This window comes from Pseudomonas sp. TE36184 (genome assembly GCF_054060055.1).
This window is the reverse complement of the sequence record NZ_JBSSCU010000001.1, coordinates 1,775,863-1,891,205: the sequence shown is the minus strand read 5'-3', so window position 1 is coordinate 1,891,205 and position 115,343 is coordinate 1,775,863. Positions and strand designations below refer to the sequence as shown.

At 61.7% G+C, this 115,343-nt stretch carries 81 protein-coding genes and 1 pseudogene (2 of these 82 only partly in view); 49 read left to right on the top strand and 33 right to left on the bottom strand.

Annotated elements, in window-relative coordinates:
* The 10 genes from urtB to ACVWZP_RS08135 form a co-directional block, all read left to right on the top strand.
* Positions 1-241: the 3' portion of an urea ABC transporter permease subunit UrtB gene (gene urtB / locus ACVWZP_RS08180; RefSeq protein WP_010564283.1), read on the top strand. The gene continues 677 nt to the left of window position 1, outside the view; 241 of the gene's 918 nt are visible here — the last part of the coding sequence; its start codon lies off the left edge, out of view; the stop codon is at positions 239-241.
* A 10-nt stretch (positions 242-251) separates the two neighbouring features.
* Positions 252-1,412: an urea ABC transporter permease subunit UrtC gene (gene urtC / locus ACVWZP_RS08175; protein ID WP_457369651.1), complete on the top strand. Its 1,161-nt coding sequence runs from the start codon at positions 252-254 to the stop codon at positions 1,410-1,412.
* Positions 1,409-2,167, top strand: a complete 759-nt coding sequence (gene urtD / locus ACVWZP_RS08170; protein ID WP_079443617.1) for an urea ABC transporter ATP-binding protein UrtD — start codon at positions 1,409-1,411, stop codon at positions 2,165-2,167. Before urtC ends, urtD begins: the two co-directional genes overlap by 4 nt.
* A gap of 10 nt (positions 2,168-2,177) precedes the next feature.
* Positions 2,178-2,867, top strand: coding sequence for an urea ABC transporter ATP-binding subunit UrtE (urtE, locus tag ACVWZP_RS08165; RefSeq protein WP_046383753.1), 690 nt, complete (start codon positions 2,178-2,180; stop codon positions 2,865-2,867).
* A gap of 1,184 nt (positions 2,868-4,051) precedes the next feature.
* Positions 4,052-5,281 carry a formamidase gene (gene fmdA / locus ACVWZP_RS08160; RefSeq protein WP_046383752.1) on the top strand — a complete coding sequence of 410 codons (1,230 nt, stop codon included), beginning with the start codon at positions 4,052-4,054 and terminating at the stop codon, positions 5,279-5,281.
* Positions 5,282-5,283: 2 nt separating this feature from the next.
* Positions 5,284-5,631: an FmdB family zinc ribbon protein gene (locus ACVWZP_RS08155; RefSeq protein ID WP_046383751.1), complete on the top strand. Its 348-nt coding sequence runs from the start codon at positions 5,284-5,286 to the stop codon at positions 5,629-5,631.
* 15 nt (positions 5,632-5,646) lie between these two features.
* Entirely contained in the window at positions 5,647-6,690 is a 1,044-nt protein-coding gene (locus ACVWZP_RS08150; RefSeq protein WP_046383750.1) for an aliphatic amidase, read from the top strand.
* Positions 6,691-6,786: 96 nt separating this feature from the next.
* A complete protein-coding gene (locus tag ACVWZP_RS08145; RefSeq protein WP_232591640.1) occupies positions 6,787-7,359 on the top strand; it encodes a DUF2239 family protein in 573 nt (190 codons plus the stop codon).
* Positions 7,360-7,384: 25 nt separating this feature from the next.
* Positions 7,385-8,740: an MATE family efflux transporter gene (locus tag ACVWZP_RS08140; protein ID WP_457369650.1), complete on the top strand. Its 1,356-nt coding sequence runs from the start codon at positions 7,385-7,387 to the stop codon at positions 8,738-8,740.
* 40 nt (positions 8,741-8,780) lie between these two features.
* The gene (locus tag ACVWZP_RS08135; RefSeq protein ID WP_046383747.1) at positions 8,781-9,953 is read left to right on the top strand and encodes an MFS transporter; all 1,173 of its coding nucleotides are present in this window, start codon (positions 8,781-8,783) and stop codon (positions 9,951-9,953) included.
* Here ACVWZP_RS08135 and ACVWZP_RS08130 read toward each other — a convergent pair whose 3' ends face one another.
* Together ACVWZP_RS08130 and ACVWZP_RS08125 are read right to left on the bottom strand one after the other, a co-directional pair.
* Positions 9,954-10,319, bottom strand: coding sequence for a type II toxin-antitoxin system HicB family antitoxin (locus ACVWZP_RS08130; RefSeq protein ID WP_457369649.1), 366 nt, complete (start codon positions 10,317-10,319; stop codon positions 9,954-9,956).
* The gene (locus tag ACVWZP_RS08125) at positions 10,316-10,567 is read right to left on the bottom strand and encodes a type II toxin-antitoxin system HicA family toxin (protein ID WP_027607491.1); all 252 of its coding nucleotides are present in this window, start codon (positions 10,565-10,567) and stop codon (positions 10,316-10,318) included. The genes ACVWZP_RS08130 and ACVWZP_RS08125 overlap by 4 nt, the downstream gene beginning before the upstream one ends.
* Positions 10,568-10,776: 209 nt before the next feature.
* On the opposite strand from ACVWZP_RS08125, the gene ACVWZP_RS08120 reads away from it, so the two are divergent.
* Together ACVWZP_RS08120 and ACVWZP_RS08115 are read left to right on the top strand one after the other, a co-directional pair.
* On the top strand, positions 10,777-24,810 hold the full coding sequence (locus ACVWZP_RS08120) for a non-ribosomal peptide synthase/polyketide synthase (RefSeq protein ID WP_457369648.1): 14,034 nt from the start codon (positions 10,777-10,779) through the stop codon (positions 24,808-24,810).
* A 3-nt stretch (positions 24,811-24,813) separates the two neighbouring features.
* A complete protein-coding gene (locus ACVWZP_RS08115; RefSeq protein WP_457369647.1) occupies positions 24,814-35,301 on the top strand; it encodes an amino acid adenylation domain-containing protein in 10,488 nt (3,495 codons plus the stop codon).
* A gap of 164 nt (positions 35,302-35,465) precedes the next feature.
* Here ACVWZP_RS08115 and ACVWZP_RS08110 read toward each other — a convergent pair whose 3' ends face one another.
* On the bottom strand, positions 35,466-37,898 hold the full coding sequence (locus ACVWZP_RS08110) for a TonB-dependent siderophore receptor (RefSeq protein ID WP_193791661.1): 2,433 nt from the start codon (positions 37,896-37,898) through the stop codon (positions 35,466-35,468).
* 109 nt (positions 37,899-38,007) lie between these two features.
* On the bottom strand, positions 38,008-39,660 hold the full coding sequence (locus ACVWZP_RS08105) for a cyclic peptide export ABC transporter (protein ID WP_457369646.1): 1,653 nt from the start codon (positions 39,658-39,660) through the stop codon (positions 38,008-38,010).
* Positions 39,661-39,859: 199 nt separating this feature from the next.
* On the opposite strand from ACVWZP_RS08105, the gene ACVWZP_RS08100 reads away from it, so the two are divergent.
* The gene (locus tag ACVWZP_RS08100) at positions 39,860-40,687 is read left to right on the top strand and encodes a N(5)-hydroxyornithine transformylase PvdF (protein WP_457369645.1); all 828 of its coding nucleotides are present in this window, start codon (positions 39,860-39,862) and stop codon (positions 40,685-40,687) included.
* Between the two features lie 280 nt (positions 40,688-40,967).
* On the opposite strand, the gene pvdO is transcribed toward ACVWZP_RS08100, so the two are convergent.
* Together pvdO and pvdM are read right to left on the bottom strand one after the other, a co-directional pair.
* Entirely contained in the window at positions 40,968-41,834 is an 867-nt protein-coding gene (gene pvdO / locus ACVWZP_RS08095) for a dihydropyoverdine dehydrogenase (protein ID WP_046487059.1), read from the bottom strand.
* A gap of 76 nt (positions 41,835-41,910) precedes the next feature.
* A complete protein-coding gene (gene pvdM / locus ACVWZP_RS08090; RefSeq protein WP_201022171.1) occupies positions 41,911-43,275 on the bottom strand; it encodes a pyoverdine-tailoring dipeptidase-like protein PvdM in 1,365 nt (454 codons plus the stop codon).
* Positions 43,276-43,417: 142 nt separating this feature from the next.
* Between pvdM and pvdP the strand changes: the two genes are divergently transcribed.
* The 15 genes from pvdP (at position 43,418) to ACVWZP_RS08015 (ending at position 65,647) form a co-directional block, all read left to right on the top strand.
* Positions 43,418-45,046: a pyoverdine maturation tyrosinase PvdP gene (pvdP, locus tag ACVWZP_RS08085; protein WP_126587269.1), complete on the top strand. Its 1,629-nt coding sequence runs from the start codon at positions 43,418-43,420 to the stop codon at positions 45,044-45,046.
* Positions 45,047-45,520: 474 nt separating this feature from the next.
* Entirely contained in the window at positions 45,521-46,024 is a 504-nt protein-coding gene (gene tssB / locus ACVWZP_RS08080) for a type VI secretion system contractile sheath small subunit (RefSeq protein WP_046487053.1), read from the top strand.
* A gap of 33 nt (positions 46,025-46,057) precedes the next feature.
* Positions 46,058-47,596: a type VI secretion system contractile sheath large subunit gene (gene tssC / locus ACVWZP_RS08075; RefSeq protein ID WP_046487050.1), complete on the top strand. Its 1,539-nt coding sequence runs from the start codon at positions 46,058-46,060 to the stop codon at positions 47,594-47,596.
* Positions 47,597-47,619: 23 nt separating this feature from the next.
* Positions 47,620-48,975 carry a type VI secretion system baseplate subunit TssK gene (gene tssK / locus ACVWZP_RS08070; protein WP_457369644.1) on the top strand — a complete coding sequence of 452 codons (1,356 nt, stop codon included), beginning with the start codon at positions 47,620-47,622 and terminating at the stop codon, positions 48,973-48,975.
* Positions 48,972-49,655: a type VI secretion system protein TssL, short form gene (tssL, locus tag ACVWZP_RS08065; protein ID WP_457369643.1), complete on the top strand. Its 684-nt coding sequence runs from the start codon at positions 48,972-48,974 to the stop codon at positions 49,653-49,655. The genes tssK and tssL overlap by 4 nt, the downstream gene beginning before the upstream one ends.
* A 6-nt stretch (positions 49,656-49,661) precedes the next feature.
* Positions 49,662-51,380 carry an OmpA family protein gene (locus ACVWZP_RS08060; protein ID WP_457369642.1) on the top strand — a complete coding sequence of 573 codons (1,719 nt, stop codon included), beginning with the start codon at positions 49,662-49,664 and terminating at the stop codon, positions 51,378-51,380.
* 24 nt (positions 51,381-51,404) lie between these two features.
* The gene (locus tag ACVWZP_RS08055; RefSeq protein ID WP_046383733.1) at positions 51,405-51,896 is read left to right on the top strand and encodes an Hcp family type VI secretion system effector; all 492 of its coding nucleotides are present in this window, start codon (positions 51,405-51,407) and stop codon (positions 51,894-51,896) included.
* Between the two features lie 155 nt (positions 51,897-52,051).
* Positions 52,052-54,706: a type VI secretion system ATPase TssH gene (tssH, locus tag ACVWZP_RS08050; protein ID WP_457369641.1), complete on the top strand. Its 2,655-nt coding sequence runs from the start codon at positions 52,052-52,054 to the stop codon at positions 54,704-54,706.
* A gap of 2 nt (positions 54,707-54,708) precedes the next feature.
* Positions 54,709-57,087: a type VI secretion system Vgr family protein gene (locus ACVWZP_RS08045; RefSeq protein ID WP_457369640.1), complete on the top strand. Its 2,379-nt coding sequence runs from the start codon at positions 54,709-54,711 to the stop codon at positions 57,085-57,087.
* Positions 57,088-57,095: 8 nt separating this feature from the next.
* Positions 57,096-57,851, top strand: coding sequence for a DUF4123 domain-containing protein (locus tag ACVWZP_RS08040; protein ID WP_457369639.1), 756 nt, complete (start codon positions 57,096-57,098; stop codon positions 57,849-57,851).
* A gap of 256 nt (positions 57,852-58,107) precedes the next feature.
* Positions 58,108-58,629 carry a DUF3304 domain-containing protein gene (locus ACVWZP_RS08035; protein WP_288080933.1) on the top strand — a complete coding sequence of 174 codons (522 nt, stop codon included), beginning with the start codon at positions 58,108-58,110 and terminating at the stop codon, positions 58,627-58,629.
* The gene (locus ACVWZP_RS08030; RefSeq protein WP_457369638.1) at positions 58,617-60,968 is read left to right on the top strand and encodes a T6SS phospholipase effector Tle1-like catalytic domain-containing protein; all 2,352 of its coding nucleotides are present in this window, start codon (positions 58,617-58,619) and stop codon (positions 60,966-60,968) included. Before ACVWZP_RS08035 ends, ACVWZP_RS08030 begins: the two co-directional genes overlap by 13 nt.
* Positions 60,968-61,231: a PAAR domain-containing protein gene (locus ACVWZP_RS08025; protein WP_079443631.1), complete on the top strand. Its 264-nt coding sequence runs from the start codon at positions 60,968-60,970 to the stop codon at positions 61,229-61,231. Before ACVWZP_RS08030 ends, ACVWZP_RS08025 begins: the two co-directional genes overlap by 1 nt.
* Positions 61,232-61,338: 107 nt before the next feature.
* Positions 61,339-62,349: a hypothetical protein gene (locus tag ACVWZP_RS08020; RefSeq protein ID WP_457370389.1), complete on the top strand. Its 1,011-nt coding sequence runs from the start codon at positions 61,339-61,341 to the stop codon at positions 62,347-62,349.
* On the top strand, positions 62,336-65,647 hold the full coding sequence (locus ACVWZP_RS08015) for an ImcF-related family protein (protein WP_457369637.1): 3,312 nt from the start codon (positions 62,336-62,338) through the stop codon (positions 65,645-65,647). Before ACVWZP_RS08020 ends, ACVWZP_RS08015 begins: the two co-directional genes overlap by 14 nt.
* Before the next feature lie 32 nt (positions 65,648-65,679).
* On the opposite strand, the gene ACVWZP_RS08010 is transcribed toward ACVWZP_RS08015, so the two are convergent.
* Positions 65,680-66,627, bottom strand: a complete 948-nt coding sequence (locus ACVWZP_RS08010) for a DUF1853 family protein (RefSeq protein ID WP_079443633.1) — start codon at positions 66,625-66,627, stop codon at positions 65,680-65,682.
* Positions 66,628-66,770: 143 nt separating this feature from the next.
* Between ACVWZP_RS08010 and ACVWZP_RS08005 the strand changes: the two genes are divergently transcribed.
* The 10 genes from ACVWZP_RS08005 to ACVWZP_RS07960 all read left to right on the top strand — a co-directional run bounded on the left by ACVWZP_RS08005 (position 66,771) and on the right by ACVWZP_RS07960 (position 76,289).
* Positions 66,771-67,661 carry an NAD(+) kinase gene (locus ACVWZP_RS08005; RefSeq protein ID WP_003217892.1) on the top strand — a complete coding sequence of 297 codons (891 nt, stop codon included), beginning with the start codon at positions 66,771-66,773 and terminating at the stop codon, positions 67,659-67,661.
* Positions 67,661-68,632 carry a metallophosphoesterase gene (locus ACVWZP_RS08000; RefSeq protein ID WP_128192518.1) on the top strand — a complete coding sequence of 324 codons (972 nt, stop codon included), beginning with the start codon at positions 67,661-67,663 and terminating at the stop codon, positions 68,630-68,632. Before ACVWZP_RS08005 ends, ACVWZP_RS08000 begins: the two co-directional genes overlap by 1 nt.
* Positions 68,629-69,501 carry a rhomboid family intramembrane serine protease gene (locus ACVWZP_RS07995; protein ID WP_102618179.1) on the top strand — a complete coding sequence of 291 codons (873 nt, stop codon included), beginning with the start codon at positions 68,629-68,631 and terminating at the stop codon, positions 69,499-69,501. Before ACVWZP_RS08000 ends, ACVWZP_RS07995 begins: the two co-directional genes overlap by 4 nt.
* Positions 69,502-69,513: 12 nt before the next feature.
* Positions 69,514-69,774: a YeaC family protein gene (locus tag ACVWZP_RS07990; RefSeq protein ID WP_017848373.1), complete on the top strand. Its 261-nt coding sequence runs from the start codon at positions 69,514-69,516 to the stop codon at positions 69,772-69,774.
* Entirely contained in the window at positions 69,771-70,601 is an 831-nt protein-coding gene (locus ACVWZP_RS07985; protein WP_017848374.1) for a DUF2797 domain-containing protein, read from the top strand. The genes ACVWZP_RS07990 and ACVWZP_RS07985 overlap by 4 nt, the downstream gene beginning before the upstream one ends.
* A 13-nt stretch (positions 70,602-70,614) precedes the next feature.
* The gene (pepN, locus tag ACVWZP_RS07980; protein ID WP_057005227.1) at positions 70,615-73,272 is read left to right on the top strand and encodes an aminopeptidase N; all 2,658 of its coding nucleotides are present in this window, start codon (positions 70,615-70,617) and stop codon (positions 73,270-73,272) included.
* Between the two features lie 134 nt (positions 73,273-73,406).
* Positions 73,407-74,123, top strand: a complete 717-nt coding sequence (locus ACVWZP_RS07975; RefSeq protein WP_026140198.1) for a helix-turn-helix transcriptional regulator — start codon at positions 73,407-73,409, stop codon at positions 74,121-74,123.
* 51 nt (positions 74,124-74,174) lie between these two features.
* A complete protein-coding gene (locus tag ACVWZP_RS07970; protein WP_017848377.1) occupies positions 74,175-74,510 on the top strand; it encodes a nuclear transport factor 2 family protein in 336 nt (111 codons plus the stop codon).
* A 15-nt stretch (positions 74,511-74,525) separates the two neighbouring features.
* Complete coding sequence (gene zapE / locus ACVWZP_RS07965) at positions 74,526-75,632, top strand: cell division protein ZapE (protein ID WP_046385257.1); 1,107 nt, start codon at positions 74,526-74,528, stop codon at positions 75,630-75,632.
* A gap of 165 nt (positions 75,633-75,797) precedes the next feature.
* Positions 75,798-76,289: a GNAT family N-acetyltransferase gene (locus tag ACVWZP_RS07960; RefSeq protein WP_201022176.1), complete on the top strand. Its 492-nt coding sequence runs from the start codon at positions 75,798-75,800 to the stop codon at positions 76,287-76,289.
* Positions 76,290-76,390: 101 nt separating this feature from the next.
* Here ACVWZP_RS07960 and ACVWZP_RS07955 read toward each other — a convergent pair whose 3' ends face one another.
* The 4 genes from ACVWZP_RS07955 to ACVWZP_RS07940 form a co-directional block, all read right to left on the bottom strand.
* The gene (locus ACVWZP_RS07955; protein ID WP_017848380.1) at positions 76,391-76,612 is read right to left on the bottom strand and encodes a hypothetical protein; all 222 of its coding nucleotides are present in this window, start codon (positions 76,610-76,612) and stop codon (positions 76,391-76,393) included.
* Positions 76,613-76,755: 143 nt separating this feature from the next.
* Entirely contained in the window at positions 76,756-78,993 is a 2,238-nt protein-coding gene (locus tag ACVWZP_RS07950; protein ID WP_457369636.1) for a TonB-dependent siderophore receptor, read from the bottom strand.
* Between the two features lie 128 nt (positions 78,994-79,121).
* A complete protein-coding gene (locus ACVWZP_RS07945) occupies positions 79,122-80,864 on the bottom strand; it encodes a phosphoethanolamine transferase CptA (protein WP_079443636.1) in 1,743 nt (580 codons plus the stop codon).
* Positions 80,865-81,016: 152 nt separating this feature from the next.
* Positions 81,017-81,193, bottom strand: coding sequence for a DUF6026 family protein (locus ACVWZP_RS07940; protein WP_155678519.1), 177 nt, complete (start codon positions 81,191-81,193; stop codon positions 81,017-81,019).
* 268 nt (positions 81,194-81,461) lie between these two features.
* Between ACVWZP_RS07940 and gnd the strand changes: the two genes are divergently transcribed.
* Genes gnd through ACVWZP_RS07925 form a run of 3 tightly spaced genes read left to right on the top strand, consistent with a single transcriptional unit; the run spans position 81,462 to position 84,810 of the window.
* The gene (gene gnd, locus ACVWZP_RS07935) at positions 81,462-82,445 is read left to right on the top strand and encodes a phosphogluconate dehydrogenase (NAD(+)-dependent, decarboxylating) (RefSeq protein ID WP_017848384.1); all 984 of its coding nucleotides are present in this window, start codon (positions 81,462-81,464) and stop codon (positions 82,443-82,445) included.
* Positions 82,442-83,965, top strand: a complete 1,524-nt coding sequence (gene zwf / locus ACVWZP_RS07930) for a glucose-6-phosphate dehydrogenase (RefSeq protein ID WP_177029614.1) — start codon at positions 82,442-82,444, stop codon at positions 83,963-83,965. The genes gnd and zwf overlap by 4 nt, the downstream gene beginning before the upstream one ends.
* Positions 83,962-84,810, top strand: coding sequence for a Cof-type HAD-IIB family hydrolase (locus ACVWZP_RS07925; RefSeq protein ID WP_057005230.1), 849 nt, complete (start codon positions 83,962-83,964; stop codon positions 84,808-84,810). Before zwf ends, ACVWZP_RS07925 begins: the two co-directional genes overlap by 4 nt.
* Before the next feature lie 73 nt (positions 84,811-84,883).
* Here ACVWZP_RS07925 and ACVWZP_RS07920 read toward each other — a convergent pair whose 3' ends face one another.
* Positions 84,884-85,144, bottom strand: coding sequence for a hypothetical protein (locus tag ACVWZP_RS07920; protein WP_017848387.1), 261 nt, complete (start codon positions 85,142-85,144; stop codon positions 84,884-84,886).
* A gap of 345 nt (positions 85,145-85,489) precedes the next feature.
* On the opposite strand from ACVWZP_RS07920, the gene ACVWZP_RS07915 reads away from it, so the two are divergent.
* Complete coding sequence (locus tag ACVWZP_RS07915; RefSeq protein ID WP_046383162.1) at positions 85,490-86,815, top strand: sigma-54 dependent transcriptional regulator; 1,326 nt, start codon at positions 85,490-85,492, stop codon at positions 86,813-86,815.
* A gap of 64 nt (positions 86,816-86,879) precedes the next feature.
* Here the strand turns inward: ACVWZP_RS07915 and ACVWZP_RS07910 are convergent, their stop codons facing one another.
* The 7 genes from ACVWZP_RS07910 to ACVWZP_RS07880 form a co-directional block, all read right to left on the bottom strand.
* A complete protein-coding gene (locus ACVWZP_RS07910; RefSeq protein WP_026140201.1) occupies positions 86,880-88,181 on the bottom strand; it encodes a hypothetical protein in 1,302 nt (433 codons plus the stop codon).
* Between the two features lie 50 nt (positions 88,182-88,231).
* A complete protein-coding gene (locus tag ACVWZP_RS07905; RefSeq protein ID WP_104903050.1) occupies positions 88,232-88,975 on the bottom strand; it encodes a hypothetical protein in 744 nt (247 codons plus the stop codon).
* A 38-nt stretch (positions 88,976-89,013) separates the two neighbouring features.
* Positions 89,014-89,694 (bottom strand): C39 family peptidase, encoded by a 681-nt coding sequence (locus ACVWZP_RS07900; RefSeq protein ID WP_017848391.1) that lies wholly within the window; start codon positions 89,692-89,694, stop codon positions 89,014-89,016.
* 61 nt (positions 89,695-89,755) lie between these two features.
* Positions 89,756-90,511 (bottom strand): hypothetical protein, encoded by a 756-nt coding sequence (locus ACVWZP_RS07895; RefSeq protein ID WP_079443639.1) that lies wholly within the window; start codon positions 90,509-90,511, stop codon positions 89,756-89,758.
* A gap of 68 nt (positions 90,512-90,579) precedes the next feature.
* Complete coding sequence (locus ACVWZP_RS07890; protein WP_017848393.1) at positions 90,580-91,131, bottom strand: hypothetical protein; 552 nt, start codon at positions 91,129-91,131, stop codon at positions 90,580-90,582.
* The gene (locus ACVWZP_RS07885) at positions 91,131-91,583 is read right to left on the bottom strand and encodes a hypothetical protein (protein ID WP_026140202.1); all 453 of its coding nucleotides are present in this window, start codon (positions 91,581-91,583) and stop codon (positions 91,131-91,133) included. Before ACVWZP_RS07885 ends, ACVWZP_RS07890 begins: the two co-directional genes overlap by 1 nt.
* Before the next feature lie 330 nt (positions 91,584-91,913).
* The gene (locus ACVWZP_RS07880; protein WP_046383165.1) at positions 91,914-92,903 is read right to left on the bottom strand and encodes a FecR family protein; all 990 of its coding nucleotides are present in this window, start codon (positions 92,901-92,903) and stop codon (positions 91,914-91,916) included.
* A gap of 267 nt (positions 92,904-93,170) precedes the next feature.
* Between ACVWZP_RS07880 and ACVWZP_RS07875 the strand changes: the two genes are divergently transcribed.
* Positions 93,171-94,205, top strand: a complete 1,035-nt coding sequence (locus tag ACVWZP_RS07875; protein WP_057005237.1) for an Ldh family oxidoreductase — start codon at positions 93,171-93,173, stop codon at positions 94,203-94,205.
* 59 nt (positions 94,206-94,264) lie between these two features.
* Here the strand turns inward: ACVWZP_RS07875 and ACVWZP_RS07870 are convergent, their stop codons facing one another.
* Positions 94,265-94,585: a DUF883 family protein gene (locus ACVWZP_RS07870; protein ID WP_017848397.1), complete on the bottom strand. Its 321-nt coding sequence runs from the start codon at positions 94,583-94,585 to the stop codon at positions 94,265-94,267.
* Between the two features lie 162 nt (positions 94,586-94,747).
* Here ACVWZP_RS07870 and ACVWZP_RS07865 point away from each other — a divergent pair, with 162 nt between their 5' ends.
* Positions 94,748-95,002: a hypothetical protein gene (locus tag ACVWZP_RS07865; protein ID WP_017848398.1), complete on the top strand. Its 255-nt coding sequence runs from the start codon at positions 94,748-94,750 to the stop codon at positions 95,000-95,002.
* Here the strand turns inward: ACVWZP_RS07865 and ACVWZP_RS07860 are convergent.
* Entirely contained in the window at positions 94,974-95,903 is a 930-nt protein-coding gene (locus ACVWZP_RS07860; RefSeq protein ID WP_079443641.1) for a LysR family transcriptional regulator, read from the bottom strand. The genes ACVWZP_RS07865 and ACVWZP_RS07860 overlap by 29 nt on opposite strands.
* 83 nt (positions 95,904-95,986) lie before the next feature.
* Between ACVWZP_RS07860 and ACVWZP_RS07855 the strand changes: the two genes are divergently transcribed.
* Positions 95,987-96,913: a carbon-nitrogen hydrolase family protein gene (locus ACVWZP_RS07855; RefSeq protein WP_026140204.1), complete on the top strand. Its 927-nt coding sequence runs from the start codon at positions 95,987-95,989 to the stop codon at positions 96,911-96,913.
* Between the two features lie 138 nt (positions 96,914-97,051).
* Here ACVWZP_RS07855 and ACVWZP_RS07850 read toward each other — a convergent pair.
* The 3 genes and pseudogenes from ACVWZP_RS07850 to ACVWZP_RS07840 form a co-directional block, all read right to left on the bottom strand.
* Positions 97,052-97,282: pseudogene (locus ACVWZP_RS07850) on the bottom strand (GNAT family N-acetyltransferase); the annotation flags it as partial.
* 6 nt (positions 97,283-97,288) lie between these two features.
* Positions 97,289-97,750, bottom strand: coding sequence for an LEA type 2 family protein (locus tag ACVWZP_RS07845; RefSeq protein ID WP_017848402.1), 462 nt, complete (start codon positions 97,748-97,750; stop codon positions 97,289-97,291).
* Positions 97,751-97,762: 12 nt separating this feature from the next.
* Positions 97,763-99,190, bottom strand: coding sequence for a nucleobase:cation symporter-2 family protein (locus ACVWZP_RS07840; RefSeq protein ID WP_046383168.1), 1,428 nt, complete (start codon positions 99,188-99,190; stop codon positions 97,763-97,765).
* Positions 99,191-99,424: 234 nt separating this feature from the next.
* Here ACVWZP_RS07840 and ACVWZP_RS07835 point away from each other — a divergent pair, with 234 nt between their 5' ends.
* A complete protein-coding gene (locus tag ACVWZP_RS07835; RefSeq protein WP_301556306.1) occupies positions 99,425-101,050 on the top strand; it encodes a methyl-accepting chemotaxis protein in 1,626 nt (541 codons plus the stop codon).
* Positions 101,051-101,186: 136 nt separating this feature from the next.
* Here ACVWZP_RS07835 and ACVWZP_RS07830 read toward each other — a convergent pair whose 3' ends face one another.
* The 5 genes from ACVWZP_RS07830 to ACVWZP_RS07810 form a co-directional block, all read right to left on the bottom strand.
* Positions 101,187-102,164: an NAD(P)-dependent oxidoreductase gene (locus ACVWZP_RS07830; protein ID WP_301556305.1), complete on the bottom strand. Its 978-nt coding sequence runs from the start codon at positions 102,162-102,164 to the stop codon at positions 101,187-101,189.
* Positions 102,164-103,459 (bottom strand): MFS transporter, encoded by a 1,296-nt coding sequence (locus tag ACVWZP_RS07825; protein WP_128192512.1) that lies wholly within the window; start codon positions 103,457-103,459, stop codon positions 102,164-102,166. The genes ACVWZP_RS07830 and ACVWZP_RS07825 overlap by 1 nt, the downstream gene beginning before the upstream one ends.
* Before the next feature lie 45 nt (positions 103,460-103,504).
* Entirely contained in the window at positions 103,505-104,446 is a 942-nt protein-coding gene (locus ACVWZP_RS07820) for a sugar kinase (protein ID WP_046383172.1), read from the bottom strand.
* Positions 104,439-105,221, bottom strand: coding sequence for a sugar phosphate isomerase/epimerase family protein (locus ACVWZP_RS07815; RefSeq protein ID WP_457369635.1), 783 nt, complete (start codon positions 105,219-105,221; stop codon positions 104,439-104,441). Before ACVWZP_RS07815 ends, ACVWZP_RS07820 begins: the two co-directional genes overlap by 8 nt.
* A 76-nt stretch (positions 105,222-105,297) precedes the next feature.
* Positions 105,298-106,314: a LacI family DNA-binding transcriptional regulator gene (locus ACVWZP_RS07810; RefSeq protein WP_046383173.1), complete on the bottom strand. Its 1,017-nt coding sequence runs from the start codon at positions 106,312-106,314 to the stop codon at positions 105,298-105,300.
* A gap of 276 nt (positions 106,315-106,590) precedes the next feature.
* Here ACVWZP_RS07810 and ACVWZP_RS07805 point away from each other — a divergent pair, with 276 nt between their 5' ends.
* The 3 genes from ACVWZP_RS07805 (at position 106,591) to ACVWZP_RS07795 (ending at position 112,567) form a co-directional block, all read left to right on the top strand.
* A complete protein-coding gene (locus ACVWZP_RS07805; RefSeq protein WP_301556304.1) occupies positions 106,591-107,832 on the top strand; it encodes a hypothetical protein in 1,242 nt (413 codons plus the stop codon).
* Between the two features lie 217 nt (positions 107,833-108,049).
* Complete coding sequence (locus tag ACVWZP_RS07800) at positions 108,050-110,041, top strand: hypothetical protein (protein WP_457369634.1); 1,992 nt, start codon at positions 108,050-108,052, stop codon at positions 110,039-110,041.
* Positions 110,042-110,302: 261 nt separating this feature from the next.
* Positions 110,303-112,567, top strand: a complete 2,265-nt coding sequence (locus ACVWZP_RS07795; RefSeq protein WP_457369633.1) for an autotransporter outer membrane beta-barrel domain-containing protein — start codon at positions 110,303-110,305, stop codon at positions 112,565-112,567.
* Positions 112,568-112,628: 61 nt separating this feature from the next.
* Here ACVWZP_RS07795 and ACVWZP_RS07790 read toward each other — a convergent pair whose 3' ends face one another.
* The 4 genes from ACVWZP_RS07790 to ACVWZP_RS07775 all read right to left on the bottom strand — a co-directional run.
* Positions 112,629-113,090: a hypothetical protein gene (locus ACVWZP_RS07790; RefSeq protein WP_046383177.1), complete on the bottom strand. Its 462-nt coding sequence runs from the start codon at positions 113,088-113,090 to the stop codon at positions 112,629-112,631.
* Positions 113,091-113,359: 269 nt separating this feature from the next.
* Positions 113,360-113,959 (bottom strand): LysE family translocator, encoded by a 600-nt coding sequence (locus ACVWZP_RS07785; protein WP_046383178.1) that lies wholly within the window; start codon positions 113,957-113,959, stop codon positions 113,360-113,362.
* 54 nt (positions 113,960-114,013) lie between these two features.
* Complete coding sequence (locus ACVWZP_RS07780; RefSeq protein ID WP_301556303.1) at positions 114,014-114,853, bottom strand: AraC family transcriptional regulator; 840 nt, start codon at positions 114,851-114,853, stop codon at positions 114,014-114,016.
* Between the two features lie 75 nt (positions 114,854-114,928).
* Positions 114,929-115,343: the 3' portion of a DUF1345 domain-containing protein gene (locus tag ACVWZP_RS07775; RefSeq protein WP_017848412.1), read on the bottom strand. Its footprint extends 227 nt past the window's final position; only the last 415 of its 642 coding nucleotides appear in the window; its start codon lies off the right edge, out of view; its stop codon occupies positions 114,929-114,931.

Sequence of the window (115,343 nt, the reverse complement as noted above, 5' to 3'; positions counted from 1 at the left end):
CGGTTCCACCGGGCCGACGGCGGGTTCGCAGTACATCGTCGACACCTTTCTGGTGGTGGTGTTCGGCGGCGCGCAAAGCCTGTTCGGCACCATTGCCTCAGCGTTCGTGATCGCCCAGACGCAATCGCTGTCGGAGTTTTTCCTCAGTGGCTCGATGGCCAAGGTGCTGACCTTGTCCTCGGTGATTCTGATCCTGATGCTGCGCCCGCAAGGGTTGTTCTCCATCAAAGTGCGCAAGTAGAGGCGAGCAGATGAAGGCTTTAGACAAGCTGCTGGGCGGCCAGCAAAACCTGATCGGCATCGCGCTGCTGGCGCTGCTGATTCTCGTGGTGTTCCCCCTGACCCTGGATGCGTTCCGGCTGAACATGGTCGGCAAGTACCTGACCTACGCGTTTGTCGCGGTGGGGCTGGTGCTGTGCTGGGGCTATGGCGGCATTCTCAGCCTGGGGCAGGGCGTGTTCTTCGGCGTCGGCGGCTACTGCATGGCGATGTTCCTCAAGCTGGAAGCGTCCGACCCGGAAAGCACCAAGATCCAGTCCACGCCGGGCATCCCGGATTTCATGGATTGGAACCAGATCACCGAACTGCCCTGGTTGTGGCAACCGTTTCACAGTTTCAGCTTTACCCTGGTGGCGGTGATTGCGGTGCCGGTGCTGCTCGCATTCATTATCGGCATGGCCTTGTTCAAGCGGCGCGTGGGCGATGTGTACTTCTCCATCGTCACGCAGGCGATTGCGCTGATTCTCACCGTGCTGATCGTCGGCCAGCAAGGGCTGACCGGCGGCGTCAATGGCATCACCGACCTCAAGACCCTGCTCGGCTGGGACCTGCGCACCGACAGCGCGAAGCTGATCCTGTACTTCATCAATGCCGGGTTGCTGTTCGGCTGCATCTTCATCGGCCGCTTCATCCTCGCGTCCAAGCTTGGCCGGTTGTTGATGGCGATGCGCGACAAGGAAGAGCGCGTGCGCTTTTCCGGGTATGACGTGGCCAGCTTCAAGATCTTCGTGTTCTGCGTGGCCGCGGCGTTCTCGGCGATTGGCGGGGCCATGTTCGCGTTGCAGGTGGGCTTTATGTCGCCGTCGTTCGTGGGCATCGTGCCGTCGATCGAGATGGTGATCTTTGCCGCCGTGGGCGGGCGCATGTCACTGCTCGGCGCGGTGTACGGCGCGCTGCTGGTGAACTATGGCAAGACCTACTTTTCCGAGTCCTTTCCCGAGCTGTGGCTGTACCTGATGGGCGGGCTGTTCATCGCCGTGGTCATGTACTTCCCCAATGGCCTGGCCGGCTTGTGGGACAGCCATGGTCGGCAGGCATTGGCCCGGCTGCTGCGCCGTCAACCACCGGTGCAAGCCTTGGCGCCGCTGGTCAAGCCCAAGACTGAAAGCAAAATCCTGGAGACCCAGCCATGACCGCCGTCGGCTTTGAAATGAACAAACCGGTGCTGGCCATCGAAGGTCTTACCGTGTCATTCGACGGCTTCAAGGCGGTCGACAACCTCAACCTGTATATCGACCGCAACGAAGTGCGCGTGGTCATCGGCCCCAACGGTGCCGGCAAGACCACGGTGCTCGACCTGATCTGCGGCAAGACCCGCGCCACCAGCGGCAGCATCCAGTTCGACGGGCAGGAACTGACCACGATGCGCGAATACAACATCGTGCGCGCCGGGGTCGGGCGCAAGTTCCAGAACCCGTCGATCTACGAAAACCTCACGGTGTTCGAGAACCTCGAGATGTCCTATCCGGCCGGGCGCAAGGTCTGGGGTGCGCTGTTTTTCAAACGCAATGCCCAGGTGATCGCACGGGTGGAAGAGGTAGCGCGGGAGATTTTCCTTGGCGATTTGCTGCAACAACAGGCCGACCTGCTGTCCCACGGGCAAAAGCAGTGGCTGGAGATCGGCATGCTGTTGATGCAGGACCCCGAGCTGCTGATGCTCGACGAACCGGTGGCCGGCATGAGCGTCAACGAACGCGCGCAAACCGCCGAGCTGCTCAACCGCATCAGCCAGGGCCGCTCGGTGCTGGTGATCGAGCACGACATGGAGTTTGTCAAAAGCATCGCCCACAAGGTCACGGTGCTGCACCAGGGCAAGGTACTCGCTGAGGGCAGCATGGAGTCGGTGCAAAGTAATCCGAAAGTCATCGAAGTGTATTTGGGCCACTGAGGAGTCCGGCATGTTCAAGATCGACCAGTTGTCCTGTGGCTACGGGCAGAGCCAGATCCTCCACGACCTGGACCTGAACGTGGCCAAGCGCGAGATCGTCGCGGTGATGGGCCGCAACGGCATGGGCAAGACCACGTTGTTCAAGAGCTTGATGGGCATCCTGCCGCAGTGGAAAGGCCAGGTCAGCGTGGACGGGCACGATGTGTCGGCGCTGGAAACCCATGAACGGGTTGAACGCGGGATTGCCTACGTCCCCCAGGGCCGCATGATTTTTCCGAGCATGACGGTGCTGGAAAACATCCAGACCGGCCTGCCTGCCTCGGCGCGGGGCAAGGTGCCGGAGGACTTGTACGCGCTGTTCCCGGTGCTCTACGACATGCAGTCGCGCAAGGGCGGCAACCTGTCCGGCGGGCAACAGCAACAGTTGGCGATTGCGCGGGCGCTGGCAACCAACCCCAAGGTGCTGCTGCTGGATGAACCGACGGAGGGCATCCAGCCGTCGATCATCAAGGACATCGCCCGCACGCTGAAGGAGATTCGCAACTTAAGGGACCTGACCATCGTGGTCTCGGAGCAGGTGCTGTCGTTCACCCTGGAAATCGCCGACCGCTTTTTGGTGATCGAAAAGGGCCGCTTCGTGATCGAAGAAACCCGGGACCGGGTGGACGAGGCAACCATCAGCCGCTACCTGTCCGTCTAGCAGCGACCGATTGTAGGAGCCGGCTTGCCGGCGAAAAACGCCCAGGCGCCGCGTTCATCCTGGCGACGCGCGTCATCGTTAACGACCTTCGCTGGCAAGCCAGCTCCTACAGAAAAGCACACCTGCGAATCCACCTGTAGGAGCCGGCTTGCCGGCGAAAAACGTCCAGGCGCCGCGTTCATCCTGGCGACGCGCGTCATTGTTAACAACCTTCGCTGGCAAGCCAGCTCCTACAGAAAAGCGCATCTGCGAACCCACCGGCGAAAAATGTCCAGGCGCCGCGTTCATCCTGGCGACGCGCGTCATTGTTAACGACCTTCGCTGGCAAGCCAGCTCCTACAGAAACGCGCACCTGCGAACCCACCTGTAGGAGCCGGCTTGCCGGCGAAAAACGCCCAGGCGCTGCGTTCATCCTGGCGACGTGCGTCATCGTTAGCGACCTTCGCTGGCAAGCCAGCTCCTACAGAAACGCACAGCTGCGAACCTGCCGGCGAAAAACGCCCAGGCGCTGCGTTCATCCTGGCGATGCGCGTCATCGTTAACGACCTTCGCTGGCAAGCCAGCTCCTACAGAAAAGCGTACCTGCGAACCCATCTGTAGGAGCCGGCTTGCCGGCGAAAAACGCCCAGGCGCCGGGTTCATCCTGGCGACGCGCGTCATCGTTAACGACCTTCGCTGGCAAGCCAGCTCCTACAGAAACGCAGGGCTGCGAACCCACCTGTAGGAGCCGGCTTGCCGGCGAAAAACGCCCAGGCGCCGGGTTCATCCTGGCGATGCGCGTCATCGTTAACGACCTTCGCTGGCAAGCCAGCTCCTACAGAAACGCAGGGCTGCGAACCCACCTGTAGGAGCCGGCTTGCCGGCGAAAAACGCCCAGGCGCCGGGTTCATCCTGGCGACGCGCGTCATCGTTAACGACCTTCGCTGGCAAGCCAGCTCCTACAGAAAAGCGCACCTGCGAACCCACCTGTAGGAGCCGGCTTGCCGGCGAAAAACGTTCAGGCGCCGCGTTCATCCTGGCGACGCGCGTCATTGTTAACGACCTTCGCGGGCAAGCCAGCTCCTACATTTTTGTTTGGGTTTCACTCTCTGGCAGAGCCATACGTCATCCAACGTATTTCCCGTTTTACCTCGCTCCACGAGACTGGTTTCAACGCCACAAGCCATCCGTCCAGGAGCCAGTCCATGACCGAAACGCTGATCAAAGTCGACCTCAACCAACCCGTCACCGAAAACGAGCAGATCCACAACCGTTGGCACCCAGATATCCCAATGGCCTGCTGGGTCAAGCCGGGCGATGACTTCATCCTCGAAACCTACGACTGGACCGCCGGGGCGATCAAGAACAACGACGACGCCAGCGACGTGCGCGATGTGGACCTGTCTACCGTGCATTACCTGTCCGGCCCGGTGGGTGTACACGGCGCCGAGCCGGGCGATTTGCTGGTGGTGGACCTGCTCGACATCGGCGCCAAGGCCGATTCGCAGTGGGGCTTCAACGGCTTTTTCTCGCGGCAGAACGGCGGTGGCTTTCTCACCGATCACTTCCCCAGTGCGCAAAAGGCGATCTGGGATTTCAAGGGCATGTTCACCAGCTCGCGGCACATTCCAGGGGTGAACTTCGCCGGCCTGATCCACCCTGGCCTGATCGGCTGCCTGCCGGACCCGGTGATGCTTGCAGACTGGAACCGTCGCGAACAGGAACTGATCGACACCAACCCGACCCGTGTCCCGCCGCTGGCCAACGCGCCGCTGGCCGCCACCGCGCACATGGGCAAGCTCAAGGGCCAGGCCCGCGACGATGCCGCCGCCACCGGCGCGCGCACCGTGCCGCCGCGTGAGCATGGCGGTAACTGCGATATCAAGGATTTGTCCCGCGGCTCGAAGATCTTCTTCCCGGTCTATGTCAAGGGCGCCGGGCTGTCGGTGGGCGACTTGCACTTCAGCCAGGGCGACGGCGAAATCACCTTTTGCGGCGCCATCGAAATGGCCGGCTGGGTGCATATGAAGGTCGAGCTGATCAAGGGCGGCATGGCCAAGTACGGGATCAAGAACCCGGTGTTCAAGCCGAGCCCGATCACGCCGAACTACAAGAATTACCTGATCTTCGAAGGCATCTCGGTCGACGAGCAGGGCCAGCAGCACTACCTGGACGTCAACATCGCCTACCGCCAGGCGTGCCTGAATGCGATCAACTACCTGACCAAGTTCGGCTACTCACCGGCCCAGGGCTATGCGCTGCTCGGCTCGGCACCGGTACAAGGGCATATCAGCGGCGTGGTGGATATTCCGAATGCGTGCGCGACCTTGTGGCTGCCTACGGAAATCTTCGAGTTCGACATCAACCCCAACGCTAACGGCCCCACCAAGTTCCTCGACGGCAGCGTCGACCTGCCCATCGCACCGGACCTGTAGCCATGCCGACCTACGAATACGCCTGCGAGGCGTGCGGCACGTTCACGATGTTGCGGCCGATCGCCCAGCGCAACGAACCCAGCCAGTGCCCGTACTGCGCCGGGCCGGGAGGGCCGTTGCAGGTGTCGGCCCCGGCCTTGCAGTTGCTGTCGACCAACCAGCGCAAGGCCATCGCCGGCAACGAGCGCAGCGCCAACGCACCGCAAACGGTCGGCGAGTACCAGGAAAACCGTCGCCATCCGGCCGGTTGCAGTTGCTGCGGCACCAGCAAAAAGGTGCTGCCGAGCAAGGCCAACCCGCTGGGCCTCAAGACCAAGACCGGTCCACGGCCGTGGATGATCAGTCACTAGACCAGGAGCATTGCAATGCGTCATGGCGATATTTCCAGCAGCCCGGACACCGTCGGTGTCGCGGTGGTGAACTACAAGATGCCGCGCCTGCACAGCAAGGCCGAGGTCATCGAGAATGCGAAGAAGATTGCCGAGATGATCCTCGGCATGAAGCAGGGCCTGCCGGGCATGGACCTGGTGGTGTTCCCGGAATACAGCACCATGGGCATCATGTACGACCACGACGAGATGATGGCTACCGCCGCAAGCATCCCCGGCGAAGAGACCGCGATCTTTTCCGCCGCGTGTCGCCAGGCCAACACCTGGGGCGTGTTTTCCCTGACCGGCGAACGCCACGAAGAGCATCCGCACAAGGCGCCCTATAACACCCTGGTGCTGATCAATAACCTCGGCGAGATCGTGCAGCGTTATCGCAAGTGCATTCCCTGGTGCCCCATCGAAGGCTGGTACCCGGGCGACCGCACCTACGTCTGCGATGGGCCCAAAGGCATGCAGATCAGCCTGATCATCTGCGATGACGGCAACTATCCGGAGATCTGGCGCGATTGCGCGATGAAGGGCGCCGAGTTGATCGTGCGCTGCCAGGGCTATATGTACCCGGCCAAGGAGCAGCAGGTGCTGATGTCCAAGAGCATGGCCTGGGCCAATAACTGCTACGTGGCGGTGGCCAACGCCGCCGGGTTCGATGGCGTGTATTCGTACTTCGGTCACTCGGCGATCATCGGTTTTGACGGGCGCACGCTAGGCGAATGCGGCGAAGAGGAGATGGGCATCCAGTACGCCCAGCTATCGGTGTCGCAGATCCGCGATGCGCGCGCCAATGATCAGTCGCAGAACCACCTGTTCAAGCTGCTGCACCGCGGCTACACCGGTATGCATGCTTCGGGCGATGGCGACAAAGGCGTGGCCGATTGCCCGTTCGAGTTCTACCGCACCTGGGTGCTCGATGCGCAAAAAGCCCAGGAGAACGTGGAGAAAATCACCCGCGGCACCGTGGGCGTCGCCGCCTGCCCGGTCGGGCAATTGCCCCATGACGGCCACGGAAAAACCGCGAGGTAACGCATACGCTGGGTAGTTCTGCGCAATAAGACTTGCAGTCTGAAAATTCCCCTCTAATATAACCCGGGTAAAACAAATACTACCCGGGTATAAGTCATGGATTCTCAACATCCCCCTCGTTGCACCGCTTTCGTTCACCACCGACGTGTGGCGGACGGTCCCTATGCCCACGTTACCCAGGCGTTGGCAGACCTTGATCTGCCGGCCGGCAGCTTCCTGGTATTCGACGATGCCACCGGCACCCAGGTCGATTACCCTTGGCCCCCGGGTTATGCACCCGAGCTGCCCGCGCCCGCAGAGGCACCAGATGAGCCGCCGACGTCCCCTGCGGTCGGGCGCCCCAAGCTGGGCGTGGTCGCCCGTGAAGTGACTTTGCTACCGCGCCATTGGGAGTGGTTGAGCCAGCAGCGTGGCGGTGCGTCGGCTGCGTTGCGGCGGTTGGTGGATGAAGCGCGCAATGCCCATGCCAGTCGTGATCAAATGCGCCAGGCCAAAGAGGCCAGCTATCGCTTCATGAGCGCCATCGGCGGTGACCTGCCGGGTTTCGAAGAGGCCTCGCGGGCGCTGTTTGCCCACAACGCCGCAGACTTTTCCAACAAGATCGCGCTCTGGCCGGTGGACGTGCAGACGTACCTGGCCTGGCTGTCGCGCAACGCTTTCACTGCCTGATCATCATCCAGGGACTCGAACTACCATGGAAGTGACCCAACAACGCCCGCTGTGGCAGATCTACCTGATCTTCCTCGCACCGATGGTGCTGTCGAACTTTCTGCAGAGCTTTACCGGCACGCTCAATGGCATCTATGTCGGGCAAATGCTCGGTACCCAGGCGTTGGCGGCGGTGTCGGGGATGTTCCCCATCGTGTTTTTCTTTATCGCCCTGGTGATCGGCCTGGGGGCGGGGGCCTCGGTGTTGATCGGCCAGGCCTGGGGAGCCCGGGAAACCTCGATGGTCAAGGCGATCACCGGCGCCACCCTGACCCTTGGCGCGCTGGTGGGTTTGGTGGCAGCGGTGCTTGGCAGCCTGTTTGCGCGTCCGGCGTTACTGGCGCTGGGCACGCCGCTGGATGTGCTGGATGACGCGGTAGGTTATGCCCAGGTGATGATGCTGATCATGCCGCTGTTGTTGGTGTTTATCCTCTACACCCAGCTGCTGCGCGGCGTCAGCGACACGATTTCGCCGCTGCTGGCGCTGATGGTCTCGACATTCGTCGGTCTGCTGCTGACGCCGGCGCTGATCCGCGGCTGGATCGGCCTACCGCCCATGGGCATCCAGAGTGCGGTGTATGCCGGCCTGGTGGGTAACGCCGCGGCGATGCTGTTTCTGGTGCTGCGCCTGCGGCATAAAAACCACGTGATGGCGCCGGACCGCGCATTGCTCGCGGCCTTGCGGCTGGACCGGGTGATTCTCGGCAAAGTCCTGCGCATCGGGCTGCCCACCGGGCTACAGATGGTGGTGCTGTCATTATCCGAATTGGTCATCCTGGCCTTGGTCAACCACCACGGTTCCCAGGCAACGGCGGCCTATGGTGCGGTGACGCAGATCGTCAACTACGTGCAGTTTCCGGCACTGTCGATTGCCATCACCGCGTCGATCCTCGGCGCCCAGGCCATCGGTGCCGGGCGCCTGGAACGGATCGGGCCGATCCTGCGCACCGGGTTGCTGATCAATACCTGCCTGACCGGCGGCCTGATCCTGCTCGGCTACCTGTTGTCGCCCTGGTTGCTCGGCCTGTTCATCACCGACGACGCCGCGCGGATCAAGGCCGAACACCTGCTGCATATCATGCTGTGGAGCATCCTGGTGTTCGGCTTCCAGGCCGTGATAGGCGGGATCATGCGCGCCAGCGGCGTGGTGCTGATCCCGGTGGCGATTTCGATCTTCTGTGTGCTCGGCGTGGAGTTGCCGGTGGCCTACCTGCTCAATGCGCGGTACGGCCTGGAAGGGGTGTGGATGGCATTTCCGGTGACATACCTGGCGATGCTGGCGTTGCAGACGGCGTACTACCGGATGGTGTGGCGGCACAAGCCGATCACACGGTTGGTGTGATAAAAGGTTGCGAAAATCAAGGAAAGAAGGCGTTTCAATCATGGCAAACCCCTACGCCGAGTTGTTCCAGGCGCCGGGCGCCCGGGCGTTCGTACTGGCCGGTATGCTCGCGCGCATGCCCATCTCCATGACCGGCATCGGCTTGATCACCATGCTCTCGCAGGTGCATGGCGGCTACGGCCTGGCCGGCTCGGTGGCGGCGGTGTTTGCCTTGGCTACGGCATTTTGCGCGCCGCAGGTATCGCGGCTGGTTGACCGCTACAGCCAGGGCAGGGTACTGCCGATCGCCGCGCTGATCGGCGGCGGCGCGTTGTTGTTGCTGTTGTTGTGTACGCGTTTGCAGGCGCCGAACTGGGCGTTGTTCGTGTTCGCCGCGCTGGCCGGTTGCATGCCCAACATGTCAGCCATGGTCCGGGCGCGCTGGACCGAGCTGTACCGCGGCCAGCCCAAGCTCCAGACCGCGTTTGCCCTGGAGTCGGTGCTCGATGAGGTGTGCTTCATCATCGGCCCGCCGATTTCGGTGGGGTTGTGCGTGGTGCTGTTTCCCGAGGCCGGGCCGTTGCTGGCGGCGTTGCTGTTGGCGGTCGGTGTCACGGTGTTCGTGATGCAACGCCAGACCGAGCCGCCCGTGCATGAGCGCCATGATCATCACGGACGCTGGCTGATCGCTTCGCCCTCGGTGTTGATCCTGATGATCCTGCTGCTGGCCATGGGCGTGATTGTCGGGGTGGTGGATGTGGTCAGCGTCGCTTTCGCCCAGCACCAGGGCCAACCGGCGGCGGCGAGCATTGTGTTGTCGGTGTATGCCATCGGTTCGTGCCTGGCGGGGTTGGCGTTCGGTACGTTGAAACTCAAGGCGCCGTTGCCCCGGCAGTTCCTGTGCTGTGGTGTCGCCACGGCGCTGACCACCTTGCCATTGCTGCTGGTCACCAACATCCCCGGCCTGGCCGTGGCGATCTTCATTTCCGGGCTGTTCTTCGCCCCGACCCTGATCGTGTCCATGGCCCTGGTGGAGCGGATCGTGCCACCGAGCCGCTTGACCGAAGGCATGACCTGGCTGATCACCGGCCTGAGCATCGGCGTGGCCATCGGCGCCGCCAGCTCCGGCTGGATGATCGACCACTTCGGCGCGGCCAGCGGGTTCTGGGTGGCGCTGGCGGCGGGGGCGGTGGTGTTGGGTTCGGCGGTGTTGGGGTATCGGCGGCTGGGATAGTCAGCCGATCGCGGGGGTGGGTTTGGCGCAGTGATGTAGCAGGAACTCACTCAGCGCTTGGCGTGTCAGGTCGTTCAGGGTCACCTTCTTGCGTGTAGCTTCCAGGGCTGCGGCCAGATGAAGGTCATGCCCGACCCGCACGTTGAATGAACCCTTGCATGGTTTTTCCGGTGTTTGCCCAAGGGCCAGGCAGGTGGTGAGATAGTCGTCCACCGCCTCACGAAATGCCGCATCCAGTTCGGCGACGGTTTTCCCTTCGTAGCTCACCAGCGCCTTGATAAACAGGATCTTGCCGAACAGGCAGTTGTCTTCGAGGCTGGCTTCGATGGAGCCGATGTAGCCTTGGTGTTTCAATTGGTTGTTCACTGAATCAGTTCTCCTGATTTCAATTGTTCGATGATCTGGCGCCGAATGTAGTGTTTCAGTTCATTGCCGGGGTGAGGCTTGTGCAAGGTGATCATTGCACTGGGGTCGCCGATGTCGAACTTGACGCGGCTTCCCGCCCCTTCAATCTGTGTGTAGCCAAGACGACGCAGCAGCGTAACGAGCTCGGGCCAGGTAAATGCCATTTGCTCGTTGAGCAGTTTGGCGAGCAGCTTTTCATTTTTGGACACGGCGTTCCCTGCGTGTAACTAAATGTAGTTGCAAAAAGTGGTGTCCGTCAATGCTAGCTCGGGTTCCTCTGTCGTTCCTGGGATTGATGTAACCCTTGATGACACCTCGCTCCGCGCCGCCATCCCCCCGCTAATTTTTCCCTCTCCGGTTCGTTTTATAGGGACGACGTGCCTTTGTGCTTCCCGCCTATTGCTCCGGACTCCAAGAAATGAATGCTGAAGACTCCTTGAAACTTGCTCGCCGGTTTATCGGGTTGCCCCTGGAAAAACGCCAGCTGTTCCTCCAGGCGTTGCAGAAGGAAGGGGTGGATTTTTCGCGGTTTCCGATTCCTGCCGGGGTGGATGTGGAGGACCGCGATGCGCTGTCCTACGCACAGCAACGCATGTGGTTTCTCTGGCAGTTGGACCCGGCCAGCGGCGCCTACAACCTGCCGGGCGCCGTGCGACTCAAGGGCGCGCTGAACCTTGGCGCGATGCAGCAGGCGTTCGCCAGCCTGGTCGAGCGTCATGAAACCCTGCGCACGGTGTTCCAGCGCCAGGCCGACGAGCGCCTGGCGCAGGTGGCGGCACAGCCGGCGCTGGCGATCGAGCAGCACGACCTGAGCGACCTGGCCCCCGCCGAGCGCGAGCAGGCCGTCAACGCCGCGGCCACCCGCCAGTCGCTGCTGCCGTTCGATCTGGAGCACGGTCCGCTGCTGCGCGTGCAGCTGTTGAAACTCGACGAGCAGGAACACGTGCTGCTGCTGACCCTGCACCACATCGTCTCCGATGGCTGGTCGATGAACGTCTTGATCGACGAGTTCATCCGTTTCTACGACGCGCATGAGCGCAACGAGGCGCCGCAACTGCCGGCGCTGCCGATCCAGTACAGCGACTATGCCCTGTGGCAACGCCGCTGGCTGGAAGCAGGGGAGCAGGCGCGTCAGCTGGAATACTGGCAAGCGCGGCTGGGTGATGAGCATCCGGTTCTGGAATTGCCCAGCGACCGCCCACGCCCGGCCATGCCCAGCTACAGGGGCACGCGCCACACCTTCGCGATCGATCCGGATCTGGCCGCGCAACTGCGCAGCTGTGCGCAAACACACAACGTCACGCTGTTCATGTTGCTGCTCGGTGCGTTCAATGTGCTGCTGCATCGCTACACCGGCCAGGGCGACATCCGCGTCGGCGTGCCGATCGCCAACCGCAACCGGACCGAAGTCGAAGGGCTGATCGGTTTCTTCGTCAACACCCAAGTGCTGCGCACCGAACTGACCGGGCAAACCCGCGTCAGCGAGCTGCTGCACGCCATCAAGGAGCATGCCCTGGGCGCCCAGGCCCATCAGGACTTGCCCTTCGAACGCCTGGTGGAAGCGCTGAACGTCGAGCGCAGCCTGAGCCATACGCCGTTGTTCCAGGTGATGTACAACCACCAGCCGGTGGTGGCCGACATCGCCTCGATCCGCACGGCCTCCGGCCTGGAGCTGGCCGCGGTGGAGTGGCAGGGCCGCACCACCCAGTTCGACCTGACCCTCGACACCTGCGAACAGTCCGGCACCCTGCATGCCGCGCTGACCTACGCCAACGACCTGTTCGACGCGCCATCCATCGCACGCATGGCGCGGCACTGGATCAGCCTGTTGCAGGCCATGGTCGCCGATGGCGAGCAGCGCGTCGGTGAGTTGCCGATGCTCGCCGCCGATGAGCAGCAGGTCCTGGTGAGCGCCTGGAACCAGACCGCGCAGGCCTATCCGAGCGAGCGCGGCATTCATCAGTTGATCGAAGACCAGGTGCGCGCCACGCCGGATGCGCCGGCGCTGGTGTTCGGTGCGACCACGCTGACCTACGCCCAGCTCGACGCCCGCGCCAACCAGCTGGCCCATGCCTTGCGCGAGCAGGGGGTTGGCCCCGATGCCTTGGTGGGTCTTTGCATCGAGCGCTCGATCGAAATGGTGGTCGGCCTGCTGGGGATTCTCAAAGCCGGTGCTGCCTATGTCCCGCTCGACCCCGAATATCCTCCGGAACGCCTGGCCTACATGATCGAAGACAGCGGCATCCAGCTGCTGCTCAGCCAGCAAAGCCTGCTGCCGTCGCTGCCGGTCGTGGTTGTCCAGGTGATTGCCCTGGACGCGCCCGCGCTGTGGCTCGACGGCTACAGCTGCGAAGCCCCCGCCGTGGCGATTCACGGGCTGAACCTCGCCTACGTGATCTACACCTCCGGTTCCACCGGCCAACCCAAGGGCGCCGGCAACAGCCATCGCGCGCTGGTCAACCGCCTGTGCTGGATGCAACAGGCCTACACGCTGGAGGCCAGCGATGCGGTGCTGCAGAAAACCCCGTTCAGCTTCGACGTGTCGGTGTGGGAGTTCTTCTGGCCGTTGATGACCGGTGCGCGCCTGGTGGTCGCGGCCCCTGGCGAACACCGCGAGCCGGCGCGCCTGATTGCGACCATCGGCCGACACGCGATCACCACCGTGCATTTCGTGCCATCGATGCTCCAGGCGTTTATCCATGAGCCGGGCGTGCAGGCCTGCACTGGCCTCAAGCGCATCGTCTGCAGCGGCGAGGCCTTGCCGTTGGATGCGCAGAGCCAAGTGTTCGCCAAACTGCCACAGGCCGCGCTGCTCAACCTCTATGGCCCGACCGAAGCGGCCATCGACGTGACCCACTGGAGCTGTGTCGATGAAGGCGCCGACAGCGTGCCCATCGGCCGCCCGATCGCCAACCTCCATACCTACGTGCTCGACGCCCAGCTCAACCCGGTGCCGGCCGGCGTCTCCGGCGAGCTCTACCTGGGCGGCAGCGGCCTGGCGCGCAGTTACCACCGGCGTGCGGCCCTGACCGCCGAGCGTTTCGTGCCCAGCCCGTTCGCTGACGGCGCACGTGTGTACCGCACTGGCGACCGCGTGCGCCAGCGGGCCGACGGCGTGATTGAGTACCTCGGCCGTCTCGATCATCAGGTCAAACTGCGCGGTCTGCGCATCGAACTGGGCGAAATCGAGACGCGCCTGCTGCAGCATCCCGGCGTGCGTGAGGCGGTGGTGCTGGTGCAGGGCGGCAAGCACCTGGTGGCCTACCTGGTGTTGGAAGGCGAAGCGCCCACCGACCTCAAGGCGTGGCTGCTCGGCAGCCTGCCGGAGTACATGGTGCCGACCCACATGCTGCACCTGGACCAATTGCCGGTGACCGCCAACGGCAAGCTGGATCGCAAAGCGCTGCCAGTGCCGGACGCCGCCGCGCAGCAGGCCTATAGCGCCCCGCAAAGCCCCGTGCAGCAGGCGCTGGCCGCAATCTGGGGCGATGTGCTCGGCATCCCGCAGGTCGGCCTGGACGACAATTTTTTCGAGCTGGGCGGTGATTCGATCATCTCCATCCAAGTGGTCAGCCGCGCGCGCCAGGCAGGCATTCGCCTCAGCCCGCGCGACCTGTTCCAGTACCAGAGCGTGCGCAGCCTGGCGTTGGTGGCGACCTTCGAGCAGGCCGCGAGCGTCGACCAGGGCCCGGTCAGCGGTGAGGTGATGCTGACCCCGGTGCAGCAGAGCTTCTTCGCCCAGGCCATCCCGGTGCGCGAACATTGGAACCAGTCGTTGCTGTTGATCCCGCGTGAAGCCCTGGAACCTGCGCGTCTCGACGCGGCCTTGACCCAGGTGATCAATCATCACGACGCTTTGCGCCTGCGCTTTGTCGAGCAGGCCGAAGGCTGGCAGCAAACCCATGCCGCGCCGATCGCCGCGCCCGGATTGTGGCAATCCCACGCCAGCGACGACACAGAACTGACCGCACTCTGCGAGGCGGCCCAGCGCAGCCTCGATCTTGAACAAGGCCCGCTGCTGCGCGCCGCCCTGGTGAGCATGGCCGACGGTACCCAGCGCCTGTTGCTGGTGGTCCATCACCTAGTGGTGGACGGCGTGTCCTGGCGCATCCTGCTCGAAGACCTGCAACAGGCTTACGGCGCTGCGCCGCTGCCGGCCAAGACCTGCGCCTACCAAGTGTGGGCCAGGCAGTTGCAGGCCCATGCACAGACCCTCAACGCGCAACTGGCGTACTGGCAGGCGCAGACGGCCGACGCCGATTTGCCTTGCGACAACCCGCAAGGCGGCCTGCAAAATCGCCTGGGCGCCAAGCTGGAAATCCGCCTTGACGCCGAACACACCCGTCAACTGCTGCAAGATGCCCCGGCCGCCTATCGCACCCAGGTCAACGACCTGCTGCTGAGCGCATTGGTGCGGGTGATCTGCCGGTGGAGCGGCCAGACGGCTGCGCTGATCCAGCTGGAAGGCCATGGCCGTGAAGACCTGTTCGACAATGTCGACCTGAGCCGTACCGTCGGTTGGTTCACCAGCCTGTTCCCGCTGCGCCTGCAGGCCGAGGGCGGGTTGGCGGATGCGATCAAGTCGGTCAAGGAGCAACTGCGGGGCGTGCCCGATAAAGGCATCGGCTACGGCCTGTTGCGTTACCTCGGCACACCGGACGCCCGCGAAGCCCTATCAAGCCTTGCCGCGCCGCGCATTACCTTCAACTACCTGGGCCAGTTCGATCGCCAGTTCAACGAATCGGCACTGTTCGTACCCGCCACTGGCGGCAGCGGTCAGGCCCAGGACCCCGAAGCGCCGCTGGCCAACTGGTTGACGCTGGAAGGGCAGGTGTACGGTGGGGAATTGACCCTGCAATGGGGCTTCAGCCGTGAGATGTTCGAGGCGTCGACGATCCAGCGCCTGGCGGATGACTATACGGCGGAACTCAAGGCCCTGATCGTGCATTGTTGTGCCACGCCGGCAGGGCAGGTCACCCCGTCGGACTTCCCGTTGGCGCGTCTGACCCAGCGCCAGTTGGATGGGCTGCCCGTCGCGGGACCGGCCATTGCCGATCTCTACCCGCTGTCGCCGATGCAGCAGGGCATGCTGTTCCACAGCCTTTACGAGCCCGAGGCCCAGGCCTATATCAACCAGTTGCGCCTGGACATCGGCGGCCTCGATCTTTTGGCGTTCGGTCGCGCCTGGCAGGCCGCGCTGCAGCGGCATGACATCCTGCGCAGCAGCTTCCACTGGCTGGGCCTGGACAGTGCCCATCAGTTGATCCAGCGGCAGGTCGACTTGCCGTTGCAAGTCATCGAAGACCTCGACGCCGACGTCGAGGCCCTCGCCGCAGCCGAGCGCGACAAGGGCTTCGCGCTCGACGCGGCGCCGCTGTTTCGCCTGTTGCTGGTACGCGGTGCCGGCGCGACCTGGCAGCTGATTTTCACCAGCCACCACATCCTGATGGATGGCTGGAGCAACGCCCAATTGCTGGGCGAAGTCATCGCCCACTATGCCGGCCATACCGTGCCGGCACCGCAGGGACAGTTCCGCGACTACCTGGGTTGGCTGCAGCAACAAGGGTCGGGCGAAGCCTTCTGGAAAGCCACGCTGGCGCCGTTGCAAGCGCCCACCTTGCTGGCGGAGGCGCTGCGCGTGCCGGCCCACGCCACAGGGATGGCCGACCATCAGGTGGTGCTCGACAGCGACTTCACCCAAGCGCTCGGCGAGTTTGCCCGCCGCCAGAAAATCACCCTCAACACCTTGCTGCAAGGGGCGTGGAGCCTGTTGCTGCAGCGCTACACCGGCCAGGATTGCGTGGCGTTCGGTGCCACCGTCGCCGGGCGTTCGGCGCCGCTGCCGGGGATCGAGCAGCAACTGGGCCTGTTTATCAACACCTTGCCGCTCGTCAGCGTGGCCGCGCCGGCCCAATCGGCCGCGTGCTGGCTCAGCGAGCTGCAAGCGCTGAACCTGAGCCTGCGCGATCACGAACATGTGCCGCTCTACGACATCCAGGGCTGGGCGGGCCAGCAGGGCGCGTTGTTCGACACCTTGCTGGTGTTCGAAAACTTCCCGGTGGCCGAAGCCCTGAAACAGGGCGCGCCCGCAGGCCTGACCTTTGGCCGCCTGCACAACCATGAACGCACCCACTACCCGCTGACCCTGGGGATTGAGCTGGGGGCGAACCTGCGCCTGGAATGGAGCTACGACCGCGCGCGTTTCAGTGCCGATCAGGTCGCGCGATTGAGCGCCAACCTGCAGCACCTGCTGGTGCAACTGCTCGTCGATGCGCAGGCGCCGCTCGGCAACTTGCGCCTGCTCGACCCCACCACGCAGCGCGACATGCTCGCCCTGGGCCGGGCACCCGGCGCGGCCCTACGTGAGCTGCACGTGCATCAACGCATTGCCGCCCAGGCCGCCGCCACCCCGGATGCGCTGGCGGTGCAGGCCGGCGAAGCGCGCTTGAGCTATGCCCAGCTCAACGACCACGCCAACCGCCTGGCCCATCGCCTGCTGGCGCTGGGCGTGGGGCCTGGGCAGCGCGTGGGCCTGGCCTGCCGACGTGGCCCGCAGTTGATCGTCAGCCTGCTGGCGGTGCTTAAAAGCGGCGCCGCCTATGTGCCGCTGGACCCGAAATACCCCAACGAACGCCTGGCCTACATGTTGGCGGACAGTCGTGTGGACCTGCTGCTCAGCGAAACCGGGCTGCTCGCCGACCTGCCGCTGCCGCAAGGTCTGATCCGTGTGGACTTCAGCGCATCCGGCGCTGAGTTGGCCGCTTACCCGCGCGCCAATCCGCCCAGCCACGTGGGCGCCGCCGACCTGGCCTACGTGATCTACACCTCCGGCTCCACCGGCCAACCCAAGGGCGTGGCCATCGATCACGCCGCCCTCGGCCAGTTCTGCGACAGCGCCGCGGTCTACAGCCGGCTGTGTGCAGCGGACCGTGTACTGCAGTTCGCCACGTTCAGCTTCGACGGCTTTGTCGAGCAGTGCTACCCGCCGCTGTGTATAGGCGCTGCGTTGATCATGCGTGGCGATGAACTGTGGGACGCCGGGCAACTGGCGCGGGAAATCGTCGAGCAGGGCGTGACCCTCGCTGACTTGCCGGCGGCGTACTGGTACCTGCTGGCCAAGGAATGTGCGGTCGAACACCGCGCCCTGGGCAATTTGCGCCAGGTGCATGTGGGCGGCGAAGCCATGTCGGTGGAAGGCCTGCGCGCCTGGCACGCCGCCGGCCTGGGCCACGTGCGGCTGGTCAACACCTATGGGCCGACCGAGGCCACGGTGGTGTCCAGCGTGCATGACTGCCAGTTGCTGGATGCCAGTGACGCGTTCGGCGTGCCCATCGGCCAGGCCATCGAAGGCCGTTCGCTGTATGTGCTCGACAGTGCGTTCGAGCTGTTGGCCACCGAGGGCGTCGGCGAGCTGTGCATCGGTGCCGAGTACGGCCTGGCCCAGCGTTATTTCGACCGCCCGGCGCTGACGGCCGAGCGCTTCCTGCCGGACCCGTTTTCCGCCGTGCCGGGGGCGCGGCTCTACCGCAGTGGCGACCTGGCCCGTTACAACCAGGCCGGTGCGTTGGAGTACGTCGGGCGCATCGATCATCAGGTGAAGATTCGCGGTTTCCGTATCGAAATCGGCGAAATCGAGGCCAGCCTGCAAGGCTTGCCGCAGGTGCGTGAGGCGGCAGTCATCGCGCAGCCGGGCGCCGTGGGTGCGCAATTGGTGGCCTACGTGGTGCCGACCCAGGGCCAGCGCCTGGACACCCAGGCGCTGGCGGCGACCTTGCACCGTGCGTTGCCCGACTACATGGTGCCGGCGCAGTGGGTGGTGCTCGATGCCTTGCCGTTGAACAACAACGGCAAGCTGGACCGCCGCGCACTGCCGGCGCCGGACCTGAACCAGCCCCGACAGGCCCACCGCGCCCCGCACAGCCCGCTGGCGATCCGGTTGGCAGCGATCTGGCAAGCGGTGTTGCAGGTCGAGCGCGTGGGGCTCGATGACCATTTCTTCGAGCGCGGCGGCCATTCGTTGCTGGCCACCCAGGTGATCTCCCGCGTGCGCCATGACCTCAAGCTGGAAGTGCCGTTGCGCGCGCTGTTCGAGCAGCCGACGCTGGAGGCCTTCGCGGCCGCGTGCGCCGGCGTGCAGGGCGACACGGCACCGACGCTGCAGGCGGCCGGGCGTGACGGGCCGTTGGCGTTGTCGTTCGCCCAGGAGCGCCAATGGTTCCTCTGGCAACTGGACCCGACCAGCGCCGCCTATCACGTCCCCGCCGCACTGCACCTGCGCGGCCCGTTGGATATCGCTGCGCTGGAACACGCTTTCCACGCCCTGGTGCAGCGCCATGAACCGCTGCGCACCACCTTCGTGGAGGAGGGCGAGCAGACCTGGCAGGTGATCCACCCCCACCTGGCGATTGCACTGGCGCATCAGCACATCGCTGCAGCCGCGATCGAAGCAACGGTGGCGCAGGAGATCCAGCGCCCGTTCGACCTGGTCAACGGCCCGCTGATGCGCGTCACGTTGCTGCACGTCGAAGCGGAGCACCACGTGCTGGTAATCACCCAGCACCACATCATCTCCGATGGTGGGTCGATGCAGGTGATGGTCGACGAACTGCTGGCCCTGTATCAGGGCCAGGCGCCGTTGCCGGCATTGCCGCTGCACTATGCCGACTATGCCCAGTGGCAACGCGAGTGGATGGCCGCCGGGGAGAAACAGCGCCAACTCGATTATTGGTGCGCCCGCCTGGGCAGCGAACATCCGCTGCTGGAGCTGCCCCTGGACCACCCGCGTCCGGCGCTGCAAAGCCATCGCGGCGCGCGCCGACAACTGCATCTGGACGCCGCGCTGGTCGCCGAACTCAAGGCCCTCGCCCAGCGTCAGGACGTGACCCTGTTCATGCTGCTGCTCGCCGCATTCCAGACCTTGCTGTTTCGCTACAGCGGCCAGTCCGCGATCCGTGTCGGGGTGCCGATCGCCAACCGCAATCGCCTGGAAACCGAGCGGCTGATCGGCTTCTTCGTCAACACCCAGGTGCTGCAGGCCGAGCTGCATGGGCAGATGGGCTTCGACCGCTTGCTGGCCCAGGTCAAGCAACGTGCGGTGGAGGCCCAGGCCCATCAGGACTTGCCCTTCGAACAACTGGTGGAAGCGCTGCAACCGGAGCGCAGCCTCAGCCATAACCCGTTGTTCCAGGTGATGTTCAATCATCAGGACAACCTGCGCGCCGGCCCGCTGCAGTTGCCTGGCCTGAACCTGCAAGCGGTGGATTGGACCGGCCACAGCACCCAGTTCGACCTCAACCTGGAAACCGAGGAGTCGGCCGATGGCCTCTGGGCTGCGTTGACCTACGCCACCGACCTGTTCGAACCGGCGACCATCGAGCGCTTGGCCGAGCATTGGCAGAACCTGCTGCGCGCCGTGGTGCGCGATGCCTCCCAACCCCTGGACGAGCTGGCGCTGCTCAGCGCATCGCAGTGGCGGCAGATGCTCGAAACGTGGAACCACACGGCCTTTGATTACCCCCGCGAGCGCTGTGTGCATCAGCTGTTCGAAGCGCAGGCCCTGGCCCAGCCCGACGCCATCGCTGTGCAATTCAACGACGACGCCTTGAGTTATGCCGAACTCAACCGCCGCGCCAATCGCCTGGCCCACCGCCTGATCGCGGCGGGTGTCGGCCCGGACGTGCTGGTGGCGGTGCATGTGGAGCGTTCCCTGGACATGGCGGTCGGCCTGCTGGCGACCCTCAAGGCCGGTGGCGCCTATGTGCCGCTCGACCCGCAGTTCCCGGCGGAGCGCCTGGCGTTCATGCTCGAAGACAGCCGTGCCCGGGTGCTGCTGACCCAGCCAGCGCTGATCGGCCGACTGGCGCAACCGCAAGGCCTGCACGTGCTGCTGGTCGATGACAGCGACGCTGGCGAACACAACCCGCAAGTGGACGTCAGCCCGGAACACCTGGCCTACGTGATCTACACCTCCGGCTCCACCGGCCAGCCCAAGGGCGTGATGGTGCGCCACCGCGGGCTGTGCAGCTTCACCAGCGGCATGGCCACCAGCCTGGACATCGGCCGGGAGGCGCGGGTGCTGTCGCTGACCACGTTCTCGTTCGACATCTTCGCCCTGGAGCTGTACGTGCCGCTGACGGTTGGCGCCACGGTGTTGCTGAGCGAGCAGGCCCTGGCCCTCGACCCGGAGGCGATTATCGACCTGGCGCACCACCAGCGCGCCAACGTGCTGCAAGCCACGCCGTCAACCTGGCGCATGCTGCTGGACAGCCCGCGTGCCGAGCGGCTGCGTGGCATCAAGGCACTGTGCGGCGGCGAAGCGCTGCCGGCCGACCTGGCCCAGCGTCTGCTCGATCTGCAAGGCCCGGTGTGGAACCTGTATGGCCCCACGGAAACCACCATCTGGTCGGCGGCCCATCGGCTGTTGGCGCCGCAGCCTTTTGTCGGGCGGCCGATTGCCAATACCGCGTTGTTCATCCTCAACGCCGGGCTCAGCCCATGCCCGTTGGGCGCGGCCGGTGAGCTGCTGATCGGCGGTGTCGGCCTGGCGCGGGGTTACCACGCACGGCCGGCGCTCACCGCCGAACGCTTCGTGCCCAACCCTTATGGCGCGCCGGGCGAACGCCTGTACCGTACCGGTGACCTGGCGCGCTACCGCGACCACGGCGTGGTGGAGTACATCGGCCGGGTCGACCAGCAGGTCAAGGTGCGCGGGTTCCGTATCGAACTGGGCGAAATCGAAGCCTGCCTGCGCGAACACCCCGGCGTGCGCGAAGCCGTGGTGCTGGCCGACAACGACCGCTTGATCGCCTATCTGGTGACCTCCGCCCCACAGACGCCGCAGGTCTACCAAGCTGCCTTGCGCGAGCGTTTGCCGGACTACATGGTGCCGGCGTACCTGATGTGCCTCGACAGCTTGCCCTTGACCCCCAACGGCAAGCTCGACCGCAAGGCTCTGCCCAGCGTGGACGCCAGCCTGTTGCTCAAAGGCCATGTCGCCCCCGTCACACTGCGCCAACAGCAGGTGGCGGCGATCTGGGCCGAGGTGCTGGGCGTACCTCAGGTCGGCCTCGACGACCACTTCTTCGAACTGGGCGGGCATTCGCTGCTGGCCACCCGCGTGGTGTCGCGGGTCCGCCAGGCGCTGGCGCTGGAAGTGGCGCTCAAGACCCTGTTCGAACACCCGGCGCTGGGTGACTTCGTCGCGGCGCTGGGCGAGGAGGGCGTGGTTGCGCCGGCGATGCTCAAGGCCGACCGCACCCAACCGTTGCCACTGTCCTATGCCCAGGAACGCCAATGGTTCCTCTGGCAACTCGACCCGCACAGCGCTGCGTACCACATCCCCAGCGCCCTGCGCCTGAAAGGCACGCTGGACCTGGCGGCGCTGCAACGCAGTTTCGACACCTTGCTGGCGCGTCACGAAAGCCTGCGCACCCATCTGCATCAGGACGCCAGCGGCACACGGCAAGTGATTGAAGAATCGGGCCTGATCGACGTCGACCAGGCCGACAGCGACGAAGCCGGGCTCAAGGCGCAGGTCGCTGCCGAGGTCGCGCGTCCGTTCGACCTGCTGCGCGGGCCGTTGCTGCGGGTCACGTTGCTGCGCCTGGCTGAGGATGACCACGTGCTGGTGCTGGTGCAGCACCATATCGTCTCGGATGGCTGGTCGATGCAACTGATGGTCGAGGAACTGGTGCAGCTCTACGCCGCGTTCAGCCAGGGAACCACGCCGCACCTGCCGGCCTTGCCGATCCAGTACGCCGACTACGCCCTGTGGCAGCGTCAATGGATGGAGGCCGGCGAGACCGCGCGTCAACTGGCTTACTGGCGTGAGCAACTGGGCGGTGTGCAACCGGTGCTGGAATTGCCGGTCGACTACCCGCGCCCAGCGCTGCAAAGCCACCGTGGCGCGCGCCTGGGTATTGAGCTGGCGGCGCCGTTGCTCGCCGGTTTGCGCAGCCTGGCGCAGCGCACCGGGGTGACGTTGCCGATGGTGTTGCTGGCGTCGTACCAGGCCTTGCTGCACCGCTACAGCGGTCAGGAGGACGTGCGCGTCGGCGTGCCGATTGCCAACCGCAATCGCCTGGAAACCGAAGGGCTGATCGGCTTCTTCGTCAACACCCAGGTGCTCAAGGCCGATATCCACGGGCAGATGAGCGTCGAGCACTTGCTGCACCAGACGCGTCAACGCTCCCTTGAGGCCCAGGCCCATCAGGACCTGCCGTTCGAGCAGTTGGTGGAGGCCTTGCAGCCCGAGCGCAGCCTGAGCCTCAGCCCGCTGTTCCAGGTGTTGTTCAACCACCGCGTGACGTCGGTCGATAGCCATTGGCAGCGCCTCACCGAGCTTGACGTCGAGGTCCTGAGTTGGGATGAAGGCGTCGCCCAGTTCGACCTGGCGCTGGACGTCGAGGAAAGCCAGACGCTGTTGCGTGCGTCCCTGAGCTACGCCACCGACCTGTTCGCCCCGGCGACCATCGCACGCATGGCCGGCCACTGGCAGAACCTGTTGCAGGCGATGGTCGCCGATCCGCAGCAGACCCTCGGCCAGTTGAACCTGCTGGACGGGGATGAACAGCGGCACATCCTGCAGTTGTGGAATCAATCCGACGCCGGCTTCCCGGCCCAGCGCCTGGTACATGAATTGGTGGCCGAGCGTGCGCGGGAAAACCCGCAGGCGATCGCGATCAAGTTCGACACACAAACCCTGACCTACGGCGAGCTGGACCGCCAGGCCAACCAGTTGGCCCACGCGTTGATCGCCCGGGGTGTCGGCCCGGAAGTGCGCGTGGCGATTGCCATGCCGCGCAGTGCCGAGATCATGGTGGCGTTCCTTGCGGTGCTGAAAGCTGGCGGCGTGTATGTGCCGCTGGACGTGGAATACCCGCGTGATCGCCTGCTGTACATGATGCAGGACAGCCGCGCTAAGCTGCTGTTGACCCATACCGCCGTGCAGCAGCAACTGCCGATTGCCGAAGGCCTGGATACGCTGGCCATCGACCGCACCGAAACCTGGAGCGGCTTCAGCGACACTGCGCCGTCGGTTGATCTCGACGGCGACAACCTCGCCTACGTGATCTACACCTCCGGCTCCACCGGCATGCCCAAGGGCGTGGCGGTGGCCCATGGCCCGCTGGTGGCGCATATCATCGCCACCGGCGAACGCTACGAAACCGGCCCGGCCGATTGCGAATTGCACTTTATGTCCTTCGCTTTCGACGGCTCCCACGAAGGCTGGATGCACCCGCTGATCAACGGCGCGAGCGTGCTGATCCGCGATGACAGCCTGTGGCTGCCGGAATACACCTACGCGCAAATGCACCGTCACAACGTGACCATGGCCGTGTTCCCGCCGGTGTACCTGCAACAGTTGGCCGAGCATGCCGAGCGCGACGGTAACCCACCGAAGGTGCGCGTGTATTGCTTTGGCGGTGACGCGGTGGCGCAAGCGAGCTACGACCTGGCCTGGCGTGCGCTGAAACCCACTTATCTGTTCAACGGCTACGGCCCGACCGAAACCGTGGTTACGCCGTTGCTGTGGAAGGCACGTCGCGGCGATCCGTGCGGCGCCGTGTATGCACCGATCGGCACGCTGTTGGGCAACCGCAGCGGCTACATCCTCGACGCCCAACTCAACCTGCAACCCATCGGCGTCGCTGGCGAGCTGTACCTGGGCGGCGAGGGCGTGGCGCGCGGTTATCTGGAACGCCCGGCACTCACCGCCGAACGCTTCGTCCCCGACCCGTTCGGCAAACCCGGCAGCCGCGTGTACCGCAGCGGCGACCTGACCCGTGGCCGCCCGGATGGCGTGGTGGATTACCTCGGCCGTGTCGACCACCAGGTGAAGATCCGCGGTTTCCGTATCGAGCTGGGCGAGATCGAAGCGCGTCTGCGCGAGCAGGACAGCGTTGGCGAAACCGTGGTGGTGGCCCAGGAAGGCCCGACCGGCAAGCAACTGGTGGCCTACGTGGTGCCGGCAGATGCCAGCCTGGCCAACCACACCGAGTGGCGCGACACCCTGCGCCGCGCCCTGAAAACCCGCCTGCCGGATTACATGGTGCCCGCGCACTTCATGTTCCTGGCGCAAATGCCGCTGACCCCCAACGGCAAACTCGACCGCAAGGGCCTGCCCGAGCCGGACGCGAGCCTGATGCAACAGGCCTACGTCGCCCCCGAAACCGAGCTGGAACAGCAGATCGCCGCGATCTGGGCCGAGGTGCTGCGCCTGCCGCATGTGGGCCTGAACGACAACTTCTTCGAGGTCGGCGGCCACTCGTTGCTGGCGATCCAGATCACCTCGCGGGTCCAGGCCGAACTGGGCCTGGAAGTGCCGCTGGTGGAAGTGTTCCAGACCGAAACCCTGCGCGCCTACGTGCAGGCCGCTGCCACCTTCCGCGCCGGCAGCGCGGAAGATTTCGACGACCTTCGTGACTTTTTGAGCGAACTAGAGGCGATTTGACCCATGCGTTCCAACCCTAATATCGATCTGGTTTCGCGCTTTCTTCGCCTGCCGCTGGAACAGCGCCAGCAGTTTTACCAGCGCCTGCAAAGCCGTGGCATGAGCTTCGCCCAACTGCCGATTGCCTCGATCCGCGAGGACGGCCAACGCCTGCCGCTGTCTTATGCCCAGGAGCGCCAGTGGTTCCTGTGGCAGTTGGACCCGGACAGCGCCACCTACCACATCCCCGGCGCATTGCGCTTGCAGGGGCGCCTGGACCTGGCGGCGTTGCAGCGCAGCTTCGACAGCCTGCTGGCGCGCCACGAAAGCCTGCGCACCCGGCTGATCCAGGACGGTGAGCAACTGTTGCAAACCATCGAGCCCGAGGCGCGTGTCGAGATCCGGCAGGAGGTTGTTCACGAGGCGCAACTGATGGCGCGGGTCGAAGCCGAGGTCGCCCGCCCGTTCGATCTGCAACGAGGGCCGCTGTTGCGCGTGACCCTGTTGCAACTGGCGGAAGATGAGCATGTGCTGGTGATGGTGCAGCACCACATCGTTTCCGATGGCTGGTCGATGCAAGTGATGGTCCAGGAACTGGTGCAGTTGTATGCCGCCTACAGTCAGGGCCAGGACCTTAGCCTGCCGGGCCTGCCGATCCAGTACGCCGACTACGCGCTGTGGCAACGCAACTGGATGGAGGCCGGGGAGAGGGCCCGCCAGTTGGCGTACTGGCAGGACCTGCTGGGCGGTGAGCAACCCGTGCTGGAATTGCCCCTCGATCACCCGCGCCCCGCGCAGCAAAGCCATCGCGGCGCGAGCCTGCAGGTGCAGCTGCCGGCGGACCTGGTGGCGGGCCTCAAGCGCCTGGCGCAGCAAGAAGGCGTGACGCCGTTCATGCTCCTGCTGGCGTCGTTCCAGACCCTGCTGTTTCGCTATAGCGGCCAAGCGGATATTCGCATCGGCGTACCGAATGCCAACCGCAACCGCGTCGAAACCGAGCGGCTGATTGGCTTTTTCGTCAACACCCAGGTGCTCAAGGCCGACCTAGACGGGCAGATGACGTTTGCCGAACTGTTGCAGCAGACCAAGCGTCGTTCCCTGGAAGCCCAGGCGCACCAGGACCTGCCGTTCGAACAGTTGGTGGTGGCGTTGCAGCCTGAACGCAGCCTGAGCCACAACCCGTTGTTCCAGGTGATGTTCAACCACCAGACCGACACCCAGGCCAGCGGTGACGGCCAGCACCTGCCCGGCCTGCGCGTGACGGAACTGGACTGGGACAACCAGACCACCCATTTCGACCTGAGCCTGGACACCCATGAATCCGCTGAAGGCCTGTGGGCCGAGCTGACCTACGCCACCGACTTGTTCGAGGCGGCGACCATCGAGCGCTTTGCGCAACATTGGCAAAACCTGCTCCAGGCGCTGGTGAGTGCGCCGCGCAGCCGTCTTAGCGCGCTGCCGATGCTCGACCGTGCGCAGCAGCAGACGATGCTCCAGGATTGGAACGCGCCGGCCAGCGTCGCCGTCGCACAAGCCGTACACCACCGGTTCGAGGCCCAGGCCCGCCAGCATCCTGAACGCCAGGCGCTGGCCCTGGATGACCAGACGCTCAGCTATGGCGAACTGAACCGCCAGGCCAATCGTCTGGCGCACTACCTGATCGACCAGGGGATCGGCCCGGACGGCCTGGTCGGTATCGCCGTCGAGCGTTCCTTTGCCATGGTGGTCAGCCTGTTGGCGGTGCTCAAGGCGGGCGGTGCCTACGTGCCGCTTGACCCTGAGTATCCGCGCGAGCGCCTGGTGCATATGCTCGAGGACAGTGGCGTGCGCCTGGTGTTGACTCAGTCTCACCTGCGTGAGCGCCTGCCGTTGGCCGGGTCGTTGACCTGCCTGGATATCGACCTGGCCCACGCGACGTTGGCGCCGTATGCCGAACACGCTCCGGCGCTCGACGTCGAGCCGCAGAGCCTGGCCTACGTGATCTACACCTCGGGCTCCACCGGCAAACCCAAGGGCGTTGCCATCAGCCACGCGGCGCTGAGTGAGTTCGCCGGCATCGCGGCCGACTACTCGCGCCTGGTCGCGCAGGATCGGGTGCTGCAGTTCGCCACCTTGAACTTCGACGGCTTCGTCGAGCAGCTGTACCCGGCGCTGACCCTGGGCGCCACCGTGGTGTTGCGCGGCCCGCAGTTGTGGGACGGCGCCGACCTGTACCGGCAGATCATCGATCAGGGCATCACCCTGGCCGACTTGCCGACGGCTTACTGGAAACTGTTCCTGCACGATTGCCTGGCGGCGGGCCCACGGTCTTACGGGGCCTTGCGCCAGGTGCATATCGGCGGCGAAGCCATGCCCCTGGACGGCCCGGCGATGTGGCGCCGGGCCGGGCTGGGGCACGTGCGGCTGCTCAACACCTACGGGCCCACCGAGGCCACGGTGGTGTCCAGCGTACTCGATTGCAGCGCCGACGATGGGGCGGTCGGCGGCAGCGCCAGCCCGATTGGCCGCGCGTTGCCGGGGCGGGCGTTGTATGTGCTGGACGGCGACCTCAACCTGTTGCCGGTCGGCGCCGTGGGCGAACTCTACATCGCCAGTGCCAGCGGCTTGGCGCGTGCTTACCTGCAACGCCCGGGCCTGACCGCCGAGCGCTTTGTCGCCGACCCGTTCGGCGGCCTGGGCGAGCGTCTTTATCGCACCGGCGACGTGGCGCGTTATCGCGCCGACGGGGTGATCGAATACGTCGGCCGCGTCGATCACCAGGTGAAGATCCGTGGGTTCCGTATCGAGCTGGGTGAAATCGAGGCGCTGCTGCTGGCCCAGGATGCCGTCCGTGAGGCCTTCGTGCTGGCCGCCGACAATCAGTTGGTGGCCTATCTGGTGGCGACGCAGCCATTGTCCGAGCCGGAGCAGGTGAGCGCCGCCGAACAGCTCAAGGCCACTTTGCGCGAGCAACTGCCCGATTACATGGTGCCGGCGCACCTGATCTTCCTCGAGCGCATGCCCTTGAACCCCAACGGCAAGCTCGACCGCCAGGCCCTGCCGACACCCGTCGGCGGCTCGGCACAGCAGGCATGGTTGGCACCGGTCACGCCGCTGCAGCAACAGATCGCGGCGATCTGGGCCGATATCCTTGGCGTCGAGCGTGTCGGCCTGGCCCATCATTTCTTTGAACTGGGCGGGCATTCCCTGCTGGCCATGCAAGTGGTCTCGCGCATTCGCCAGGCCCTGGACCTGGAAGTCCCGCTCAAGACGCTGTTCGAGCAGCCGCGCCTGGCAGGCTTTGTCGCTGCCTTGACGACCTCCGATCCCGCCGCCCCGAAAGCCCCGGCCCTGCTGCCGGCCGGGCGCGACCAGCCGTTGCCGCTGTCGTATGCCCAGGAGCGCCAGTGGTTTCTCTGGCAGTTGGAGCCGCACAGCGCGGCGTACCACATCCCCAGCGCGCTGCGCCTGAAAGGCCAGCTTGACCGCGCGGCGTTGCAGCGCAGTTTCGACGCCTTGCTGGCCCGTCATGAAAGCCTGCGCACCTCCCTGCGCCAGGAGCGCGAGCGCACGGTTCAAGTGATTGAACCGCAGGTGTCGTTGCACATCGCATGCGCCGATGTCGATGAAGCTGCGCTGAAGGCCCGCGTAGAAGCCGAGATCGCCCAGCCCTTCGACCTGCAACAAGGGCCGTTGCTGCGCGTCTGCCTGCTGCGCCTGGCCGCCGATGAGCATGTGCTGGTGCTGGTGCAGCATCACATCGTCTCCGATGGCTGGTCGATGCAACTGATGGTCGAGGAACTGGTGCAGCACTACGCGGCTTACAGCCAGGGTCAGACCCTGGCATTGCCGGCGCTGCCGCTCCAGTACGCCGATTACGCCGTGTGGCAGCGCCGTTGGATGGAGGCGGGCGAGAAGGATCGCCAACTGAGCTACTGGCGCGACCGGCTCGGCGGTGAGCAGAGCGTGCTGGAGCTGCCGTTCGACCACCCGCGCCCGGTGGTGCAAAGCCACCGTGGCGCACGCCTGCCGATCGAACTGGCGCCCGCGCTCGCCCACGACCTCAAGGCCCTGGCCCAGCAACAGGGCGTGACCCTGTTCATGCTGTTGCTGGCTTCGTTCCAGACCTTGCTGCACCGCTACAGCGGCCAGGAAGACATCCGCGTCGGCGTGCCGATCGCCAACCGCAACCGCAGTGAAACCGAGCGCCTGATCGGCTTCTTCGTCAACACCCAGGTGCTCAAGGCCGACATTCACGGGCAGATGAGCGTCGCGCAAGTGGTGCAGCAGACCCGGCAACGAGCGCTGGAGGCGCAGGCCCACCAGGACTTGCCGTTCGAACAATTGGTGGAGGCCTTGCAACCCGAGCGCAGCCTGAGCCACAACCCGTTGTTCCAAGTGATGTTCAACCACCAGACCGACGTCGGCCAGGCCCAGGTCCAGCACCAATTGCCGACGCTGCGGGTAGAAGGGCTGGAGTGGGAAAGCCGGACCGCGCATTTCGATCTGGACCTGGATATTCAAGAGTCCACCGAAGGTATCTGGGCCACATTGGGGTATGCCCAGGACCTGTTCGAAGCCTCGACCGTGCAGCGTATGGCGCGGCATTGGCAGAACCTGTTGCAGGCGATGGTCGCCGATCCGCAGCAGACCCTCGGCCAGTTGAACCTGCTGGACGGGGATGAACAGCGGCACATCCTGCAGTTGTGGAATCAATCCGACGCCGGCTTCCCGGCCCAGCGCCTGGTACATGAATTGGTCGCCGAGCGTGCGCGGGAAAACCCGCAGGCGATCGCGATCAAGTTCGACACACAAACCCTGACCTACGGCGAGCTGGACCGCCAGGCCAACCAGTTGGCCCACGCGTTGATCGCCCGGGGTGTCGGCCCGGAAGTGCGCGTGGCGATTGCCATGCCGCGCAGTGCCGAGATCATGGTGGCGTTCCTTGCGGTGCTGAAAGCTGGCGGCGTGTATGTGCCGCTGGACGTCGAATACCCGCGTGATCGCCTGCTGTACATGATGCAGGACAGCCGCGCCAAGCTGCTGTTGACCCATTCGGCGGTACAGCAGCGTTTGCCGATCCCGGACGGTTTGGCTGTGCTTGCGGTGGATCAGGCGCAGACCTGGTCCGATCAGAGTGACAGCGCACCGCCGGTAGCTCTGGACGGCGACAACCTCGCCTATGTGATCTACACCTCGGGCTCTACGGGCATGCCGAAAGGCGTGGCGGTGGCCCACGGTCCGCTGGTGGCGCATATCATCGCCACCGGCGAACGCTACGAAACCGGCCCGGCCGATTGCGAATTGCACTTCATGTCCTTCGCTTTCGACGGCTCCCACGAAGGCTGGATGCACCCGCTGATCAACGGCGCGAGCGTGCTGATCCGCGATGACAGCCTGTGGCTGCCGGAATACACCTACGCGCAAATGCACCGTCACAACGTGACCATGGCCGTGTTCCCGCCGGTGTACCTGCAACAACTGGCCGAGCATGCCGAGCGCGACGGTAATCCGCCGAAGGTGCGCGTGTATTGCTTTGGCGGTGACGCGGTGGCGCAAGCGAGCTATGACCTGGCCTGGCGTGCGCTAAAGCCGACCTACCTGTTCAACGGCTACGGCCCGACCGAAACCGTGGTTACGCCGTTGCTGTGGAAGGCACGTCGCGGCGATCCGTGCGGCGCCGTGTACGCACCGATCGGCACGCTGTTGGGCAACCGCAGCGGCTACATCCTCGACGCCCAACTCAACCTGCAACCCATCGGCGTCGCTGGCGAGCTGTACCTGGGCGGCGAGGGCGTGGCGCGCGGTTATCTGGAACGCCCGGCACTCACCGCCGAACGCTTCGTCCCCGACCCGTTCGGCAAACCCGGCAGCCGCGTGTACCGCAGCGGCGACCTGACCCGTGGCCGCCCGGATGGCGTGGTGGATTACCTCGGCCGTGTCGATCACCAGGTGAAGATCCGCGGTTTCCGTATCGAACTGGGCGAGATCGAAGCGCGGCTGCGTGAGCAGGACAGCGTCGGCGAAACCGTGGTGGTGGCCCAGGAAGGCCCGAACGGTAAGCAGTTGGTGGCCTATGTGGTGCCACTGGATCCGGTGCTGATGGACGATGCGGTGGCCCAGTCCACCTGCCGTGAAAACCTGCGCCGCGCCCTGAAAACCCGCCTGCCGGACTACATGGTGCCCTCGCACCTGATGTTCCTGGAGCGCATGCCGCTCACCCCCAATGGCAAGCTCGATCGCAAGGGCCTGCCGCGTCCTGATGTGAGCCAGATGCAGCAGGTGTATGTGGCGCCACAGAGCGAGCTGGAGCAGGACGTGGCGGCGATCTGGGGTGAAATCCTGGGCCTGGAACGGATTGGCCTGGCCGACCACTTCTTTGAATCTGGGGGGCACTCGTTGCTGGCGATGCAGGTCATCTCCCGTCTGCGCCAGTTGCTGGGCCGGGAAGTTCCCCTCAGAACCCTGTTTGAACACCCGCGGTTGCAGGGTTTTGTCGAGACGCTGCAGCGTTCGGCAGCCGAGACGGACAGTGCGCCGGCGATTCTGCCCGTCAGTCGCCAGCAGCCGTTGGCATTGTCTTATGCCCAGGAGCGCCAGTGGTTCCTCTGGCAACTGGACCCCCAGAGCGCCGCGTACCACATCCCCAGCACCCTGCGCCTGCGTGGCTGGCTGGACCAGGCCGCGCTGCAACGCAGTTTCGAAACGCTGGTGGCGCGCCATGAAAGCCTGCGCACCCAGGTGTACCAGGACGCAGGCCGCGCCCTGCAAATGATCCGTGATGCGGGTGCCGTAGAGATCCTGCATGCCGACGCCGACGAAGCGGATGTGCAGCGCCTGGTGCAAGCCGAGATCGCGCGACCGTTTGACCTGCAACAAGGCCCGCTGCTGCGGGTGACCCTGCTGCGCCTGGCTGACGACGAACACGTGCTGGTGCTGGTGCAGCATCACATCGTCTCCGATGGCTGGTCGATGCAGGTGATGGTCGACGAGCTGGTGCAACTGTACGCGGCCTACAGCCAAGGCCAGGACCTGCAACTGCCGGCGCTGCCGATTCAATACGCCGACTATGCGCAGTGGCAGCGCGACTGGATGGCGGGCGGCGAGCGCGAGCGTCAATTGGCTTACTGGCAAACGCTGCTGGGCGGTGAACAGCCGGTGCTGGAACTGCCCGCCGAGCGGCCGCGACCTTCGGTGCAGAGCTATCGCGGGGCGAGCCTGGATGTCGTCATGGACCCGGCGCTGGTGACGGGGCTCAAGGCCCTGGCGCAGCGTGAGGGGGTCACGTTGTTCATGGTACTGCTGGCGTCGTTCCAGACCCTGTTGCACCGTTACAGCGGCCAGCAGGATATTCGCGTCGGTGTGCCGATCGCCAACCGCAGCCGGGTCGAAACCGAGCGGCTGGTGGGGTTCTTCGTCAATACCCAGGTGCTCAAGGCCGATATCGATGCTCAACTGACCGTCACCCAATTGTTGCAGCAGGCCAAGCGGCGGGCCCTGGATGCCCAGAGCCATCAGGACCTGCCCTTCGAGCAATTGGTCGAGGCGCTGCAACCCGAGCGCAGCCTGAGCCATAACCCGTTGTTCCAGGTGTTGTTCAATCACCAGAGCGAAGCGCGCCTGGCCAACAGCGGCCAGCAGCTTGCCGACCTGAGGGTTGAAGGGCTGGAGTGGGGCACGCAGACCGCGCAGTTCGACTTGAGCCTGGACACCCAGGAGACCGCCGAAGGGCTGTGGGCGACCCTGACTTACGCCACTGATCTGTTCGACGCCGCGACACCCAAGCGCATGGCCCGCCATTGGCAGAACCTGTTGCAGGGCATGCTCGGCGATCCGAATCAGCGGGTCACCCAGTTGCCGATGCTGGAGCGTCTGGAGCAGCAGGTGATGGTCGAGCAGTGGAACGACACGGCGCAGGATTACCCGTTGCAGCAGAGCGTGCAGCAGTTGATCGAAGCGCAAGCCGAACGCACGCCGGATGCCCAGGCATTGCTGTTTGATTGCGAAGTGCTCACTTACGCCCAACTGAATGCTCGTGCCAACCGCCTGGCGCACCGCCTGATACAGGCCGGTGTCGGGCCAGACCTGCTGGTGGGCGTGGCGATGGAGCGTTCGGTGGAGATGGTGGTGGCGCTTCTGGCCGTGCTCAAGGCTGGCGGCGCCTATGTGCCGCTGGACCCGGAATACCCGCGCGAGCGCCTGGCCTACATGCTGCAGGACAGTGGGGTGCAACTGCTGTTGACGCAGGCGCATCTGGTAGCGTCGTTGCCCATCGGTGACTGCGTACAGTGCCTGGTGGTGGAGCAGGGTGACAGCTGGCTGGCAGGGTTTGCCACCTTCAATCCCGAGGTCGCCGTCGAGGCCGAAAACCTCGCTTATGTCATCTACACCTCCGGTTCCACCGGGCAGCCGAAGGGCGCCGGTAACCGCCACTGTGCATTGACCAACCGATTGCTGTGGATGCAGCAAGCGTATGCACTGGATGCCAGTGATACGGTGCTGCAAAAGACGCCGTTCAGTTTTGACGTGTCGGTCTGGGAGTTCTTCTGGCCGTTGATGAGCGGCGCACGGTTGGTCATGGCGGCTCCGGGTGATCATCGGGAGCCGTCGCGCCTGGTGACGTTGATCAATCGACACCAGGTCACCACTTTGCACTTCGTGCCCTCGATGTTGCAGGCGTTCCTCCAGGACTCGCAGGCCGGCAGTTGCCAGGGCCTGCAACGCATCATTTGCAGCGGCGAAGCCCTGCCGGTGGACGCCCAGCAACAGGTGTTCGCCAAACTGCCCAAGGCCGGGCTGTTCAACCTGTACGGCCCGACCGAGGCGGCCATTGATGTGACCCATTGGACGTGTGTCGATGAAAACCGCGACAGCGTGCCGATTGGCCAGCCGATCGCCAACCTGCGCACCCATGTGCTGGATGCGCAGTTGCAGCCGGTTGCGGCGGGTGTTGCCGGTGAGTTGTACCTGGGCGGTGTCGGGCTGGCGCGCAGTTACCATCGCCGTCCCGGCCTGACCGCCGAGCGCTTTGTGCCGTGCCCGTTCCAGCCTGGCGCGCGGTTGTATCGTACCGGGGACCGGGTCCGTCAGCGCATGGATGGCGTGATTGAATACCTGGGGCGCCTGGATCATCAGGTCAAGTTGCGTGGTTTGCGGATCGAGCTGGGCGAAATCGAGGCGCGCCTGCTGGAGCATCCGCAGGTGCGTGAAGCATCGGTGCAAGTGCAGGATGGCAAGCATCTGGTGGGCTACCTAGTGTTGCACGACCCGGCCGCCGCCTGGCGTGATGCCCTGAGTCATCACTTGCTGGCGCATTTGCCCGACTACATGGTGCCTGCGCAATGGGTCGTGCTGGACCGCATGCCCTTGAGCCCCAACGGCAAGTTAGACCGCAAGGCCCTGCCGGCACCGGACGCCAGCGTGCATCAGCGGCACTTCGTTGCGCCGAGCAACCCGCTGGAGCACACCGTTGTGCTCGCCTGGCGCGAGGTCCTGGGCCTTGAACAGGTGGGGGTGGAGGACAACTTCTTCGAGCTGGGCGGGCACTCGTTGCTGGTGTTGATGCTCAAGGAGCGTATCCGCAAGGCTACCGGCGTGGAGCTTTCGGTGAGTCAGCTGATGCTCCACCCGACGGTTGCGGGGCAGGTGGCCTGTGTCAATGGTCAGGCCGGCAACTCGTTGATCGTCAGGTTGAACAGCCAGACCCGTGGCACACCGTTGTACCTGTTTCACCCCAGCTATGGTTCGGTGCATTGCTACAAGGCCATTGCCCTGGCGTTGCGCGAGCAGCGGCCGGTAATGGGCGTGATCTGCCGGGCGTTGGCCGAGGAGGGCAGTGAAGTGCCGGCCTGGCACGAGATGGTCGAGGACTACACCGCGCAATTGTTGACGGCGCAGCCGGAGGGGGCCTTCCGTCTGGCGGGCTGGTCCCTGGGCGGCAACCTGGCGATGGAAGTTGCCCATGGCCTGGAGCAGGCTGGGCGGGAAGTGGAATGCGTGGGCTGGATCGACGCATCGCCACCCCAGTGGGTCAAGCCTTTCTGGGACACGGCGGTGATGGTCGATGAACGCGAAATATCCGCCAATGACCGGCGCGTGGAGTTGTTGGGCGCGATGTTCCCTGAGTTCACGGCGCAGATCCATGCCAAGTGGTCGGGCCAGCAGGCCACGGTTGACGGCGACGATGAGCAATGGGCCGGGTTCAACCAGTGGGCCGGGGATGTGCTGGGTGAGCGCTTCCATGAACTCAAGGAAGAGTTGCTCAGCGGCCATGAGGCGCAAATCTCGTGGGAGGTCGACCGCATGCTGGGCCAGCGCCTGCATGATGCCGATTTCAAGGCGATCAAGGCGCCGATCAGTTGCTGGTGGGCGACCTTGAGCCGCACGGGTGTGCATCATCGGTTGATTGAGGCGAGCATGCTGGAGGTCGCCGGCCAGTCCCGGATTGAACGTTCGGTGCTGATCGAGACCAGTCATGATCGGTTGATCGACAACGCCGCGTTCGTGCGCAGCTTCGCCGATGCGATGGCGTAACACCGGGCCTGAACGAACAAGCCCCCGGCCACTGATGGTGACCGGGGGCTTTTTCGTGGGGTGGGGTTCAACGACCGGTCCTTGCAAAAACGCCCCGGGCAATGAATGCACGGGGCGTTAGGGTTGGAACCCTCAGTAGCCGCCAGGGCGGCTACGAGCAGGCCTTAGAAGTCCCAGCGGGTGCTGAGCATGAAGTTGCGTGGCTCGCCGTAGGCGGCAGAGTTATAGAAGCCGATGTTGGTGTAGTAGGTCTTATCGAAGATGTTGTTGACGTTCAACGTTGCCGACACGTTCTTGGTGAACTGGTAGCGGGTCATCAGGTCCACCAGCCAGTAGGATTCCTGGGAAAACTCCTCGTAGCCGCCTTTCGGGCTGTTGTAGATGTCCTGCCAGCCAACACTCTGCCAGCGAGCGCCGCCGCCGACGGTCAGCTTGTCGAGGTTGCCCTTGAACTTGTACGAGGTGTAGACGCTGACCTGATCTTCCGGCTCGAAGGTCGAGATCTTGATGTCGTTGTCGTCGCGCACAACCTTGTGGGTATAGCCACCCTGGAGCTGCCAGCCCGGTGCCAGTTCGCCCGACATTTCGACTTCGTAACCCTTGGTCACGGCCTTGGTGCCCTTGAACGCATAGTTCGACGGTGTCGGCGTGCGGTTGTTGTATTCGTCGTCGGACACGGAACGGTTGGTTTCGTGGATCTCGAAGTAGGCGGCGCTGGCGTTTACACGACCGTCCAGGAAGTCTGCCTTGACGCCCAGTTCCCAGTTCTGGCCTTCATCCGGCTCGACCAGCTTGTTGTTGCGGTCGCGGTTGTAGCTTTCCTGCGGCATGAAGATATCGGTGTAGCTGGCGTAGACCGAGTACGTGTCGTTCAGGTCGTAGACCACACCGGCATACGGCACGAACCGTCCGGTTTCCTTGTAGGTCGGGTTGTTGCCGGTGACGGTGTAGTCGACCACGCGGCCGCCGAGCAGCAGCTTGAGGTCGTCGGCGAGGTTCAGGCGGGTGGTCATGTACGCGCCGGTCTGGCGCACGGTGTCGTCGATCTTCGACTGCGGTGTGCCCCAATCCGGTTCGGTCGCGTTGCCGTGCCAGTTGTGGAAATTCACCAGGTTGGGGGCGAGGTTCCAGTAGCCATTGCCGTTCCACTCGGAAGAACTGATGGAGCCGCCGAGGACCAACTCATGCTCGCGGCCACCCAGGCTGAACGGGCCGCTCACATATAGGTCGGCGGAGTCGCTGACGGTTTCGCCGGTGTACTTGCCCGATGTCAGCTGCGAAGTGCCGTCCAGGTTGGGAGTGCTGCCCTGGATCGAGCCCATCTTCGCGTGGTAGCCGTTGATCTTGTGGTCCAGTTGCAGCTTGGTGACCCAGCCATCGCCGAGGTCGTGCTCGACTATGGCGAATAGGGTGCGGGTGTACTGCTCCCAGCTGCTCCAGTCGGCGGCGTTGTTGAACGAGCGCTTCACGTTGTTGCGATTACCCTGGGCGTCGATCAGCGGGAAGCTGCCGGACCAGGACGAGCCTTTTGGCAGGCTGTCCTGGTAGTCGCCACCTACGGTCAGCATGGTGTCCGGGGACAGGTCGAATTCCATGATGCCGTAGTAGACCGGGCTTTGGCGCTCATAGCGGTCCATGAAGGAATGCTTGTCCTGGTAAGCCGCCACCGCCCGACCCCGGACATTCCCGGTTTCGGTCAGCGGGCCGCTCACATCCAGCTCGCTGCGGTAGTTGTCCCAGGAGCCGGCGCCCACGCTGGCGTGGCCCTGGAACTCTGCGGTGGGCTTTTTGCGCACAAGGTTGATGGTCGCACCCAGGGAGCCTGCGCCAGTGAGCAGGCCGGTGGCGCCCTTGAGTACTTCGACCCGGTCATAGATCGCCATGTCGCTCAGGGTGTTACCCGCCGAGTAGGCCACGTTGCGCGCAGTGGACGGAATGCCGTCGTACTGGAAGTTGTTGATGGAGAAACCACGGGCGTAGTAGTTGCTGCGCTCGGTATCGAAGGCCGAGACGGTGATGCCCGGCGTGTGGCGCATCACGTCGTCAACGTTGTTCAGGCCGAAGTCGTCCATGTGCTGGCGGGTGATGACGGTCACCGACTGCGGCGTCTCCTTGGGCGTCAGCACCAGGCGGGTCGAGGTGGCGATGTAGCCTGGGGTATAGGAACCGGTGTTTTCGGTCACGTTGCCCAGTTGGTTGGCGGTCACCTGGGTCGGGCTCAGTTCCAGCCCGGCGGAGGTACCGGCGGCGGTGACGGTCAGCGAATTGCCATTGAGGCTGTGGGTGGTCGACGTTCCTGACAGCAGGGTATTGATCGCCTGTTGCGGGTCCAGTTTGCCTTTGACGGCGGTGCTGTTCTTGCCTTGCACGTCGGTCGGGCTGTAGAGCACCTGCATGTTGGCCTGATGACCGAAGGCCTGCAGCGCGCTCCCCAGCGGCTGCGCGGGAATGTCCAACTCGATCTCTTGTGCCTGCACATAGCCGGCCACCGGCAGTGATATGGCCAGGGCCAGGGCGTTCGGCAGGAGGTTGATGTTCAGGGCCCGACGCATGGATAGCGCTTTGCTCAGTGGGCTGAGACCGAGTCGTGCTGGCATGGGTGTTTTCTCTTCTATGTTTTAAGTGGGCAATTATAGGTGTTTATTGAGTCTGGTTCTCATTACCACTAGTGAGACGTTCCTATCCCGGGAAACCGGAAAAGAAAATTCACGCCGGCGTCATTTCGTGCACGACCTGGCCGGCGCGCAGGCGCACCAATTGGTCGGCGATATCGAAATAGCGGTCGTCGTGACTGATCACGATGATGGTCTTGCCCAGGCGCTTGAGGTCCGGCAGCAGCTCGGTATAGAAGATCCGGCGGAAGGCCGGGTCCTGGTCGGCGGCCCACTCGTCGAACACCAGCACCGGGCGTTCTTCCAGCCAGGCGTTGACCAGCGCCAGGCGCTTGCGTTGGCCGGTGGACAGATCGGTGGTGCTGAACACGCCGTCCTTGACGCTGACCTTGTGGGCGATCTCCAGGCGTTCCAGGTATTTTGTCGCGCTGTCGAGTGACTGGGCGGCGCTGCCCTGGACCAGGTCGTCGAACAGGTAGTAATCGGCGAACACCGTGGTGAACAGTTGGCGATAGTCGTCGCGTTCGGGGTCGCTCACAGCGTTGCCATTGAGCAGGATTTCCCCAGCCTGCGGTGGGTACAACCCCAGCAGCAGCTTGATCAGGGTGGTCTTGCCGCTGCCGTTTTCGCCGACGATGAACACGATATCGCCCTGGGCGATGTTCAGGTCGATCGGCCCCAGGTGGAACGGTTCGCTGCCTGCCACTGCCGGCGGGCTGTAGCGCACACCGCGCAATTCCAGGCTGTTGACCACCGGTTGCGGGGCTTCGCTGTCATCCATCAGCAGGTGCGGTTCCGGCGAGGAGAAACGCTGTGACAGCTCACTGATACGACCAAATGCAATCTTCGCCTTGCCCACCACCGGCAGGTAGCCGAGCAGGTGTTCCAGCGGGCCTTTCATGTACAGCAGCACCAGGACGAAACCGGTGATCACGCTAGGGTCGGGGTTGGGGTTATAGGCCTGCATCGCCAGGGCCAGGCCGATCACCACGAAGAACAACATCGAGCCAAAGGTCTTGGCAAGGATGTAGATGTTCACGGAACGCACCTGGATGTCGGCGATGCGGTCCGCGGTTTCCTGAATGCGCTGGGTGTTCATGCGAAAGCGCCGGGGCCGGTGCATGCGCAGTTCCTTGGCGCCGGAGGCAATGGCGTTGTAGTAACGCTGCAGCTCATCCTCGTGGCTGCGCGCCAGGTCGAAGCCCTGGATGCCTTTGCCGCCGGCGATGAACTGCACGGCACTGCCGATCACGATGGCGACCACCATCATCAGGAACATCGGTACCGACAGGTAGGCCAGGTAGCCCAGGCAACCCAGGGTCACTGTGGCCGCAATGGCCAGTGGCGTGAACGCGAAGGAGAAATCGCTGATGGTGTCGACGTCGTGGGTCAGTACCGGGATCAGCCGGTGGGAGCGATAACCCTCGATCTGCCCGATCGGCGCCGACAGCACCTTTTCGCCGAGGTCCTTGCGCAGGGCGGCAATAATCCGTTGGCCGACGTAATTGGTGCCGATATCGGAAATGATCGAACTGACCAGCGCCAGCACACACAGCGCAGCAAACGTCAGAATCACCCCCTGGGTCATCCCCGCGGAGGAGTGCAGCGCATTATTGATAGTCGCCAGCAGCAGCGTGATGGCCAGGCCACCGGCCATGCCCAGGGCGACGGAGACGCTCACGATGGCGCGAAAGGGCCTGAGCAATGCGAGCAAACCGCTGAAGGCGCCGCGCTTGGGGTCGGTCATAGGTACTTCCCGGAAAGTGAATGGAGGGGGCTGGGCACACAGACCCTTACCCATGACAAACGAAGCGTCGGCGCGAGTATTTAGCGCGGCGTGCCCGGCGGTGGCGGTGGCGGATAAATTGCCCGCTGCCTGGTTCGTTCTTGTTGGGTAGGCGCACGCGTAGGGTCGCGTGCCGGATCTATCCAGTGAGAGCGAACCAATGACGAAAAAAAACCTGGTGTATGTGTGGTCCCTGAGAAATGCCGCCGCCGACAAGGCCGGGCAGCCAGTGGCCTATAAGGACCACGAGCGCTACATGAAGTCGGTGCTGGAGTTTCTGGTGGGCTCGCTCAACGATACGTCGCTGGGCGAGGCCTATAACCTGGTGGGCGTGGTGTATGACGACGACGAGCAAAACCCGCGTGACCGGCAATTGGTCGCCGACTATGGCTTTGCCTATGCGCCGGGCCGCCAGTGGCTGTACCCGGCGGACCTGCGGGTGCAGGGGCGTCTGGTCAACGATTTGCTGCTGAGCGTGCCGTCCACCTACCGCCGCCTGCCGCGTGGCAGCGCGCAACACATCGCCGGCAAGCAGGACTTCGAACGCCGCCTGCACGACACGCTGGTGGAGCTGAAGGCCGATATCGTGGTGCTGGACGGCCTGTTGGTGATCCTTGATGAGCTGGTGCGCCCGGGTGCGCCATTTGCGCGGCGGATCATGAACATTCACCCGGGCATTACCCGTATCGAATCGCCCTACGAGCGCCGGGGCGCCTACGCCACCTGGAACGCCTTGTACGGTGCCCGTGGCCAGGCGGTGGTGGATTGGACGACCAAGGAGACGCAGCCGTGCGAGCCGCTGTACCTGACCGGTGCGTCGTTCCACTACGTGGACAACGGCATCGACTCCGGTGAAGTGTTCCACGACGTGCTCAAGACCGAGATTTCCCCGGACGACACCATCCTCGAATTGCGCTGGAACAACTTCAACAACAGCCTGTTTCCGGCGTTGCATGAAGGTTTGGAACGGTTGGTTCGGCAAAGCTGACGCACGCCCCCTGTAGGAGCGGGCTTGCCCGCGAAAATCGCCAACGATAACGCGTTTATCCTGGATAAACGCGGCGTACTCGGGGGCTTCGCGAGCAAGCTCGCTCCTACAGTGGGTGCAGCGGGTGCAGCGGGTGCAGCGGATGCAGCGGATGCAGCGGATGCAGCGGATGCAGTGGGTGCAGTGGGTGCAGTAGGTGCAGTGGGTGCAGTAGGTGCAGTGGGTGCAGTAGGTGCAGTAGGTGCAGTAGGTGCAGTAGGTGCAGTGAGGGGATTTGTTGTTACAGGTCGCGCACTACCCGAAAGCCGATCCAGTCCCCGCGTGTCTGTGGGTAGATGTTGTTGCGATTGCCCGAGCGCGAGAACACTGGCGCTTCGCCCCAGTCATTGCCACGGATCTGGTAGCTCTCGCAGTTCGGTTCCACCCAGGCGCTGCCGTCGGTCGGTGCGCCGATGTAGTTGGGGTGTTCGCAGTCGGCCACGCGCTCGTAGACGTTGCCGTGCATGTCGTACATGCCAAATGCGTTCGGCGGGTAGCTGCCGGCCGGCGAGGAAAAACTGTAGCCATCCGCCGGACCGTAGGTGTTGGCATGTTCGGCAATGCTGTAACCCTTGCCCTCGTCGAACGGAAACGGGAAGGGCCCGCTGGAGCCGGCGCGCGCGGCGTATTCGCGCTGGGCTTCGCTGACCATGTGGTACGGCTGCCCGGTCTTTTTCGACAGCCAGGCCACGTAGTGTTTGATGTCGTCCATGTCCATGCACACTGCCGGCTGACGCGGGCTCTGGGGGTAGCGCGGCTTGCTGGCGATGCATTCGCGGCCGGGGCGGGTGTCGCCGTCGGCGATCTTGACCCCGGTCTGGCGGATATAGCTGTCCCACTCGCCAGCGGTGATCTGGAAGCGGCTCATGGCGAACGGCTTGGCGAAGGTCACGGCATGCATCGGGCCTTCGTCCGGCTCGCGGCCGACCTCATCGTCGGGCGTGCCCATGGTGAAAGTGCCGGCGGGCAGCACCACCATTTCCGGGCAGTCCTTGCAGTCCTTGAATACTTTGCCGGGTTGCGGCGTGGCGGCCTCGGCCAGGTTGGGCAGCAGCGCTGCGCACAGGGCGGTGAGGGCCAAAGCGGTCAGGGGGGCGGATGGCGTCATGTGGGCCTCTCGTTCAAAGGGCAAAGGGCGTGCGTCGCCACCGCTGGCTCAGCACGGTCATGTTGTGCTCACGGGCTTACGTCGAGGGTGATGAGCGGTTGGCCAAGGGCTTGGCGGCTTTTTGTACCTGGTCCCACACCCGCAGAAAGTTGCCGCCCCACAGCTTGGCGATGTCGGCTTCGGAGTAGCCGCGCTGGATCAGCTCGGCGGTGACGTTGCGGATTTCGCCGACGTTGTTCCAGCCGTCGATACCGCCGCCGTCGTTGAAGTCCGACGCCAGGCCGACATGGTCGATGCCGATCTTGCGCACGGTGTAGTCGATGGCATCGCCCAGGTCCTTGAGGGTGGCCTTGGGTTCGTCATCGAGGATGGCGTACAGCGCGCTGGCGTACTCGCCGAACGTGTGCTCGGGCCAGGCGGCGATGATTGCGTCGCCCGGCATCAGGGCCACGGCCAGGTTGGGCAGGGGGGGCAGGTCGAAGCGGGCGCGCAGGCTGTTGAGCTTGTCCTGGGTCGGCTGGCTCAGCGGGCGAAGGTAGGCGGAGAAGGCCACGATCTGTACCACGCCGCCGCTGCGCTTGATCAGTTGCAGTTCCTTGTCGCTGAGGTTGCGCGGGATATCCACCGCCGCGCGTGGCGCCGAGTGGGAGGCCACCAGTGGCGTGCGGCTCAACTGCGCAACCTGTTCCAGGGCCTTGGTCGACATTTGCGACACATCGATGATCACCCCCAGGTCATTGAGGCGGTGTACCGCTTGCTGGCCGATGTCCGAGAGGCCGTCGAGAGCGTCGGTGGAGTCATTGAAAAATGGCAGTGGCCGCGACGAGTCGGACCAGGCGTTATTGCCGATATAGCTGAAGCCGAACATACGCATGCCGCGTGCTGTCCACAGGTCCAGTTGGTTCAGGTCGCTGCCCAGCGGGTAGGCGTTGAGCATGCTGATAAAGATTGCGAATTTGCCTTCGCCATGCAGGCGCCGGAAGTCATCCGGGGTGTAGGCGATGCCCACTTCGTTGGGGAAGTCGCGCACCATGCCGGAGATGATTTTGTAGCGCACTTCCTGCTCGTGGCGGGCTTCCTCGACAAAGCCGTCGCTGGGCCTGTGGGGAGCATTGGCGCCGTTCCAGATTTCCGGCCAGCCGAAAACCGTCAGAGCCGCCCCGGACAATCGCCCGCGACGCGCCTTGGCCAGGTCGAACTGGCCGCTGCCGTCGTGGTCGGCCTCATTGCCGGCAGTGCCGAAATCCAGCGGCACGGTGATATGGCTGTCGAACGACAACAGGCGCTCCTGCAGGTCATTGGCCTGCTTGATCACCGCCAGCGGGTAGCCGGCATTGCCTCGGAACCAATGATCCCAGGCCAGGAAACCGGCCCCGGCGCCGATGGCCAATGCCAGTGGCAGGCCGATAAACAGCGCCTTTTTCGAACGTGGTTTTGTCATTGCCGTCTCAGTCAGTTGAGGCCTTTGCTATCTGGGAAGAACGAGCGATGAGCGCGGAAATTTAGGCCTCGGCGACGGCGCGGTAAATTTCCCGCGCGAGTAAACGTTCTAGCTCTGATAACGCCGTTTCCTAAGGTAGACAATGACGATCTCTCGACGTGGGTTCATCGCAGGCCTGGCGCTGACTGGCGCCGCCGTGCCGGCGGCCTTATATGCCCATCGCGAGTGGACGCGTGAAGAATTCCCCATCACCCCCGGCGAAGCCACGGTGGATCTTGCCGATACCGCCGGCCAGCACCTGGCGAACACGTTGCGCGGGGTGTGGAACCTGCGGCTTGAAGGCCGCGATGCCGGCCTCAAGGGTTTGCCCGCGCAGGGCCTGGCGTTGCTGCTCGATGTCGCGCCGCGTGGGCGTGGCCTGCGTGGTTATCTCGACACGGCCGAGCACCTGCGCGGCGATGGCGAACCCCGTTATCGCGTGTTGGGTGACTTGCTCGCGGGCGAGGGCACCGAGCTCTATTGGCGGCTGATCGACCGTGATGCAGCCGATGGCGCGCCGGCCTATGAATTCAGCATGACCGTCGATGAAGTCTGGGGCGTCTTCGGCAACGCCGGCAGCGGCACACTCAGCGGGCAGATCCTCGACCTCGACCGCCCCCTGGCGCTGACCGCGCCGGAGAATCGCTTTGTTGCCCACAAACAGCCGTTTCCCGAAGCCCGCCAACGCATCGGTCTCAACCCTTCGCTGCTGGCCTGGCTGATTTCCCCCGAGCACCGCCTGTTCCACCAACTGTGGCACGCCACGCGCGACCAATGGCACAAGCTCTCCGAGGAAAAACGCGACGCCTTGCGTGGCATCGGCTGGCAGCCCGGCCCACGGGGCAAGGAGCGCGACGCACGGGGCAAGCTCAAGGATCGCAACGGCTCGGGCATCGACTTCTTCTTCATGCATCGGCATATGCTCGGCACCGCACGTTCGATGCAAGACTTGCCGTCGTGGTCCGCCTTCCCCGAACCGCAACCGGCCCTGGAACGTGATCGCCTGGGCTTCCTGCGCTACTTCGACAACCATGACGGTTTTGCCCTGCCACCCACTTGGCTGGCGCCGGACGACGGCGACTACACCCAATGGGTCAGCGATATCAAAGCCGCCGAGACCTACCACAGCAACTTCCAGGTCTGGGAATCCCAATACCGCGACCCGCGATACCTGGCCAAATTGACCCTGGGCCAGCTCGGCTCCGAAATGGAACTGGGCCTGCATGATTGGCTGCACATGCGCTGGGCCTCGGTGCCCCGCGACCCCTCCAACGGTGCCCCCGTGCCCTTCGCCCGCGACCCGGCAGACTTTGCCGCGCGTTGGTATGCACCCGAAAACGACTTTCTTGGCGATCCGTTTTCCTCCCACGTCAACCCGGTGTTCTGGCACTTCCATGGCTGGATCGACGACCGCATCGAAGACTGGTTCCGCGCCCATGAGCGCTTCCATCCCGGCCAGGTCAGCCGCCTGGAGGTCAATGGCGTGGCATGGTTCGCGCCGGGGCGGTGGGTTGAAGTCGGCGACCCGTGGCTGGGCCCGGATACCCATGGCTGCAGCACCACTCCAGGCTTGCAGAGGGGGCGTTCGATGGAGATGGACCCAGAGATCATGAAGCTCGCCCTGCGAATTACGTTTGCTGCGCAAGACGAAGCGCTGCAGGGTTTGTTCAAACGGGTGCCGAAGCGGCCATGGTATGCGCGGCATTTGAAGGTCAAGGCGCGCGAGGTGTAGGCGTTTTTTGCTGGAGTTCAATGTTTATGATGTAAAGCTGAGACGGAGATGGTTTATCTTCTGGTCGGCACGTGGGTGTTTTTTATAGGTTTTAGTACTATAAACAATGGAGGATATTGAAAGAAATTTATATGGGTTTGTATATTTCTACTGATCTTTTATTGGGCGCCGGCGCAGTTAAGAAATATCCGACAGCTGGATCCCTGTCTGTGGTTTAAATCTTCAATAATCTTTGCAAGAAAGATAATCTTTGTGCTTTGTGGGAAATATCCCTGATGCGCAATGGAAAGTTCCCGTCCGTGATCCGGGGGCTGGTAAGTTCCGGCAGTGATACTTCATTCTAGTGAGCAAGCGGACGCCATGTGCCATGTAGCGCTTTGGTTTCCGGAAAGGGAATTTAAGTTGATTGGATTCCGGTTTTAATTTCCATCTGACCGCAGATCAATGCTGTTGGATAACTCACGGAATGAAACGATGACGCTAAGCAGCTTTCAAAATGAAGTGCCCAAGGCCAGGGTTAATATCAAGCTCGACCTGCATACCGGCGGTGCGCAGAAAAAGGTTGAGTTACCTTTGAAACTGATGGTGCTGGGTGACTACAGTAACGGTAAAGAACAGCGTCCGCTCTCCGAGCGCGGCAAGGTTGATATCAATAAGAACAACTTTGACAGCGTCCTGGGCGAGTTCTCGCCGGGTCTGAAGCTGGCTGTCGACAACACCTTGGACGACGATGCGTCCGACACCGCTGTCGAACTGAATTTCCGGTGCATGAAGGACTTCGAGCCTGAGCAGGTCGCACGGCAGATTCCACAACTGCGTGCGTTATTGGCGATGCGCAACCTGTTGCGTGATCTGAAATCGAATCTGCTGGACAACGTGACCTTCCGCCATGAGTTGGAGCGCATCCTCAAGGATGACGCGCTCAGTGACGAACTGCGCGCTGAGTTGGCTGCCTTGGCGCCTGAAGAAGAGCGTTAATTCATAGCGGTAATTTAAAAGGGAAGTTAAATCATGTCCTTAGAACATTCCAACGTGCAAGCGCGCGGCGCCACAGTGTTGTCTGAAGAGTCTGCGGGTGTTTATGCTGCGCTGTTTAACAAGATCAATTTAAGTCCTGTTGCTGAATTGGCCGGTATTGATATCTTCCAGAACTCGGATGCGCTGTCCGAGGTGTCCGCCGATGAGCGGGTGACGGCAGCGGTCAGTGTGTTTTTAAAGTTGCTTAAGCAATCGCCGCAAAAAATCGAGCGTTTGGATAAAGTCCTGTTGGATGAGCATATTGCTTCGTTGGACCGGCAGATTGGCCGTCAACTCGATGCGGTCATGCACCATCCGGACTTCCAGCGCGTCGAGTCAACCTGGCGCGGTGTGAAATCGCTGATTGATCAGACGGATTTCCGTCAGAACGTTCGCATAGAACTATTGGATGTCAGCAAGGACCACCTGGTGCAAGACTTCGAGGACGCGCCTGAAATTGCCCAGAGCGGCTTGTACCTGCATACCTACACGCAGGAGTACGATACCCCGGGGGGCGAGCCGATTGCGGCGGCTATTTCAAACTACGAATTCGATCGCAGGCCTCAGGACATCGCGCTGCTGCGCAATATTTCCAAAGTCGCCGCCGCCGCCCACATGCCGTTTGTGGGGGCTGTAGGCCCAGCGTTCTTCGGCAAGGAAACCATGGAGGAGGTGGCCGCGATCAAGGACATCGGCAACTATTTTGATCGTGCCGAATACATCAAGTGGAAGTCATTCCGTGACAGTGACGACGCGCGTTACATCGGCCTGACCATGCCGCGCGTCCTGGGGCGCTTGCCCTACGGGCCCGACACCGTTCCCGTGCGCAGCTTCAATTACGTCGAGAATGTCAAAGGGCCGGATCACCACAAGTACCTGTGGACCAACGCATCGTTTGCCTTTGCCGCGAACATGGTCAAAAGCTTCATCAGCAACGGTTGGTGCGTGCAGATACGTGGGCCGCAGTCGGGTGGTGCGGTCACTGAACTGCCTATCCATTTGTATGACTTGGGCACCGGCAATCAGGTCAAGATTCCTTCCGAAGTGATGATTCCGGAAACCCGTGAGTTCGAGTTCGCCAACCTCGGTTTCATTCCGCTCTCGTACTACAAGAACCGCGACTATGCGTGTTTCTTCTCGGCCAACTCCGCGCAAAAGCCGGCGCTGTACGACACGGCCGACGCCACCGCGAACAGTCGAATCAACGCACGCCTGCCTTACATTTTTCTGCTGTCACGCATTGCTCACTATCTGAAGCTGATCCAGCGAGAAAACATTGGCACCACCAAGGACCGGCGTTTGCTGGAGCTGGAGTTGAACAAGTGGATCGGCGGGCTGGTCACCGAGATGACTGATCCGGGCGATGACTTGCAGGCCTCACACCCGCTGCGGGAGGCGAAGGTCACGGTGGAAGACATCGAGGACAACCCCGGTTTCTTCCGCGTCAAGTTGTATGCCGTGCCGCACTTCCAGGTCGAGGGTATGGACGTGAACTTGTCACTGGTTTCGCAGATGCCCAAGGCCAAAGCCTGATTCAGTCGTAGGGAAACGATGCCATGAATATCGATCGCCCTCTGTGGGCCGCCGGGGCGTTGCTGTCGCCGCAACAATTCCAGCAACAGGCGCGCTGGGAGGCTTGGACCAACGAACAACTCGCGCACCTGGCCCTGGCGCACCCCTGGGGTGTCCAGGCGGTAGGGTTCGACCTGGATGCATTACGGCTGGGTAAGCTCAAGGCGACTCAGTTGCGGGTCCGCATGCCAGATGGCACCTGGATCGACACCGAGCAGGTCGACCGCCTGCCTCCGGCCTTGGAGCTGGCGCAGTTGCTGGCCGACGAAGATCAGGACGCGTTATTGCACTTGGCCTTGCCCCTGGAACAGGCGAATGGAGACAACTGCCTGTTCGACGGTGGCAGGGCCGATCGGCCCACACGCTATCGCCAATCTTGGCGCGACGTACAGGATATGTATGCCGATGAGGTGCAGTCGATAGGCGTGCTGGAGCATGCACTGAGCCTGCGCCTGCAGCGCGACGATAATGCGGACTACATGACGTGTCCGGTCGCGCGCCTGGTGCGCGACGGGCAGGGTGCCTGGAGCCTCGACCCGGGCTATGTGCCGCCGTTGCTGAGCTTCGCCGCGCACTCGGGGTTGCTGAACCAGCTGGACAACCTGTTGACGCAATTGTCCGCCAAGCGGCAACGGCTCATGGGCATGCGGCGGGAAAGCAATCAGCGCATGGCCGACTTTGCCGTCGCCGACGTGTCGCTGTTCTGGCTGCTCAATGCGTTGAATACCTACCAGCCGGTATTGGCCGATCTTCGGGAGTTTCCCGCGCGCCACCCCGAGCAGGTCTACCAGCAACTGATCAAGCTCGCCGGTGGCCTGCTCACGTTTTCGCTGGAACACGACGTGGACAAAATCCCCGCTTACCGGCACACCTCGTTGGAGGCAGTGTTCCCGCCGCTGATGCACACCCTGTCGCTGTTGTTGGAGGCCAGTCTGCCGTCGCGGGTCATTGCTTTGAGCCTGGAGGTGCAGGGGGCCAATCGTTGGCAAGTCACGCTGAATGACCCGCGCTTGCGCGAGCGTGAGGGGGCCGATTTCTATCTGTCGGTGCGCAGTCGGCTACCGGCGGCGCAGGTGCAGGACCAGTTCCCGCGCCTGTGCAAGATCGGTACGCCGGATGAGGTCGATTATCTGATCAACGCGGCGCTCGACGGGGTGCCGTTGCAATCCCTCAGCCATGTGCCGGCGGCGATTCCATTGCGCCTGGAAAATCAGTACTTCGCCCTGGACCTCGGGCATTCCAAGGGGCAGGCGGTGCTGGACGAAGGGGTCTGTGCTTTCTACGTTCCCAGCAGCTTGGTCGACGTCAAGCTGGAACTGTTTGCGGTGCTGCGCTCATGAAACCGACGCCTTCCAACGAGCAAGCCGCAGCAGCGGTGGATATCGACGCGCTGTTACAGGACACCTACCTATTGGTGGTCGAGTTGCGCCAGGGCGCCTCGGTGCAACCTGGCCGGGAGTTGGGTCAGCTTTGTATCGAACAGGTTGAGCAAGCTCGGCAGCACCTTGAACGGGCGGGCCTGAGTCAGCGCAACATCGAGCACATCAGTCATGCTCAATGCGCGTTACTCGACGAAACGGTGCTGACCTTCGCCGACGCAGATGCCCGCGCCGCCTGGGCCAGCGAACCGTTGCAGGCCAAGTTCTTCAATCGTCATCAGGCCGGTGAGTTTCTGTACGAGGCCATGCGTGACGTGTTGAGCGAACCCGCGCCGGACCGGCATGTGTTGACGGTATTTCAGCGCGTATTGATGTTGGGTTTTCGCGGGCGCTATCGTGATTTGAGCGACCCCGGACGCGAGCAACTATTGGCTGCTCTCAACGCACAGGTGGCGCCGTTCAAGGTCAGCCAACAGGTGCCGACGCAGGTGGCCGGTGGCGAACTCAGCGCGGGTTTTGGCTGGCTGCGCTCGCCCTTGATTCATCTGCTGACAGTGGCCCTGTTGCTCGTTGCGACGTGGTGGGGATTGGATCATCTGCTGAGCGATGCGATTGCCTCGCTCTTGCCTGATCAGGGGTAAGTGCGGATGACCTTCAATCTGCATCGCATCCTTTACCTGTGGGCCGGTGTCCTCGTCCTCGCGTTGCTGCTCATCATTCCGCTGGCGATGTGGGCGCGTGTGCTCGGCGTGCTGATCGCGGTGTGCTGTGTGACATGGGCTTGGGTATCGCTGCGCCTGCGCGCCGAGCGGCAGCGTGGGTCGGTGAGGTTGGCCGAGGGCATGGTGCTGCCCGCTGCGGGGTTTCGTCAGCCGGTGGTGCTGGTCTGCGGTGATGGCCTGGATGGGCTGTTCGGCGGGGGGGGCGCCGGGCAGTTGGCTCTGCGGGTGACCGAGCGAGGGTGCTACGTGCGCGTACCGAGCCTGGAGCAACTGCCGGCTATCACCGATCACCTTCTGGCCTTGCGGCCGGGCTGGGCCGGGCAACTGGGCGTGATGTTCAGCGTCAGCCCCGGCGCGCACAGTGATGGTGCGATACTCGCCGGTCAGATGCGCGCCTTCAGTCATCAACTGGCCTTGGCCCGCAAACGCGGGGTTGCGCTGCCGCTGTTGCTGGTGAGCTACCTGCAAACCCTGCAGGACGAGGCACCCTGGTTCTGTTGGGGCAGCGGGCAGGCCGAGGTCCGTGTGTGTGATGCGGGTGCTTGCGTCAGCCTGGATGACTGGCAACAGCAATCCGCTGACTCGCCCAGGCAGGCCGCTCGGATGCACGCCAGCATTCAACTGAACAGCGCTGTGGCCTGGCTTCACGAAGCGGTACTGCCGCACCTTGTCATGCGTAGCGCTTCTGGCCTAGTGGCGATCTGCGCAGTTACGTGGGTGCCGGCATTGGCGCATGCCGTGAACGGGAACCTGTGGCAGCAATGGTTACGCAGCAAAGTCGCGCTGGCGGATCACAGGGCGGTTGTGGCCGATGCGGTGTTGCCGGTCCCGGACCCTTTGCTCAACCTGCTGCCGCTCGGCCCGCTGCGTTCCCCGATGCAACGCGCGAGCGTTGTTGCGCTGTGGTTGTTCGCCGTCGCCGGTGTTGTCGCACTTGCCAGTTCGGCGTGGCAGAACGCCCTGTTGCTGCGCCAAGTCAGTGATGACCTGCGACGTTATTCGGCGATCCCGCAACCGACCCAACGTAATCAGCGCGAGTTTCTTTGGCGTGAAAGTGCCGTGGGCGTGCTGCGCCAGGACGCCCAGCGTCTGGACGCGTACTACCGGCACGGTGCGCCCCCGGCATTCGGCCTGGGCCTGTATCGCGGCGAACGCCTGCGCGCTGCGCTGCTGGCGGTACTGGCTGCTCACGTTGAGCCGCCACCGGCCGCATCGCCTGCGCGGGCTGCCAGCCCGGTGCGGTTGGACAGCCTGTCGCTGTTCGCCAGCGGCAGTGCTCAGCTCAAGGCGGATTCAGCCAAGATCCTGATCAATGCGCTGGTCGATATCAAGGCCCAGCCCGGCTGGCTGATCGTGATCTCGGGGCATACCGATGCCACTGGCGACCCCGAGAACAACCTTCGACTGTCCCGCGCCCGCGCCGCTGCCGTGCATGACTGGATGCAACGCATGGGCGGCATTCCCGACAGCTGCTTTGCCGTGCAGGGTTTCGGCGCCAGCCAGCCGATTGCCGGTAACGACACCGAGGCGGGGCGTGCAGCCAACCGCCGCGTTGATATCCGTCTGGTGCCTGAGGCGGGGGCCTGCGCGCTTCCTGTTGCAAGCCCGAACAGGCTACCCCCGGTCGCATTCCGCGACATTTAAATCTACGAGAAAAAGGAGCTTCACATGGCAATTCCCGTTTACCTCTGGCTGCAAGACGACGGCGGCGCAACTATCAAGGGTTCGGTGAACGTGCAACAACGCGAGGGCAGCATCGAGGTGGTTGCCCAGGATCACAGTCTGTACATCCCCACCGACAACAACACCGGGAAATTGACCGGTACGCGGGTTCACACCCCGTTTCTGTTTTCCAAGGAAATCGATGCCTCCAGCCCCTATCTCTACAAGGCGGTCACCACCGGGCAAACCCTCAAGAGTGCCGAGTTCAAGTGGTACCGCATCGATGATGCGGGGCAGGAGGTCGAGTACTTCATCACCAAACTCGAAGAGGTCAAGGTCGTGAAAGTCGCGCCGAAAATGCACGACGTCAAAGACCCCAGCAAAGAGAAGCACAACCACCTCGAGCAGGTGGAGTTGCGTTACGAGAAGGTTACCTGGACCTACAAGGACGGCAACATCATCCACTCCGATTCGTGGAATGAACGCCAAAGCGCTTGATACGCCCGGAGCAGCAGGTGGGTCTTTGCCTGCTGGCTCCCGGTGTGCTGGGTTGAGCGTCCGTTCGCGGGCGTTCAGCCAAACACATCGAGTTTCCAACCCGTGGCTGGTGTTAACGATCACGTACCACCATCACCGAACAAGGATGTAGCCGTATGGCCCAGAATTCCACGCGCTTGCTTCGTCGTCTCAACCCTTACTGCGCCCAGGCGTTGAGTGCAGCGGCCACGTTGTGCCAAAGCCGTGCCCACGCGCAGATCACCGTCGAACACTGGCTACTCAAGTTGCTGGGGCAAGGTGAAGGCGACCTGACCGTGATCGCACGTCGCTATGAGTGGAATATGGAGACGTTGTGGTATGGCTTGCTGGAGCACATCGATCGCCTGCCGCGTAGCGTGCAGAGCAAGCCGCAGCTGTCGGCGCCATTGCAGCAACTGATCAAAAATGCCTGGCTGCGTGCCTCATTGGACGAGCACAACGACAGCCTGCGTTCCGTACATCTGCTGAGCGCGTTGATGGAGACGCCCAACCTGCTGGCGTGCGAAGCCGTATGGCCTTTGCTCAGTCTCAGTGAGGCGCAGTTGCAGCGGCTGCAGGTGCTGCTGGACCAAACCTCCGAAGAGCGCCCCGCGGTGCAGACGTCAGTGACCGCGGGGCCTTCAAGTGAACTCGCCATACGCCCGCCCAGCGTGTCGAAAGACGATGCGTTAGCGGCGCTGCTGGACAGGTTTACCCAGGACCTGACCGCCAAGGCCGCGCAAGGGAAGATCGACCCGGTGTTCGGCCGCGATGATGAAATCCGTCAGGTCATTGACATCCTCAGCCGTCGGCGCAAAAACAATCCGATCCTGGTGGGCGAGCCTGGTGTCGGCAAAACGGCGCTGGTCGAAGGCCTGGCGTTGAGCATTGCCCAAGGCAAGGTGCCGGACAGTCTCAAAACAGTCAGTGTGCGTACCCTTGACCTGGGATTGTTGCAAGCCGGCGCTGGCGTCAAGGGCGAGTTCGAACAACGCCTGAAAAACGTGATCGACGCTGTACAGCAGTGCGAACAACCGGTGCTGTTGTTTATCGATGAGGCCCATACCCTGGTCGGGGCCGGCAACCAGGCCGGCGGCGCCGATGCGGCCAACCTGCTCAAGCCCGCTCTGGCCCGTGGCGAGTTGCGCACCATCGCCGCGACCACCTGGAGTGAATACAAGCAGTATTTCGAACGTGATGCCGCTTTGGAAAGACGCTTTCAAATGGTCAAGGTCGAGGAACCGGACGACGCGAATGCTTGCCTGATGTTACGCGGGCTCAAGGCGCGCTACGCCAGCCATCACGGTGTGCATATCCAGGATGCGGCAGTGCAGGCGGCGGTCAGCCTGTCGAGGCGCTACCTGACGGGGCGCCAGTTGCCGGACAAAGCCGTCGACCTGCTGGACACCGCCAGCGCCCGCGTGTGCATGAGCCTGGACTGCGAACCGCAGGCGTTGCGCCGTCTGAGTGCCCTGCAAGTGGCCCTGGAACTGGAGGGCCAAGCGCTGGAGCAGGATCAGCGGCTTGGCGGCCACAGCGTGGATGAGCGTCTGGCGACGATTGCCGCGCAACACGCCGATCTGCAACGTCAACACGCCGATCTGGAACAGCAATACCGCCAAGAACTCGATCTGGCCCAACAACTGATTGCTGCGCGCCAGGCGCAGCCACCGCAGCGGGATACCTGTGCACAGTTGCAACGGCAGTTGAGTGACATTCAAGGCAGCCAGCCACTGCTATCTTTGGACGTCGACGCACGTAGCGTGGCGCAAGTCATCGCCGACTGGACCGGCGTGCCACTGGGCAGCTTACTCAAGGACGAGCAGGCCAATCTGCTGCTGCTCGAACAGCAATTGCAAGCGCGCGTGATCGGCCAGGCTCCGGCCTTGAGTGCCTTGGCTCAGCGCCTACGTGCGGCCAAAACCGGGCTCACCGATGAGAAGGCGCCGTTGGGCGTGTTCCTGCTGGTCGGCACCAGCGGCGTAGGCAAGACCGAAACGGCGCTGGCCTTGGCCGACAGCCTGTTCGGCGGCGAAAAATCACTGATCACCCTCAACTTTTCCGAGTACCAGGAAGCCCACACAGTCAGTCAACTCAAAGGCTCGCCACCCGGCTACGTCGGCTACGGCCGGGGCGGTGTATTGACCGAAGCCGTGCGCCAGCGGCCCTACAGCGTTGTGTTGCTCGACGAGGTGGAAAAGGCGCATCGCGATGTGCTTAACCTGTTCTACCAAGTCTTCGATCGTGGGTTTATGCGCGATGGCGAAGGGCGCGAGATCGACTTCCGTAACACGGTCATTCTGATGACCTCCAACCTTGGCAGCGATCTACTGCACACCAGCGTGCAGGAACACCCGGAGATACCGGACAGCGTGCTGCATGAACGACTGCGTCCGATCCTGCGCGAACACTTCCAGCCAGCGTTGCTGGCGCGCTTTCAAACCCTGATCTATCGCCCGCTGCAAGCCGACGCACTCAAATGCATTGTTGCGATCAAGCTGGCCCAGGTCGCCAAGCGCCTGCAGCGTCATTACGGCCTGGATTGCCGGATTGACGACACCCTGAACGACGCCTTGGTTGCTGCCTGCCTGCTACCGGATTCAGGCGCACGCAACATCGACAGCTTGCTTAACGAGCAGCTCCTGCCGGTCCTCAGTCAACACCTGTTGGCGCGTCGAGCGGCGCAACTGCGCACCCACGGCGTGAGCTTGGGCTATAGCGAGGATGAAGGGATCAGTCTGCATTTCAGCGATGCTCAAGACACGGCTCAGGCCGTCGCCCTGGAGGTATGAACGTGCAGGCTTTCTTCGACCACAGCCGGCACACCTTGAGTGTGCACAACATCGAAGCCCGTCTCGACGTGTTGGCCTTTGAAGGCCATGAACACCTGAGCCAACCTTTCACCTATCGCGTGGAATTCACCAGCACCGAACGTGACCTCGCCGCCGAAACCCTGCTTGGCCAGGACGCCCGTTTCAGCCTGCACGTCGCCCCGCAAAAACCACCGGCCTCAGGCTTCAGCGCGCCCGCGGTCAAACCGCTGCGCACCTTGCACGGTGTGGTCACCGGCTTCAAGCGTCAGTCCGGCTCGAACGACCAGGCCCGTTATGAAATCACTCTGCAGCCGCGCCTGGCCCTGCTCGGCCAAGGCAGACAATTTCGCATCTACCAGCATCAATCCGTGCCGCAGATCGTCGAAAGCATCCTGCGCAGCCGCCACGACTTTGAAGGCCAGGACTTTCTGTTCAGCCTGAAACGCGACTACCCCAGGCGCGAGCAGGTCATGCAATACGGCGAGAGCGACCTGGCCTTCATCGACCGCCTGCTCGCCGACGTCGGTATCTGGTACCGCTTCACCAGCGACGAACGCCTGGGTATCGATGTGGTCGAGTTCTGCGACGATCAGCGCCTCTACCAGTTCGACATCGCGCTGCCGTATCGCCCGCAATCCGGGTTGGGCAGCAGCGGGCAGGACGCGGTGTGGCACCTGCAATCGAACCACCGGGTGGTCGAACAACAGGTGCATATCCGCGCCTACCACCCCCGCGACGCCAGCGCCCACCTGAGCGGCGAGATCGACCAGAGCCGCGGCGCCAGCGGCACCTACGGCGAGGCCTACCACTACGCCGAGCCCTACACGACCCTCGGCGACCGGCTGGATCAGGACGAAGACCTGCTCAGCGAAAGCGGCTACTTCTACGCACGCCTGCGCCACGAGCGTTACCTCAACGCCCAGACCCAACTCAGCGGCATCACCAGCAGCGCCACGTTAGCGCCGGGGCAGGTGCTGCACATCACCGGCGGCGCGCCCCAAGCCTTCACACCGGGCGCGGTGATCACCGGCCTGACCACCACCGCCGCCCGCGACAGCAGCTTGGTCGCCACCTTCCAGGCCATACCCTATTCAGACATCGTGTGCTTTCGCCCCGCACTGCAGCCCAAACCCCAAATCGCCGGCACCGTCCCGGCCCGCGTCACCAGCCCACAGGCCAACGACCCCTACGGCCACATCGACCTCGAAGGGCGCTACAAGGTCAACTTCCTGTTCGACCGCGACACCTGGAAACCCGGCGAAGAAAGCCTATGGCTACGCCTGGCCCGCCCCTACGCCGGAGATACCCACGGCCTGCATCTGCCGTTGATTCCCTGCACCGAAGTGGCCATCGCCTTTGAACAAGGCGACCCAGACCGGCCATACATCGCGCACGCGTTGCACGATAGCCAGCATGTCGATCATGTGACCTTACGTAACTACAAACGCAACGTGCTGCGTACCCCGGCGAATAACAAGCTGCGGATGGATGACACGCGGGGGCGGGAGCATATCAAGGTCAGTACTGAGCACAGTGGTAAGAGCCAACTGAATCTTGGGCATTTGGTGGATGGTCAGCGTAAAAAACGTGGGGAAGGGTTTGAGCTACGTACAGATGCTTGGGGGAGCATTCGTGCAGGCAAAGGGTTGTTCATCAGTGCGGATATACAGGCCAAGGCTTCTGGTGATGTGCTCACCATGGCGCCAGCCACCGATCTGGTCGCGGGAGCCACACAACAAATCGCTGATTGGCAGGCAATCGCCCAGTCTCATCGCAGTCGCAAACCAGCCATTGATGGTCTGCAACAGTTCCAGGACCACGCCAAAGACCTGAACGCCTCGGCCATCCTACTCAGTGCGCCCAAGGGCATTGGTGCGGTAACCCCTGAAAGCCTGCTGCTCAAAAGCGGCGAGGCGATGTATGTGCAAAGCAACGATGAGATCAACCTGGCTGCCGCTCAAAGGCTGTCCGTCCATGCGAATCAGGCCATTTCCCTGCTTGCCCAGCAGGAAGGCATGCGCCTGGTGTCCGGCAAGGGGCCGCTGGAAATCGAATCTCACAACGACGTGTTGAATCTGATTGCCCAGCAAGACATCACCCTGCAGACCGTACAGGGGCATCTGCAACTGACGGCTAAAAACGGCATCACCTTGGCGTGTGGTGGCGGGTATATCCGCATCACACCAACCGGAGCCATCGACATCCACACCCCGGGCAAGCTCAACCTTAAAGGCCAACACGTCTGGGAAACCACGACCAGCCAGCGCTTTCCTTTGCGTGAGTTGCCGCAGTCGGTGTGCAAGGCGTGCCTGGAAAAGGCTCGGAAAAATGCGGTCGGTTTACTTATGCGCGAAGGTTGATGGGGAATATGAAGATGGCAACACCAACGGAATGGCAAGATCAGATCGAGCAGGTATGTGCCAGCCTGGGTCTACTACAGGTCGACTTGCTGCTCGACCAATCGGATTGGAACAACTGTGCTGTACCCGCGCTGAAGACGTTGAGGCCTGAAGTCCCGTGGTTTTCATTATTTAGCGGTACTCCGGAAGAGAACTTGCTGGATCAGGCACCGCTGTTAATGCGTCTTGATTTGGCACATTGGCAACACAAAGCCTGGCTGGAAGAACTGATGATCCACTGCGCCACCGATGCTCGCTTGCTGGTGGTGATCTCACCGTTATCGTTCAAGTCATTGAGTCATGCACTGCAAGCCCTGTCGCAAATGAAGTGGGGTGGGGAGTCTGGTTTGTTGCGTTATTACGACCCACGAATCTTTCCCTTGTTGATGTCTTCGATCCTGACAGACGTCCAGCGCGTCGAATACTTAAAAGTTGCGTGCTACTGGGGTTGGCTGGATCGGGATGATCAGTCGCAGTGGATAGAGGGTATTGCGCAGCCGCAGAAAAATACTATCGCAATACCGACCTGGATCGACCTTGACGATCAGCAATGTGAACTGATTGGTTGTATCAGTGATGCACAGAAACTGTTGGATGGTGGGAACTTTAATTACTTGGAAGCCAGCCAGGAACAGCGTTTCGCTACTTTGTATTCGGTCACCGTACAGGCTAGTCAGGAAAACTACTTTGGGAGTTTGACTGAGTACGTAAAGAGGAAAGCATGAGCTATGAAGGCGTATCGACTGTTCGACGTGCCCGCAAGATCGGGAAATTATTTAAAAAATTGCTTTGAGAGAGTTTGCCATGTTCAGCATTCTGGTAGGTTTTTTGTTCGATACCGTGATGTTGTGTAGCGATCATCAAAATAAAGTTATCAGAGATTATTAGTGTGTCGGATATCTGCGTGGTGAAAACTTCCTGGCTGTGTGTAGGGTTGATGAGCTTGGCGTATAAGCCTGATGCTGTTTGAGAGGGGGTGTTATGAGGTTTATAGTTTGGAAAGAGCTATTTAAATGTTTATCTGTTTTTTTGGGCTTGATGTTGTTCGGGTGTTCCTCCGCGGATAGTCAGATGGTGGGAGGAAATATACAAGCGATTAACCATACTACGGGGGCTATCAACTGGCTCTCGGTGAATGGTTATCGGGCAGACGGAGGAGGTGGGCGGTCGTGTTGCATTATTATGCCAGTTGTATGGAAGCCTGGTTTGAAAGCCACGATCGAGTGGGAGGTTGATCCTGATCCGTATGCATATTCAAAGTGGCCTCCTCTAGGTACTGATGGATACCGATTGTCCCAAGCTAAGCATAGAGAAAATTACCAGCGTAACAGAGTAGTAGTGGATATTCCGCAGTGGTTTGGTACGGAGTCCTGCGATCTTAAGGTCCATTTCTTAACTTGTAATCAGGTGGAGGTGACTACTTCATGTTGGGCTCATGGCTCATCAAATTATCCGATTAAAGTTCCTAAGGGTCTGCAGGAGCCAGCTGTATGTCCGAAATGAAAAAAATTTCAAAGGCAGCTGTTTGGGCGCCGCCAGGGTTCCCCTCGGAAGGGCGTCTGCCTTGTGATATCACCCAGGTGGTTGCTAATTATGAGATGCAGACCGCAGAGGAAAATCGATTTCGTCAACTGGTCAATCGTAATGGGCGGAAGCAGTATTTTGAGTGTTGCCATAGCCTCCATATTAGTCTGTTTTTCGACGGTACTAATAATAACGATAATAACGACACCAAGAAAAAACACCCCAGCAATGTTGCCAAGCTCTTTCATGCTGCCCTGAGAGGCGAAGCTGCAGAAAAAAATGGCTATTTCTCTTATTACATGCCGGGAGTTGGAACCGCTTTTCCGGAGATAGGTGAGTTGGACTACAGCGAGGGTGGATTGAAATATGCAACGGGTGGTGAAGATCGAATCAACTGGGCGCTGGTTTCTTTGGCACATGCTCTGAAGTCAGCTTTGGCCGATCAGGATGTGTCTAACGCTGAAAGGAAGCGTGCCGTCGAGGCCATGAGCACCTGGAAAGCACCACTGATGAGTGGCCTGGGTCTGGGCAATCGACGGCGAACGATGAGCCAGTTGCTCGAGCCCTTGCAGGCGCGAGTAGAGTTGGCCAAGCCCCGCGTACTGGCGGTCAAATTGTATGTGTACGGTTTCTCGCGCGGAGCGGCAGAAGCACGCACTTTTGTCACTTGGCTAAGCCAGTTGTTCGATACACCGACGGGGGCCGAACAGCCCTTGCAATGTCTGATTGGCTTGCCGGTAAGTGTCGAATTTCTCGGGCTACTGGACACCGTTGCTTCGGTGGGCATCGCCCATGCGGCACCTTTTTTCGCCGGGCATATGGATTGGGCCGATGATACCCAACTCATCCCGGATGCCCAGCGTTTTCCTGGCCTGGTCAAGTGTTGCCGACATTTTGTCGCAGGCTTCGAGCAGCGCTCGTGTTTCCCGCTCGACTCGATCCGTAACGAGGATGGCCAATACCCGGACAACACCTATGAAGTGGTGTATCCCGGTGTGCATTCCGATGTTGGCGGCGGTTATCCGCAAAACGACCAAGGTAAGGCCCGCGGCGGTACTCAGGAATTGGTTTCGCAGGTCGTTTTGCATGACCTTTATGCAGCTGCCTTCGCTGCTGGTGCCCCCCTGCAGGTGCCGGAATTAGTATTGCCAAAAACATTGCAGTTAGAGAAGTCGTGGCGCGTTATGTCGGAGGCTAACATCACGGAGTTTGATATAGATCGTTTGGTATCCGAACGCTTCAACGCCTGGCGCAAAACCCTACCCGGCATCAACGCCGACGAACCCACCCATGACTCCCCTTGGCTCTACCAGCCACTGCGGCTGAATGCGCCCGTGGAAGACGTACTGGCCGATCAACTGGGCTGGATCACCGGTTGGCGCATAGGCCGGTTTGCCAATGATCGCGACGGCGGTAACGACAGCTACAAACATCAGCCTTTTTTCAGTCAGGCCAGGGAAACTACGACTTATCAGGCCAGTGAGGAGCGCAAGGCTTACGACCAACATAAAAAAAATCTCGCGAACCTGCGGCTGAAAACCCCCGAAGCTGCGACGAACTACCCCGGCCCGCCGATCTATGAGCCGCAGGTCGACCAGACCCAGCTCAGCCAGGCCGCTGCCGAATTCAAGAGCGACTACCTCGGGCAGAAACGTGAGCAAAGCAGCCTGGCAGGCACCATCACTGACGTGTTATTGCGCGACGCGATATATCTGCTCAATTCCGATGATGAGACCCAGGATCACGCCGCCATCAAGGCAGCGGGTGAGCAGCGCTGCAAGCTACTGTTTCGGGACGCTCGCGGCACCCCCAGCGCAGACCCGCAAATGGCGTTGCTGGTAGCGTTGTTCGATGATCAGATCCACGACTCGCGGGCCTGGTTCATGCACGACGCCTTGAAAACTCGGGAAATGTGGGCGGGTTATTTCTTTTACCGCATGACTTATTTCGGCAACGACAACAGTCGGTATCTTTCGCCGGTGGTGGTAGCCGGCCGAGTGTTGGGTGTGGCGATGATAGCCGGGGCGACGGTATACGGTATCAAGCGAAAAGGCGTGGCGGGAGGGCTGGGTGGATTGGCCGTCGGCATCGGTGGGGCGACCATCGGTTATCAGGTCATCGACAAGGCGCGGGGCGTGGCGTTGCCGTTCTTGGCGGGTGCCGAGAAGCTCCTGCAACCGACCGCTCACGTGGGGCAGGTGGCGGCCGAGCTAAAGCGCCAGATCGCGCTGGACGATTATCGGCAACGGATTGAGCGGACCAGCGCCATGTTGCGCGAGGCGGGCAGTCTTTTCGAACTTGAGCGCGAGGTGGTTTGATGCTGCCTCTCGTACGCATGGGCGACCCACTGCACCCGTTTGGCGGTGAGGTTTTGTCGGGGCACTACAAATCCTTCGGCAAACCAGTGGCCTGCGTGGATGATCAAGTTCGCTGCAACCTGCATGGCATTACGCACATTATCGAAGGCGCTTCGGGTTCAACCATGGACGGCAAGCCTGTGGCGCTGCACGGCCATCGTTGCGCGTGTGGTTGCCAGTTGGTCAGCACCCTGCCGGCCACTTCAATGGTGGTTGCGCCATGAACCGTCCGCCTGAGTACCCCGACGTTATCGAACCGGGCGAGCCGCGTTGGCGCAGTTGGTGGTTGGGGTTGGCACTGCCGTGGGGAGTGCAGTCGGCCGTTTTGCTGATGCTGTGGCCCCAGGCGCAACCGCGCCTGGAATGGTGGCTGTGGAGTGCGGTGCTGCCTCTGTGCTGGGCGCTGATTCTGGCGGTGCGTGTGTTGGTGTGGCAGATCGAGCTGTTCAACCGCAAGGTGTATCTGCGCGCGCTGGAGGCCGCCATGCAGGCTTGGTGGCAACGGCGCTCGCTGGGTTTACCGGTGCAGGATGTGTTGTTGCTCGGCCCGGCGGGTGACATGCAAGAAGACTACCTGAACTTGATGACAAGCGTCTCGCCACCCTTGGCGATACCCGGCGCTACACAGCCCATGTTGCGTTGCCCACTGTCGCTGAGCTTGATCAGCGAGCGTGAACCTGCACTGGCACGGCATCTCACCCGTTTAACCTTGGCCCTCCCGGGGTTGTCCGAGTGCTGGCCACAGCTGCGGGCAATTGCCTGGGTGGGGGATGAGAGCGGCCAGGCTGCTTTCGTTGAGGCGTTGGTCCGGGCGGGAGTGGTGTTGCCCGAGGCCCGTTTGCTGCTACAGAACCTGACTGATTTGGATGACCTGATCGATACCTTCCATCGCGATTGCCGTGGCGAGGACGACTGGTTGTTGTGCGCCGGCGTAGCGTCGGTGGCAAGTGCCGAAGAGGGCGAGCTGGGGGGTGAAGCGGGTTTCTTCTGGCGAGTGAGCTGGCAGGGGCGGCAGTTGGTGCATCGCGGTGAATACCTTGCAAGCCAGTCGCCCGCCGAGCTGTGTGCACAGATGCAGCGTTACGCCGGATTGCAATCTGCGCCGACCACCTGCCTGGCACTGGATCGAGCCAGCCAGGCTGCGTTTGTAGAGGGCGGCTGGTCGGCAGTCGAACATCAACTGGCCGGGCAATGGGGCGTGCTGGCGCACCTGGCGCCGTTTATCGGGATGTCCCTGGCATTGCTGCAAGCGGGGGCGACGGGTCAGCCCTGTGGTTGGCTGAGCCAGGATGGAAACCAACGATTGGCGATTGGAGTGGCGGTGCCTTATGGCAACAGTTAAGGACGTGGGTAAGGGCTCGTTGGTTCGTGTGGGGTTGGGCTATCTGCTGATCATGACGCTGCTGGCACTGCTCGGTGGTCTGTTGTATGGCTTGTGCAGCGGCTATCTGGGCTGGCCGAAAATGCCGCTCAAGCAATTGCTGCTGTGGGGGCTGGGGGTGTGGTTCGCGCTCTGCTGGTTCTGCCCGGTCATTTTGCTGGCCTGGGATCGTCTGGCGCTTCGCCAGGCACAGCAGGTCGTGAGGGCGGTCACCGAAACGCCGAACTCGCGATTGAACCGGGAACCCGCATCGCCAGATGCGGTAAAAGTGCGCGAGCACCTACGCGAGCACTACGGCCTCTTCTGGCGCCACAAAACCCGCCTGCTGCTCATCATCGGCGAACCCACCGAAATCGAAGCCATCGCCCCCACCCTGGCCGCTCACCAATGGCTCGAAGGCCAAGGCACTGTCCTGCTGTGGGGCGGCAGTGCGCAGGCCGCGCTGGATCAGTCTTTCCTCAAGCAATGGAGCGGCCTCAGCCGCTGGCGTGCGCTGGACGGAGTCGTCTGGGCGCTGAACGAAACCCAGGCCGCCGACGATGTCGCGATGGGCAAAGGTGTACGCCAGGTGCAGCGCCTTGCCCGTGACTTGCGCTGGCAGTTGCCGTTATCCCTCTGGCAGGTCTGCGGCAGTGCATGGGCGCAGGACACGCGCAAAGCGCAGCCGGTGGGCTGTCAGTTGCCCGCGCGCTTCTCGGCGGCGGTATTGGACGCCGCGCTGAATCGTTTGCTGGAGCCTTTGCGTCGCGCGGGTTTGGCGCAGATGAACGCGGTGATGAAGGATGATTTTCTGCTGCGTCTGTCGCGGGATTTAAAGGGCGAGGGCATTGATCGTTGGCGTCACACCTTGGCGCATCTGGCCGGCGAATTTGCCCGTGGCGTGCCGTTGCGGGGGGTGTGGTTCAGCCTGCCGGTACAGCGCTCGCCGCATGATCAACAACAGGCGTGGTCGGTGGCCCCGGTGTGGCACGGCGTACTCGGCGATAACGCCCGTGGCCGCCGACTGGGTTGGAGCGTGCCGCGAGTTGGCTACGCGCTGGTGCTGGGTTTGGCGACGTTATGGGGAGCAGGACTGCTGCTGTCATTCATCAGCAACCGCACGCAGATCGCCCAGGTACACAGCTCGTTGTCGACCTTGCAACGCGCATCACAAGGCGACGAACAGCTCCAGGCCCTTCATGAACTGGTCCGCGAATTGGCGCGCCTGGATGATCGCGTTCAAGGCGGCGCTCCGTGGTATCAGCGTTTTGGCCTGAATCAAAACCCAGTGCTGCTTGAAACCGTGTGGCCGCGCTACGTCGAAGCCAATAACCGCCTGATCCGCGACCCGGCCGTCGCCGCTTTACGCCAGCAGCTCACGGCCCTGGTCAAGCTGGCCCCGGACAATCCCGAGCGCGCCGAACGCGCCCGTGCTGCCTACGACCAGCTCAAGGCCTACCTGATGATGGCGCGTCCGGCAAAAGCCGACGCCAGTCTGCTGGTGAAAACCCTCGGCGAAGTCGAGCCTTCACGCGCGGGCCTCTGGCAAGCCCTGGGCCCCACTCTGTGGCAGTTTTACGCTGAACACCTGGCCGCCAATCCAACTTGGCGCATTGACACCGATGCGCGGCTGGTCGCGCAAGTCCGGCAGGTCCTGCTCGGCCAACTGGGCCAACGCAATGCCGAAGCCAATCTGTACCAACAATTGCTCGATGACGCCGCCCATCACTACCCGGCCCTGGGCCTGCCGCAACTGGTCGGCGACACCGACGCCCAGGCCCTGTTCACCACCGAGGCCAGCGTGCCCGGCGTGTTCACCCGCCAGGCCTGGGAAGGCTCGGTGCGCCACGCCATCGATGCGATCGCCGAGGCGCGCCGCGAGGAAATCGATTGGGTGCTCAGCGACCAACCCGCCGATGTCGACACCCGCCTGAGTCCTGACCAACTGCGCGCCCGCCTCACCGAACGCTACTTCCAGGACTACGCCAGCGCCTGGCAGGATCTGCTCAACAGCCTGCGCTGGCAGCAGGCCGCGAGTCTCGATGAGTCAATCGACCAATTGACGCTGATGAGCGACGTGCGCCAATCGCCCTTGATCGCGCTGCTGAACAGCGTGGCCTACCAGGCGCACGCGGGCAGCCGACCCCAGGCCCTGGCCGACTCGCTGGTGCAGTCTGCGCAAAAGCTGATCGGGCCGGACAAGGCTCCAGCGATCGAACCGTTGGCCCAGGCCGCCACGGGGCCGCTGGCGGCGACCTTCGGCCCGTTATTGGCGCTGCTGGACAAGTCCAACACGGACGGCCTCAGTCTCCCGGCCTTCCTCACCCGCGTGACGCGGGTGCGTTTGAAACTGCAGCAGATCAGCACCGCGCCCGACCCGCTGGAAATGACCCAGGCCCTGGCACAACGCGTGTTTCAAGGCCGCAGCATCGACCTCACCGACACCCAATCCTACGGTGCCCTGCTGGCCGCCAGCCTGGGCGCGGAGTGGGGCGGGGCGGCGCAGACGCTGTTCGTGCAGCCGCTGGAACAGGCCTGGCAACGCGTGTTGCAACCGTCCGCCGCCGGTCTCAATAGCCAGTGGCAGCGCTCGATCGTCAGCCATTGGAACGCCGCCTTCGCCAGCCGCTACCCGTTTGCCGCCACCACCAGCGACGCGTCGTTGCCGATGTTGGGGCAGATGATCCGCGCGGACTCCGGGCGCATCGCACAGTTTTTACAGCAGCAATTGAGCGGCGTGCTGCGCAAGGAAGGTAGCCGTTGGGTAGCCGATCCGCGCCACAGCCAGGGCCTGCGTTTCAACCCGCAGTTTCTTAGCGCGATCAATCAACTGAGCGAACTGGCCGATGTGCTCTACACCGACGGCGGCATGGGGCTGAGCTTTGAACTGCAAGGCAAACCCGTGCGCGACGTGGTGCAAACCACCTTCATCCTCAACGGCGACCGGCACCAGTACTTCAACCAGAAAGAAAACTGGCAGCGTTTCAACTGGCCGGGGCGCAGCGACTATCCCGGCGTGAGCCTCAGCTGGACCAGCGTGCATGCCGGCGAGCGGCTGTTTGGCGACTACCCCGGCACCTGGGGCCTGATCCGCCTGCTGGAAAACGCCCAGGTCACGCCATTGGACGACGGCAACAGCCGCTACCGCCTGGCCCTCAAGGCGCCCGACGGCCTGAACCTGACGTGGCACCTGCGCACCGAACTGGATGCGGGGCCGCTGGCGTTGCTCAAACTGCGTGATTTCAGGTTGCCGCAACAGATATTTCTCAATGAGGGCTGAGCCTTCGAGTCGGTGAAACCGCTCCTTGCAGGTCAGGGAGTGCCCGGCACATTCGGCCAAAGATCCGCCACTAGAAACAACCGCTCGGCTTCCTCCCACTCCTCGCCGTTCTGAACCAGTCGCACCAACAACTGAGCCGGTGCCATCGGTGCCAGGTCCGCCAGCCATTCCAGCATCTGTTCTTCGCTCCACACCGCTTCTGCCTGGTAATGCGCTGGCGCCAGCCACGCATGTCGGGGCAAGGGCTGCCAGCGGCCGGGCGCGCTGGCGCTGACAAAGTCCCGCCAATCACGCTGATGCAGCCAGCGCCCACGCAAATGCTGCGGGTGAGCGCCATAGGGCGGTTCAGCCTGGCCAGGCCAGGGGTAAAGCAAATAGCCGCCGAGCCACAAGTGGGCATCGAACTGCGCGATGCCCAGCGCGGCCAACACCTCGCGGCTCTCCGGTCGTGCCGAAATCGGCAACTGATGCTGGGCCAGGTGCGCCAGCTTGCGATCCAGCCGATCATGACAGCCCGGACCCAGCCACTGCGCGGTGTCCTGGCCATTGCCGTCCTGCGGGCCGAGGTAGAGTTTGATCGCCAGTTCCAGGTGATGCACGCCCTCGCGGTCGCGCAGCAGCATGTCCAGTTCGCCCAGGGTATGCCCGGCGCGGCGGATCGGCAGGTTGGCTGCCAGCAGTTCCACGCCCGGCGCATGCTGCACGGCGAACTGCCACAGGCGTTCATAGTAGAGGCCCAGGCGCCGGGTGCGCGCCAGGTTCAGCCAATGCTGCAGGGGGCTGCTGTCCTGGTCCAATTGCCGCAGCCAGTGTTCGAGACGGTCGGGCGCCTGTACCCAGTCGCTGCCGGCCAGCGGATGGCGTTGCGGCCACGGCGTTTGCGCGAGCATCGGCGGGGCGAGCATCACCCACGCAAGGTCGCGCACCTCGGGATGGCGCAGTTGGCGGGGCAGGTTGTGCAAGTCGGGGAACACGGTCATGGTCCGAGCATAGCCTTTTACACAGGGGAGGGTGGCTGAGAAGCGTTGTCATCAAGGCTTCACGGCGACAAAGGATTTTGCCTGACGCGGCCTTTCGCCCATAATCGTTCTTTTTTGCCACACCCCAATCCCGCAGGAGCCCCATGGAGCAATTTCGCAATATCGGCATTATCGGTCGCCTGGGCAGTACCCAGGTGTTGGACACCGTCCGCCGGCTGAAAAAGTTTCTGCTCGAGCGCCACCTGCATGTGATCCTCGAAGACACCATCGCCGAAATCCTCCCGGGCCATGGCCTGCAAACCTCGTCGCGCAAGATGCTCGGTGAAGTCTGTGACATGGTGATTGTGGTCGGCGGCGACGGCAGCCTGCTGGGCGCCGCACGGGCGCTCGCGCGGCATAACGTGCCGGTGCTGGGGATCAACCGTGGCAGCCTGGGGTTCCTGACCGATATTCGTCCCGATGAGCTGGAAGTCGAAGTGGCCAAGGTGCTCGACGGCCATTACCTGGTGGAGAACCGCTTCCTGCTGCAAGCTGAAGTGCGCCGCCACGGCGAAGCCATCGGTCAGGGCGACGCCCTCAACGATGTCGTGCTGCACCCCGGCAAATCCACGCGGATGATCGAATTCGAGCTGTATATCGACGGCCAATTCGTGTGCAGTCAAAAGGCCGATGGCCTGATCGTCGCCACGCCCACCGGCTCCACCGCTTATGCGCTGTCGGCGGGCGGCCCGATCATGCACCCCAAGCTCGACGCCATTGTGATCGTGCCGATGTACCCCCATATGTTGTCCAGCCGGCCGATTGTGGTCGATGGCAACAGTGAGCTGAAAATCGTGGTTTCCAAAGACATGCAGATTTACCCGCAAGTCTCCTGCGACGGGCAGAACCATTTCACCTGCGCCCCCGGTGACACCATCACCGTGAGTAAAAAGGCGCAGAAGCTGCGGCTGATCCACCCGCTGGACCACAATTACTATGAAGTGTGCCGCACCAAGTTGGGCTGGGGCAGCCGCTTGGGGGGTGGAGGCGACTGATGCTCGATCCCGCGCGTAGCTACGACCTGATTGGTGATGTGCATGGTTGCGCCCACACCCTTGAGCACCTGCTCGACCAGTTGGGCTACCACAAGCACGCTGGCACCTGGCGCCACCCGTCGCGCATGGCGGTGTTCCTCGGCGATATCATCGACCGTGGCCCGCGGATTCGCGAGGCGCTGCACATTGTCCACGACATGACCGAGGCCGGGCAGGCGCTGTGCATCATGGGCAACCACGAGTTCAACGCCCTGGGCTGGGCCACGCCCGCGCCACCGGGCAGCGGCAAGCAGTTCGTGCGCGAGCACACCCCGCGGCATGAGCGCTTGATCCACGAGACCCTGACCCAATTCGAGCATCACCCGGCCGATTGGCACGACTTCCTCGGCTGGTTCTATGACATGCCGCTGTTCGTCGACGCCGGGCGTTTCCGTGTGGTGCATGCGTGCTGGGATGACGGGTTTATCCAGCCGCTGCGCGCGACTTTTCCCGATGGCTGTATCGACCAGCATTTCCTGCAGGCCGCCGCCGTGCCGGGCAGCTTCGCCTGCAATGCCTTTGACCGCCTGTTGCGCGGCACCGACATGCGTCTGCCGGACGGTTTGACCCTGACCGGCGGCGACGGCCTGACACGCTCGTTCTTCCGCACCAAGTTCTGGGAAGAAGACCCGAAAACCTACGGCGACATCGTGTTCCAGCCCGACGCATTGCCGGAGCCCGTGGCGCGCACACCGTTGTCGTCTTCTGAAAAAAACTCCCTGCTGCGCTACGGCGTCGACGAGCCTGTGCTGTTCGTCGGGCATTACTGGCGCAGCGGCAAACCGGCGCCGATCCGTCCGAACCTGGCCTGCCTGGACTACAGCGCGGTGCTGTACGGCAAGCTGGTGGCGTACCGACTGGATCAGGAAACCCGCCTCGATCCGCATAAATTCGTATGGGTCGACGTTGAGCGCCCCGAGGTGATTACATGAGTGCCGTGCCCGTATTACGCTTGCCGCTGAGCGTCGACCTGGGCGGTTTCGTCAAACTGCTGCAACGCATGCAGGTGCCCCATCGCGTCAGTGAAGAAGCGGGCGAGCAGGTGTTGTGGGTGCCCGAGACCATCAGCGACGACGTGCGCGTCTTGTATCAACGTTTTCCGGCCGGCGATCCGGACCAGCAACTGGATATTCCGGAGCAGGCGGCGGTCACGCGCCCGGGGTTTGTTCAGCAAGTGCGCCATAGCCCGGTGACAGCGCTGGTGCTGCTGGCGAGCCTGATCGTCGGCGCGGTGACCTTGCTCGGTGAAAACCTGCAAGCGATGAGCTGGCTGACCTTCCTGCCGTTCCGGGTGATGGGTGAGTACATCCAGTTCACGCCGCTGGCCGACACCTTGGCCTCGGGCCAGTGGTGGCGGCTGGTCACGCCGATGCTGATCCACTTCGGCATCCTGCACCTGGCCATGAATGGCATGTGGTACTGGGAGCTGGGGCGGCGTATTGAAGCGCGCCAGGGCAGTATCAACCTGCTGGGGCTGACGCTGTTGTTCAGCCTGGCCTCCAATTTCGCTCAATACCTGTATGGCGGCGCCGGCCTGTTTGGTGGCTTGTCCGGCGTCTTGTATGGGCTGCTGGGGCATTGCTGGATCTATCAACTCATCTCGCCCAACCCGGCTTATCGCCTGCCCCGTGGGGTGCTGGTGATGATGCTGGTGTGGTTGGTGCTGTGCCTGTCGGGGCTGGTCTCGATGATCGGTTTCGGCGAAATCGCCAATGCCGCCCATGTCGGCGGCCTGGCCATCGGTTGCCTGACCGGCTTGTTGGGCGGTTTATACAGTCGTCGCAAATCCACTATTCGTTAAGGAAGAGCCTGAATGTCCTCTTTTGCTGAAATGATCGAAAACATCACCCCGGACATCTACCGGAGCCTCAAGCTCGCCGTGGAAATCGGCAAATGGTCTGATGGCCGCAAGCTCACCGCCGAGCAGCGGGAGCTGTCGCTGCAAGCGATGATCGCCTGGGAGATCCAGAACCTGCCGGAAGACCAGCGCACCGGCTACATGGGAACGCAGGAGTGTGAATCGAAGTCGACCACGGTGCCGAACATCCTGTTCAAGTCGGACGCGATCCATTGATTGAAATCGGTCGCGGTGCAGTCAGCAAAATGTCGGCGCAACTCGGTGAGCCGACCGTTCAATATGCGTTTCGTCTGGGCGATACCGAGGTGCCGGTCAACCCGTTGATCGGTACCCATGTGCGCCTGGAGTACCTGGGTGCGATCCATTGCAGCCATTGCGGCCGCAAGACCAAGACCAGCTTCAGCCAGGGTTATTGCTACCCGTGCATGACCAAGCTGGCTCAGTGCGACCTGTGCATCATGAGTCCCGAGCGTTGTCATTACGCCGCCGGCACCTGCCGTGATCCGGCGTGGGGCGAGCAGTTCTGCATGACCGACCATGTGGTCTACCTGGCCAATTCGTCGGGGATCAAGGTCGGCATCACCCGCGCCACCCAATTGCCCACGCGTTGGCTCGACCAGGGCGCCAGCCAGGCGCTGCCGATCGTGCGGGTGTCCACGCGCCAGCAGTCCGGTTTCGTCGAAGACCTGTTCCGCAGCCAGGTCGCCGACAAGACCAACTGGCGGGCCTTGCTCAAGGGCGATGCACAATCGGTTGACCTCAAGCAGGTGCGCGATGAGTTGTTCGCGTCTTGCGCCGAGGGCCTGGCGAGTTTGCAGGAACGCTTTGGCCTACAAGCCATCCAAACGATTGCCGACATTGAACCGATCGAAATCCGTTACCCGATCGAGCAGTATCCGACCAAGATCGTCAGCTTCAACCTGGACAAGAACCCGATTGCCGAAGGCACGCTGCTGGGGATCAAGGGCCAATACCTGATCTTCGACACCGGGGTCATCAATATTCGCAAGTACACGGCCTACCAGCTCGCCGTGCATCAGTAAAAGGATGCCACCCATGCGTACCGAACAACCGAAGATGATTTACCTGAAGGACTATCAGGCGCCGGACTACCTGATCGATGAGACGCACCTGACCTTCGAGTTGTTCGAGGACCACAGCCTGGTCCACGCGCAACTGGTGATGCGCCGTAACCCCGCACGTGGCGCCGGCTTGCCGCCGCTGGTGCTGGACGGTCAGCAGCTCGAACTGTTGAGCGTGAACCTGGCTGACCGGGAATTGACGGACGCTGACTACCAGTTGACCGACAGCCACCTGACCGTGCAGCCCACGAGTGAGACCTTCACCCTCGACACCAGCGTCAAGATCCACCCCGAAACCAACACGGCCCTCGAAGGCTTGTACAAGTCCGGCGGCATGTTCTGCACCCAGTGCGAGGCCGAAGGGTTCCGCAAGATCACTTACTACCTCGACCGTCCGGATGTGATGAGTACCTTCACCACCACCGTGATCGCCGAGCAACACAGCTACCCGGTGCTGCTGTCCAACGGCAACCCGATTGCCAGCGGTCCTGGCGAAGACGGCCGCCACTGGGCGACCTGGGAAGACCCGTTCAAGAAGCCGGCGTACCTGTTCGCGCTGGTGGCCGGTGATTTGTGGTGTGTCGAAGACCGCTTCACCACCATGACCAACCGTTCCGTGGCGCTGCGTATCTATGTCGAGCCGGAAAATATCGACAAGTGCCAGCACGCCATGACCAGCCTGAAAAAATCCATGCGCTGGGATGAAGAAACCTACGGCCGCGAGTACGACCTCGACATCTTCATGATCGTCGCGGTCAACGACTTCAACATGGGTGCCATGGAGAACAAGGGCCTCAACATCTTCAACTCCAGCGCCGTGCTGGCCCGCGCCGAAACCGCCACCGACGCCGCGCATCAGCGGGTCGAGGCTATCGTCGCGCATGAATACTTCCACAACTGGTCGGGCAACCGCGTGACCTGCCGCGACTGGTTCCAACTGTCGCTCAAGGAAGGCTTCACCGTGTTCCGCGACTCGGGCTTCTCTGCGGACATGAACTCAGCCACGGTCAAGCGCATTCAGGATGTGGCGTACCTGCGCACTCACCAGTTCGCCGAAGACGCCGGCCCCATGGCCCACGCCGTGCGCCCGGAAAGTTTTATCGAGATCTCCAACTTCTACACCCTGACCGTGTACGAAAAGGGCTCGGAAGTGGTCGGTATGATCCACACCTTGCTCGGCGCCGAAGGCTTCCGCAAAGGCAGCGACCTCTATTTCGAGCGTCATGACGGTCAGGCCGTGACCTGCGACGACTTCATCAAGGCCATGGAAGACGCCAACGGTGCCGACCTCAGCCAGTTCAAGCGCTGGTACAGCCAGGCCGGTACGCCGCGCTTGGCGGTGAGTGATTCCTACGATGCTGCGGCCAAAACCTACAGCCTGACTTTCCGCCAAAGCTGCCCGGAAACCCCGGACAAGGTGGAAAAGCTGCCGTTCGTGATTCCAGTGGCATTGGGCCTGCTGGACGGCAAGGGTGCTGCTGTCGCGTTGCGCCTGGCCGGTGAGGCAAGTGCTGCCGGCACGTCCCGCGTGATTTCGGTGACCGAGGCCGAGCAGACCTTTACCTTCGTCGATATCAACGAACAGCCGCTGCCTTCGCTGCTGCGCGGTTTCTCGGCGCCGGTGAAACTGAGCTTTGCGTACACCCGTGATCAGTTGATGTTCCTGATGCAGCACGACAGCGACGGGTTCAATCGCTGGGATGCCGGCCAGCAACTGTCGGTGCAGGTGTTGCAGGAGCTGATTGGCCAGTACCAGGCGGGTCAGCCGCTGAAGCTGGATCAGCGCCTGATCGACGCTCTGCGCACGGTATTGAGCGACGAAAGCCTGGACCAGGCGATGGTCGCCGAAATGCTCTCGTTGCCGGGTGAGGCCTACCTGACGGAAATCAGCGAAGTGGCCGACGTCGACGCCATTCATGCCGCCCGTGAATTCGCCCGCAAGCAACTGGCCGACCAGTTGTTCGACGGCTTGTGGCTGCGCTACCAGGCCAACCGCGAACTGTCCAAGCAAACCCCGTATGTAGCGGCTGCCGAGCACTTTGCCCGGCGTGCCTTGCAGAACATTGCGCTGTCGTACCTGATGCTCAGCGGCAAGCCGCAAGTGCTGGCGGCGACGTTGGACCAGTTCGACACCAGCGACAACATGACCGAACGCCTGACCGCGTTGGCGGTGTTGGTGAATTCGCCGTTCGAGGCGGAAAAAGCCAAGGCCTTGGCGGTGTTTGCCGAGAACTTCAAGGACAACCCGCTGGTCATGGACCAGTGGTTCAGCGTGCAGGCTGGCAGCGTGTTGCCGGGCGGGCTGGCGCGGGTCAAGGCGTTGATGGAGCATCCGGCGTTCACCATCAAGAACCCGAACAAAGTGCGTGCACTGGTGGGCGCGTTTGCCGGGCAGAACCTGATCAACTTCCACGCCGCGGACGGCTCGGGCTATCGTTTCCTGGCGGACCTGGTGATTCAGTTGAACGGCTTCAACCCGCAGATCGCCTCGCGCCAATTGGCGCCGTTGACCCGCTGGCGCAAATACGACAGCGCGCGGCAGGCGCTGATGAAGGCGGAACTGGAACGTATTCGAGCTTCCGGTGAGCTGTCGAGCGATGTGTTCGAGGTGGTCAGCAAGAGCCTTGCGTAAACCACGCAATTAAAAAAAACGGCCGACAGGCCGTTTTTTTTCGTCCCGGATAATCGGCGGCCGAGCGGCTGCTGACATTTTCTGACAGGGTGCTCTGATAAGCTGTGCCACTTTCTTTTTTTGATGGGCTCAACGTGTCGCGTACCACTCGTCTACTGACTTTGCTCCAGGCTCTGCGGGGCAAGAAGCGTCCGGTGACCGCTGCCGTACTGGCGGCGCAGTTGGAGGTGTCCGAGCGCACGCTGTATCGCGACATCGCCGAATTGACCGCGCTGGGCGCGCCTATTTTTGGCGAGGCCGGAGTTGGGTATGTGTTGCGCAGCGGGCTGTTTTTACCGCCCTTGATGCTCAATGCCGAGGAAACCGAAGCCATCGTGCTTGGTCTGCGCTATGTGGATCAGCGTGGCGACGATGTCTTGAGCCATGCCGCGGCCAACGCCTTGGCAAAAATTGCCGACGTGCTGGACCCCGCCGCCCAGGAAGCGTTACGCAACCCGACGCTGCTACCTGGCCCGCCAGGGTTTGGCTACCCGGAAAACCGCGTACCGCTCAATGTGTTTCGCGAAGCCATTCGCAACCAGGCCAAGCTGCACATCGATTACGCCGACGCGAGCCAGACCCAGAGCCAGCGGCTGATCTGGCCCCTGGCGCTGGGTTTTCTCAATGAGGTGCGGGTGATCGTGGCCTGGTGCGAACTGCGAGACGCGTATCGCACCTTTCGCACCGATCGCGTGGCTGCCGCTGAGTCCCGCGGCGAGCGCTATCCGGGGCGCCGCAGTGATTGGTTGCGGGGCTGGCGCAAGTTGATGGAGCAGCAGCATTCCTCGCCGTTCACTCCTGACAAAAACTGACACAGCCCTGGTTTAGCATGGCGTCATAAATCATCACAAAGGAGCTGTGCCATGTCCCACGCTGATCTGGCCCCGGCCATCGCCGCCTACATTGCGGCAACTAATGCCTGCGACACTTCGGCCGTCGCCCATTGTTTTGCTGACGACGCCAACGTGTTCGATGAGGGCGCGCATCAGGTCGGTACCGCCGCCATCGCACGTTGGATGGAAGACACCGCGCAGCGTTATCAGCCCAGGGTCGAAGTGCTCAACGTGCAGCATCGCACCGGCAAGGTATTGGTCAGCAATGTGGTTTCCGGCAACTTCCCCGGCAGCCCGCTGGAGCTGCGCTACACCTTTCGCTTGAACGAACAGGGCAAGATTTCACGGTTGGATATCTCCTTGTAAGTCATAATGGCGCGCATGACTTTCGACTCGCCGCTCGCCGCTTATCAATACGCCACCACCCAACTGGGCTTCGTCGCCGACGATGCCCAGCGCCGTGCGGTGGATGCCCTGCAGACCTGCCACCAAGCCTTGCACCAGGGGCGCTCGCCGATTCTCGGGGTTTACCTCTGGGGCCCGGTGGGTCGGGGTAAAACCTGGCTGATGGACCAGTTTTACCTGAGTCTGCGCGTGCCTGCGCGGCGCCAGCATTTCCATCACTTCATGGGTTGGGTACACCAGCGTTCGTTCCAGCTCACCGGCACCCATGACCCGTTGCAAGCGCTGGCCCGTGAGCTGGCCCAAGAGGTACGCGTGCTGTGTTTTGACGAGTTGTTCGTCAGTGACATCGGTGATGCAATTATCCTTGGCCGTTTGTTCCAGGTGATGTTCGAAGAAGGCGTGGTGATGGTCTGCACCTCCAATCAACCGCCCGAACAGCTCTACGCCGGTGGCTTCAATCGCGAGCGTTTCCTGCCGGGCATTGCGGCGATCAAGCAGCACATGCACGTGGTGGCGGTGGACGGTGGTGAAGACCATCGCTTGCACCCGGGTGTCGGTCTGCAACGTTATTGGGTCGATCAGCCGGATGCGCTGGCGGCGGTGTTCGAGCAATTGAGCGAGGGCCAAGCGGTGCGCCATGGCCCGATCAGTGTCGGTCATCGCTGCATCGTGGCGGTGCAGGCCAGCGACACGGTGTTGTGGTGCCGGTATGCCGACCTGTGCGAGCAACCTTTGGCAGCGATGGATTTCATGCTGCTGTGTGATCGTTTCAAGGCGATCCTGTTGGGTGAGGTCCCCAACCTGAGTGCACAAAAGCGACCGGGACGGATTGCCCGAGGCACCGAGGACGGTGTCCAGCGAGTAGCGGCCGGTGATCGCGAATTGCCCGAGTTGTCAGTACACGATGACAGCGTGCGGCGCTTTATCGCCCTGGTGGATGAATGCTACGACCGCAAGGTGCCGCTGTTCATCGAGGCTAAAGTGCCGTTGGAAAGCCTCTACACCGAAGGCTATCTGGAATTCCCTTTCCGACGAACCTTGAGTCGCTTGCAGGAAATGCAATTGCAGCGCTTTGGGGGGTAGGAAAAAGCCTGGTGCAAGTCCTATGGCTGCTTTTGATGTGGGTAACCTTCGCGCCTTCTGGCAGCTATTTGTAGTTAATCTCCTTCATCTGGCGCCTGCTCCACGCTTACAATCGTCCTCCTCAAAGGGAACTGATTCCCTTGTTTGTCGTTATCGAGGACGGAAATGGATACCCCTGAAATCCTGGTGCTGCAAGCCAGCTACACCAATCCTGTGCATGCCGAGGCCATTGCCCTGCTGCTCAATCATTACGCTGAAGACCCAATGGGGGGCGGCCACAGCCTGCCCTCCGACCTGTTGCAACAACTGCCGGCTGAACTGGCCAAGCGCCCGCATGCGTTCAGTGTCCTGGCATTCGTGGGCGGCGAGCCTGCGGGATTGGTCAATTGCTTTGAAGGGTTTTCCACCTTCGCCTGTCGTCCGTTGGTCAATGTCCACGATGTCGCCGTGATGAATCGGTTCCGGGGCCTGGGGCTGAGCCAGAAAATGCTGCAGAAGGTCGAGGAAATCGCCCGTCAGCGTGGCTGCTGCAAGATCACCCTGGAAGTGCTCGAGGGCAATGCTGTGGCGCAGTCGGCGTACCGCAAGTTCGGTTTTGACGACTCGGTATTTGATCCGGCCCATGGGCGTATGTTGTTCTGGAACAAACCACTGTAATAAGGCACAGGCAAAAAAAGGGCGCCATTGAATGGCGCCAAGTTAACCTTTGCCAACAGAGCGGATTGGCACAGGGTGATGCGAGTTAAATAAAAGTTAACTTAACTTTTAGGTTGTGCCTCGGTGCTGGATTGATCAGCTGTGTCGCGCTTTAAAGTTTTACCGTCAGCGGAGGCAGTTTGTTCATTGCTGCCGTGGAATTTCTGCTGCGTGAAGGTGAAGTTATTGTAGAACTCCTTCGAGCGCTCCGAGCCGCCTTCTGCAAAAGCCGCCGCGGAAGTCAGGGTCAGCAGGCCGGCAAGCATCAAAATCGAGGGTTTCATCAAGGTGTTCCCATTCAGTGTGGTCGGTATCCGCTCGGTCCTTGATCAGATTCATGGGGCGATTGTGCGGGCAGCTTATTAAGTGGGTATTAACGTGGGGAACTCCCGAAGTTAACAATGTTGTTAACTTCGGTGGAGGCTGGTTAGAGTTTCCAGTCGAGTGCCAAGGTTATCGAGCGCGGGTCGCCCCAGTACACGCCATTATAAAAGCCGACGCGTTCATAATATTTTTCATCGAATAGATTATTGACGTTAACCGAAGCCGAAACATGCTCGTCGAACTGGTAGCGCGACATCAGGTTGACCACGGTATAGGCCTGTTGGGTGATCTTGGTGGATTCGGTGAGCAGGTAACCCTCTTGGTCCCGGCCGCCGATCGGCCGCTCGGCGAAGTCGTAGAAGTCGCTCTGCCAGTTCACCGCGCCGCCCACCGTCAACCCGCGCCATTCGCCCGGTAAACGATAGGCTGTCGACACCTTCAGCATATTCATCGGCTGGCCGGTGTTGTTGCGTTGTTTGTCGCCGTTGAGCGAATGGGTGTAGGTGTAGCCCGCCGTGAGGTTCCAGTCCGGCATGACTTCGCCGGACACCTCCACTTCAAAGCCCTGCACCTTGTTGCTCTTGCCACCGGATTTGTAGAACTGCTCGCGGGTGATCGGGTCCGGCGGGGCCGCATTGTCGAGTTCGGCGACGTTATCCTGGGTGCTCCAGAAATACGCGGTGGCCAGGTTCAAACGTTCGTTGAGCAGGCTGCCCTTGAGGCCGATTTCGTAGTTACTGCCGACCACTGGTTCGAGGTACTGCTTGCTGGCGTTGCGCTCGTCCTGCGGGTTGAAGATGTCGGTGTAGCTGGCGTACACCGTGTATTCCGGCGTCAGGTCGTAGAGCAGGCCCGCGTAAGGTGTCCACATGTCTGTGTGGGTCTGGCTGGATTTGCTTGAGGCGGTCAATTGATTGTCGAGGTTGTACGTGGGCGAGGCGCTTTCGATTTCCCAGCTGCCATAGCGGCTGCCCAGTACCGCATGCAGCGTGTCGGTCAAGCTCAAGCGTGTGGCGAGGTAGCCGGCCTTTTGTTTTTTGCTGCTATGTTCGCCCTTGAGGCCGGTGGTGCGGTCGGGGAATTTGCCGATGCCGCCCATGTGCTTCCAGTCTTCGATGGTCTCGTAGCCTTGGGGCGTTGAAAAACGTTGGAAGGGTGACGTGTCGCGCTGCTCGGATTCGCCATAACCCAGCATCAACGCATGCTCGCGCCCCAACAGCGCGTAGGTGCCCGCCAGGTTGAAGTCGACCACATCCATTTTCGAGGTGCCGACCATCTGGTTGGTCCAGGCCGTCATGCCGCTGCCATCGGCATTCGGAAAACCGGCGCCGCCGTAATATACCTTGCCGTCGGTATCGCTTTGCCGATGGGTGTAGGCGGCTTTCAGGCGCCAGTCCGTCGCCAGTGTGTGATCGATGGAGGCGAAGGTGGTCTTGTCCTTCAGGGGCCAGGAGCTCCAGTCGGCCGCGAGGTTGGCCGAGCGCGACAGGCGGGCCTTGCTGCCGTCGCTGTTCCAGTAGGGCAGGGTGCCCCAGGAGCTGCCTTGCACGTGCTTGTTCTGGTAGTCGAAGCCGACGGCTACCACGGTGTCGTCCGTCAGGTCGGCCTCCAGAATGCCGTAGCCGACTTCCCGTTGCAGCGCGTAGTTGTCGCGAAAGGATTGGCTGTCACGGTAAGCCATCACCGTGCGCCCGCGCAGCCGTCCGTCAAAGGCCAGCGGGCCGCCCACATCCAGGTAGCTGTAGTAGTTGTCATGGCTGGCGCCGCTGACGCCGGTCTTGGCTTGCCATTGCGCGGTCGGGCGCTTGCGGATCATGTTGACGGTCGCCGAGGGGTCGCCGGCACCGGTTGTCAGGCCAGTGGCGCCGCGTACTACTTCGATACGGTCGTAGATGATGGTGTCCGAGTCGGACTTCATGCGCCCGAACGTATTGAGCATGCCGTCCACCTGGAAGTTATTGATCGAATAACCCCTGGAGGAATACCCGGGCCGGTCCGAATCCAGATGCTGGACCGTCACGCCGGTGGTCTGGCGCAAAGCGTCGGTCAGGGTATTGAGATTGAAATCGTCCATCTGTTGGCGGGTGACCACCGAAATGGATTGAGGCGTTTCCTTGATCGACAGGTTCAGCCGGGTGGCGGTACTCATCGAGCCGGTGGTATAGGCCCCGGTGTGCTCGGTATTGGCGCCCAGGCCTTCGGCGCTGATGTGGGTGCTGCCCAGCTCCAGCGCGGTGGCGGGTGTCTGTTCGGGGTCGGTTTCAGCCAGCAGTTCCGGGCTCAGCGCCAGGCTGAACAGGCCGAGGGTAACGGTCATGGAACGGGTAAAGGGCGCGAACATCGCGGAAGACTCCTTGTCGTCTTTGCGGCCTTCTCAGTATGAAAAGGCCTTGGCTCAAAGACGAAAGGAGGCGTGGAACTTTAGGTGTAAACGAGAATGATTGTTATCGTTCTGTTACAAGGCGGTATTTACTTGAGCACCACGTCGGCGTTTTCGGCCGTCTTCGGTTTGATCAGGCTAAAGTCGATCAGCGCTTTCTGCTGGCGCTCATAGGGGTTGCCGATCAACAACGGGCGCGGTTTGAAGCTGTCGCTGACCAGGCTTTTGCTGTGGTCCAGCTCATCGAAATTCAGGCCGGCCAAGTCGGCCCAGGTGTGGATCAGCTGCGAGCTGCTGTAGGGCCGTTGCAGGTCGCCGGCAAATTTCCAGTCGTGGGTTTCGCGCCATTTCGGTGAGGCGTAGGCCATGAACGGGATGGTGTACATCGGCGCCGTCGGCTTGCCTTCGTTGCGGCCCAGGGTGGTGTGGCCGGCGGAGTCGAATACGTCTTCACCGTGGTCCGACAGGTACAGCAGGAAACCGTTGGGGTCGGTCTTGGCGTAGTCCTTGATCAGGCTCGACACCACGAAGTCGTTGTACAGCACCGCGTTGTCGTAGCTGTTGTAGATCGGCAACTGGGCATCGGTGATAGCGTCCGGAACACCCTGGCGATCGGTGAACTTCTCGAAGGTTGGCGGATAGCGGTACTGGTAGCTCATGTGCGTGCCCAGCAGGTGGACCACGATGAGCTTGCGCTCGGCGGGGTCGGTCAGGGCCTTGGCGAAGGGCGCCAGCACGTCACCGTCGTATTGGCGGGCGTTCTGGTTGCGGTTGTTGTTCAGGTAGACCTGCTCGTCGGCCTGTTCGGAAAAGGTCGTGAGCATGGTGTTGCGCTTGGTCATGGTCTGCTGGTTGGTGATCCAGAAGGTCTTGTAACCGGCCTGTTTCATCACGCTGACAATCGACGGCGTCTTGAGGTACAGGTCCGGGTTCTCTTCGTCGGCGAAGGTCAGCACCTGTTGCAGCGCTTCAATGGTGTAGGGGCGCGGGGTGATGACGTTGTCGAACACGGCCAACTGGTCACGCAGCTTGTCCAGCTCCGGCGTGGTATTGCGCGGGTAGCCATAGAGGCTCATGCGTTGGCGGTTGGTGGACTCGCCGATCACCAGCACCAGGGTCGAAGGCTGGCCGGCCATGCTGTCCTTGAGGTTTTTCAACGGCGGGATCTGGCTGGCGCTGGTCAGCATGCCTTGCATGTTGTCCAGTTGCTCGGTGTAGCGGCGGTAGGCGACGATCATCTGCCACGGCACAGCCGGCTCGATGCGGGTTTCGAAGCGGTCGATGGCCAGTTCCATGGTTTCGCTCGTGGCGATCTGCTTGACCAACGGGTAGCCGACGACGGCCAGCACAATGGCTACCGCTGCCAGTATCGACTGGCCGCGCGGCAGGTAAACCGGGCGCAAGCGCGTCCACAGGAAGATGGCGAAGGCGGTGTGGGCAATGAATGCCAGCACGATCCACCAGGCGAAATATTGGGTGGCGTATTCGCCCGCTTCAGAAATGTTCGACTCGAACATGATGAAGATGACGCTCTGGGAGAATTCCTGCTGATAGATGAAGAAATAACCCAGGCTGGCCATGGAGCAAGCCCACAGCACCACTCCGATCAAGGCGGCCAGCAGGCGAGTACGGCGCGGGAATAACAACATCGGCGCCAACCACAGCGCACTCATGAAGAAGGCTTGGCGAAAGCCACTGAAACCGGAAGTGCCGGTCAGTTGAATCAGCAGTTGGGTAATACCCGAGAAGTACCAGAAGAACAGGAACAGCCAACCCAGGCCGGCCCAATCAAAACCTTTCGCAGACGTAGTGCTGCGTTTGAACATCGCCATCCAGCGCTCCAACCCGATAATTTTTCAGCTGACGCGCAGGGACGCACGCAGCAGAGGCCGCCCTTGTGTAAGGCGGCCCTTCGGGCGCGAGTATCGTGAAGGAGATGTGAAAACTTTGTGAGTTTTTTGTAGGAGTTACCTTACAAAACCGCTCAGCAGAGGGCGGGCTGTGTGCTGGAAGGCTGATCCAGCTGGCCTTGCAGGTGCGAGCGCAGGCGCAAGACTTCCTGTTGCAGTTGGTCGCGTTCGGCCTTCAATTGGCGCAACTCGTCGCGACGGATGCTGACGTAGAGGGTCTGTGGCGGGCGGGTCATCTGTGCTGTGCTCATTGCTTACCTCGCAAATAGCCGGTAGATCGCGGTGCCAGAACGCATGATTGGAGGTTCTGGGCATCAGTCGGAAGCAATTCTGAATTCTTTTATGTATCAAGGGAACTTTTTTATTTTTGGCGGTCGTGTGACTTTTGCGGCGGTAATGGTGAAATGCTGGCTACTTTTTCTCATGAAACTATACCGATCCGCTCTGAACTAACCCTCATTAGCCTCATTGCGCTATAAACTATGTCACACATTTTTTAGTAGTTAGGAGCATCAGCACATGCAACTGGGGATTATTGGACTAGGCCGCATGGGCGGTAACATTGCGCGGCGCCTGATGCTCAATGGGCATACCACCGTTGTTTACGACCGTAACGAAGCATTTGTCAAAGGCCTGAGCGAAGAGGGCGCCACCGGCGTTGCCGATTTGAAGGCGCTGGTCGCCGGGCTGCAGAAGCCCCGCGCTGTGTGGGTGATGTTGCCGGCAGGCGACCCCACCGAAAACACCATCAATGAACTGAGCGACCTGCTGGACCACGGTGACGTGATCATCGACGGCGGCAACACCAACTACAAGGACGACGTGCGTCGTGCCAAGGCCCTGTCGGAAAAAGGCCTGCACTACGTCGACGTCGGCACCTCGGGCGGCGTCTGGGGCCTGGAGCGTGGCTACTGCATGATGATCGGCGGCGACGCCGCGACCGTGCAGCGCCTTGATCCGATCTTCGCCAGCCTGGCGCCGGGCCTGGGTTCCATCCCGCGTACCAAGGACCGCTCGGCCGCCGCAGACCCCCGCGCCGAGCACGGTTACATTCATGCCGGCCCTGCAGGTTCGGGGCACTTCGTGAAGATGATTCACAACGGTATCGAGTACGGGATGATGCAGGCGTTTGCCGAAGGCTTTGACATCCTCAAGACCAAAAACTCGGAAAACCTCGCAGAAGACCAACGTTTCGACCTGAATGTTGCCGATATCGCCGAAGTCTGGCGTCGTGGCAGCGTGGTGTCGTCCTGGCTGCTGGACCTGACCGCCGACGCCCTGGCCACCGACCCGAAACTCGAGGGCTACTCCGGCTCGGTTGCCGACAGCGGCGAAGGCCGTTGGACCATCGAAGCCGCCATGGAACAAGCCGTGCCGGTGCCGGTGCTGTCCACGTCGTTGTTTGCGCGTTTCCGCTCGCGCCAGCAGAGCACCTACGGTGACAAGATGTTGTCTGCCATGCGCTTTGGCTTCGGTGGTCACGTGGAGACGTCCAAAAAATGACCGCCAACGGCAAGAAACCCAAGGCCGAACCCGCTCCTCCCACCACGCTGTTTCTGTTTGGTGCCCACGGCGACCTGGTCAAGCGCCTGCTTATGCCGGCGCTGTACAACCTGAGTCGTGACGGGCTGCTGGGCAATGGCTTGCGCATTGTCGGCGTTGATCACAACGCCATCAGCGATGCCGACTTTGCCAAGAAACTCGAGGACTTCATTCGCACCGAAGCCGCGAGCAAGGTCAAGGGCAATGCCGGCAACGCACTGGACCCACAGCTGTGGGCGCAGTTGGCCAAAGGTATCAGCTACGTCGAGGGTGATTTCCTCGACGACAGCACCTACGCGGACATCGCCGAAAAAATTGCCGACAGCGGCACCGGCAATGCGGTGTTCTACCTGGCCACCGCGCCGCGCTTCTTCAGTGACGTGGTGCAGCGCCTGGGCAGTGCCGGTTTGTTGACGGAGAGCGACGATCACTTCCGCCGCGTGGTGATCGAAAAGCCGTTCGGTTCCGACCTGGCCACCGCCGAAGCCTTGAACGCCTGTTTGCTCAAGGTGATGAGCGAGAAGCAGATCTATCGCATCGACCATTACCTGGGCAAGGAAACGGTACAGAACATCCTGATCAGCCGCTTCTCCAACGTGCTGTTCGAGGCGTTCTGGAACAACCATTACATCGACCACGTACAGATCACCGCCGCCGAAACCGTCGGCGTGGAAACCCGGGGCAATTTCTTCGAAAAAACCGGCACCCTGCGTGACATGGTGCCCAATCACCTGTTCCAGCTGCTGGCAATGGTCGCCATGGAACCGCCAGCGGCGTTTGGCGCCGACGCTGTGAGGGGTGAAAAGGCCAAGGTGATCGGTGCCGTGCGCCCCTGGTCCGCAGAGGATGCGCGGGCCAATTCGGTGCGTGGCCAGTACAGCGCCGGAGAGATTGGTGGCAAGCCGGTTCCCGGTTATCGCGACGAAGCCAACGTCGCGCCCGACAGCAGCACCGAAACGTTTGTCGCCCTGAAAGTGATGATCGACAACTGGCGCTGGGTGGGTGTGCCGTTCTACCTGCGCACCGGCAAACGCATGAGCATTCGCGATACCGAGATCGTGATCTGCTTCAAGCCGGCGCCTTATGCGCAGTTCCGCGACACCGAAGTGAATGAGCTGCGGCCCACGTTCCTCAAGATCCAGATCCAGCCCAACGAAGGCATGTGGTTCGACCTGCTGGCGAAAAGGCCTGGGCCGACCTTGGACATGGCCAACATTGAGTTGGGGTTTGCCTACGAAGACTTCTTCGAAATGCAGCCGTCGACGGGTTACGAAACCTTGATCTACGACTGCATGACCGGCGACCAGACCCTGTTCCAGCGCGCCGACAACATCGAAAACGGCTGGCGTGCGGTGCAGCCGTTTCTCGATGCGTGGAAGGAAGACGACGGGATCCAGGCCTACAAGGCCGGTGAAGATGGTCCGGCGGCGGCCGATGCGTTGCTGGCCCGCGATGGCCGTGCCTGGCACTCGCTCGGATGAGTGATACTGCGAAGCATCCCATCCGGTTTGTGTTGAGTGATATGGACGGCACTTTGTTGCGCCCGGATCACACCCCGACCCAACGCACCCTTTCAACGGTTCGCGCCTTGCGTGAAGCCGGCGTGTTATTCAGCCTGGCCAGCGGGCGTCCGCCCAAGGCCATGATGCACATGGTCGAAGCGTTTGGCATCGACGTGCCGGTGGCGGGCTTCAATGGCGGCACACTGGTCAACCCTGACGGCAGCGTGCTGGTCGCGCACCGGCTGCCGGCGGAGGCGGCGCTGGTGGCATTGGCGCTGTTTTCCGGCGAGCCGGACGTGGAAGTCTGGCTGTTTGCCGATGGTGAATGGCTGCGGCGCGATCCGCCCGGGCCCATGGTGGCGGTTGAAACCGCTGGCCTGGGTTATGGGCCGCTGGTGGTGGAGAGTTTTGAACCGTACCTGGATCGGGTCGACAAGATCGTCGCCGCCAGTCGCAACACGCAATTATTGATGGAGCTGGAAGCGCAATTGCAGCCCAAGGTGCAGGGCTTGGCCCAGGTCTCGCGTTCGCAACCGATCTACCTGGATGTGACCGCCATGAAAGCCAACAAAGGCGAGGCCTTGAAAGCCTTGGCCGCGCACCTCGGAGTGCCGTTGGCACAGACCGCAGTGATCGGCGATGGTGGCAACGACCCGGCAATGTTTCATGTGGCCGGATTGTCGATTGCCATGGGGCAGGCTGAAGAGCCCGTCAAGCGCCAGGCCGATGTGGTCACCGGCAGCAATCTCGAGGACGGTGCGGCGCAAGCGATCGAGAGGTTTATTCTCAAGGTGCCACACAAAGTGTTCGATACGCCAAGTTAGACCATCGGCGTTTAATACTGAACTTGCGAGCCCTGTCTTTTACAACACAGTGCTCGCAAGTTGCAGTTTCGGATTACTTCGGCATGGCCCAGGACTGCAACTGGTAGCCATCTTTATCGAGCTCGGCGCGCGCCTGCAACAACAAATCTTCCAGTTGTGCCGGGTCGGTATACGCGCTCGACGACAGTTGTTTAGTGCCGATGCGGGTATTGGTGCGGTCGATGACGCTCAGGCTGAGGGCACCGTTGCCATCGTGCCAGGCCACGCACTGGAAGGGTTGGAAAGCACGGTCTGCGATCAAAAGAGCTTCGTTGATGCGGAGCGGGGCGTTCATGTGGGTCTTCTCTCTAAATGCCCAATCAAGTGAGTGCCGTCGGCTGGGCTGACCGTGCGGCGAGTTACTTGTACTGATGCGCGATGGCGGGGTACGGGTCACATGTTAGAGCAACAATTTTCAACTTTCCGTGATTGGCGTCATGTAAGCGGCTGTTTTGAAAGCTGAATACGCGATTCGGCAGGTACAACTTTTTTGCTGGGATGTGACGGTCGAGTGGCTTTTTGCCAAGACATATAGCAAAACGATACAAGGCAACTGTCAAGATTTTGATACTGTAACTCCCGGGCGTCACAAACCTTTGTTTATAAATAACTTTAGCAATTCTGGCGCCAAGGAATAGTCATGATTGTTACACCTGTGCAGCGCCGCTTGCTCGTGGTCGACCCCTGTGATGACTGCTATGAGTTGTTACCGGGTTTGCGGGCGGCGGGGTGGGAGGTGGACAGTTGTACGTTGGCGGCCGTGGGGGAGCGATCCTGCGATGTCGGCTTGCTGCGCTTGCAGCCGTATCACCTGGAGCGGCCCGAAGCCGTCAAGGAACTGATCAGCCGCAGCGGCACCGAGTGGATCGCGGTGCTCACCCAAGAAGTGTTGCGCTTGCAGAACGTCGGCGATTTTGTCTGCGAATGGTTTTTTGACTTCCATACCTTGCCGTTCGATGTGTCCAGGGTGCAGGTCACCCTCGGCCGCGCCTTTGGCATGGCACGGCTGCGGGGCAAGGGCTACACCGCGGTGGACGAGCCCGAACATGAACTGCTGGGCGACAGCCGACCGATCCGCGAGCTGCGCAAGTTATTGTCCAAATTGGCGCCCACCGAGTCCCCGGTCCTGATCCGCGGCGACAGCGGCACCGGCAAAGAGCTGGTGGCCAAAACCCTGCACCGCCAATCCCAGCGCCATGCCAAGCCGTTTGTCGCGATCAACTGCGGCGCGATCCCGGAGCACCTGATCCAATCCGAACTGTTTGGCCACGAAAAGGGCGCGTTTACCGGCGCCCACCAGCGTAAGGTCGGGCGGATCGAAGCGGCCAATGGCGGCACGTTGTTTCTTGATGAGATCGGCGATTTGCCGATGGAGCTGCAGGCCAACCTGCTGCGATTCCTGCAGGAGAAACAGATCGAACGCGTCGGCGGCAGCCAGCCGATCCCGGTGGATGTGCGGGTGCTGGCGGCGACCCACGTCGACCTGGAAGCCGCTGTGGCGAAGGGTACGTTTCGTGAAGACTTGTATTACCGTTTGAATGTGTTGCAAGTGGTCACGGCGCCGTTGCGCGAGCGCCACGGTGACGTCGCCATGCTGGCCAACCACTTTGCGCGCTTCTACAGCCAGGAAACCGGGCGCCGCCCCCGCAGCTTCAGCGAAGACGCCCTGGTGGCCATGGGGCACCACCCTTGGCCGGGCAATGTGCGTGAGCTGGCCAACCGCGTGCGCCGAGGCCTGGTGCTGGCCGAAGGGCGGCAAATCGAAGCCGTTGATCTGGGTTTGCAGAGTCAGCAGGCAATTTCGTCGCCGATGGCTACACTGGAAGACTATAAACACCGCGCCGAACGCCAGGCGCTGTGCGATGTGCTCAACCGGCACAGCGACAACCTGAGTGTCGCGGCCCGTGTGCTGGGGATTTCCCGGCCGACGTTCTACCGGTTGTTGCACAAACACCAGATCCGCTAGGGCGGGTAAACCGAAAAGCCCCGCAACGACCCTTATCGTTGCGGGGCTTTTCCCTGTGCGCGGTTTAGAAGTAGTACGGAAATTTCAGGCTGAAGGTGAAGTCCGGCGCATCATCCGTCATGCCAATGGCCAGGTTCGGCACGATCGTCAGGTTATCCGACGCCGCGATGGTCATGCCCACGTTGAAGTAACCGGCGTTGGCGTCGCTGGAGACCACCGATTGCCAATCCCCGCCGTCTGGCTTGAGCTTGCTCTTGCGTTGGACCAGGTCGGAAACCGAGAACGACATACTCATCTTCTCGTTGAGGGCGAAGGCGACACCGACGCCGAACTGGAAGCTGTCACCCAGGCGGACTTTGCCGCCGACCTTCTGATTCACGTCACTGCTGATATCGTCAAACGAGTCCTCGAAGTTATGGGTATAGGAGAGCGAGCCAAACAACACCGCCGGGTCGAACGTCTTGACCAGGGAAATGCCCGGCGTGACCGACCAGACGCCATTGCCGGTGGGCAGGCTTTCCGGTACGTAGAGGTTGTCGTTGGTGGTTTGCTTGACCAGTTTGATGCCAAATGGCTCTTTACCCGTTGGCGCCTTGACCCGCACCGACACGACTGCATCCGGCAAGTTGGCGGTTTCGTCGAGGAACTTGTAAGCGACACCGAAGTTGACATCGCCGATGGTCGGGTCGCGGGTCACTGACGCTTCCGACGTGGCCTGGGCATTGTTGCCGGCACCGCCGGATTGGTAGGTGGACTCGCGGTAGACCACTGGCACGTTGACGTCGAATTGCCAGCGGTTATCGACGTTGTAGCGTCCGGTCAGGTCCAGCGTCCAGTTATCCGCCTTGATTCGGTCAAGGTTGATATTACCCAGGAAAATCGAGTCCAGAGCGAGGAAACCGTTGACGGTCAACTGACGGGCGTCGTAGCGCGCATAAGTTATGCCGGTTTCGAAGCTGAATTTGCCGTTGCCGAAGAAGCCGCTGGCTTCGTTGTAAAGGTTGCTGACGCTTTGCGCAGGCGCCGAGTCATCCTTAAGCGACTGCCCATAGGAACTGCCGCCGCCACCCGCTCCCCCGGAGGCAGCTGCCGCGCCTGTACCTGCGACGGTGGTCCCACCTTTTTTGAAGTCCGACGGGGATTTTGCCAGACGTTTGGGTGCTGGAGTCGCCGGCTGGTCTTCGACCTGGCGCACCCGTTGTTCCAGCACCGCCAGGGCCTTTTGCTGCACGTCGTAACGCTGTTTGAGTTCCAAGAGTTCTTGTTTGAGCGTCTCGATATCGGCGTCCGGCGCGGCATACAACATGGACGCAGGTAAGAGCGTACTTAAACAAACAACCGCACGTAATGATAGCGATCGATGCATGAAATAAGCCGTCCTTTTTTAATGCGTAAAGTGTCGAGGCTCAGCGTAGTTCAATATCCGAGAGTGCGTAGGCCTTTGAGTTGGTCAAGATTGCAGTTCAGCGCGCCATTGTTCAGGCTGTTGCCCATGACAATGTTGAGCTGGGTCATATTGTTGACAAAATTCGTGTTGCCGGTAAGCACCGTACCTTGCAGTACATTGCCAGCACCGATCTGTTGAAGGCTGTTGCCCTGGTTGTTATTGGCCTGAATGGCCATTTGCAAGCCACCGTTCCTGGCCGAAACGGCAACATCGCCTGCCGCACTGCTGCCGGTGACCACGCCTCCGGCGACCAGCACCTGGCCTGATTGCACCAGGTTGCCCGGTGCGAGGCCGTTTTCGGTGACGTTGATGCCGACATTGTTGTAAGCGGTGTTGCCATCGCCGGCCGCACGCACGCTTTGGGTCACGCCTTGGCCGCTGCCCAGGCCCGCGCCGCCGACTACCGAACCGGTGCCTGTGGTCTGGTTGGTGCCCGTGCCTTTGACGCCGACGGTCTGTACGTAAAACTGCGGGGTGATGGTCGTCTTGTCGATCTGCATGCTGGCTTTGCCGGTGATCGAGTCACCCACCGAGTTGGTCCAGGTGCTGCTCATGACGATGCCGAAGCTGATGATCCGCCCCGGCATCACATAACGACCACGCAACTCGGCCATTTCCGAGTCTTTCAGTTCGATAGGCTTGAACCCCGATGAAGCATAAGCGGGCATTGAGGCTGCCAGACACAAGACCGTCAGCCAACGGGAAGTGTTCATCTCTCGCTCCTGGAGCTTCCTGCCCCTAATGGCGCTTCTTAGAAGAAGTCGCTTTGGATAAAACCGAAGTCCATCAGCTCGGCATCGCCCACGGGTCTGAATTCATTCAGTTTGTTCTTGGCACTGAGAGGGGTAGGCGGGTCAAGCAGGACATTGGCCTTGTCATAACCTTCGCCCAACACCGCAAATACGATGCCATTCCAACCCTTGACGAAATCGTCGCGCGAATAGCGTTTGTGGCCCAGCACCGGGTCGCCGATGTATACCCAGTCCTTGTCTGCGCGTTGCATCACCACGAAGTGCTTGTAGCCGCGGATTTCCAGCAGCACCACCACAGGGATCTTCACGGTCACCAGAGTGTCTGGTGCGATCTTGTAGCCCCGGGCACGCATGCCGATGCTTTCGAGATAGCGCTTCATGTCCAGCATGGAAAAACCCTGGGTGCGTACCAGGTTCTGGTCGGCGTTGACCAGCATGCCTTTGATGATGTGTTCTTCGTCGACGTCCAGCCAGTAGGCTTGACGCAGGATGGTGGCAAGTGCCGCAGCACCGCAGCTGAAATCGGTTTTCTGTTCCACCAGGTTGGCGAACCGACGCTCACGGATACTCTCGACCTTTTTATAGATGACTGCACCGCCGGGCATGGCGGAGATCGCCATCGTGCCTGCCCATGTTGGGCCGGTGAGCAACATCAGGAGGGTGAGGGTCGCGAGGCGCATGATCGAATGACCTGTTGGACACTGGAATAAAAAAGGGCCTTGTTGCCAAGGCCCCGTTGGATCAGAAGCGAACGCCGCTGGCGCAGCTGCTGCAACCCTGACCGATGGACAGGCTGTTGCTGCTTTGGTTGCCCAAGCCCGACTGCAGGTTTACGCCTACGTTGCCGGAGTTGCTGTTAACCGAGTTGTCGAGGCTCGAGTTGTTGGACACATACTGAGGTTTGCCGCCATAGCCATGGCCATAACCGTGGCTGGTAGCCGCAGTGTTCAGGTAGCTGTTGCCGAGCGAGTTTTGCTCGGTGTTGGCCGCTGCCGCGATATTTTTGCCGTCAGCGGTAGTGATTGCCATGTTGTTTTTACCCTGGTTGCCTTGACCGGCCTGGCCGTTGTAACCCAGGTTGCCAGAGTTGCTGTTAAGCGAGTTGTCCAGGGAGGCGTTGTTTTGCGTGCCTTTGTTGGAGTAGGTGTTCAGCAAGCTGTTTTGATTGACATCGACCACGGCGAATACCGACGCGAAGTCGCCTTTGGCGCTGGAGATGGCAGCAGAGTTGTCTGCTTGGTTGCCACTGCCAGCCTGGACGTTGACCCCAGTGTTACCACTGTTGCTGTTTACCGAGCCATCGGCCGAAGCGTTGTTTTCGGTTTTGGTGTCGTCGAACTTGTTGCCAGCGCTATTTTGTACGTCTGTCACAACAGCGGCCACAACCCCGGTAGGTTGAGGGGCCGGATGCCAGCCACCACCATTTGCTTGTGCAGCAGCAGCCATCAGCGCGGCCAGAGCGAAAACCATTGGTTTCAGAGCCATTTGAGGTTTCATGGTGTTTCTCCTTGCTTCTAATTTAGTTGGTTAAGTGTTGGTACGGTCTAGCGAGTACTACCAAGCATTTACTTGATAGTGATGCCCAGGGTGTTAGCCACTCGGTTCCCCACCCCTGCACTCTGGTTCACCTGAATCACTCCTCGGCTGCCTGTGAAGGCCTGGTCGCTTGTGACGACCTGGCGACTGCCAGTGGTAGGGGTGAACCCTGAGTCGGTTGCCAGCGTCGTCGTGTTCTGCTGCAACAGGACGCTGTCGTCGATGCTTTGCGGGCCAGGGTTGATGCTGACCCGCACGGCATTGATTGATTGGTTATTCGCCCCGGCTGTCTGGTTGATGCCCAGCATGCCGTTGCCATTGGTAAAAGAAGTTCCTGCGATCGCGGCCTTGGCGTTCAGCGACGGATCGACCTTGCCGTTCAGGTTTTGGATATTGACGGTGGTGGCTTGTCCACCCAGTGTGATGGCACGGTTGTTGGCCGTTTGCTGTTGGATGCCGGCCGACTGGTTGATCGAGAAGTTGCCGTTGTAGTTTTTTCCGCTGTTGTTGATCACCGCGGAGTCGTCTGCCCATGCAGTGGTGCTGCTCAGCAGGGCGAGGATCAGAAGAGTGCGATTCATTACTTGCCCCCCATCATGTTGCCAATGTTGTTCAGGGGGGCCATGCCGCGCTGGATCGAGTTGCTGATCTGACCGCCCATGCTGCTGCCCGCGCCGTGGCCGGCCGTTGCACCGGTACCCAGTGTCGACATGCTGCTTTGCGTGGAGGTCACGCCAGACAAGTTCCCCGCAGTCTGTATGGAACGGGCGATGCTCGAGCCACTGCTGATGCCGCCGATATCCAAATCACTGAGTTCACTTGAGGTGGCACTGTTGATTTCTCTGCTGGGATTGGCGTTGGCAGTGGTGGGGTAGGGGTCTGGACCGAACGATGCGCGACCGTACATATGACCTTGCACTTCACGCCCGGTCACGATGACACCGTCGGCAGCAAAGCTCGGAACGCTGACGCCGATGCTGAGTACACAGCTGACCAGCAGTACATTCATCGAACCTTGAGTGAGTGTGATCACGGCGGCATTCCTTTTTCGTTGCGCTGACCCTAAACAGCGCTGTAAGGAATAGAGCAGAAGGCGTGCCGCTTTTGTTTTGTTGTTGTTAATCAGATAGATATGAAACATAGCAGGCTAAGTGATGGCCATGCTGTTTCAGCGCTGATACACCGCGCCGATGCCAGCCCGATGGCCGGCCCGCAGGTCATGCTTTCGGGAGGTTGTATCAGTGATGTAACACTGCGTATGACAAAACGATGAAGCCGCGCTGTCAGGGCCGCTCAGAGGAGGAGGGTGTTTCAGAAATGGACACTGCGGGCGCAATCAGGCCCGCAGGGACAGGCAGAAGCCTCAGCCCTTGGGCGCTTTACGTGGGATGGAGTTGAGGACGGGATTGCCATCCTGGTTCTGGGTCAGGTAGACCGGCAAAACCTTGGGCAGGGAGGGGACGAGGTTGTTGACCTCGCTGATGTTATAGATGCCGCCGATGCGGATTGTTCCGGTGCCGATATCGGCCAGCATCACCGGTTTGTTCAGGTAGCGGTTGATCAACGGTAACGCGTCGGCCAGGGCCAGGTTGTCCAGGACCAATTTGCCCTGGCGCCAGGCGAGGGCGCTGTCGTTGGGGTTGATCGGGCGCACGCTTGGGGTGGCATCGCCTGGTTGATAGCTGGCTTGCATGCCTGGAGTCAGCGGCACGCTGCCGTGTGCCGGGTCGCTGGAAATCTGCACCGAGCCTTCGAGCAGCATCACCCGCACCTGATTTTCGTATTTCCACACGTTGAATTGGGTGCCGGTCACGCGCACCTGTCCTTCACCGGCCTTGACGACAAACGGATGGGTGCTGTCATGGCTGACCTTGAAAAACGCCTCGCCCTTGCTCAGTGTGACCCGGCGCTGGTCCTTGTAATCGGCGTAGACCAGTTCGGTGCCCAGGTTGAGCTCAACCTGGCTGCCATCGGCCAGGGTGACCTGGCGCAGGCCATTGCTGGCCTCGAACCGTTCATAGGCAGTCGGCAACCAGCCCGCTTCCCAGCCAGTGAACGCCGCCAGGGGCAGCGCGGCCAAGCACACTGCGGCAGCCACCGCGTAATCGCGCAGCCGGCGACGCGGTCTGAACGGCGCTACGAGCGGCGCATGGCGTGGCAAGTGATCGGCCACGTCCCAGATTTCCAGCATCGCCGCGTATTCGAAGGCATGCAGCGGATGAGCATCGTGCCATTGTTGAAAGGCCTGTCGTTCGTCCGCCGTGCAATCACTTGCATGCAAGCGCATGCACCAATGCGCGGCGGCGTCGGTGATGGCGTCATATTCGGCTTCTAAAGCAGACTTTTCGGTCATTAATTCATCCTGATTTCCCACATTCTAACCTCCCGAGACCGGGGGCGAGAACAGCCTTCATGGCAATTGCGCATCAATTGAACTTTTATTCTCGTTGGGGCACGCCCAAACAGGCTGGTGACGGAGTCGCGACACACCGTAATGGACGGCGAAGCGCGTCAGGCAGTAGATAACTCAAGCGCCCGTTGACAGCAGGCACGGGAGGCGTTGTTTAATCGTCGGTCTGGATTCTTGTTGTCTCTTCCAATTACAAAATCGGAGCTACAGATGTCTGCCCAGTCCCCGAGAGTTGACGATTCTTCAGCGTTCATCGGTTTCAACGACCTGGTGGGGTTGCTGCACGCGGTGTTTGTGAAGCACGGCACGTCGCCGCAAGTGGCGCAGATCCTCGCGCACAATTGCGCCAGCGCCGAGCGCGACGGCGCCCACAGCCATGGCATCTTTCGGATGCCCGGATATATCAGCACGCTGGAGAGCGGCTGGGTCGATGGCAAGGCCACGCCGGTGGTCACGGATGTTGCTTCCGGCTTCGTGCGGGTCGACGCCGCGAATGGCTTCGCCCAACCGGCGTTGGCGGCGGCCCGTGCGTTGCTGGTGGACAAGGCCCGCAGCGCCGGTATCGCGTTGCTGGCGATACACAACTCCCATCACTTCGCCGCGCTGTGGCCGGATGTCGAACCTTTCGCCGAGCAAGGCCTGGTGGCGCTGAGCGTGGTCAACAGCATGACCTGCGTGGTGCCCCATGGCGCCGATCGCCCGCTGTTCGGCACCAACCCGATCGCGTTTGCCGCGCCACGGGCGGACGGCGCGCCGATTGTGTTCGACCTGGCCACCAGCGCCATCGCCCATGGTGACGTGCAGATTGCTGCGCGCAACGGCGAGCGCCTGCCGCCGGGCATGGGCGTCGACAGCCTGGGCCAGCCGACCCAGGACCCCAAGGCCATCCTCGAAGGCGGTGCGTTGTTGCCGTTCGGCGGGCACAAGGGCTCGGCGCTGTCGATGATGGTCGAGTTGCTGGCCGCGGCCCTGACCGGCGGCAACTTCTCGTTTGAGTTCAACTGGGCCGATCACCCTGGCGCCCGCACGCCGTGGACCGGCCAGTTGTTGATCCTGATCGACCCGAGCAAAACCGCCGGGCAAAACTTCGCCGAGCGCAGCCAGGAACTGGTGCGGCAGATGCACGCGGTGGGGTTGCGGCGGTTGCCGGGGGATCGACGTCATCGCACGCGGGCGAAGTCGTTGGCGGCAGGCATTGAAGTGGACGCGCAGGCGTTGAATCAACTACGTGAGTGGGCCGTCTGAAAACCCGCGTAGCCGCTACCTCGCCAGGGTTCGGCAGTGGCTACGCAAGGCCTACAGTATTAGTTGCGACGACCGAGCAGCAGGCCGACCACCAGGCCAAAGCCTGCCGAGATCGCCACGGTCTGCCACGGGTGACCGCCGATGTAGGTTTCGGTGGCATCCACCACCGGCTTGCTGCGCTCGCGCACATTGGACACCGAATCGAGCGCTTGCTTGAGCTTGATAGCGACCTGCTCGCGCAGCGTTTCGCCTTCTTCGCCGACCAGGGAAGCACTGTTTTTGAGCAGTTTGTCCGACTCTTCGATCAGTGCAGTCAGTTCGCTGAACGCTTGATCCTTGATTTGATCTTCGACGACTTGGGCGGCAGATTTACGGGCCATTGTGTGACTCCTTGCAGGTAAATGTGACAGTGAACAATGGAGTGTCGGGCGGCGGCAAAAGTTGCAGTTTTTTGCCGGCCGGCGTGGGTATGCGAAATCCGAATCAGGAAACTTAGACCTACAGTGTAAGATGTCACCTATTTGTGCAGCAGGAAATTCAACATGAGCTTCAATCTCGCCAACAAGACCCTCGCCGAACGCGCCGAGCTGGAAGATGAAAAGTCCCGTCTCTACGACCTGTGGCAAAGCAACCTGGGCAAGGCCAAGGGCGAAGCCGCGCGCCTGTTCGGCGAGCGCGCCAAACGCAAGGGCAAGTGGGCCGAATGGGTTCGCGCGGAACTCGACGGCATGTCGCCGCCGGAGTTCTCCAACATGGTGCGCAGCGAAGTCAACAAGCTGATGGCGGCGGCGAAGTAAAGCTGGCGACAATCGCCTCGCGCACTTTCAGCAACATCGGATCAAGCTGAGCCTGGGTGCGCCAGCCCAGTTCCACCGGGTAGCGCGGCAGCGCCAGCGGGCACGGCAGAACCTGCAAGCCGGTCATGCCGGCGATGGCTTCGGCGGCGTGCCCGGGAATGGTCGCCACCGCCTGGCTGCCCTTGAGCAGAAACGGCAACGCGGCGAAGTGGCTGGTGGAGGCACACACCTGGCGGCTCAGCCCTTGTGCCGCCAGCCCTTCATCGGTGATCCCGATAAACCCGCCGGATGACACCAGCACATGCTCGCGGCTAACGAACGCGTGCAGGTCGATGCATTGCTGGCCTGGCGCCAGGCTGTGCGGGTCGACCAGGCAGCGGTAATCACCTTCTCCCAGCACCTGCCGGCTTAGGCGGCGTTCGGCAAAGCCGCCGGCGGTAATCGCCAGGTCGAGGCTGCGGTCGAGCAGGGCGGCGGCGACGATCTGGCTGTGGGTCTGACGGAAAATCACACGCAATTTCGGCAACCGCTGGGCAATTTCCGCCATCAGGCGGCGGCCGTAGGCAATCTCGAAGTCGTCGGATAAACCCAGCACCACGGAGCGTCCCTGATACTGCTGGGTGTCCGGGTGGGTCATTGCCAGGCTCTGTCGGCAGCGGTCCAACGCCTCACTGATCACCGGCTTCAACTGGTTGGCCCGCAAGGTCGGCGCCAGGCCACGGCCGGTTCGCACGAACAGTTGGTCGCCATACACCTCGCGCAAACGCCGCAGGCCCGCGCTGATCGCCGATTGGGTGACGCCCAGGCGCAACGCTGCGCGGCTGGCGCTGGATTCGTCGTGCAGGGCTTCGAAGGTTTTCAGCAGGTTGAGGTCGACTTGGGTGATATTTATCTGGCTCATATCATTCAGCACTGAGGTGGGCTTTATTCATGATCCGGGCTGGCTGGAGAATGGGCAACCCCTCATTGTTCGGAGTGATCCTGATGCCTGTTTCTATTGTGGCCGCCTTGCAAATCGGTTCCTTGCCCGGCGGCAAGGCCGACACCCTGGCGCAAATCCTGGCCTATGAAGAGCCGATCCTGCGCAGTGGCGCGCAATTGGTGGTGATGCCCGAGGCGCTGCTGGGCGGTTATCCCAAAGGCGAAGGCTTCGGCACGCAACTCGGTTATCGCCTGCCCGAAGGTCGCGAAGCCTTTGCGCGATATTTTGCCAACGCCATCGACGTGCCCGGCGCCGAAACCGAAGCGTTGGCCGGTTTGTCGGCGCGCACCGGTGCCAGCCTGGTCCTGGGCGTGATCGAGCGCAGCGCCAGCACCTTGTATTGCACCATGCTGTATTTCGAGCCGGCGCACGGCCTGGTGGCCAAGCACCGCAAGCTGATGCCCACCGGCACCGAGCGGCTGATCTGGGGCAAGGGCGATGGTTCCACACTGCCGGTGATCGACGCGGCGGTCGGGCGCATCGGCGGCGCGGTGTGCTGGGAAAACATGATGCCCCTGCTGCGAACGGCGATGTACGCCAAGGGTGTGCAGGTATGGTGTGCGCCCACGGTGGATGAGCGCGAGATGTGGCAGGTGAGCATGCGCCACATTGCCCACGAGAGCCGCTGTTTTGTGGTCAGTGCGTGCCAGGTGCAGGCATCGCCCGCAGCGCTGGGCGTTGAGGTGGCCAACTGGCCTTCAGATCGTCCGTTGATTGCAGGCGGCAGTGTGATTGTCGGCCCCATGGGCGACATCCTGGCTGGGCCGCTGCTGGGTGAAGCCGGGCTCTTGAGCGCGCAGATCAATACCGACGATCTGGTGCGCGCACGGTATGACTATGACGTGGTGGGGCATTACGCCCGGCCGGATGTTTTCGAGCTGGTGGTCGATGAGCGGGCCAAGCCGGGCGTGCGCTACATCACGGACTGAGTGCGGTAAAACCGGTGGGAGTCAGCCTACTCCCACCGGTTGATGTCTATCGCTTGAAAGAGCGGCGATCCAGCCACTCTTCACGGGTCATTTCCCAGATGTCCCGTGGAAAAATGCCTTCGACAAACTCACCTTCGTCGGCGCGCTTTGCAGGCGGATCGCCCAATGCCATTCCTCGCCCCGGGCCATGGCGGGCAACGCGATGTGTTCCAGGTAGTGACGCGCGCCGTCAGCCGGGTAGGGCCACGGCACCAGGGTATTGAGATAACGCACCACTTCCCAATGGGGGAACTGTTGCTGGATGCCCTCGGCATCGTCGAGCGTCAGCGGGCGCAGAATCAGGCGTTGGGTGACCAAGGTCGGTTGCATGGGGGGTTACCAAGTGGCGGTATTCGGCAGGTCCAGTGTTCCACGATCGACAAACCGCATGGTGCCGAACAGCCCACCGGCCAATTTGCCGCGCAATACGTAGGGCAGGTTGTTCAAACTCTGGGTCTGGCTCAGGCCGAGGGTTTGCCGCAACACGGAAAACGCTGAAACGCTGACCGGCACCATCAGAACCGTCTCGGAAAAGCGTGGGATGCTTCCGCGCTGATCACTCACCCCCGACGCCAGCGGCCGGCCATTGACCTCCAGGTCCAGGGCCACGCCGTTGTAGTCGATTGCCGTTTCATTGGGGTTCTGCACCCGCAGCTTCACGGCGAAGCGCACTTCCAGGTCCTGGCTTTGCAGCGGCTCGATGCCCACCACGTTGATAGTGACCGGGTCGCGATTGGGGAACAGGGCGCAAGCGCTCAAGGTCAGCAGCAGTATCGATAGAACCATGAGCTTACGCATACGAAGGTGCTCCTAGTGCGTGACGTCCGGGTCTTGCATCACTTTGAGGGTTGAGGACTCCGGATCAAATTCATCTTCTTCCAGTTCTAAGAACTCTTCCGGCAGGAAAATGTTCAGCAGGATTGCACAGAACGCGCCTACGGTGATCGGCGATTCGAAGATGTTGTGCAGCGCCTTGGGCAGGTCGCGCAACACTTCCGGCACGGCGGCGACACCCAGGCCCATGCCCAGGGAGATCGCCACGATCAGCATATTGCGGCGGTGCAGACCGGCTTCGGCGAGGATCTTGATCCCCGCCACGGCGACGGTGCCGAACATGATCAGCGTCGCGCCCCCCAATACCGGCTTGGGCATCAGTTGCAGCACCGCGCCGATCATCGGGAACAGCCCCAGCAGCACCAGCAGCCCGGCAATGAAGTACGCCACATAACGGCTGGCTACGCCGGTGAGTTGGATCACGCCGTTGTTCTGGGCGAACGTCACCATCGGCAGGCTGTTGAAGGTCGCGGCCATCGCCGAGTTGAGGCCGTCCGCCAGCAGGCCGGACTTGATGCGCTTGATGTACAGCGGGCCCTTGACCGGCTGTTGGGAAATCATCGAGTTGGCCGTCAGATCACCGGCGGCCTCCAGGGGCGAAATCAGGAAGATCACCGCCACCGGGATAAACGCCACCCAGTCGAACGAGAAGCCGTACTTGAACGGCACCGGCACGCTGATCAACGGCACCTGGGGCAAGGCCGCCATATCCACACGGCCCAGCCACCAGGCCACGATGAAGCCCAGGGTCAGGCCGATCACGATCGAACCCAGGCGCAGGAACGGGTTGTTGAAGCGGTTGAGTACCACGATGGTGAGCAGCACCAGCGCGGCCAGCCCCATATTGCTCGCGGCGCCGAGGTTGTCGGCGCCGAAGCCGCCGGCCATGTCGGTGACTGCCACCTTGATCAGCGACAAGCCCATCAGGGTGATGATGGTGCCGGTCACCACCGGGGTGATCAGCTTGCGCAACTTGCCGATGAACTGGCTGAGCACGACTTCGATAAACGCCGCGAAAAAACAGATGCCGAAGATCGTCGAGAGAATCTCATCGGTGCCGCCACCCCGGGCCTTGACCATGAACCCGGCACTGAGAATCACGCTGATAAACGAAAAACTGGTGCCCTGCAGGCACAACAACCCCGAACCGATCGGGCCGAACGTGCGCGCCTGCACAAAAGTGCCGAGCCCCGACACGAACAAGGCCATGCTCACCAGGTACGGCACCTCGCTTTCCAGGCCCAGCACGCCGCCGACGATCAGCGTAGGGGTGATGATGCCGACAAAACTCGCCAACACATGCTGCAAGGCGGCAAACATTGCGGCAGAGAAGTGCGGACGGTCTTCCAGGCCATAGATCAGGTCGGATTTATAGCGCGGGCGCGGGGCTTGAGCGTCAGACAAAATGCGGGCTCTGGACAGAAAATGGAGGCGCAGGATGCCAGAAACCGGAGATCGTCAGAAGTGTAAAAAAATATTTATGGAGGCCCTGCGAAAACCGCTGGGCCTGCCGATATCTTTTATAGGCCCACCCAACAATGACAACAAGTGGTGACCAAGGTCAGAGCAGCGTGTTGACGCCAGCTGATCATTCCGCTGCACGGATGCGCGCAGACACTCCTTCTTGAGAATACCTCTATGTCTCTTCGTCATCTGAATATTGCCCCTCGAGCGTCTCTCGGTTTCGCATTCATTGCGTTGTTGGTGGTTGTATTGGGAGTGTTTGCAGTCAACCGCATGACGCTGATCCGTCAGGCGTCGGTGGATATGAGCAGCAACCAACTGCCCAGCGTGGCCTACTTGGGCAGCCTCACGGAAAACGTGTTGCGCATGCGTATCTTGTCGTTCCGCGTATTGGTCAACCGTGAACCGGCCGCGTTGCAAGAGGCGCAAACGCGCATCGCCGCGCTGATTGACAAGGTCAGAGCCGCCCAGGCCGGTTACTCAGCGTTACCTTCCGTGCCTGAGGAAGCGGCCCTGTACAAGACGTTTGTCGGCACCTTGGACAACTACCTGACGGCTCAGGCCGAGATGCTGGCCCTGTCCCAGCAAAACAAGGTCGATGAGATGCGCGCCTTGATCAATACCCGGATCAAGAACGGCACCGATCAGATGGGCGAGCAGTTGAACAAGCTGATCGCCCTCAACTCCGCTGGCGCCAAGCAGGCCAACGAGCAGGCCGGACGCAGCTATGACAGCGCGATCAGTGGGATCGTGGTGGTGGCCGTGGCCGCCGCCTTGCTCACGGTACTGTTGGCCTGGTTGCTGACCCGCAGCATCGTCACGCCGCTGCGCAAAGCCGTGGAAGTGGCGCAAACCATTGCCGGCGGCGACTTGAGCAAAGTCATTGAAGACGATGGCAAGGATGAACCGGCGCGTTTGATCAGTGCGTTGTCGGCCATGCAAACCAACTTGCGCCAGACCATCCAGCACATCGCCGGTTCGGCCACGCAATTGGCCTCGGCGGCGGAAGAGTTGAGCGCCGTCACCGAAGAAGCCTCCAAAGGCTTGCAGCAACAAAACAATGAAATCGACCAGGCCGCCACGGCCGTCAATGAGATGACCGCTGCCGTGGAAGAGGTGGCGCGGAACGCCGTGTCCACCTCCGAAGCCTCCACGCAGTCCAACCAGGCCGCACGGGAAGGCCGCGACCGGGTGGTTGAGACCGTCGGCGCGATCCAGACCATGACCCAGGATGTGCAAAACACCTCGTTGCTGATCGAAGGTCTGGCCACTCAGGGGCGCGACATCGGCAAGGTCCTCGACGTGATCCGGGCGATTGCCGAGCAGACCAACCTGCTGGCGCTCAACGCGGCGATCGAAGCCGCCCGCGCCGGTGAAGCCGGGCGCGGCTTCGCGGTGGTGGCCGACGAGGTGCGGGCCCTGGCCCATCGCACCGCGCAGTCGACCCAGGAAATCGAGAAAATGGTCGCCGGTATCCAGAACGGCACCGGTGAAGCCGTGCAATCCATGCAACAGAGCAACCAGCGCACCCATAATACCCTGGAAATGGCCCGCGCGGCCGGCGCGGCACTGGAGCAGATCACCCAGTCGATCAGCCTGATCAACGAGCGCAACCTGGTGATCGCCAGCGCCTCGGAAGAACAGGCCCAGGTGTCCCGTGAAGTAGACCGCAACCTGGTCAACATCCGGGACCTGGCGACCCAGTCGGCGGCGGGCGCCAACCAGACCAGCGCGGCCAGCCATGAGCTGTCGCGCCTGGCGGTGGATTTGAATGCGATGGTGGCCAGGTTCGTTATCTGAGCCACTTTGCAGTGCAATCCCAATGTGGGAGGGGGCTTGCCCCCGATAGCAATGGGTCAGTCAACTCATCTACTGACTGATCCAGCGCCATCGGGAGCAAGCTCCCTCCCACATTTGCTCTATGTTGTGTCAGAAGCTATTGCATCCAGGCGCTTGGATTCACCAGGTTTTTCGGCTTCTGACCGGCGAGCGCCGCGAGCAGATTATCCACCGCGCACTCGGCCATCGCTTCCCGCGTCTCATGGGTCGCCGAGCCGATATGCGGCGTGGCCACCACATTGTTCAAGCGCAGCAACGGCGAGTCGTGGGGCAGCGGCTCGCGCTCGAACACATCCAGCCCCGCCGCGCGAATCGTGCGCTGCTGCAAGGCCTCGACCAGCGCGGCTTCATCCACCACCTTGCCGCGGGAGATATTGATAAAGATCGTCTCCGGGCCCATCAGGGCGAATTCTTGCGCGCCGATCAACCGCTCGGTTTCGGCGGTGAGCGGCAGTGTCAGGCAGACGAAGTCCGCTTGTTGCAGCAAGTCGTTCAGGCGACGGTACTGCGCGCCGAACCGTTCTTCCACCTGTGGCTTGGGCGAGTGACTGTGGTAGAGCACCGGCATGCCGAAGCCGAAATGCCCGCGCTGGGCCAGCGCTTCACCAATGCGGCCCATGCCGATGATGCCCAGGGTCTTGCCATGCACGTCGCTGCCGAAATGCGCCGGGCCGATGTTCTTGTGCCACTGGCCGGCACGCACCATATCGGCCAGTTCGACCACCCGGCGTGCGGTGGCGAGGATCAGCGCGAAGCCGGTGTCGGCGGTGGTTTCGGTCAGCACATCGGGCGTGTTGCTGAGCAGGATGCCGCGCCGGGTCAGGTACTCGATGTCGTAGTTGTCGACGCCGACGGACACGCTGGCCACCGCCTCCAGTTGCGGTGCCAGGTCCAGCAACGCGGCGTCCAGGCGCAGGCTCGCGCCCAGCAACCCATGGGCGCCGGGGAGGGCGTCGCGCAGTTTGGTCAGGCCGGGCGGGTCGAGCGCGTCGATCAGCGTGACCTCGGCGTGCTCATGCAGCCGGGCCATCAGCGGCGCGGAGAGTTTTTTGTACAGAACGACAGACTTTTTCATCAGGTCTTCACCTTTAATTCGAGGGACTGCAACGGCGCGCGCTCGCGGTCGCTGGCGCCGGGCTTGAGGAAAATCGTCAGCACCACCGAGACCATCAACGCGCCGCTCATCAGCAGGTAAGAGGCGCCGGGGGAACCGGTGCTGCTATTGAGGTAACCCACCAGGTACGAACCGCCGAACGAACCGAGCGCGCCCATGCTGTTGATCAACGCCATGGCGCCGCCGGCGACGTTGGCCGGCAGGATCTCCGGGACAATCGCGAAAAACGGTCCATAGGGCGCATACATGCACGCGCCGGCAATCACCAGCAGGGTGTAGGACCACCAGAAATGTTCGGCGCCGAGCACGTAGGACGCATAGAAAGCGATAGAGGCGATCAACAACGGCGGCCACACAAACCGTTTACGCTTTTGCAGCTTGTCCGAACCCCACGACACCACCAGCATGCCGATCACCGCCGCGAGGTAGGGCAGCGCCGACAACCAGCCGGCCTCGACCATGTCCATCTGCAAGCCGGCCTTGAGGATCGACGGCAGCCACAGCACAAAGCCGTACACGCCGATGCTCCAGCAGAAGAACTGCAGCGCAAGGATGATCACCTTGGGCGAGCGAAACGCTTCGGCGTAGTTCTTCACCGCTTTGATCCCCACCTGTTCGGCGGCGAGGGCGGTTTCCAGCTGGTGCTTTTCGCTGTCGCTCAGCCACTGGGCATCCTTGGGCCGCTCATCGGCCAGGCGCCACCAGATAAACGCCCACAGCACCGCCGGCAGGCCTTCGACGATGAACATCCAACGCCAGCTGAAATGCTGCACCAGGTAGCCGGACACCACCGACATCCACAGCATGGTCACCGGGTTGCCGAGGATCAGGAACGTATTGGCCCGCGAGCGTTCGGCACGGGTGAACCAGTGGCACAGGTACACCAGCATCGCCGGCATCACCGCCGCTTCGACCACGCCGAGCATGAAGCGAATGGCGACCAGCATGTAGGCGTTGGACACCACGCCGGTCAGGGTGGCCAGGCCGCCCCAGAGGATCAGGCTGACGAAAATCAACTTCTTCACGCTGCGCTTTTGCGCGTAGATCGCGCCCGGCACCTGGAAGAAAAAGTAACCGAGGAAGAACAGTGCGCCGAGCAGGGACGACATGCCGGGTGTGATCATCAGGTCTTCAGCCATGCCGCTGGCGGCGGCGAAACCGTAGTTGGCGCGGTCCAGGTACGCCAGGCTGTAGGTGATAAAGACGATGGGCATGATGTACCACCAACGGCGGGTGGCGAGTTTCAAGGTATCCATGGGGTTGCTCCTGAGCTTGTTGTAGTTGTGGCAACAGGGAGTGGGTCAAGCAACGGATCGGGTCGGCAGCTCCGTGCGTGTGGGTAAGCCTTCCATATCGCCGCGGCTCTGCACGGCACGGCTGCCGATCCAGTTGCCGCGGTGTACCGCCTCGGGGAAGCTGAGGTTTTCCAACAGGGCGCTGATCATGCCGACGGCAAAGCCATCACCGGCGCCGACGGTGTCGACCACTTTGTCCACGCTCACGGCGGCGACAAAGCCTTGGTCCAGTTGGGTGCGGTAATACGCGCCGTCCGGGCCGAGCTTGATGGCCACGGCTTCGGCGCCCTGGTCCAGGTAAAACGCGGCGATGTCCGCCGGGTCGTCGAAACCGGTAAGCAGGCGACCTTCGCTCAAGCCCGGCAAGACCCAATCGGCCAAGCCTGCGAGGGCGTTGATCTCGCGGATCATCTGCTGCTGGCTGGGCCACAGTGCCGGGCGCAGGTTCGGGTCGAACGACACGCTGCGCCCGGCCTTGCGCATTTGCGTCATCAGCTCGCGGGACAACTCGCCGGTGGCCTTGGACAAGGCCGGCGGGATGCCGGTGGCGTGCAGGTGGCGTGCCTGCAGTAGCGCCGGGCTGATGGCTGCGATGGATAAGTGACTGGCCGCCGAGCCCTTGCGGAAGTACTCGACCTGGGGATCATCGCCGGCTTCTTCGCGGGACTTGAGCTGAAAACCGGTGGGGTGCAGCGGGTCGACCGCCACGTGCCGGCAATCCAGGCCTTGTTGCTTGAGCGTGTCGAGCACAAAGCGGCCCAGGGAGTCGTTGCCCACCCGGCTCAGCCAGGCGACGTTGAAGCCCAGGCGCGACAGGCCGATGGCGACATTGCTGTCGGCCCCGGCGATGCGTTTGTGGAAGTGGCCCACCTGGGCCAGGTCGCCGCTCTGTTCGGCGACAAACATCGCCATGGTTTCACCGAACGACAGGATATCGATCTCAGACATGGGCGTACTCCGCACGGGGTTGGCCAAGCAGGGCGAGGGTGGCGACCTGCCGGGCGGTGACTTCGACCAGGTCGTCGCCTTGCAGCGGGAATTCCACTGCCCGGGTAATACCTTGAGTCATGTGGCCCAGCAGTTGTTCCCACAGATGCAGGTCGGTGGCGCCGGGCGGCAGTGCCACCAGCTTGCCGTCCGCGCGACGCGCCACGGCCTTGCAGTGCAGGTAGTCGACATGCCGGCCGAGCAGGCGCGCGGCGGTGAGCGCGGACTGGTCCTGCCAGTGCCAGTTACCGATATCGAACGTCATCTTCACCGGCAGGCCAAGGCGCTCGACTTCGCTGAAGAAACGTTGCAGCGGTTCGATGCGACCGCCATGCAGGGTCTGGTCGTTTTCCACCAGCAACTTGACCGGGTGGCGGTTGAGCAGGGCGTGCAGGCTGTGCAGGTCGTTGGTGTCGGTGAAGTAGCCGAGGGAGACTTTCAGCCAGCGCGCACCAAAGGCCTGGGCGCGGTCAAGGGTGGTGGCGAGCTCGGCATTCGGCTGGGCGCGGCCGGCGACCCACAGTTCCAGCGGCGAAGAGAACACGCACTCCAGGCCTTGTTCGGCCGCCGCCCGGGCCAGTTGTGCGGGTTGTTCAATGGTCAGCAGCTCTTCGCGCCACTCGATGCGCCGGGCACCGGCCGCCGCCAGCAGGGCGACAAAACTCAATTGGCCCTGCTGGCGGACGAGGTCGGCGCCGTAGCTGGAAAGGCTGATGGAGACGGGGTATTCATGCATGATTGTGTACCTCTGAAACCGGTTTCATTTTTCTGCGCAACCTATTGAATTGACGCCCGCGAGGGCTCGACAGCGGCTACGAGGTGGGTTGGGTGGAACCGCGAACGATCAGTTCGGGCAGGAAATCCAGGGTGCGGGCCGGCGCCGTATCGCCGCGCAGGCGCTTGAGCAGGCAGTCGAAGGCACTGGCGCCAATCGCCTGCGTCGGTTGGGCGAGGGCGGTGATGCCGGTGCCCACCAGCGGGTACCAGTCCAGGTCATCCAGGGCGATCAGGCCGACGTCCGCGAACAGGTCGCACTCCAGCGCCTTGAGCGCGCGGGTGCAGGCGAGGGCGGCGATGCCGTTGGCGCAGAACACGGCTTTGGCGCCGGGCTTGGCCAGGAAGCTGCGCAGGCGCTTTTCCAGCGCGCCGTCCAGTTCCAGCACCGTGCCACTCAACGCCGGGCGGCGGGCAATCTCGGCGGTGAAACTGTCAAGGCGCTCCAGGCGCGAACTGGTGCCATCGGTGGCCTCGCTGACCAGCACTATCTCGCGATAGCCCTGTTGCTCAAGGTGTTCCAGCGCCATGCGTACCGCGGCCGGGTTATCCAAACCCACCAGGTCGCTGCGCAACGGTGCGACCTTGCGGTCCACCAGCACCAGGGGCATTTCCCGTTGCAGTTCCAGCAGTTGTTCGAGGTGGTGGCCGAGGGTGTTCACGATCAGCCCTTCGATGTTGTACGAGCGCAGCGCCGCCAGGTGCTGGCGTTCCTGCTCGTCATCGCGGTCGGTGTTGCACACCACCAGGCTGTAGCCGTGCTGGCGGCAGGCAGTTTCGACACCGTGCATCACGGCGATGGAATAGGGGTTGCGGATATCGGCCACCAGCATACCGATCAGGCGCGTGCGCCCGCGTTTCAAGCCACGGGCCATCTGGTTGGGGCGATAGCCGAGTTCGGCGATGGCGTGCTCGATGCGCAGGGCGATGGCATCGGAGAGCAGGGCGCGATCGTCGCCGATGAAGCGCGACACGCTGGCTTTGGACACGCCGGCGCGCTGGGCGACGTCGAGCATGGTCACGCGGCTGCGCTGGGCGGCGGAAAATGAGGTCACGGTAGAACCTTTCTTATTGGAATTGAGGCAACAGTACCTCTTGCACTGAAACCGGTTTCAGAAAACACCAGCCGATCAGTTTCGTCAAGATTATTTTGGCCAGGCCGAGCCGCCGTTAGAAGCCTCCAAACCGACGAATGGCGTCTCCACCTGTTAGTTCTGACAGTATCGGCCGTGGACGGAGCGTTGTTCAATAACCCCGACAGTGCCCCATCAAGCACGGCGAGCGGCCAGTGCGATTGCACGTGGAATCTATCTGAGTGGCGGGAGGTTTCTATGGGTACCAGCAGTCAACCAAACACGAACGGGCGTTCGGGCTCGGGGGGCATTCTGGTGCTTGATGCGCCAACAGTGCGCGACGTATTACCGGATGGTTTGCTCCCGGCTCAATTCAATTTTTCCGATCTACGGCTTTTGATTGAAACGCCTTGGGCGGTTTTACCCGGTACTGATAGATCCCAGTATGTGATTTTCGAGTGGCATGTCCGGGGTGCCAGGCCCGTTGATACACCTCCCCATGAATTGCGCGGGCCGCTGACAGATGCTGATTTCCCTTTAGCGCTGACGATTCCCCAGGCTTTCCTCTTGAGCAGCGCTATCGTGGATCTCAGGTTTCGAATTCATCACACCACACCGGATAGCCCGAGCTTCGACAACTCGGAGTTCGTGACGATCAGAATCGACCGAGATGCCCCGGGTGGTGGCGCGCTGCTGCCACCGGCTATTTTCCCGATCGATCCGATCACCGAGGCTTACCTCATCGCCAATCCCTTGGTGCCGATGGAAATCCCGCAGGGCTATCTGGGGCGTGAGGTGGGTGATGAAGTGTTGTTGTATTTTTCTGATATGAACGCACTACCAACGGGCATGCCCACCCTGATTTCATTGCCGCTGGCCAACGATAGCGGCCCGATCATCGTTGACGTGCCCAGCGAGGTGTTCCGCAGGTATCCAGGGGCGCTGTGGCTTTTTTGCTTTTATCGTTTGAAGGACCGTGCCGGTAATGTGAACCCGTTGTTTTCACAGGTGGCCCAGGTCGGGCTTCGCACTGACCTTCCCCCCGTCACTTATCCTCGGCCTCGCTTTCCCCAGTCGGAGTCTCATCCCAACCGCTACATGACGTGCAGTACCCAGCCGCCGATATGGTTCGGGGTCGAGGTTCTCATTGATCCAGATGCGAACATTCTTCATGGCGATTTGATCACGCTGAGGTTCCAGGGTTACGACAGGTACCCGGATCTCGATCCAAATCCCGACATCGTGGAGACCCTCGACCACTATTGGGACGAGGCGGAGGATGCCGCGGGCTATGTCTTCTGGATTCGGGATGTCGAGCGCCTGATCCGGCCATTGAAAAAAAATGCCGGTGGCGAGGCAAGCTACATGGTGTCCAGAGGAGGCGCCATTGTGGGCCGCTCAGCTTCCAGGGTCGTGCAGTTCGATCGTGTGGTGCCTGTTTCGCCACCACCGCCCAGCCCTGTTTATTGCTGGATTGACGGCAACGGCCCAGAGCCTTAGGCCCGATTATCTCGCACCCTCGGCGCCGGCTTGAACCGAAAGGTCCGGTGACGTCCTGACGGCAGTTTTTAAAGTGAGCGTAGTTGGTCGAAAGTCATTCGGCTGGCGAGAGTGTGTCCCGGTTTCAGTCTCCTGGCAGTAACTCAAACGACTGAACGAGCGATTAGGGCCCGCCCCTGTGCGCGGTGCCTATTTAAAACAGCAAGGAGAGACTGAAATGAGTGGAAAAAAAAGTTCGCCTACTGCATCTGCGCCTTTGGTTCTCAATGCGCCCACGGTTAGCGAGGCGCTGGATAATTCGACCGGCCTTATTCCAGTGAGCGTCGCATCTGTGGGCATTACCCTCCAATTGACCACAGGGGGCGTTTCGAGGAACAACGATTGGATGAGCGTCGAAATTCGCGACATCACGGTGACTCCGCCTACTTGGACTACCTTCGTGGCACCTTATCAAATCAACCTGAACCCGGTTCCTCCGATCATCAGCAGGTTTGTGCCTGCGCCAGTACCTGAGTTTCGACATGGTTTTTATGAACTCAGAAATACTCAGTACCGTAATGTCGGTAGCGTGCCAGGCTCTTCCTTCGATTCCTCCAACCCAGGCGCGTTCCGGGTCGATACCATTGCGCCCTATGCCATAGAGACGTCACGTGAGCAGCCGACTGTTCCAGTCTTCAACAATGTGCCGCCCGGTACAGTGATCAACGATGCGTTCCTGATAGCTGAAGGCGGCCTGGAGATTGGCATCCCCGCGAACACCTATGGCCCACAACCCGGGCGATATGAAGCGGGAGATAGGATTAACGTGTACTTCAGTCCGGTAATGGACCCGCGACCCGAGTATTTGGTGAGTGGTGACGGCATACCGATGCTGCCTACAGGCGGCACATTCTTCCTACCCAGGGCGCAGATTATTCTGAGTGGGCTGTACTATATTTTCTACACCATCACGGACCGGGCGGGTAACACCAGTCGCCCTTCGTTCAATGATTTTCGCACCGTCGCGTTGCTGGACGATCCCGTGCCGTTGCCGCTCTTCCTGCCATTGGCGCCGGCCCCGCGGGACGGCAGCACCGATGATCTGCTCGATATTCCGGATTTTGTACAAGGTATTGAAACGCACATTGAAGAGTATCTTGATCACGCTATAGGACTGGACAAGTTCGAGGTGCAATGGCAAGCACAGCCTTTTGGCCCGCAAACCACCGAGCTCAGGGCTTTTCCGGTGGTTTTCAATAATATGAATGCGGCGATCAAGGCTGCCTATACCCAGGCGCTTGGCCCACAGACGGTGAGCGTGCGCTACCGTATCGACCGAAATGGCGTGTTTTTCGAATCTCCCGATAAGACCGTGCGACTTGACTTGTCGGTGGAAGGACCGGTTTTACCAGGCACCCTGGAACCCGGCGATGTGAACCCCGCGCTGAACCTGGCGCAAGTGTATGGTGCGGTTTCAGATGAACTGAATACCCTGCGCATTGGCGATGCGGATCAACCCGTCAGGATTGTGATTCCACTCTGGGACATTGCTGCGTTGCCCCATGCCGAAAATAGGTTTTTCTTGTTCTGGGGACTTTCAAAAGAGCGGGTAGGGCCCTTTCCCCTCAGCACGACAACGCCTGGCGCCGACGCGACGTTCAACATCCCCTGGGAGGTAGTCGCCCGGCATGGCAATGGCATGCAGCCTGTCAGTTACGTTGTCACCGGCCCTGGCACCACTAACGAAAACCCGTCGGGCGTTACCCAGGTCAACGTGATCGATGCGGTGACCGTGGTACTGCCGGCTGCCGAATTCTTGCATCTTGATGCCAACGATGAGTGGAGCTGCCAATCCCTGCAAACTCGTGGGCCCGGTTCTCCGCCGACTTATTATGCCGAGGTGTTCATTCCAGCCGACCCGAGATTGGTGGCGGGTAACAGCGTGACGGTAACCGTTACTATCTCCTGCGAGGCCTTTGGTTTTCCACCGGGTCCATTCACGCAAGACTTTACCTATCCTTCGTTGCGCCCAGAGGATGTGACTAATGGCTTTAATGTCGAGATCCCTTATCGTCCATTCTTGACACAGTCTGTTCTTGGGCCTTGTGAAGTCACCTACAGCACGATTGTAAATACAGGGGCAACCGGTCACAGCGAGTTGGCCGAGGTGTACACAGTATTTTCCAACCCGGACACATACTGTGATGGGATGCAAATCGTCAGACCTTGACGCCGCTCCAAGTAGGGTCTCCCAAAGGGAAGCATGGCTTCCCTTTGGGCGTATTAGGCATTGCGAATTGTCCTCTCCAGGCGAGCATTCTTGTGCGCCTTATCCAGCACTTCTAGCCCTTGTGAGCATCACAGCTCGTTCAGATTAATCCTACAGTCATAGTTATGTTCGCTGCGTAATCTCTGCGCCGTACAGGTAAGGCTCCATTCCGAGGGAACGAGCCAAACCGTTTCAAAGGCTCTACCTCAGAGAGAGAACCCTATGTCTGTGTTAACTAACTTCGAGCTCAAACCACTGAGCAAGATGATGAAAGTTCCAACTATTACTTTTCTTATGTTTACGGCTGTTCAAACTACCGCACAAGCGGGCCAACTGATTGGCGAGTCAAAAACCATTCAGGCCAATGAACTGCAAAATGACTGGCAACTGGATCTGAAGTCCGAGTTGACCGTCAACGGCGCCCGCACACACCATATTCTGGTCAACGATTCGGCACTGATTGTAAACGCTGGCAGCCGGATCGATGACATCCGTGCCACCCAGGGTTCTTCCGTGAGCCTGAACGGTGCCACCGTCGATTCAAACCATGCGGTGTTCGGTGCGGTGCGACTGGATGATAGCGATGCGCTCATTCGCGACAGCAACATCACCAGCCATACCACGGTAGGCCTGCAAGCCTTCCAGAGCCACGACTCCGACAAGGGGGGCGTTGCCACGGTGTTTAACAGCACCATCAGCGGCCTCCTCGGCGGGGCAATCACAACTGGCAACAGCGAGCTGCACTTCAGTCAAAATACCTTGGTCGAAGGCACCGGCGCCGACAGTTTTGGCGTGTTTGTCGACGGCGCAACGGTCACTGCCAGCCAAAGCAGCATCGTGGGTGGTAAGAACGGTGTGTTGTTCACCGATGACTATGATAACGGTAGCGTTGGCAAACTGATCCTGGACAACTCCAGCGTTGAAGGTCGCAGCGGTTCCGCCCTCGTGGTCAATGGCGAGTACGGTTCGACCCCGGAAGTTGAAATTGATGTGCGCAATGGCTCCACGTTGACTGGCGGCAACGGCACGTTGCTGGAAGTCAACGGCAATGCCATGGCCACTATGAATGTCGACAACAGCCGATTGAACGGGAATGTCATCGTAGAAACGGGCAGTACGGCGCATTTGAACCTGCAGAACAACGCCGGCCTGACCGGTCAATTGCAGAATGTCACCAGCCTGAACGTCGGCGACCGGTCTTTCTGGGAGTTGACAGGCCACAGTCAAGTCGGCGCCTTGAGCCTGGCGGGCGGCACGGTTAAGTTCGGCCATACCGACGCGTTCTATCAGTTGGACCTGGACAGCCTCGACGGTAACGGCACCTTTGTCATGGGCACCGATTTCGCGCGTGGTATCACGGACTTCCTGAACATCGAGGGCGAAGCTAAAGGCAACCACCATCTGTTGCTCGCGGCGAGCGGCGCAGAGCCAGTCAACCCCGATGGTATTCGTATCGTTCACACGGGCGGCGGTGACGCACACTTCTCGCTGGTGGGCGACATGGTTGACGTTGGCGCTTATTCCTACGCCCTGAAAAAAGAAGGCACCGACTGGTTCCTCGACCCGAACAACCGTGTGATCAGCCCAGGCACTCGCTCGGTACTGGCGCTGTTCAACACCGCACCGACCGTGTGGTACGGCGAGGCGACTTCGCTGCGGACTCGCATGGGTGAGTTGCGTTTCGAGCCGGGTCAGGCGGGGCTGTGGGTCCGCGGTTACGGGAATAAGTACGAAGTGTCTGACAGTACTGGTGTTGGCTACAGCCAGAACCAGCAGGGCTTCACCCTGGGTGCCGACACGCCGTTGGCTGACAGCCAGTGGATGGTGGGGGTGATGGCTGGTCATAGCAGCTCGGACTTGAACCTCAAACGCGGTACTTCCGGTAACGTGAAGAGCTACTACCTGGGGGCTTACGCGACTTGGCTGGAAGAGGAAAGCGGGCTGTATTTCGATGCGGTCGCCAAGGTCAACCGGTTCCAGAATGAGTCCAAGGTCGGGCTGAGTGACGGCACCTCGTCCAAGGGCAAGTACAACAACACCGGTGGCGGTTTGTCGGCAGAGTTCGGTCGCAACATCAAGCTGGACGACGGCTTCTTTGTCGAGCCGTATGCCCAGGTCTCCACCGTGGTGATTCAGGGGGCCAATTACAACCTGGACAACGGCTTGCAAGCCAAGGGTGAGCGAACCCGTTCGATCATGGCCAAGGCCGGCGCGACGGTAGGGCGCGACATCCAACTCGACAGTGGCAGCGTGGTGCAGCCTTACCTGCGGGCGGCGATGGTGCATGAGTTTGCCAACAACAATAAGGTCTCGGTGAACAACAATGTGTTCAACAACGACCTGTCCGGTTCTCGTGCTGAATTCGGCGCGGGTGTTGCGGTGAAACTGTCGCAAAACCTGCAGCTGCATGCTGACCTCGAGCACAGCAGCGGCGGCAAGGTCGAACAGCCTTGGGGCGCCAACGTAGGTGTTCGTTACACTTGGTAAATGCGAGACATACAACAACGCCCGTGTCGAAAGATACGGGCGTTTTTTTTGGTATATTCCATCAACTGGTCAGGTCGAAATCGACCTCCAGAATATGCGGGTTTCCGTTCACATCTTCATCGGTAGTTGCACGCAGCGAACCTTTGATTTTAATGACGCCCGCGGCCAGTCCCTCAATGATCAATGTGCCTTCAATGCCACTCACCGTATAATGCGCCGTGGGAGACTTCACCGAATACCAAACTTGGACGCTGGTATTCTGCTGTTCTTCCAGTTTGATTACCTGGCCGACACGAAGAGTATCCGGCACCTGAATAAATAGTTCTTTTACGGTCACTGAGTTATCGGCGTGGCGTCCAGTGATTCTGTAGACCGCCTGTTCGAAGTCATGTGCCAGGGTCTGGGTCTGAAAGACCACGGTTGACAAATCGATGCGCGCATGGAAAGTGCCAGATGCAAGGTATCGTTTGGGACGCAATGCCTTTTGTTGTTCGGGGGTTAAAGTTTGCGCTTGTGCGGTCATGATCGCTTCTCCATCACTGATGATTGTGCGAGTCACAGAGACATCGATGGCTCTGTCTGAGCCATGTAATAGCAGAGTACCTGCGCTGTAAACTGTCAGAAGTAACAGTATACGGCGGGTGCGACTTATGCGTGATCATGAGGCTGATTTGCCGGCGTGCTTGATGTTGTTAGGGGGTGCCCTGAAACGGAGATTCTTGTCAGGTATGAGTATCTAAATAGGTCTTTTTTAATTCGGTTTTGTACTAACGTAAGTTGGCATGGGCACCGTCAGACAATTACGCTCAGCCAGGTCGCAGTCAATAGCAATAGCGCCATATATTGGTTGAAGCGTGTCATTGCACGAGGCGACGTGAAAACACGGCTTGTTCCAGCGCCCAGTAACGCCCAGACGCCGAGGCATGGAAGCGATATCAGGAAAAACACCAGGGAAAGACACACCACCTGGCTCTGGCGTTCCGCACCGTTGCCGGCAAACACGCTGACCACCGCCAACGCCATCATCCAGGTCTTGGGGTTGATCAATTGCAGGCTGGCCGCGCCGGTCAAGCCGAGACGCTTAGGTGTTGATTGCGCGTCCAAGGCCTGGGGGCGCGAGTTGAAAATCTGCCAGGCCAGGTAGCTCAACCACGCGACACCGGCCCATTGCATGGCCGTTTGCACCTTGGGCAGTTGCACCAGGGACTGGCCGACGCCCGAGCCGACCAGCAACACAATCCCCGCCGCGCCAGTGCAGGCCCCCAGGATGATCGGCAGGGCCGCTTTGAAGCCATAGCGCGCGCTGTTGCTCAGCACCAGGATGTTGGTGGGGCCGGGAGTAATGGCTGCGACGAAGGCAAACAGCATAAAAGGCAGCAAGCTGGACAACATGGCGGTGGACTCCGGTAAACCCATTGATGGAGTCGATCTTGACCAGCGTTCATATCACCTGTCTGGAAGATTTGAGCAGCGCTTGCGGTAGGCGGCGGGCGTCAGGCCATAAGCGCGCACGAACCAGCGGCCCAGGTGGCTCTGATCGGCAAAGCCCAGGGCGATCGCCACATCGGCCGGTTGTTCACCCTTGGCCAGCAAGTGCCGCGCGCGGGCCAGGCGCAGTTGCACCAGATAAGCATGGGGCGGCAGGCCAAACGCGCTCCTGAACGCCCGGGTCAGGCGGAAGCGGTCGACGCCGCAGGCCAGCGCCAGGGCATCCATGCCTACATCGTGATGCAGGTGGGCATGCAGGTATTCCCGGGCTTTGTGGGCGACCAGCGGCAGGCGTGGGTCGTCACGGTAACGGCTGCGCCAGTGGAGCTGGCCGGTGAGGCGTTCGAGCAACTGGTCCATGGCCCGTTGTCGCACGATGCGCAACTCGCCGCTGTGCAGGGTGCGAAAGGCTTGGCTGGTGGCGAGGGCCAGGCGCGGGTCGTTGGTCAAGGTCGCGGCAAAACTCAGCTGGCTGTTGACGGGAGCCTCTTCGAAGACCGCGCTCACTTCCCGCGTCAACCACTGCGGGTCGAGGTAGAGCATGTGGTAGGTAAAACCGTCGGCCGTGGGCGCGTCGCCGTCATGCAACTCGCCGGGTTCCACCAGGAACACCTGGCCGGGCACGCTGTTGTGGCGCGTGCGGCGGCAGTTGAATTGCTGCACGCCTTGTTCGGTCACGCCGATCAGGTAGCTGTCGTGCCAATGGGGATCGTAGGCATGGCCTTCGAAATGCGCGCGCAGGGTCTCGATGCCGGTGTCGGCGTCCTGGGACAGATCGATCCAATTGTGCGCGGTCATCACAACACCGAGGCGGAATAGACGATGTTATCTAGCGCCCATCGAGCCGTGGGCGTCTAGAAGGTTTGTGCAGCGTCAATTGAACAGTCCCGCGGCAATATTGATCGAAAAGCCGAGGATCGCCGTGTTGAACAGAAACCCGATCAGCGATTGTCCCAGTACCACCTTGCGCATGCTGCGGGTGGCAACACCCACGTCCGACGTTTGCACGGCGACGCCGATGGTGAAGGAAAAGTACAGGAAGTCCCAATAGTTGGGGGTCAACAAACCCTCGGCAAAGCGCAGCGCCGGCTCTTTGCCGGCCCAGGTGTAATAGAGCCGGGCGTAGTGAACGCTGAAGATCACCCCGATCAACAACCATGAGCCGATGACCGTCAGGCCGGTAAAACCGTAGTGCAACAGCCGCTCGGCGGTGCTCAGGTCCTTGCTGCCGACCAGTTCGAAGGTGATGGTGGCCAGGCTGGCGATGGCTGCGATGCACACCGTGAAC

Excerpts from the sequence above, each read along its gene's own strand:
- urtC (WP_457369651.1), top strand. The coding sequence starts at position 252 with ATGAAGGCTTTAGACAAGCTGCTGGGCGGCCAGCAAAACCTGATCGGC.
- urtD (WP_079443617.1), top strand. The coding sequence starts at position 1,409 with ATGACCGCCGTCGGCTTTGAAATGAACAAACCGGTGCTGGCCATCGAA.
- urtE (WP_046383753.1), top strand. The coding sequence starts at position 2,178 with ATGTTCAAGATCGACCAGTTGTCCTGTGGCTACGGGCAGAGCCAGATC.
- fmdA (WP_046383752.1), top strand. The coding sequence starts at position 4,052 with ATGACCGAAACGCTGATCAAAGTCGACCTCAACCAACCCGTCACCGAA.
- ACVWZP_RS08155 (WP_046383751.1), top strand. The coding sequence starts at position 5,284 with ATGCCGACCTACGAATACGCCTGCGAGGCGTGCGGCACGTTCACGATG.
- ACVWZP_RS08150 (WP_046383750.1), top strand. The coding sequence starts at position 5,647 with ATGCGTCATGGCGATATTTCCAGCAGCCCGGACACCGTCGGTGTCGCG.
- ACVWZP_RS08145 (WP_232591640.1), top strand. The coding sequence starts at position 6,787 with ATGGATTCTCAACATCCCCCTCGTTGCACCGCTTTCGTTCACCACCGA.
- ACVWZP_RS08140 (WP_457369650.1), top strand. The coding sequence starts at position 7,385 with ATGGAAGTGACCCAACAACGCCCGCTGTGGCAGATCTACCTGATCTTC.
- ACVWZP_RS08135 (WP_046383747.1), top strand. The coding sequence starts at position 8,781 with ATGGCAAACCCCTACGCCGAGTTGTTCCAGGCGCCGGGCGCCCGGGCG.
- ACVWZP_RS08120 (WP_457369648.1), top strand. The coding sequence starts at position 10,777 with ATGAATGCTGAAGACTCCTTGAAACTTGCTCGCCGGTTTATCGGGTTG.
- ACVWZP_RS08115 (WP_457369647.1), top strand. The coding sequence starts at position 24,814 with ATGCGTTCCAACCCTAATATCGATCTGGTTTCGCGCTTTCTTCGCCTG.
- ACVWZP_RS08110 (WP_193791661.1), bottom strand. The coding sequence starts at position 37,898 with ATGCCAGCACGACTCGGTCTCAGCCCACTGAGCAAAGCGCTATCCATG.
- ACVWZP_RS08105 (WP_457369646.1), bottom strand. The coding sequence starts at position 39,660 with ATGACCGACCCCAAGCGCGGCGCCTTCAGCGGTTTGCTCGCATTGCTC.
- ACVWZP_RS08100 (WP_457369645.1), top strand. The coding sequence starts at position 39,860 with ATGACGAAAAAAAACCTGGTGTATGTGTGGTCCCTGAGAAATGCCGCC.
- pvdO (WP_046487059.1), bottom strand. The coding sequence starts at position 41,834 with ATGACGCCATCCGCCCCCCTGACCGCTTTGGCCCTCACCGCCCTGTGC.
- pvdM (WP_201022171.1), bottom strand. The coding sequence starts at position 43,275 with ATGACAAAACCACGTTCGAAAAAGGCGCTGTTTATCGGCCTGCCACTG.
- pvdP (WP_126587269.1), top strand. The coding sequence starts at position 43,418 with ATGACGATCTCTCGACGTGGGTTCATCGCAGGCCTGGCGCTGACTGGC.
- tssB (WP_046487053.1), top strand. The coding sequence starts at position 45,521 with ATGACGCTAAGCAGCTTTCAAAATGAAGTGCCCAAGGCCAGGGTTAAT.
- tssC (WP_046487050.1), top strand. The coding sequence starts at position 46,058 with ATGTCCTTAGAACATTCCAACGTGCAAGCGCGCGGCGCCACAGTGTTG.
- tssK (WP_457369644.1), top strand. The coding sequence starts at position 47,620 with ATGAATATCGATCGCCCTCTGTGGGCCGCCGGGGCGTTGCTGTCGCCG.
- tssL (WP_457369643.1), top strand. The coding sequence starts at position 48,972 with ATGAAACCGACGCCTTCCAACGAGCAAGCCGCAGCAGCGGTGGATATC.
- ACVWZP_RS08060 (WP_457369642.1), top strand. The coding sequence starts at position 49,662 with ATGACCTTCAATCTGCATCGCATCCTTTACCTGTGGGCCGGTGTCCTC.
- ACVWZP_RS08055 (WP_046383733.1), top strand. The coding sequence starts at position 51,405 with ATGGCAATTCCCGTTTACCTCTGGCTGCAAGACGACGGCGGCGCAACT.
- tssH (WP_457369641.1), top strand. The coding sequence starts at position 52,052 with ATGGCCCAGAATTCCACGCGCTTGCTTCGTCGTCTCAACCCTTACTGC.
- ACVWZP_RS08040 (WP_457369639.1), top strand. The coding sequence starts at position 57,096 with ATGAAGATGGCAACACCAACGGAATGGCAAGATCAGATCGAGCAGGTA.
- ACVWZP_RS08035 (WP_288080933.1), top strand. The coding sequence starts at position 58,108 with ATGAGGTTTATAGTTTGGAAAGAGCTATTTAAATGTTTATCTGTTTTT.
- ACVWZP_RS08030 (WP_457369638.1), top strand. The coding sequence starts at position 58,617 with ATGTCCGAAATGAAAAAAATTTCAAAGGCAGCTGTTTGGGCGCCGCCA.
- ACVWZP_RS08025 (WP_079443631.1), top strand. The coding sequence starts at position 60,968 with ATGCTGCCTCTCGTACGCATGGGCGACCCACTGCACCCGTTTGGCGGT.
- ACVWZP_RS08020 (WP_457370389.1), top strand. The coding sequence starts at position 61,339 with ATGCTGTGGCCCCAGGCGCAACCGCGCCTGGAATGGTGGCTGTGGAGT.
- ACVWZP_RS08015 (WP_457369637.1), top strand. The coding sequence starts at position 62,336 with ATGGCAACAGTTAAGGACGTGGGTAAGGGCTCGTTGGTTCGTGTGGGG.
- ACVWZP_RS08010 (WP_079443633.1), bottom strand. The coding sequence starts at position 66,627 with ATGACCGTGTTCCCCGACTTGCACAACCTGCCCCGCCAACTGCGCCAT.
- ACVWZP_RS08005 (WP_003217892.1), top strand. The coding sequence starts at position 66,771 with ATGGAGCAATTTCGCAATATCGGCATTATCGGTCGCCTGGGCAGTACC.
- ACVWZP_RS08000 (WP_128192518.1), top strand. The coding sequence starts at position 67,661 with ATGCTCGATCCCGCGCGTAGCTACGACCTGATTGGTGATGTGCATGGT.
- ACVWZP_RS07995 (WP_102618179.1), top strand. The coding sequence starts at position 68,629 with ATGAGTGCCGTGCCCGTATTACGCTTGCCGCTGAGCGTCGACCTGGGC.
- ACVWZP_RS07990 (WP_017848373.1), top strand. The coding sequence starts at position 69,514 with ATGTCCTCTTTTGCTGAAATGATCGAAAACATCACCCCGGACATCTAC.
- pepN (WP_057005227.1), top strand. The coding sequence starts at position 70,615 with ATGCGTACCGAACAACCGAAGATGATTTACCTGAAGGACTATCAGGCG.
- ACVWZP_RS07970 (WP_017848377.1), top strand. The coding sequence starts at position 74,175 with ATGTCCCACGCTGATCTGGCCCCGGCCATCGCCGCCTACATTGCGGCA.
- zapE (WP_046385257.1), top strand. The coding sequence starts at position 74,526 with ATGACTTTCGACTCGCCGCTCGCCGCTTATCAATACGCCACCACCCAA.
- ACVWZP_RS07960 (WP_201022176.1), top strand. The coding sequence starts at position 75,798 with ATGGATACCCCTGAAATCCTGGTGCTGCAAGCCAGCTACACCAATCCT.
- ACVWZP_RS07955 (WP_017848380.1), bottom strand. The coding sequence starts at position 76,612 with ATGAAACCCTCGATTTTGATGCTTGCCGGCCTGCTGACCCTGACTTCC.
- ACVWZP_RS07950 (WP_457369636.1), bottom strand. The coding sequence starts at position 78,993 with ATGTTCGCGCCCTTTACCCGTTCCATGACCGTTACCCTCGGCCTGTTC.
- ACVWZP_RS07945 (WP_079443636.1), bottom strand. The coding sequence starts at position 80,864 with ATGGCGATGTTCAAACGCAGCACTACGTCTGCGAAAGGTTTTGATTGG.
- ACVWZP_RS07940 (WP_155678519.1), bottom strand. The coding sequence starts at position 81,193 with ATGAGCACAGCACAGATGACCCGCCCGCCACAGACCCTCTACGTCAGC.
- gnd (WP_017848384.1), top strand. The coding sequence starts at position 81,462 with ATGCAACTGGGGATTATTGGACTAGGCCGCATGGGCGGTAACATTGCG.
- zwf (WP_177029614.1), top strand. The coding sequence starts at position 82,442 with ATGACCGCCAACGGCAAGAAACCCAAGGCCGAACCCGCTCCTCCCACC.
- ACVWZP_RS07925 (WP_057005230.1), top strand. The coding sequence starts at position 83,962 with ATGAGTGATACTGCGAAGCATCCCATCCGGTTTGTGTTGAGTGATATG.
- ACVWZP_RS07920 (WP_017848387.1), bottom strand. The coding sequence starts at position 85,144 with ATGAACGCCCCGCTCCGCATCAACGAAGCTCTTTTGATCGCAGACCGT.
- ACVWZP_RS07915 (WP_046383162.1), top strand. The coding sequence starts at position 85,490 with ATGATTGTTACACCTGTGCAGCGCCGCTTGCTCGTGGTCGACCCCTGT.
- ACVWZP_RS07910 (WP_026140201.1), bottom strand. The coding sequence starts at position 88,181 with ATGCATCGATCGCTATCATTACGTGCGGTTGTTTGTTTAAGTACGCTC.
- ACVWZP_RS07905 (WP_104903050.1), bottom strand. The coding sequence starts at position 88,975 with ATGAACACTTCCCGTTGGCTGACGGTCTTGTGTCTGGCAGCCTCAATG.
- ACVWZP_RS07900 (WP_017848391.1), bottom strand. The coding sequence starts at position 89,694 with ATGCGCCTCGCGACCCTCACCCTCCTGATGTTGCTCACCGGCCCAACA.
- ACVWZP_RS07895 (WP_079443639.1), bottom strand. The coding sequence starts at position 90,511 with ATGAAACCTCAAATGGCTCTGAAACCAATGGTTTTCGCTCTGGCCGCG.
- ACVWZP_RS07890 (WP_017848393.1), bottom strand. The coding sequence starts at position 91,131 with ATGAATCGCACTCTTCTGATCCTCGCCCTGCTGAGCAGCACCACTGCA.
- ACVWZP_RS07880 (WP_046383165.1), bottom strand. The coding sequence starts at position 92,903 with ATGACCGAAAAGTCTGCTTTAGAAGCCGAATATGACGCCATCACCGAC.
- ACVWZP_RS07875 (WP_057005237.1), top strand. The coding sequence starts at position 93,171 with ATGTCTGCCCAGTCCCCGAGAGTTGACGATTCTTCAGCGTTCATCGGT.
- ACVWZP_RS07870 (WP_017848397.1), bottom strand. The coding sequence starts at position 94,585 with ATGGCCCGTAAATCTGCCGCCCAAGTCGTCGAAGATCAAATCAAGGAT.
- ACVWZP_RS07865 (WP_017848398.1), top strand. The coding sequence starts at position 94,748 with ATGAGCTTCAATCTCGCCAACAAGACCCTCGCCGAACGCGCCGAGCTG.
- ACVWZP_RS07860 (WP_079443641.1), bottom strand. The coding sequence starts at position 95,903 with ATGAGCCAGATAAATATCACCCAAGTCGACCTCAACCTGCTGAAAACC.
- ACVWZP_RS07855 (WP_026140204.1), top strand. The coding sequence starts at position 95,987 with ATGCCTGTTTCTATTGTGGCCGCCTTGCAAATCGGTTCCTTGCCCGGC.
- ACVWZP_RS07845 (WP_017848402.1), bottom strand. The coding sequence starts at position 97,750 with ATGCGTAAGCTCATGGTTCTATCGATACTGCTGCTGACCTTGAGCGCT.
- ACVWZP_RS07835 (WP_301556306.1), top strand. The coding sequence starts at position 99,425 with ATGTCTCTTCGTCATCTGAATATTGCCCCTCGAGCGTCTCTCGGTTTC.
- ACVWZP_RS07830 (WP_301556305.1), bottom strand. The coding sequence starts at position 102,164 with ATGAAAAAGTCTGTCGTTCTGTACAAAAAACTCTCCGCGCCGCTGATG.
- ACVWZP_RS07825 (WP_128192512.1), bottom strand. The coding sequence starts at position 103,459 with ATGGATACCTTGAAACTCGCCACCCGCCGTTGGTGGTACATCATGCCC.
- ACVWZP_RS07820 (WP_046383172.1), bottom strand. The coding sequence starts at position 104,446 with ATGTCTGAGATCGATATCCTGTCGTTCGGTGAAACCATGGCGATGTTT.
- ACVWZP_RS07815 (WP_457369635.1), bottom strand. The coding sequence starts at position 105,221 with ATGCATGAATACCCCGTCTCCATCAGCCTTTCCAGCTACGGCGCCGAC.
- ACVWZP_RS07805 (WP_301556304.1), top strand. The coding sequence starts at position 106,591 with ATGGGTACCAGCAGTCAACCAAACACGAACGGGCGTTCGGGCTCGGGG.
- ACVWZP_RS07800 (WP_457369634.1), top strand. The coding sequence starts at position 108,050 with ATGAGTGGAAAAAAAAGTTCGCCTACTGCATCTGCGCCTTTGGTTCTC.
- ACVWZP_RS07795 (WP_457369633.1), top strand. The coding sequence starts at position 110,303 with ATGTCTGTGTTAACTAACTTCGAGCTCAAACCACTGAGCAAGATGATG.
- ACVWZP_RS07790 (WP_046383177.1), bottom strand. The coding sequence starts at position 113,090 with ATGACCGCACAAGCGCAAACTTTAACCCCCGAACAACAAAAGGCATTG.
- ACVWZP_RS07785 (WP_046383178.1), bottom strand. The coding sequence starts at position 113,959 with ATGTTGTCCAGCTTGCTGCCTTTTATGCTGTTTGCCTTCGTCGCAGCC.
- ACVWZP_RS07780 (WP_301556303.1), bottom strand. The coding sequence starts at position 114,853 with ATGACCGCGCACAATTGGATCGATCTGTCCCAGGACGCCGACACCGGC.